General features: G+C 70.3%; 113 protein-coding genes, 3 tRNA genes and 1 other RNA gene (2 of these 117 running past the window's edge). 46 read left to right on the forward strand and 71 right to left on the reverse strand.

Annotation, left to right across the window (positions count from 1 at the left end):
• Together AVW09_RS06585 and AVW09_RS06590 are read left to right on the forward strand one after the other, a co-directional pair.
• Nucleotides 1-1,357, forward strand: partial view of an ABC transporter permease gene (locus AVW09_RS06585; protein ID WP_063257300.1) — the 3' portion only. The gene continues 188 nt to the left of window position 1, outside the view; only the last 1,357 of its 1,545 coding nucleotides appear in the window; its start codon lies off the left edge, out of view; its stop codon occupies nucleotides 1,355-1,357.
• A 31-nt stretch (nucleotides 1,358-1,388) separates the two neighbouring features.
• Nucleotides 1,389-2,438: an ABC transporter permease gene (locus tag AVW09_RS06590; RefSeq protein ID WP_063257301.1), complete on the forward strand. Its 1,050-nt coding sequence runs from the start codon at nucleotides 1,389-1,391 to the stop codon at nucleotides 2,436-2,438.
• Nucleotides 2,439-2,458: 20 nt separating this feature from the next.
• Here AVW09_RS06590 and AVW09_RS06595 read toward each other — a convergent pair whose 3' ends face one another.
• The gene (locus tag AVW09_RS06595) at nucleotides 2,459-3,061 is read right to left on the reverse strand and encodes a PH domain-containing protein (protein ID WP_063257302.1); all 603 of its coding nucleotides are present in this window, start codon (nucleotides 3,059-3,061) and stop codon (nucleotides 2,459-2,461) included.
• Nucleotides 3,062-3,123: 62 nt separating this feature from the next.
• Between AVW09_RS06595 and AVW09_RS06600 the strand changes: the two genes are divergently transcribed.
• Together AVW09_RS06600 and typA are read left to right on the forward strand one after the other, a co-directional pair.
• A complete protein-coding gene (locus tag AVW09_RS06600) occupies nucleotides 3,124-4,878 on the forward strand; it encodes an ABC transporter ATP-binding protein (protein WP_063257303.1) in 1,755 nt (584 codons plus the stop codon).
• Between the two features lie 136 nt (nucleotides 4,879-5,014).
• On the forward strand, nucleotides 5,015-6,928 hold the full coding sequence (gene typA / locus AVW09_RS06605; protein ID WP_063257304.1) for a translational GTPase TypA: 1,914 nt from the start codon (nucleotides 5,015-5,017) through the stop codon (nucleotides 6,926-6,928).
• Between the two features lie 252 nt (nucleotides 6,929-7,180).
• On the opposite strand, the gene AVW09_RS06610 is transcribed toward typA, so the two are convergent.
• A complete protein-coding gene (locus tag AVW09_RS06610) occupies nucleotides 7,181-7,735 on the reverse strand; it encodes a helix-turn-helix domain-containing protein (RefSeq protein ID WP_063257305.1) in 555 nt (184 codons plus the stop codon).
• 64 nt (nucleotides 7,736-7,799) lie between these two features.
• Here AVW09_RS06610 and AVW09_RS06615 point away from each other — a divergent pair, with 64 nt between their 5' ends.
• From AVW09_RS06615 to ddaH, 7 genes are all read left to right on the forward strand, one after another.
• A complete protein-coding gene (locus AVW09_RS06615; RefSeq protein ID WP_063257306.1) occupies nucleotides 7,800-8,516 on the forward strand; it encodes an AzlC family ABC transporter permease in 717 nt (238 codons plus the stop codon).
• Complete coding sequence (locus AVW09_RS06620; RefSeq protein WP_063257307.1) at nucleotides 8,513-8,827, forward strand: AzlD domain-containing protein; 315 nt, start codon at nucleotides 8,513-8,515, stop codon at nucleotides 8,825-8,827. The genes AVW09_RS06615 and AVW09_RS06620 overlap by 4 nt, the downstream gene beginning before the upstream one ends.
• Before the next feature lie 21 nt (nucleotides 8,828-8,848).
• The gene (locus AVW09_RS06625; protein WP_063257308.1) at nucleotides 8,849-9,244 is read left to right on the forward strand and encodes a hypothetical protein; all 396 of its coding nucleotides are present in this window, start codon (nucleotides 8,849-8,851) and stop codon (nucleotides 9,242-9,244) included.
• A 51-nt stretch (nucleotides 9,245-9,295) separates the two neighbouring features.
• Entirely contained in the window at nucleotides 9,296-9,616 is a 321-nt protein-coding gene (fdxA, locus tag AVW09_RS06630) for a ferredoxin (protein ID WP_022878250.1), read from the forward strand.
• Nucleotides 9,617-9,619: 3 nt separating this feature from the next.
• Nucleotides 9,620-10,723 carry a succinyldiaminopimelate transaminase gene (gene dapC / locus AVW09_RS06635; RefSeq protein ID WP_063257309.1) on the forward strand — a complete coding sequence of 368 codons (1,104 nt, stop codon included), beginning with the start codon at nucleotides 9,620-9,622 and terminating at the stop codon, nucleotides 10,721-10,723.
• Between the two features lie 202 nt (nucleotides 10,724-10,925).
• Nucleotides 10,926-12,221: a citrate synthase gene (locus AVW09_RS06640; RefSeq protein ID WP_082822856.1), complete on the forward strand. Its 1,296-nt coding sequence runs from the start codon at nucleotides 10,926-10,928 to the stop codon at nucleotides 12,219-12,221.
• A 318-nt stretch (nucleotides 12,222-12,539) separates the two neighbouring features.
• Nucleotides 12,540-13,301, forward strand: a complete 762-nt coding sequence (ddaH, locus tag AVW09_RS06645) for a dimethylargininase (RefSeq protein WP_063257310.1) — start codon at nucleotides 12,540-12,542, stop codon at nucleotides 13,299-13,301.
• A 12-nt stretch (nucleotides 13,302-13,313) separates the two neighbouring features.
• On the opposite strand, the gene dapD is transcribed toward ddaH, so the two are convergent.
• Entirely contained in the window at nucleotides 13,314-14,228 is a 915-nt protein-coding gene (gene dapD, locus AVW09_RS06650) for a 2,3,4,5-tetrahydropyridine-2,6-dicarboxylate N-succinyltransferase (RefSeq protein ID WP_063257311.1), read from the reverse strand.
• 40 nt (nucleotides 14,229-14,268) lie between these two features.
• On the opposite strand from dapD, the gene dapE reads away from it, so the two are divergent.
• The 3 genes from dapE (at nucleotide 14,269) to AVW09_RS17190 (ending at nucleotide 16,834) form a co-directional block, all read left to right on the forward strand.
• Nucleotides 14,269-15,345, forward strand: coding sequence for a succinyl-diaminopimelate desuccinylase (gene dapE, locus AVW09_RS06655; protein WP_063257312.1), 1,077 nt, complete (start codon nucleotides 14,269-14,271; stop codon nucleotides 15,343-15,345).
• On the forward strand, nucleotides 15,342-16,565 hold the full coding sequence (locus AVW09_RS06660) for a hypothetical protein (RefSeq protein WP_156495984.1): 1,224 nt from the start codon (nucleotides 15,342-15,344) through the stop codon (nucleotides 16,563-16,565). The genes dapE and AVW09_RS06660 overlap by 4 nt, the downstream gene beginning before the upstream one ends.
• A gap of 95 nt (nucleotides 16,566-16,660) precedes the next feature.
• Nucleotides 16,661-16,834, forward strand: coding sequence for a DUF3117 domain-containing protein (locus AVW09_RS17190; protein WP_076490128.1), 174 nt, complete (start codon nucleotides 16,661-16,663; stop codon nucleotides 16,832-16,834).
• Nucleotides 16,835-16,909: 75 nt separating this feature from the next.
• On the opposite strand, the gene AVW09_RS06665 is transcribed toward AVW09_RS17190, so the two are convergent.
• Nucleotides 16,910-17,548, reverse strand: a complete 639-nt coding sequence (locus AVW09_RS06665; RefSeq protein WP_063257313.1) for an O-methyltransferase — start codon at nucleotides 17,546-17,548, stop codon at nucleotides 16,910-16,912.
• Between the two features lie 71 nt (nucleotides 17,549-17,619).
• On the opposite strand from AVW09_RS06665, the gene AVW09_RS06670 reads away from it, so the two are divergent.
• Nucleotides 17,620-17,991, forward strand: a complete 372-nt coding sequence (locus AVW09_RS06670; RefSeq protein ID WP_063257314.1) for a twin-arginine translocase TatA/TatE family subunit — start codon at nucleotides 17,620-17,622, stop codon at nucleotides 17,989-17,991.
• 2 nt (nucleotides 17,992-17,993) lie between these two features.
• Here the strand turns inward: AVW09_RS06670 and AVW09_RS06675 are convergent, their stop codons facing one another.
• The 3 genes from AVW09_RS06675 to AVW09_RS06685 are packed head-to-tail and all read right to left on the reverse strand — an operon-like array spanning nucleotide 17,994 to nucleotide 20,994.
• Entirely contained in the window at nucleotides 17,994-19,145 is a 1,152-nt protein-coding gene (locus AVW09_RS06675; protein WP_063257315.1) for an Mrp/NBP35 family ATP-binding protein, read from the reverse strand.
• Complete coding sequence (locus AVW09_RS06680) at nucleotides 19,142-19,675, reverse strand: DUF1003 domain-containing protein (protein WP_063257316.1); 534 nt, start codon at nucleotides 19,673-19,675, stop codon at nucleotides 19,142-19,144. Before AVW09_RS06680 ends, AVW09_RS06675 begins: the two co-directional genes overlap by 4 nt.
• Nucleotides 19,675-20,994, reverse strand: a complete 1,320-nt coding sequence (locus tag AVW09_RS06685; RefSeq protein WP_063257317.1) for a magnesium transporter MgtE N-terminal domain-containing protein — start codon at nucleotides 20,992-20,994, stop codon at nucleotides 19,675-19,677. The genes AVW09_RS06680 and AVW09_RS06685 overlap by 1 nt, the downstream gene beginning before the upstream one ends.
• A gap of 71 nt (nucleotides 20,995-21,065) precedes the next feature.
• Here AVW09_RS06685 and AVW09_RS06690 point away from each other — a divergent pair, with 71 nt between their 5' ends.
• Both AVW09_RS06690 and AVW09_RS06695 read left to right on the forward strand, forming a co-directional pair.
• A complete protein-coding gene (locus tag AVW09_RS06690) occupies nucleotides 21,066-21,854 on the forward strand; it encodes a general stress protein (RefSeq protein WP_063257318.1) in 789 nt (262 codons plus the stop codon).
• 17 nt (nucleotides 21,855-21,871) lie between these two features.
• Entirely contained in the window at nucleotides 21,872-22,528 is a 657-nt protein-coding gene (locus tag AVW09_RS06695; protein WP_063257724.1) for an alpha/beta hydrolase family protein, read from the forward strand.
• Here the strand turns inward: AVW09_RS06695 and AVW09_RS17605 are convergent.
• From AVW09_RS17605 to AVW09_RS06720, 6 genes are read right to left on the reverse strand one after another with little or no spacing between them, the layout of a single operon-like run.
• Nucleotides 22,426-23,004: a hypothetical protein gene (locus AVW09_RS17605; RefSeq protein ID WP_156495985.1), complete on the reverse strand. Its 579-nt coding sequence runs from the start codon at nucleotides 23,002-23,004 to the stop codon at nucleotides 22,426-22,428. The genes AVW09_RS06695 and AVW09_RS17605 overlap by 103 nt on opposite strands.
• 8 nt (nucleotides 23,005-23,012) lie before the next feature.
• Nucleotides 23,013-24,737 (reverse strand): hypothetical protein, encoded by a 1,725-nt coding sequence (locus tag AVW09_RS06700; protein WP_063257319.1) that lies wholly within the window; start codon nucleotides 24,735-24,737, stop codon nucleotides 23,013-23,015.
• A complete protein-coding gene (locus tag AVW09_RS06705) occupies nucleotides 24,734-25,093 on the reverse strand; it encodes a DUF6507 family protein (protein WP_063257320.1) in 360 nt (119 codons plus the stop codon). The genes AVW09_RS06700 and AVW09_RS06705 overlap by 4 nt, the downstream gene beginning before the upstream one ends.
• 55 nt (nucleotides 25,094-25,148) lie before the next feature.
• Nucleotides 25,149-26,930, reverse strand: coding sequence for a gamma-glutamyltransferase family protein (locus tag AVW09_RS06710; protein WP_063257321.1), 1,782 nt, complete (start codon nucleotides 26,928-26,930; stop codon nucleotides 25,149-25,151).
• A complete protein-coding gene (locus AVW09_RS06715; RefSeq protein WP_063257322.1) occupies nucleotides 26,927-28,345 on the reverse strand; it encodes an aminopeptidase P family protein in 1,419 nt (472 codons plus the stop codon). Before AVW09_RS06715 ends, AVW09_RS06710 begins: the two co-directional genes overlap by 4 nt.
• Nucleotides 28,346-28,382: 37 nt before the next feature.
• Entirely contained in the window at nucleotides 28,383-29,405 is a 1,023-nt protein-coding gene (locus AVW09_RS06720; RefSeq protein WP_063257323.1) for an endonuclease/exonuclease/phosphatase family protein, read from the reverse strand.
• A gap of 103 nt (nucleotides 29,406-29,508) precedes the next feature.
• Between AVW09_RS06720 and AVW09_RS06725 the strand changes: the two genes are divergently transcribed.
• A complete protein-coding gene (locus AVW09_RS06725) occupies nucleotides 29,509-30,369 on the forward strand; it encodes a PHP domain-containing protein (RefSeq protein ID WP_063257324.1) in 861 nt (286 codons plus the stop codon).
• 157 nt (nucleotides 30,370-30,526) lie between these two features.
• On the opposite strand, the gene AVW09_RS06730 is transcribed toward AVW09_RS06725, so the two are convergent.
• Nucleotides 30,527-31,984: a DEAD/DEAH box helicase gene (locus AVW09_RS06730; protein ID WP_063257325.1), complete on the reverse strand. Its 1,458-nt coding sequence runs from the start codon at nucleotides 31,982-31,984 to the stop codon at nucleotides 30,527-30,529.
• Nucleotides 31,985-32,134: 150 nt separating this feature from the next.
• On the opposite strand from AVW09_RS06730, the gene AVW09_RS06735 reads away from it, so the two are divergent.
• On the forward strand, nucleotides 32,135-32,848 hold the full coding sequence (locus AVW09_RS06735) for a ferritin-like fold-containing protein (RefSeq protein ID WP_063257326.1): 714 nt from the start codon (nucleotides 32,135-32,137) through the stop codon (nucleotides 32,846-32,848).
• Nucleotides 32,849-32,915: 67 nt separating this feature from the next.
• Here the strand turns inward: AVW09_RS06735 and AVW09_RS06740 are convergent, their stop codons facing one another.
• Both AVW09_RS06740 and AVW09_RS06745 read right to left on the reverse strand, forming a co-directional pair.
• Nucleotides 32,916-33,203 (reverse strand): hypothetical protein, encoded by a 288-nt coding sequence (locus AVW09_RS06740; RefSeq protein ID WP_063257327.1) that lies wholly within the window; start codon nucleotides 33,201-33,203, stop codon nucleotides 32,916-32,918.
• A gap of 10 nt (nucleotides 33,204-33,213) precedes the next feature.
• Nucleotides 33,214-33,438, reverse strand: a complete 225-nt coding sequence (locus tag AVW09_RS06745) for a DUF3107 domain-containing protein (RefSeq protein WP_063257328.1) — start codon at nucleotides 33,436-33,438, stop codon at nucleotides 33,214-33,216.
• A 161-nt stretch (nucleotides 33,439-33,599) separates the two neighbouring features.
• On the opposite strand from AVW09_RS06745, the gene AVW09_RS06750 reads away from it, so the two are divergent.
• Together AVW09_RS06750 and AVW09_RS06755 are read left to right on the forward strand one after the other, a co-directional pair.
• Entirely contained in the window at nucleotides 33,600-36,791 is a 3,192-nt protein-coding gene (locus AVW09_RS06750; protein WP_082822857.1) for an ATP-dependent helicase, read from the forward strand.
• Nucleotides 36,788-40,075, forward strand: a complete 3,288-nt coding sequence (locus tag AVW09_RS06755) for an ATP-dependent DNA helicase (RefSeq protein ID WP_063257725.1) — start codon at nucleotides 36,788-36,790, stop codon at nucleotides 40,073-40,075. The genes AVW09_RS06750 and AVW09_RS06755 overlap by 4 nt, the downstream gene beginning before the upstream one ends.
• A 76-nt stretch (nucleotides 40,076-40,151) precedes the next feature.
• Here AVW09_RS06755 and AVW09_RS06760 read toward each other — a convergent pair whose 3' ends face one another.
• Nucleotides 40,152-41,534 carry a phosphotransferase gene (locus AVW09_RS06760; RefSeq protein WP_063257329.1) on the reverse strand — a complete coding sequence of 461 codons (1,383 nt, stop codon included), beginning with the start codon at nucleotides 41,532-41,534 and terminating at the stop codon, nucleotides 40,152-40,154.
• A gap of 64 nt (nucleotides 41,535-41,598) precedes the next feature.
• On the opposite strand from AVW09_RS06760, the gene nudC reads away from it, so the two are divergent.
• Both nudC and AVW09_RS06770 read left to right on the forward strand, forming a co-directional pair.
• Complete coding sequence (gene nudC / locus AVW09_RS06765) at nucleotides 41,599-42,510, forward strand: NAD(+) diphosphatase (RefSeq protein ID WP_063257330.1); 912 nt, start codon at nucleotides 41,599-41,601, stop codon at nucleotides 42,508-42,510.
• Entirely contained in the window at nucleotides 42,507-44,261 is a 1,755-nt protein-coding gene (locus AVW09_RS06770) for an ATP-dependent helicase (RefSeq protein WP_063257331.1), read from the forward strand. The genes nudC and AVW09_RS06770 overlap by 4 nt, the downstream gene beginning before the upstream one ends.
• Before the next feature lie 740 nt (nucleotides 44,262-45,001).
• Here the strand turns inward: AVW09_RS06770 and AVW09_RS06775 are convergent.
• Nucleotides 45,002-46,453 (reverse strand): zinc-dependent metalloprotease, encoded by a 1,452-nt coding sequence (locus AVW09_RS06775; protein WP_063257332.1) that lies wholly within the window; start codon nucleotides 46,451-46,453, stop codon nucleotides 45,002-45,004.
• A 125-nt stretch (nucleotides 46,454-46,578) separates the two neighbouring features.
• On the opposite strand from AVW09_RS06775, the gene AVW09_RS06780 reads away from it, so the two are divergent.
• Together AVW09_RS06780 and AVW09_RS06785 are read left to right on the forward strand one after the other, a co-directional pair.
• Nucleotides 46,579-47,718 carry a YlbL family protein gene (locus AVW09_RS06780; RefSeq protein WP_063257333.1) on the forward strand — a complete coding sequence of 380 codons (1,140 nt, stop codon included), beginning with the start codon at nucleotides 46,579-46,581 and terminating at the stop codon, nucleotides 47,716-47,718.
• Nucleotides 47,719-47,773: 55 nt separating this feature from the next.
• Entirely contained in the window at nucleotides 47,774-50,716 is a 2,943-nt protein-coding gene (locus AVW09_RS06785) for a UPF0182 family membrane protein (RefSeq protein WP_063257334.1), read from the forward strand.
• 426 nt (nucleotides 50,717-51,142) lie between these two features.
• On the opposite strand, the gene AVW09_RS06790 is transcribed toward AVW09_RS06785, so the two are convergent.
• Genes AVW09_RS06790 through idi form a run of 7 tightly spaced genes read right to left on the reverse strand, consistent with a single transcriptional unit; the run spans nucleotide 51,143 to nucleotide 56,718 of the window.
• On the reverse strand, nucleotides 51,143-52,033 hold the full coding sequence (locus AVW09_RS06790; RefSeq protein WP_022878903.1) for a prenyltransferase: 891 nt from the start codon (nucleotides 52,031-52,033) through the stop codon (nucleotides 51,143-51,145).
• Entirely contained in the window at nucleotides 52,030-52,338 is a 309-nt protein-coding gene (locus tag AVW09_RS06795; RefSeq protein WP_063257335.1) for a lycopene cyclase domain-containing protein, read from the reverse strand. The genes AVW09_RS06790 and AVW09_RS06795 overlap by 4 nt, the downstream gene beginning before the upstream one ends.
• Complete coding sequence (locus AVW09_RS06800; RefSeq protein ID WP_063257336.1) at nucleotides 52,335-52,694, reverse strand: lycopene cyclase domain-containing protein; 360 nt, start codon at nucleotides 52,692-52,694, stop codon at nucleotides 52,335-52,337. Before AVW09_RS06800 ends, AVW09_RS06795 begins: the two co-directional genes overlap by 4 nt.
• Before the next feature lies 1 nt (nucleotide 52,695).
• Entirely contained in the window at nucleotides 52,696-54,252 is a 1,557-nt protein-coding gene (gene crtI / locus AVW09_RS06805; protein WP_063257337.1) for a phytoene desaturase family protein, read from the reverse strand.
• Entirely contained in the window at nucleotides 54,249-55,106 is an 858-nt protein-coding gene (locus tag AVW09_RS06810) for a phytoene/squalene synthase family protein (protein ID WP_063257338.1), read from the reverse strand. The genes crtI and AVW09_RS06810 overlap by 4 nt, the downstream gene beginning before the upstream one ends.
• Entirely contained in the window at nucleotides 55,103-56,170 is a 1,068-nt protein-coding gene (locus AVW09_RS06815) for a polyprenyl synthetase family protein (RefSeq protein ID WP_063257339.1), read from the reverse strand. Before AVW09_RS06815 ends, AVW09_RS06810 begins: the two co-directional genes overlap by 4 nt.
• Nucleotides 56,167-56,718 (reverse strand): isopentenyl-diphosphate Delta-isomerase, encoded by a 552-nt coding sequence (gene idi, locus AVW09_RS06820; protein ID WP_063257340.1) that lies wholly within the window; start codon nucleotides 56,716-56,718, stop codon nucleotides 56,167-56,169. Before idi ends, AVW09_RS06815 begins: the two co-directional genes overlap by 4 nt.
• A 72-nt stretch (nucleotides 56,719-56,790) precedes the next feature.
• On the opposite strand from idi, the gene AVW09_RS06825 reads away from it, so the two are divergent.
• Nucleotides 56,791-57,261 carry a MarR family winged helix-turn-helix transcriptional regulator gene (locus tag AVW09_RS06825; RefSeq protein WP_063257727.1) on the forward strand — a complete coding sequence of 157 codons (471 nt, stop codon included), beginning with the start codon at nucleotides 56,791-56,793 and terminating at the stop codon, nucleotides 57,259-57,261.
• On the opposite strand, the gene AVW09_RS06830 is transcribed toward AVW09_RS06825, so the two are convergent.
• From AVW09_RS06830 to AVW09_RS06855, 6 genes are all read right to left on the reverse strand, one after another.
• Nucleotides 57,245-57,901 carry a formylglycine-generating enzyme family protein gene (locus AVW09_RS06830; RefSeq protein WP_063257341.1) on the reverse strand — a complete coding sequence of 219 codons (657 nt, stop codon included), beginning with the start codon at nucleotides 57,899-57,901 and terminating at the stop codon, nucleotides 57,245-57,247. The genes AVW09_RS06825 and AVW09_RS06830 overlap by 17 nt on opposite strands.
• 231 nt (nucleotides 57,902-58,132) lie before the next feature.
• On the reverse strand, nucleotides 58,133-58,648 hold the full coding sequence (locus AVW09_RS06835) for a hypothetical protein (RefSeq protein WP_156495986.1): 516 nt from the start codon (nucleotides 58,646-58,648) through the stop codon (nucleotides 58,133-58,135).
• Between the two features lie 49 nt (nucleotides 58,649-58,697).
• Nucleotides 58,698-59,207 carry a hypothetical protein gene (locus AVW09_RS06840; protein ID WP_063257343.1) on the reverse strand — a complete coding sequence of 170 codons (510 nt, stop codon included), beginning with the start codon at nucleotides 59,205-59,207 and terminating at the stop codon, nucleotides 58,698-58,700.
• On the reverse strand, nucleotides 59,204-61,000 hold the full coding sequence (locus tag AVW09_RS06845) for a hypothetical protein (protein WP_063257344.1): 1,797 nt from the start codon (nucleotides 60,998-61,000) through the stop codon (nucleotides 59,204-59,206). Before AVW09_RS06845 ends, AVW09_RS06840 begins: the two co-directional genes overlap by 4 nt.
• A complete protein-coding gene (locus AVW09_RS06850; RefSeq protein ID WP_063257345.1) occupies nucleotides 60,997-61,359 on the reverse strand; it encodes a DUF6507 family protein in 363 nt (120 codons plus the stop codon). Before AVW09_RS06850 ends, AVW09_RS06845 begins: the two co-directional genes overlap by 4 nt.
• Nucleotides 61,360-61,507: 148 nt before the next feature.
• Nucleotides 61,508-61,581, reverse strand: a tRNA-Met gene (locus AVW09_RS06855).
• 84 nt (nucleotides 61,582-61,665) lie between these two features.
• Between AVW09_RS06855 and AVW09_RS06860 the strand changes: the two genes are divergently transcribed.
• Nucleotides 61,666-62,193, forward strand: a complete 528-nt coding sequence (locus AVW09_RS06860) for a DUF6328 family protein (protein WP_063257346.1) — start codon at nucleotides 61,666-61,668, stop codon at nucleotides 62,191-62,193.
• Nucleotides 62,190-62,996, forward strand: a complete 807-nt coding sequence (locus AVW09_RS06865; RefSeq protein ID WP_063257347.1) for a carbon-nitrogen hydrolase family protein — start codon at nucleotides 62,190-62,192, stop codon at nucleotides 62,994-62,996. The genes AVW09_RS06860 and AVW09_RS06865 overlap by 4 nt, the downstream gene beginning before the upstream one ends.
• Nucleotides 62,997-63,005: 9 nt before the next feature.
• Here AVW09_RS06865 and AVW09_RS06870 read toward each other — a convergent pair whose 3' ends face one another.
• Nucleotides 63,006-64,211 carry an aminotransferase class I/II-fold pyridoxal phosphate-dependent enzyme gene (locus AVW09_RS06870; protein ID WP_063257348.1) on the reverse strand — a complete coding sequence of 402 codons (1,206 nt, stop codon included), beginning with the start codon at nucleotides 64,209-64,211 and terminating at the stop codon, nucleotides 63,006-63,008.
• 197 nt (nucleotides 64,212-64,408) lie between these two features.
• Here AVW09_RS06870 and AVW09_RS06875 point away from each other — a divergent pair, with 197 nt between their 5' ends.
• Nucleotides 64,409-66,088: a S1C family serine protease gene (locus AVW09_RS06875; protein ID WP_063257349.1), complete on the forward strand. Its 1,680-nt coding sequence runs from the start codon at nucleotides 64,409-64,411 to the stop codon at nucleotides 66,086-66,088.
• A 64-nt stretch (nucleotides 66,089-66,152) separates the two neighbouring features.
• Here AVW09_RS06875 and AVW09_RS06880 read toward each other — a convergent pair whose 3' ends face one another.
• Both AVW09_RS06880 and AVW09_RS06885 read right to left on the reverse strand, forming a co-directional pair.
• On the reverse strand, nucleotides 66,153-67,487 hold the full coding sequence (locus tag AVW09_RS06880) for a phosphotransferase (RefSeq protein WP_063257350.1): 1,335 nt from the start codon (nucleotides 67,485-67,487) through the stop codon (nucleotides 66,153-66,155).
• Nucleotides 67,488-67,557: 70 nt separating this feature from the next.
• A complete protein-coding gene (locus tag AVW09_RS06885; protein WP_063257351.1) occupies nucleotides 67,558-68,487 on the reverse strand; it encodes a hypothetical protein in 930 nt (309 codons plus the stop codon).
• Nucleotides 68,488-68,601: 114 nt separating this feature from the next.
• On the opposite strand from AVW09_RS06885, the gene AVW09_RS17195 reads away from it, so the two are divergent.
• The 3 genes from AVW09_RS17195 (at nucleotide 68,602) to AVW09_RS06900 (ending at nucleotide 72,357) form a co-directional block, all read left to right on the forward strand.
• Nucleotides 68,602-70,488 carry an ABC transporter ATP-binding protein gene (locus AVW09_RS17195; protein ID WP_197462579.1) on the forward strand — a complete coding sequence of 629 codons (1,887 nt, stop codon included), beginning with the start codon at nucleotides 68,602-68,604 and terminating at the stop codon, nucleotides 70,486-70,488.
• An 8-nt stretch (nucleotides 70,489-70,496) separates the two neighbouring features.
• Entirely contained in the window at nucleotides 70,497-72,026 is a 1,530-nt protein-coding gene (locus AVW09_RS06895) for a hypothetical protein (RefSeq protein ID WP_331709255.1), read from the forward strand.
• A 64-nt stretch (nucleotides 72,027-72,090) separates the two neighbouring features.
• The gene (locus tag AVW09_RS06900; protein WP_026095843.1) at nucleotides 72,091-72,357 is read left to right on the forward strand and encodes a DUF3039 domain-containing protein; all 267 of its coding nucleotides are present in this window, start codon (nucleotides 72,091-72,093) and stop codon (nucleotides 72,355-72,357) included.
• Nucleotides 72,358-72,361: 4 nt separating this feature from the next.
• Here AVW09_RS06900 and AVW09_RS06905 read toward each other — a convergent pair whose 3' ends face one another.
• A complete protein-coding gene (locus AVW09_RS06905; RefSeq protein ID WP_063257353.1) occupies nucleotides 72,362-72,865 on the reverse strand; it encodes a hypothetical protein in 504 nt (167 codons plus the stop codon).
• A gap of 152 nt (nucleotides 72,866-73,017) precedes the next feature.
• Nucleotides 73,018-74,340 (reverse strand): nicotinate phosphoribosyltransferase, encoded by a 1,323-nt coding sequence (locus tag AVW09_RS06910; protein WP_063257354.1) that lies wholly within the window; start codon nucleotides 74,338-74,340, stop codon nucleotides 73,018-73,020.
• Between the two features lie 74 nt (nucleotides 74,341-74,414).
• On the opposite strand from AVW09_RS06910, the gene murI reads away from it, so the two are divergent.
• The 4 genes from murI (at nucleotide 74,415) to AVW09_RS06930 (ending at nucleotide 77,598) form a co-directional block, all read left to right on the forward strand.
• Nucleotides 74,415-75,233, forward strand: coding sequence for a glutamate racemase (gene murI / locus AVW09_RS06915; RefSeq protein ID WP_063257355.1), 819 nt, complete (start codon nucleotides 74,415-74,417; stop codon nucleotides 75,231-75,233).
• Nucleotides 75,234-75,268: 35 nt separating this feature from the next.
• Entirely contained in the window at nucleotides 75,269-75,994 is a 726-nt protein-coding gene (gene rph / locus AVW09_RS06920) for a ribonuclease PH (RefSeq protein ID WP_063257356.1), read from the forward strand.
• A gap of 1 nt (nucleotide 75,995) precedes the next feature.
• The gene (rdgB, locus tag AVW09_RS06925; RefSeq protein ID WP_063257357.1) at nucleotides 75,996-76,592 is read left to right on the forward strand and encodes an RdgB/HAM1 family non-canonical purine NTP pyrophosphatase; all 597 of its coding nucleotides are present in this window, start codon (nucleotides 75,996-75,998) and stop codon (nucleotides 76,590-76,592) included.
• 88 nt (nucleotides 76,593-76,680) lie between these two features.
• On the forward strand, nucleotides 76,681-77,598 hold the full coding sequence (locus tag AVW09_RS06930) for a cation diffusion facilitator family transporter (RefSeq protein ID WP_063257358.1): 918 nt from the start codon (nucleotides 76,681-76,683) through the stop codon (nucleotides 77,596-77,598).
• Nucleotides 77,599-77,601: 3 nt separating this feature from the next.
• Here AVW09_RS06930 and AVW09_RS06935 read toward each other — a convergent pair whose 3' ends face one another.
• On the reverse strand, nucleotides 77,602-80,004 hold the full coding sequence (locus tag AVW09_RS06935; protein WP_063257359.1) for an ATP-dependent DNA ligase: 2,403 nt from the start codon (nucleotides 80,002-80,004) through the stop codon (nucleotides 77,602-77,604).
• Between the two features lie 176 nt (nucleotides 80,005-80,180).
• Here AVW09_RS06935 and ku point away from each other — a divergent pair, with 176 nt between their 5' ends.
• Complete coding sequence (gene ku / locus AVW09_RS06940; RefSeq protein WP_063257360.1) at nucleotides 80,181-81,044, forward strand: non-homologous end joining protein Ku; 864 nt, start codon at nucleotides 80,181-80,183, stop codon at nucleotides 81,042-81,044.
• A gap of 6 nt (nucleotides 81,045-81,050) precedes the next feature.
• Here ku and AVW09_RS06945 read toward each other — a convergent pair whose 3' ends face one another.
• Complete coding sequence (locus AVW09_RS06945) at nucleotides 81,051-81,797, reverse strand: DedA family protein (protein WP_082822887.1); 747 nt, start codon at nucleotides 81,795-81,797, stop codon at nucleotides 81,051-81,053.
• 59 nt (nucleotides 81,798-81,856) lie between these two features.
• A tRNA-Leu gene (locus tag AVW09_RS06950) sits at nucleotides 81,857-81,938 on the reverse strand.
• 126 nt (nucleotides 81,939-82,064) lie between these two features.
• On the opposite strand from AVW09_RS06950, the gene AVW09_RS06955 reads away from it, so the two are divergent.
• A complete protein-coding gene (locus tag AVW09_RS06955) occupies nucleotides 82,065-83,084 on the forward strand; it encodes an NADPH:quinone reductase (protein WP_063257362.1) in 1,020 nt (339 codons plus the stop codon).
• 4 nt (nucleotides 83,085-83,088) lie between these two features.
• Here AVW09_RS06955 and AVW09_RS06960 read toward each other — a convergent pair whose 3' ends face one another.
• Both AVW09_RS06960 and AVW09_RS06965 read right to left on the reverse strand, forming a co-directional pair.
• A complete protein-coding gene (locus AVW09_RS06960; RefSeq protein ID WP_063257729.1) occupies nucleotides 83,089-83,733 on the reverse strand; it encodes a YoaK family protein in 645 nt (214 codons plus the stop codon).
• 63 nt (nucleotides 83,734-83,796) lie between these two features.
• Nucleotides 83,797-85,110: an MFS transporter gene (locus AVW09_RS06965; protein WP_231901789.1), complete on the reverse strand. Its 1,314-nt coding sequence runs from the start codon at nucleotides 85,108-85,110 to the stop codon at nucleotides 83,797-83,799.
• Here AVW09_RS06965 and prfB point away from each other — a divergent pair.
• The 4 genes from prfB (at nucleotide 85,109) to smpB (ending at nucleotide 88,758) form a co-directional block, all read left to right on the forward strand.
• Nucleotides 85,109-86,221 (forward strand): peptide chain release factor 2, encoded by a 1,113-nt coding sequence (prfB, locus tag AVW09_RS06970; RefSeq protein WP_022878413.1) that lies wholly within the window; start codon nucleotides 85,109-85,111, stop codon nucleotides 86,219-86,221. The genes AVW09_RS06965 and prfB overlap by 2 nt on opposite strands.
• 102 nt (nucleotides 86,222-86,323) lie before the next feature.
• Nucleotides 86,324-87,316, forward strand: coding sequence for a cell division ATP-binding protein FtsE (ftsE, locus tag AVW09_RS06975; RefSeq protein WP_063257364.1), 993 nt, complete (start codon nucleotides 86,324-86,326; stop codon nucleotides 87,314-87,316).
• A complete protein-coding gene (gene ftsX / locus AVW09_RS06980) occupies nucleotides 87,313-88,230 on the forward strand; it encodes a permease-like cell division protein FtsX (RefSeq protein WP_063257365.1) in 918 nt (305 codons plus the stop codon). The genes ftsE and ftsX overlap by 4 nt, the downstream gene beginning before the upstream one ends.
• Before the next feature lie 51 nt (nucleotides 88,231-88,281).
• The gene (smpB, locus tag AVW09_RS06985) at nucleotides 88,282-88,758 is read left to right on the forward strand and encodes an SsrA-binding protein SmpB (RefSeq protein ID WP_063257366.1); all 477 of its coding nucleotides are present in this window, start codon (nucleotides 88,282-88,284) and stop codon (nucleotides 88,756-88,758) included.
• 3 nt (nucleotides 88,759-88,761) lie between these two features.
• Here the strand turns inward: smpB and AVW09_RS06990 are convergent, their stop codons facing one another.
• Nucleotides 88,762-89,409 carry an SIMPL domain-containing protein gene (locus tag AVW09_RS06990; protein WP_063257367.1) on the reverse strand — a complete coding sequence of 216 codons (648 nt, stop codon included), beginning with the start codon at nucleotides 89,407-89,409 and terminating at the stop codon, nucleotides 88,762-88,764.
• A gap of 133 nt (nucleotides 89,410-89,542) precedes the next feature.
• Here AVW09_RS06990 and ssrA point away from each other — a divergent pair.
• Nucleotides 89,543-89,912, forward strand: a transfer-messenger RNA (tmRNA) gene (gene ssrA / locus AVW09_RS06995).
• 422 nt (nucleotides 89,913-90,334) lie between these two features.
• On the opposite strand, the gene AVW09_RS07000 is transcribed toward ssrA, so the two are convergent.
• Both AVW09_RS07000 and AVW09_RS07005 read right to left on the reverse strand, forming a co-directional pair.
• Nucleotides 90,335-90,787 carry an SMI1/KNR4 family protein gene (locus tag AVW09_RS07000; RefSeq protein WP_063257368.1) on the reverse strand — a complete coding sequence of 151 codons (453 nt, stop codon included), beginning with the start codon at nucleotides 90,785-90,787 and terminating at the stop codon, nucleotides 90,335-90,337.
• A gap of 92 nt (nucleotides 90,788-90,879) precedes the next feature.
• Nucleotides 90,880-91,419 (reverse strand): YaeQ family protein, encoded by a 540-nt coding sequence (locus tag AVW09_RS07005; RefSeq protein WP_063257369.1) that lies wholly within the window; start codon nucleotides 91,417-91,419, stop codon nucleotides 90,880-90,882.
• A 60-nt stretch (nucleotides 91,420-91,479) separates the two neighbouring features.
• Between AVW09_RS07005 and AVW09_RS07010 the strand changes: the two genes are divergently transcribed.
• A complete protein-coding gene (locus tag AVW09_RS07010) occupies nucleotides 91,480-91,734 on the forward strand; it encodes a hypothetical protein (protein ID WP_063257370.1) in 255 nt (84 codons plus the stop codon).
• On the opposite strand, the gene AVW09_RS07015 is transcribed toward AVW09_RS07010, so the two are convergent.
• Together AVW09_RS07015 and AVW09_RS07020 are read right to left on the reverse strand one after the other, a co-directional pair.
• Complete coding sequence (locus AVW09_RS07015; protein ID WP_442922738.1) at nucleotides 91,725-92,303, reverse strand: hypothetical protein; 579 nt, start codon at nucleotides 92,301-92,303, stop codon at nucleotides 91,725-91,727. The two genes, AVW09_RS07010 and AVW09_RS07015, sit on opposite strands and share 10 nt — an antisense overlap.
• Nucleotides 92,300-93,124 carry an inositol monophosphatase family protein gene (locus tag AVW09_RS07020; protein WP_063257730.1) on the reverse strand — a complete coding sequence of 275 codons (825 nt, stop codon included), beginning with the start codon at nucleotides 93,122-93,124 and terminating at the stop codon, nucleotides 92,300-92,302. The genes AVW09_RS07015 and AVW09_RS07020 overlap by 4 nt, the downstream gene beginning before the upstream one ends.
• Before the next feature lie 112 nt (nucleotides 93,125-93,236).
• Between AVW09_RS07020 and AVW09_RS07025 the strand changes: the two genes are divergently transcribed.
• Nucleotides 93,237-93,309: transfer RNA gene (locus AVW09_RS07025), tRNA-Lys, on the forward strand.
• Nucleotides 93,310-93,471: 162 nt separating this feature from the next.
• On the opposite strand, the gene AVW09_RS07030 is transcribed toward AVW09_RS07025, so the two are convergent.
• From AVW09_RS07030 to AVW09_RS07105, 17 genes are all read right to left on the reverse strand, one after another.
• Nucleotides 93,472-93,753 carry a hypothetical protein gene (locus AVW09_RS07030; RefSeq protein WP_063257372.1) on the reverse strand — a complete coding sequence of 94 codons (282 nt, stop codon included), beginning with the start codon at nucleotides 93,751-93,753 and terminating at the stop codon, nucleotides 93,472-93,474.
• A gap of 53 nt (nucleotides 93,754-93,806) precedes the next feature.
• On the reverse strand, nucleotides 93,807-95,417 hold the full coding sequence (locus tag AVW09_RS07035) for a putative Ig domain-containing protein (RefSeq protein WP_156495988.1): 1,611 nt from the start codon (nucleotides 95,415-95,417) through the stop codon (nucleotides 93,807-93,809).
• Nucleotides 95,399-95,983 (reverse strand): hypothetical protein, encoded by a 585-nt coding sequence (locus AVW09_RS07040; RefSeq protein ID WP_063257374.1) that lies wholly within the window; start codon nucleotides 95,981-95,983, stop codon nucleotides 95,399-95,401. Before AVW09_RS07040 ends, AVW09_RS07035 begins: the two co-directional genes overlap by 19 nt.
• Before the next feature lie 7 nt (nucleotides 95,984-95,990).
• Nucleotides 95,991-97,457: a hypothetical protein gene (locus tag AVW09_RS07045; protein WP_063257375.1), complete on the reverse strand. Its 1,467-nt coding sequence runs from the start codon at nucleotides 97,455-97,457 to the stop codon at nucleotides 95,991-95,993.
• A complete protein-coding gene (locus AVW09_RS07050) occupies nucleotides 97,454-97,663 on the reverse strand; it encodes a hypothetical protein (protein ID WP_063257376.1) in 210 nt (69 codons plus the stop codon). Before AVW09_RS07050 ends, AVW09_RS07045 begins: the two co-directional genes overlap by 4 nt.
• Nucleotides 97,664-97,858: 195 nt before the next feature.
• On the reverse strand, nucleotides 97,859-98,044 hold the full coding sequence (locus AVW09_RS07055; protein WP_063257377.1) for a hypothetical protein: 186 nt from the start codon (nucleotides 98,042-98,044) through the stop codon (nucleotides 97,859-97,861).
• Nucleotides 98,041-98,271, reverse strand: coding sequence for a hypothetical protein (locus AVW09_RS07060; RefSeq protein ID WP_063257378.1), 231 nt, complete (start codon nucleotides 98,269-98,271; stop codon nucleotides 98,041-98,043). The genes AVW09_RS07055 and AVW09_RS07060 overlap by 4 nt, the downstream gene beginning before the upstream one ends.
• Nucleotides 98,268-98,663, reverse strand: a complete 396-nt coding sequence (locus tag AVW09_RS07065) for a hypothetical protein (RefSeq protein ID WP_063257379.1) — start codon at nucleotides 98,661-98,663, stop codon at nucleotides 98,268-98,270. The genes AVW09_RS07060 and AVW09_RS07065 overlap by 4 nt, the downstream gene beginning before the upstream one ends.
• A gap of 93 nt (nucleotides 98,664-98,756) precedes the next feature.
• Nucleotides 98,757-98,984, reverse strand: coding sequence for a head fiber protein (locus AVW09_RS07070; RefSeq protein WP_063257380.1), 228 nt, complete (start codon nucleotides 98,982-98,984; stop codon nucleotides 98,757-98,759).
• On the reverse strand, nucleotides 98,981-100,129 hold the full coding sequence (locus AVW09_RS07075; RefSeq protein WP_063257381.1) for a phage major capsid protein: 1,149 nt from the start codon (nucleotides 100,127-100,129) through the stop codon (nucleotides 98,981-98,983). Before AVW09_RS07075 ends, AVW09_RS07070 begins: the two co-directional genes overlap by 4 nt.
• A gap of 2 nt (nucleotides 100,130-100,131) precedes the next feature.
• Nucleotides 100,132-100,599, reverse strand: a complete 468-nt coding sequence (locus AVW09_RS07080) for a hypothetical protein (protein WP_063257382.1) — start codon at nucleotides 100,597-100,599, stop codon at nucleotides 100,132-100,134.
• Nucleotides 100,600-100,601: 2 nt separating this feature from the next.
• Nucleotides 100,602-101,810 carry a hypothetical protein gene (locus AVW09_RS07085; RefSeq protein WP_063257383.1) on the reverse strand — a complete coding sequence of 403 codons (1,209 nt, stop codon included), beginning with the start codon at nucleotides 101,808-101,810 and terminating at the stop codon, nucleotides 100,602-100,604.
• A gap of 56 nt (nucleotides 101,811-101,866) precedes the next feature.
• The gene (locus AVW09_RS07090; RefSeq protein WP_063257384.1) at nucleotides 101,867-103,393 is read right to left on the reverse strand and encodes a hypothetical protein; all 1,527 of its coding nucleotides are present in this window, start codon (nucleotides 103,391-103,393) and stop codon (nucleotides 101,867-101,869) included.
• Nucleotides 103,394-103,432: 39 nt separating this feature from the next.
• Nucleotides 103,433-105,157, reverse strand: coding sequence for a hypothetical protein (locus AVW09_RS07095; protein ID WP_156495989.1), 1,725 nt, complete (start codon nucleotides 105,155-105,157; stop codon nucleotides 103,433-103,435).
• A complete protein-coding gene (locus tag AVW09_RS07100) occupies nucleotides 105,154-105,660 on the reverse strand; it encodes a hypothetical protein (RefSeq protein WP_156495990.1) in 507 nt (168 codons plus the stop codon). The genes AVW09_RS07095 and AVW09_RS07100 overlap by 4 nt, the downstream gene beginning before the upstream one ends.
• Nucleotides 105,661-105,682: 22 nt before the next feature.
• Complete coding sequence (locus AVW09_RS18440; RefSeq protein WP_082822859.1) at nucleotides 105,683-105,976, reverse strand: HNH endonuclease; 294 nt, start codon at nucleotides 105,974-105,976, stop codon at nucleotides 105,683-105,685.
• Nucleotides 105,977-106,462: 486 nt separating this feature from the next.
• Complete coding sequence (locus tag AVW09_RS07105; protein WP_063257387.1) at nucleotides 106,463-107,875, reverse strand: DNA sulfur modification protein DndB; 1,413 nt, start codon at nucleotides 107,873-107,875, stop codon at nucleotides 106,463-106,465.
• A 160-nt stretch (nucleotides 107,876-108,035) separates the two neighbouring features.
• On the opposite strand from AVW09_RS07105, the gene AVW09_RS07110 reads away from it, so the two are divergent.
• On the forward strand, nucleotides 108,036-108,290 hold the full coding sequence (locus tag AVW09_RS07110; protein ID WP_063257388.1) for a hypothetical protein: 255 nt from the start codon (nucleotides 108,036-108,038) through the stop codon (nucleotides 108,288-108,290).
• 93 nt (nucleotides 108,291-108,383) lie between these two features.
• Here AVW09_RS07110 and AVW09_RS07115 read toward each other — a convergent pair whose 3' ends face one another.
• The 8 genes in view from AVW09_RS07115 to AVW09_RS07150 are tightly spaced (at most 24 nt apart) and all read right to left on the reverse strand, a layout consistent with a single transcriptional unit that may run on beyond the window.
• Nucleotides 108,384-108,683, reverse strand: a complete 300-nt coding sequence (locus AVW09_RS07115; protein WP_063257389.1) for a hypothetical protein — start codon at nucleotides 108,681-108,683, stop codon at nucleotides 108,384-108,386.
• Nucleotides 108,680-108,895 (reverse strand): hypothetical protein, encoded by a 216-nt coding sequence (locus AVW09_RS07120; RefSeq protein WP_063257390.1) that lies wholly within the window; start codon nucleotides 108,893-108,895, stop codon nucleotides 108,680-108,682. The genes AVW09_RS07115 and AVW09_RS07120 overlap by 4 nt, the downstream gene beginning before the upstream one ends.
• Nucleotides 108,892-109,224: a hypothetical protein gene (locus AVW09_RS07125; RefSeq protein ID WP_063257391.1), complete on the reverse strand. Its 333-nt coding sequence runs from the start codon at nucleotides 109,222-109,224 to the stop codon at nucleotides 108,892-108,894. Before AVW09_RS07125 ends, AVW09_RS07120 begins: the two co-directional genes overlap by 4 nt.
• A gap of 24 nt (nucleotides 109,225-109,248) precedes the next feature.
• Nucleotides 109,249-109,506 (reverse strand): hypothetical protein, encoded by a 258-nt coding sequence (locus AVW09_RS07130; RefSeq protein WP_156495992.1) that lies wholly within the window; start codon nucleotides 109,504-109,506, stop codon nucleotides 109,249-109,251.
• A complete protein-coding gene (locus AVW09_RS07135) occupies nucleotides 109,503-110,240 on the reverse strand; it encodes a hypothetical protein (RefSeq protein ID WP_063257393.1) in 738 nt (245 codons plus the stop codon). Before AVW09_RS07135 ends, AVW09_RS07130 begins: the two co-directional genes overlap by 4 nt.
• 3 nt (nucleotides 110,241-110,243) lie before the next feature.
• On the reverse strand, nucleotides 110,244-110,468 hold the full coding sequence (locus tag AVW09_RS07140; RefSeq protein WP_063257394.1) for a hypothetical protein: 225 nt from the start codon (nucleotides 110,466-110,468) through the stop codon (nucleotides 110,244-110,246).
• Nucleotides 110,465-110,725: a hypothetical protein gene (locus tag AVW09_RS07145; protein WP_063257395.1), complete on the reverse strand. Its 261-nt coding sequence runs from the start codon at nucleotides 110,723-110,725 to the stop codon at nucleotides 110,465-110,467. Before AVW09_RS07145 ends, AVW09_RS07140 begins: the two co-directional genes overlap by 4 nt.
• 2 nt (nucleotides 110,726-110,727) lie before the next feature.
• Nucleotides 110,728-110,828, reverse strand: partial view of a hypothetical protein gene (locus AVW09_RS07150; protein ID WP_063257396.1) — the end only. 427 nt of this gene lie beyond the right edge of the window; only the last 101 of its 528 coding nucleotides appear in the window; the start codon falls outside the window, past its right edge — the gene reads right to left on this strand; its stop codon occupies nucleotides 110,728-110,730.

A 110,828-nucleotide genomic window follows, 5' to 3' on the forward strand; every position in this document is an offset into this window, starting at 1 on the left:
GTTGCGGTACTTCCTCTGGCTCGGCGGTGCCGCCGGCTGCCTCATCCCGTTCGCGGGGACCTGCAACCTCGGCCTGACGATCTCCAACGCCGCGGTCACCGACATCCTGCCGACCGCCATCGGTTCGACCCTCCAGCTCGTGACAGCGTCGTTCGTGCTGGCGATCGTCCTCGGCATCGTCGTCGGCGTCGTCTCGGCCCTCCGCCAGTACAGCGGCTTCGACTTCGGCATCACGCTGCTGAGCTTCTTCCTCTTCTCGCTCCCGTCGTTCCTGGTCGCCGTCCTCCTGAAGGAGTTCCTGGCCCTGGGCTTCAACGACTTCCTGGCGTCGGCGACCTCCATCCCGATCTGGCTGATCATCCTGCTGGGTGTCGTCATGGCGGTCATCTGGCAGGCCATGATCGGCGGCGACGTCCGCCGTCGGCTCATCGTCGCCGTGGTCGCGGGCCTGGCCACCATCGCGCTGCTGGTGTACTTCGACCTCACCGACTGGTTCCGCCACCCCGGTTTCGGGCCGGTCGGTCTGCTCCTGCTGATCGGTGGAGTCGTCGTGATCACGACGGCGCTCATCTCCGGATTGAGCAACCGCCGCGCGCTGATCGTCGCGGCGCTCAACGGTGCGATCGCGTACGTGTGCCACTTCGCCCTCCAGGGCCTGTTCGACATCTCGACGTTCGCGACGATCATCATCCTCGGCGTCGTCGCGGTGGCCGTGGGTCTCATCACCGGATATGTGCTGGGCGCTCCCGACCGGGGCATGGTCGCCCGTATCGGCGGCATCGTCGCGTTCTTCTCCGGCGCGCTCGTCGTGCTCGACCGTTACATGCAGTCGTGGCCGCAGTACATGGCCAACCCGCGGATCAACAACCGTCCCATCGCGACGGTGGGTGCGGGTACTCCCGGGTTCACCGCGGACATGTGGGTCAGCGGGATCGACACGTTCACCCACCTGCTGCTGCCGACGATCTCGCTGCTCCTCATCTCGTTCGCCGGTTACACGCGATACGCGCGTGCCGGAATGCTCGAGGTGATGAACCAGGACTACATCCGCACGGCGCGCGCGAAGGGCCTCCCGGAGCGCACGGTCATCCTGCGGCACGGTCTTCGGAACATGCTGATCCCGATCGTGACGCTCGTCGCCACCGACGTCGGTGCGCTCCTCGGTGGTGCGGTCATCACGGAGCGGGTCTTCGCGATCTCCGGCATGGGCGCGTTGTTCGTCACCTCGATCCAACGCGTGGACGTGAACCCCGTGATGGGGTACTTCATCGTCATCGCCATCACCGCGATCCTGTTCAACTTCCTGGCCGATCTCGCCTACGCCGTGCTCGATCCCCGCGTGCGAGTGGTCGCATGATCGCCGCCGTCCGATTCCCGGAGGTCTCCCGATGACCCAGATGCTCCCCGAGCCCGCGAACGTCGATGCTCCGCCGCCGTCCGACGAGCGGAAGACCGTCGGCGTCAGCCAGGGCCGCCTCATCCTGCGGCGCTTCCTGTCGAACAAGATCGCCGTCGTGTCCGGCATCCTGTTCATCCTGCTCGCGCTGTTCTCCATCTCCGCGATCGGTATCGGTCCGATCCCCGGCTGGTGGAAGTACGACTACACCTCGCTGAACCCGCAGAACGACGGCGGGGCGCCGACGCTTTCGCTGTGGCCGCTCTCGTTCGGTGACCACCCGTTCGGTCAGGACCGCATCGGCATCGACTACTTCGCCATGACGATGCGCGGCATCCAGAACTCGATCCTCGTGATGGTCATCATCAGCCTCGTGGGGACGGCCGTCGGCACGATCATCGGTGCGCTGGCCGGCTACTACCGCGGCTGGCTCGACGCCGTCCTGATGAGAATCACGGATGTGTTCATCGTCATCCCGGTCATCGTCATCGGCGCCGTCGTCGGTCGCGCGACCGGTGGCCTGGGTGTCGTGCCGCTGGCGTTCTTCCTCGCCATGGTGTCGTGGACGACGATCGCCCGTCTCGTGCGCGCCGAGTTCCTCTCGCTGCGTGAGCGCGAGTTCGTCGAGGCCGCCCGCGTGGCCGGGGCGAGCGACGCGCGCATCATCTTCAAGCACATCCTCCCCAACGCGATCGGCGTGGTGATCGTCGCGGCGACCCTGTTGGCCGCGTCGGCGATCCTCCTCGAGACGGCGCTGAGCTACCTCCAGCTCGGAGTGCGTCCGCCGGACGTTTCGCTGGGCCTGATCATCTCCGACAACCAGTCGGCCTTCCAGACGCGCCCGTGGCTGTTCTGGTGGCCCGCGGTGTTCATCGTCGCCCTCGCGGTGCTGGTGAACTTCGTCGGCGACGGTCTGCGCGACGCGTTCGACCCGCGTCAGAAGCGCTTCTCGCTGCGTCGCACGAAGGAGCAGGCCGCTCCGTCGACCACGGCGCCGGCCAGCGTCGAGGGACGCGTGCACCCGGAGACGCCGTCGTCATGACGCGAGGCGTCGCCGCGATGTCAGCCCAGCACGATCGCCAGCACGATGCCGACCGCACCCGCGGCCAGCACCAGCAGGTTGTCGAGCCGGGCGCGGACACGGACGGGAACCGTCTCGGCGATGCCGGCCTCGACACGGCCGGCATCGCGCAGGGCGTGCCAGCGATCACGGACGAGGGCCGCGGCGCGTCCCGAGTCGGTGTTCGGCAGCTCGCCGGGGCGCGTGTTCGGCGCGACCTGCCCCTCGCTGCGACGGTAGGCGCGCGCCGCGCGCAGCGATCCGGTCGCGCCGGGCGCCGGAGCGGCGGTCACGGCGATGCGCCGTCCGGGCGTGTGCAGCTGCAGCGCGTAGCGCGTGTCGACATGGATGAGCGCGGCCCACGGCACGCGATAGCGCAGCGCGATGTTGTCGACCTCCACTCCGTCGTCGTCGACGGAGACCGAGGGCGACCACAGGATGCCGTAGACCAGCGCCGCGGCGCCGAGCGCACCGGCGATCACCGCGGCGGGGGCGAGCGTCACGGCGGGAGCGGTCAGCAGACCGATCGCCACCGCGGCGATGACCGCCCACACGATGCCGCACAGGATGCGGGTGAACGTCGAACGGAACGTCTGGCGTGGCATCCCCTGATTCTTTCATTCCCCGATCACTCACTCCCGCTCCGCGGGACGGAGAGGACAGCCTCATGAGCACGACCGAGAAGGCGGGAATCCCCGCGCTCGAGATGACCGACGTCAGCGTCGACTTCGCGGTGGACGACGTCTGGGTCCCGGCGGCGAAGAACCTGACGTACTCCATCGCCCGCGGCCAGGTCGTCGCGGTGGTGGGGGAGTCGGGTTCCGGCAAGAGCGTGAGCTCGATGGCGGTGCTCGACCTCCTCCCGCGCAACAGCCGTGTCCGCGGCAGCATCAAGGTCAACGGGCGCGAGGTCACCACGCTCTCGACCTCGCAGATGCGTCAGCTGCGCGGACCCGAGGTCGCGGCGATCTTCCAGGAGCCGATGACCGCGCTGAACCCGGTGCTGACCGTGGGGTCGCAGATCATCGAGGCGCTGCGCGCGCACACGACGATGGCGCCGTCCGAGGCGAAGGCGCGGGCGCTGGAGCTGCTGGACATGGTCGGGCTCCCCGACCCGCAGAAGGCGTTCGCGTCGTACCCGCACCAGCTGTCGGGCGGTCAGCGTCAGCGCGCGATGATCGCGCAGTCGATCAGCCTCGAGCCCGCGCTCCTCATCGCCGACGAGCCGACGACCGCGCTCGACGTCACCGTCCAGGCCGAGATCCTCGACCTCATCCGCGACCTCCGCGACCGCCTGGACTCGGCCGTCCTCCTCATCACGCACGACATGGGCGTGGTCGCCGACCTCGCCGACTGGATCGTCGTGATGAAGAACGGCGACATCGTCGAGCAGGGGAGCGCGGCGCAGGTGCTCGGCGACCCCCAGGACCCGTACACGCAGGAGCTGTTGGCATCCGTCCCGCGTCTGGGCGAGACGCTCGAGGGCGAGGCGACGGTCGACGTCGTCGAGTCGCTCGCGGCGGCCGTGGCCGAGGGACCCGCACGGACCGAGACGCTGCGCCTCGCGGCCGCGGCTCCCGAGCTGTCCAACCCGGTGCTCGAGCTGCAGAACGTGTCGATCGAGTACGGCAAGAAGGGTCGCGTCGCCGCGTTCCGCGCGGTGGACGACGTCACGCTCGGGATCGCCGAGGGCGAGATCGTCGGCCTCGTCGGCGAGTCGGGGTCGGGCAAGTCGACGATCGGACGGGCCGCGATCGGCTTGCAGCCCATCGCCGAGGGGCGTCTCGTGGTCGACGGCGTCGACATCTCGAGCGGATCGCGCAAGCTCATCAAGTCGCTGCGTCGCCGCGTGGGCATCGTGTTCCAGGATCCGTCGTCGTCGCTGAACCCGCGCCTCCCCATCGGCGAGTCCATCGGTGAGCCGCTCTTCCTCGCGGGGGAGGCGAAGGGCGCCGCCCTGGACGCCCGCGTCGAGAAGCTCCTGGACGAGGTGCGCCTCCCGCGCAGCTACCGCAACCGCTACCCGCACGAGCTGTCGGGCGGCCAGAAGCAGCGCGTCGGCATCGCCCGCGCGCTGTCGCTGCAGCCGCGTCTGCTCGTGGCGGACGAGCCCACCAGCGCGCTCGACGTCTCGGTGCAGGCGCGCGTGCTGGAACTCCTCAGCGAGCTGCAGCAGGAGCACCGCTTCGCGTGCCTCTTCATCAGTCACGACCTGGCCGTCGTGGATGCCATGGCCGACCGCATCGTCGTGCTCAACCGCGGCAAGATCGCGGAGCAGGGCACGCGCGACCAGATCCTGCGCTCCCCGAAGGAGCCGTACACGCAGCGTCTCATCGCGGCGATCCCGGTGCCCGACGTCGAGGTGCAGGCCGCCCGTCGCGAGCTGCGTCACGAGCTGCTGAAGAACACTCCGGCATCCTGATCCGGACGCCGAAAGGGGCGGCATTCCTGAGGGGATGCCGCCCCTTTCGCGTGCGTCGCCGGGAGCGGGGCGGGCGCCCGGTAGACTGAGGTGGCCCGATTCCGGGCGCAACCCCGAATTTTCCTGGAGACCCTCCATGGCGCACGCCCTTCGTCCTGGCCTCCGTAACGTCGCGATCGTCGCGCACGTCGACCACGGCAAGACGACCCTCGTCGACGCCATGCTTCGCCAGACGAACTCGTTCGGCGACCACGCGCACGTCGAAGAGCGCGCGATGGACTCGAACGACCTCGAGCGTGAGAAGGGCATCACGATCCTCGCCAAGAACACGGCGATCACGTACAACGGCGCCCACACCGACGTCCCGGTGACGATCAACGTCATCGACACCCCCGGTCACGCCGACTTCGGCGGCGAGGTCGAGCGGGGTCTGTCGATGGTCGACGGTGTCGTGCTCCTGGTCGACGCGTCGGAGGGCCCGCTGCCCCAGACCCGCTTCGTGCTGCGCAAGGCGCTCGAGGCGAAGCTCCCCGTCATCCTGCTGGTCAACAAGACCGACCGTCCCGATGCGCGCATCGCCGAGGTTGAAGAAGAGGCGCATGACCTGCTCCTGGGGCTCGCGTCCGACCTCGTCGACGACGTCCCCGACCTCGACGTCGACGCGCTGCTCGACGTGCCCGTCGTGTACGCGTCGGGCCGCGCGGGCGCCGCGTCGCTGAACCGCCCCGCCAACGGGTCGCTCCCCGACAACGACGACCTCGAGCCGCTCTTCGGCGCGATCCTCGAGCACGTCCCGGCCCCGTCCTACGACGACGAGGCGCCCCTGCAGGCGTGGGTGACGAACCTCGACTCGAGCCCGTTCCTCGGCCGCCTCGCGCTGCTGCGCATCTTCAACGGCACGCTGAAGAAGGGCCAGACGGTCGCGTGGGTCCGCCACGACGGCTCGCACTCGAACGCGCGCGTCACCGAGCTGCTGCTGACCAAGGCGCTGGAGCGTTTCCCCGCCGAGTCCGCCGGCCCCGGCGACATCGTCGCGATCGCCGGTTTCCCCGACATCACGATCGGTGAGACGATCGCCGACCCCGAGGACGTCCGGCCGCTGCCGGCCATCACGGTCGACGACCCCGCCATCTCGATGACGATCGGCACGAACACCTCGCCCCTCATGGGCAAGGTCAAGGGCCACAAGCTCACCGCCCGCATGGTCAAGGACCGCCTCGACCGCGAGCTCATCGGCAACGTCTCGCTGAAGGTCGTCGACATCGGACGACCGGATGCCTGGGAGGTCCAGGGTCGCGGCGAGCTCGCGCTCGCGATCCTCGTCGAGAACATGCGTCGCGAGGGCTTCGAGCTCACCGTCGGCAAGCCGCAGGTGGTCACCAAGCGCGGCGAGGACGGCAAGCTCAAGGAGCCGTACGAGCACCTCACGATCGACGCTCCCGAGGAGCACCTCGGCGCGATCACGCAGCTGATGGCCGCACGCAAGGGCCGCATGGACAACATGACGAACCACGGCACGGGTTGGGTGCGCATGGAGTTCGTCGTCCCGTCCCGCGGCCTCATCGGCTTCCGCAGCGAGTTCCTGACGATCACGCGCGGTACCGGTATCGCCAACGCGATCTCGCACGGCTACGACGACTGGGCCGGCACCATCACGACCCGTCAGAACGGCTCGATCGTCGCCGACCGCATGGGCGTCGTCACCCCGTTCGCGATGATCGCCCTGCAGGAGCGCATGAGCTTCTTCGTGCAGCCGACCGAAGAGGTCTACGAGGGCATGGTCATCGGCGAGAACTCGCGCGCCGACGACATGGACGTCAACATCACCAAGGAGAAGAAGCTGACGAACATGCGTTCGTCGACCTCGGACTCCTTCGAGTCGATGACCCCGCCGCGCGTCCTGACGCTCGAGGAGTCGCTCGAGTTCGCCCGCGACGACGAATGCGTCGAGGTCACGCCCGAGAAGGTGCGCATCCGCAAGGTCGTGCTCGACGCGACCGAGCGCGGCCGCGCCGCCTCGCGCGCCAAGCGCCAGGATGCCAACGCCTGAGTCTTCGCTCATCCGTTTCGCGGTCGGGCTCCGGGAAGGGGCCTGCAGGCATCGCCCCCGGGGTTTCGGTGTCCAGAACACGCGGACCGATTCGCGCGCCGTCCGCGTGTCTTGGACACGGAACTGGCCTGCCGCCGCTCGGTGAGCGGTGTCATCCCCGTTCAGTGTCCAAGACACGCCGCTGGGCCCGTGTCGCGAGCGGCGTGTCGTGGACAGTGGATGCCGCCCGCGCGCCGCCGCGACCCGTGTGGGTCAGCGCGACTCCGACACCAGCACCGCGCTGGTCCCGGGGGCCAGTGCCTCGAACACGTGCGGCGCGTCGCCGGCGTAGGAGAGGTAGTCGCCCGGGTGCAGGTCGTACGGCGCATCCACCGGGCCGACGCGGCCGCGGCCTGCGAGCAGCACGACGTGCTCGACCGTGCCGCGCTGGTGCGGATCGGACAGACGCGGCTTCCCGGGCTCGGCGCGCAGCAGGTAGATGTCGCGGCGCGCGTGCGGTGGGCTCGCGGACAGCAGCACGGCGAGGTAGTCGGCGGCGGACGCCGGCACCGCGGCGGACGGGGCGTCGCCCGCGCGGATGAGCGTGGGGGAGTGCACGCCCTCGTCGACGAGCACCGCGAACGGCACCTCCAGCGCGGTCGCCAGGGCCCACAGGGTTTCGACGCTCGGATTGCCGCCGCCGTTCTCGAGTTGCGAGACCGTCGCTTTCGCCACCCCGGCGCGCCGCGCCAGTTCGGACACGCTGAGATCGCGCCGCTCGCGTTCGCGGCGGAGGGTCGTGGCGATGCGGTCACCGAGGTCGCTCATGCGTTCATTATGCTCGTCGCTCGTTCGACTTGACGAACGGCGCGGCGCGTTCGAGACTCTGATCATGCGTTCATCAGAGCGAACACCGTCGCGGGCCGCGGCGCGGCAGGGTCTCGCCGTCGCCCTCGCCACCAGCGCGTACGGCATCTCGTTCGGCGCGCTGTCCGTGGCATCCGGTCTCGATGTCTGGCAGACCTGCGTGCTGAGCCTCCTCATGTTCACCGGTGGGTCGCAGTTCGCGTTCGTCGGCGTGCTGGCGGCGGGCGGCGCGGGGGCGGCACCGGCCGCGATCGCGTCCGCGGGACTGCTCGGCGTGCGCAACGCCGCGTACGCCATGCGGATGTCGCCGGTGGTCGGCCCGGGACGCGTCCGGCGCGCCGCCGCGACCCCGTTCACGATCGACGAGTCGGTCGCGGTGTCGCTCGCGCAGTCCGACCCCGTCGCGCGTCGCGTCGGCTTCTGGGTGACCGGCGTCGGCATCTGGATCGGCTGGAACGTCACGACCCTCGCCGGTGCGCTCCTCGGCGACGTCCTCGGCGACCCCCGGACGTGGGGCCTGGATGCCGCTGCCGCCGCGGCCTTCCTCGCGTTGCTGTGGCCACGGGTGCGGGGGCGTCAGCCCCTCGCGGTCGCGATCGGTGCGGCGGCCGTCGCCGCGGTGCTGACGCCGTGGGTCCTGCCCGGCATCCCGGTCATCGCCGCGGCCGGAGTCGCGCTCGCCCTCGGCTGGTTCGACTCCCGTCCGTCGCGCGCAGCGGACGATGAGGGGCGGATGCCATGACCCTGTGGACCGCCGTGATCGCGGCATCCGTCCTCTGTCTGGGGCTCAAGGCGGTCGGGTACGTGCTGCCGCAGAGCTGGCTCGACGCTCCCCGTCCCGCGCGGATCGCCGATCTGTTGACGGTCGCGCTGCTCTCCGCGCTCGTCGTCGTGCAGGCGCTGGCCTCGGGTCCGGCGATAGTTGTAGATGCGCGGCTCCCCGCGGTCGGGGTCGCGGCGCTCCTGCTGTGGGCGCGGGCGCCGTTCCTCGTCGTCGTCGCGGCCGGCGCCGTGACCGCCGCGCTCCTGCGGGCGTTCGGCTGGGCCACATGAACCCGCACCTAGACTGACCGCGTGGGTTCCGGAATCGTGCGCGTCATCGGTTGGGTCGTCGCTTTCCTCGTGGGTGCCGTCTACGGCACGGCGGCGACCGTGGGGCACGCCTTCCGTCTCGGCGTCGTGCCGGTCGGATTGATCCTCGCGACGATCGGGTGCGCGGGGCTCCTCATCGCGCTCCGCACGTTGACGCAGGACCGGGTCAACGCCATCGCCGGGGGCCTCGGCATCATCGCGGCCACCTTCCTGTTCTCGCAGGTCGGTCCCGGCGGCTCGGCGATCGTCGCCGCCGCGACGCCCGACACCGAGTGGATCGCGATCGCCTGGACGTTCGTGGGCCCCATCCTTCTGGCGCTCGTAGCCTTCTTCCCCGACGTATCGAAGCTGCGCGCCGAGCCCGCCGACGGATCATAGGACACGGCCGTGCGGCCCGGCGCCCGTCGCTGTCCCGCGTAGACTGAGCGGGTGACTTACGTGATCGCCCTCCCGTGTGTCGATGTCAAAGACCGCGCCTGCATCGACGAATGCCCGGTCGACTGCATTTATGAGGGTGAACGCTCGCTCTACATCCACCCCGACGAGTGCGTCGACTGCGGTGCGTGCGAGCCCGTGTGCCCCGTTGAGGCCATCTACTACGAGGACGACCTTCCCGAAGAGTGGTCGGACTACTACAAGGCGAACGTCGAGTTCTTCGACGACATCGGATCTCCCGGCGGTGCCGCCAAGGTCGGCGTGATCGCCAAGGATCACCCCGTCATCTCGGCGCTTCCTCCGCAGAGCCACTGACCCGTGGGCGTCGCCGACCTCGCCGACTACCCGTGGGACGCGGTCGCGCCGTACGCCGAGCGCGCCCGCCGTCACCCCGCGGGCATCGTCGACCTGTCGATCGGGTCGCCCGTCGACCCGACCCCCGCCGTCGTCGCCGAGGCCCTCGCCGCGGCGACCGACGCGCACGCGTACCCCCAGACCATGGGCACCCCCGCGCTGCGCGAGGCGATCGTCGACTGGTACGCCCGCCGCCGAGGAGTCCCCGGGCTCACCCCCGCGCACGTGCTTCCCACCGTCGGCTCGAAAGAGCTCGTCGCCCTGCTGCCCCTGCTCCTGGGCCTCGGTCCCGGGGATGCCGTCGTGCACCCGCGCGCCGCGTACCCGACGTACGAGGTCGGCGCCCGTCTCGTCGGCGCGGAGGCCGTGGCATCCGACGATCCGGCCGAATGGCCCGAGAACACCCGGCTCGTCTGGATCAATTCGCCCGGGAACCCCGACGGTCGCGTCCTCTCGACCGACGAACTCGTGGATGCCGTGACCCGGGCCCGCGCGCTCGGCGCGGTTCTCGCGTCCGACGAGTGCTACGCCGAACTGGGCTGGGACGCGCCGTGGGACACCGCGGGCGTGCCGAGCGTGCTCGACCCGGCGGTCGTCGGCGACGACTTCGCCGGCGTGCTGTCGGTGTACTCGCTCAGCAAGCAGTCGAACCTCGCCGGTTACCGTGCCGCGTTCCTCGCGGGCGACCCCGAGATCGTGGCGCGCCTGCTGACGGGCCGCAAGCACCTCGGCCTGATGCCTCCCGGCCCCGTGCAGCGAGCGATGACCGTCGCGCTCGGCGACGACGCGCACGTCGCCGAGCAGCGAGCGCGCTACGCCCGCCGTCGCGCCGTCCTCAAACCCGCGGTCGAGGCTGCCGGCTTCCGCGTCGACCGCAGCGAGGGTGGCCTGTACCTCTGGGCGACGGAGGGCCGAGACGCCTGGGAGAGCGTGGGGCGCCTCGCGGACCTCGGCATCCTGGTCGGTCCCGGGCACTTCTACGGCACACATTTCCCGCAGCACGTGCGCTTCTCGCTGACCGCGACCGATGAGCGGATCGCGGCGGCGGCGGAGCGTCTGACCCCCTGAGCCCCGGAACAGTGGGATCCCTCCATCGGAAGGGGGCATCCTTTGGCGGTGTCATCTGTACGTCGTCGGCCCCGATAGGCTGTAGGGGCACTCCGAGCGGGTCACCCTCCGCCGAGCGCCGTGTCGGGAACCGCGCAGATGGATCCCGGCCGAGGACCACGGTCCTGACCACATGGGCGACCAGAAATCGCAAGGAGGCGCGGTGAGCGACGCGGGTACGGAGCACGACAAGGCCACCCTCACGGTGGGGGGCACCACCGCCGAATTCCCGGTTCTGCGGGGCACCGACGGGGTTCCGAGCATCGACATCGCGTCGCTGACGAAGCAGACCGGTCACACCACGCTCGACTACGGCTTCGTGAACACGGCGTCGACCAAGTCGAACATCACGTTCATCGACGGCGACCAGGGCATCCTGCGCTACCGCGGCTACCCGATCGAGCAGCTCGCGCAGAACAGCACGTATCTCGAGGTGGCCTGGCTCCTCATCTACGGCGAACTGCCCTCGGCATCCGAGCTGGCGTCCTTCGACGAGCGGATCCGCCGCCACACCCTGCTGCACGAAGACCTCAAGCGTTTCTTCTCCTCGCTTCCCCCGACCGCGCACCCCATGTCGGTGCTGTCGGCGGCCACGGCAGCTCTCTCGACCTACTACGAGGCGGAGTCCGACCCGCACAACCCCGAGCACGTCGAGCTCAACACGATCCGGATGCTCGCGAAGCTCCCGGTGATCGCGGCCTACGCGCACAAGAAGAGCATCGGCCAGGCATTCCTGTACCCCGACAACTCGCTGAGCTTCGTCGACAACTTCCTCAAGCTGAACTTCGGCGTGCTGAGCGAGATCTACCAGGTCAACCCGGTCATGACGAAGGCGCTCGACCTGCTCCTGATGCTCCACGCCGACCACGAGCAGAACGCCTCGACTTCGACGGTGCGTCTCGTGGGTTCGACCGGTGCGAACCAGTTCGCGTCGATCTCCGCCGGCATCCAGGCCCTCTCCGGTCCGCTGCACGGTGGCGCGAACGAGGCCGTGCTGCAGATGCTCGGCCGCATCCGTGACTCCGGCGAGAGCGTCGAGCGGTTCGTCGAGCGCGTGAAGAACAAGGAAGACGGCGTGAAGCTCATGGGCTTCGGGCACCGCGTCTACAAGAACTACGACCCGCGCGCAAAGCTCGTGAAGGGCGCCGCCGACGAAGTCCTCGAGGCGCTCGGCGTGAGCGACCCGCTGCTCGACCTCGCCAAGGAGCTCGAGCAGATCGCACTGGAGGACGACTACTTCAAGGAGCGTCGCCTCTACCCGAACGTCGACTTCTACACCGGCGTCATCTACAAGGCGATGGGCTTCCCGACGCGCATGTTCACCGTGCTCTTCGCGATCGGCCGCCTGCCCGGCTGGCTCGCGCAGTGGCGCGAGGCCATCACCGACCCGCAGACGAAGATCGGCCGCCCGCAGCAGCTCTACACGGGGGCCGCGCAGCGCGATTACCCCGGCGTCTGATCCGCCGTCGACGCCCCGTCCCTCTCGCGAGGGGCGGGGCGTTTCGCTGTGCGCCGGGTGTCGCCGGCGCAAGATCAGGGATTCGAGCAAGGTCAGTGCGGTCTGGGCGGATGTGGCTGAGTCTGCGCGGATCACTGACTTTGTGGAGCCGGGCCGCAGGGGGATGCCGGGCCCTTGGCGCCCGCGCTCGCTCAGTGATTCGCGCGATGTCGGTCCGATCCAGGCCGATGTGGCTGAGCCTGCGCGGATCGCTGACTTTGGCGAGCCGGGCCGGAGGGTGGATGCCGCCCCCCGGTGCCCGCACGCTAGGTTCGGTGCATGTCGCGTCTGTTCGTCCGCCGTCCGTCGCCCCTCCTCGCCGAGGGTGAGCTCACGCACCTCGACCGCGTGCCGGTCGACGCCGAGCTGGCGCTCGCGCAGTGGCGCGGCTACGTCGACGTCTTCCGCAGCCGTGGCTGGGACGTGATCGAGATCGAGCCGGCGGACGCGCAGCCCGACGGCGTGTTCGTCGAGGATGCCGTCGTCGTGTTCGGTGACCTCGCCGTGCTCTGCCGCGCGGGAGCCGAATCCCGCCGCGGCGAAGCGCCCACGGTGGCGGCGGCGGTCGTGGCATCCGGACTCGAGGTCGCCGAGATCGCAGAGCCGGGCACGCTCGACGGCGGCGATGTCCTCAAGGTGGGCCGGACGGTCTACGTCGGTGCCTCCTCGCGGACCAACGCCGAGGGGATCGCCCAGCTCCGCGCGCTGCTCGCGCCGCGCGGCCGGAACGTGGTCGACGTCCCCGTCACCAAGGTGCTGCACCTGAAGTCGGGGGTGACCGCGCTGCCCGACGGCACGGTCGTCGGCTACGCGCCGCTCGTCGATGACCCGGCGGCCTTCCCGGTCTTCGCGCCCGTCCCCGAGGAGCACGGCACCGCGGTCGTCGTGCTCGACGAGTCCACGGTGCTGATGTCGTCGGACGCCCCCGAGACCGCCGCCGCCCACCGGGCGCGCGGACTCGAGGTCGTCACCGTCGACGTGAGCGAGTTCGAGAAGCTCGAGGGGTGCGTCACGTGCCTCTCGGTGCGCGTGCGCGACTGACGTCGCGCCGCGTCAGGCGTGCAGCGCCGCGTTCAGGGTGACGCCGACGCCCGCTCGTGTGGAGGCCTCGACGGCACCCGTGAGCGAGTTGCGACGGAACAGGATGCCATCCCGCCCCGACAGCTCGCCCGCCTTGACGGTGTCGTGGCCGACGCGCACCTTCGTGCCCGCGGTCACGTACAGGCCTGCTTCCACGACGCAGTCGTCGCCGAGCGAGATGCCGATGCCGGCGTTGGCGCCGAGAAGCGTGCGCGCGCCGATCGAGACGCGGTGGGTTCCGCCGCCGGACAGCGTCCCCATGATCGAGGCACCGCCGCCGATGTCGGAGCCGTCGCCGATCACGACGCCCTGCGAGACGCGCCCCTCGATCATCGACGTGCCGAGCGTGCCGGCGTTGAAGTTCACGAAGCCCTCGTGCATGACGGTCGTGCCGGGGGAGAGGTACGCGCCCAGGCGCACGCGCGACGCGTCGGCGATGCGCACCCCGGGCGGGGTCACGTAGTCGAGCAGGCGCGGGAACTTGTCGAGTCCCTGGATCTGGATGCCACGGCGCTGGAGCGTCGCGCGGAGCCGCGTGGCGTCATCGGGGTGGATCGGTCCCGCGTTCGTCCACGCGACGTTCGGCAGGTGCGCGAAGATCCCGTCGAGCGAGAGCTCGTTGGGCCGGACCAACCGGTGCGACAGCGCGTGCAGGCGCAGGTACGCGTCCGCGGTCGAGGCCGGAGCGGCATCCGCGTCGATCGTGAGACGCACCACCTCGATCCGCACCGCGCGTCGCTCGTCCGTGCCCGCGAGCGCGTCGAGGCCGTGGTCGGCGCCGGTGTCGGAGGTGCCGAGGGCGGGCGCGGGGAACCAGGCGTCGAGCACCGTGCCGTCGGAGGCGATCGTCGAGAGGCCGGTACCGGTGATCTGTCGTTCGTTGGTCACTCAGACAGGCTAGCGGGGCGCCCTGGGTAGGATCGGACGCATGCCGACGCTCGATCTGACCGCCACTTCCGTCGAGATCACGCGAGCGATCTGCGACATCCCCAGCGTCTCGGACGACGAGACCCCCTTGGCGGATGCCATCGAGGCGGCCGTGTCGGGATACCCCCACCTCGAGGTGATCCGTGACGGCGACACCATCGTCGCGCGCACGTCCCTCGGACGTTCCCGGCGCGTGGTCATCGCGGGGCACATCGACACCGTGCCGATCAACGACAACCTGCCCACGCGCGACGTCGAGACCGACGGCGAGCCGTTCCTGTGGGGACGCGGGACCGTCGACATGAAGGCCGGCGTCGCCGTGCAGCTCAAGCTGGCCGTCGAGCTCACCGAGCCCCCGGTCGACATCACGTGGATGTGGTACGACCACGAAGAGGTCGACTCCTCCCTCAACGGCCTCGGTCGTCTGGCACGGAACCGCCCCGACCTGTTCGTCGGCGACTTCGCCATCCTCGGCGAGCCGAGCAACGGCGAGGTCGAAGGCGGCTGCAACGGCACCCTGCGCGCGATCGTCCGCACGACCGGCGTGCGCGCGCACAGCGCCCGCTCATGGATCGGCGAGAACGCGATCCACAAGGCCGCCCCGGTCCTCGCCCGCCTCGCGGAGTACCGGGCCCGCGAGATCGAGGTCGAGGGTCTCGTGTACCGCGAGGGTCTGAACGCGGTGCGCATCAGCGGCGGCGTGGCCGGCAACGTCATCCCCGACGCCTGCGAGGTCGAGGTGAACTATCGCTTCGCCCCGAGCCGCGACGCCGCGACCGCCGAGCGGGTCGTGCGCGACGTCTTCACCGGTTTCGACGTCGAGATCGTGGACGTCGCCGAGGGCGCTCGGCCCGGATTGGATGCCGATCTCGCCCGGGACTTCGTCGCCGCCGTCGGCGCGACGCCCCAGCCCAAGTACGGGTGGACCGATGTCGCGCGGTTCTCGGCCCTCGGCATCCCGGCCGTCAACTACGGACCCGGCGACCCCCACCTCGCACACCACGACGAGGAGCGCGTGCCGCTCGCCCAGATCGAGACCGTCGAGCGCGGCCTCCGCTCCTGGCTGACCGGATCGTGAGCACCGCGACCGCGACGTCTCCGCGGGCACGGTCCTGGCAGGGCTGGCCCGTCGCGGCGCGCATCGCGGTCATCTACGTCGCCGCGCGGCTCGTGACCACGGGGTTCTTCCTCATTGCGGCCGCGCTGTCCGGGCCGGGTTCGCGCTACGGCGTGGATCCGTCGCTCGGACAGCTCGCGCTGGGCTGGGACGCGCAGTGGTACTGGTTCGCGGCGGTGTCTGGCTACCCGAGCGTCCTGCCGCTCACCCCGCACGGCGACGTCGCAGAGAACGCCTGGGCGTTCCTGCCCGTCTACAGCTTCCTCTCGGCCGGGCTCGGCAGTGTGCTGGGCTCGTGGGGTGCGGGCGCGGTCGTGATCTCCCTGCTGTCGGGCTTCGGCGCGAGCGTCGTCCTGCACGGGTTGCTGCGCGACCGTATCGGTGACTCCGCCGCCCTCTGGGCGGTGACGTTCTTCGCCTGCGGGCCGCTCGCCGCCCTCTTCCAGGTGGGCTACGCCGAGTCCATGTTCCTGTTCCTTCTGTTCCTGGCGCTCCGCTGCGTGCAGCTGCGGCGGTGGGGCTGGCTCTACGTCCTCGTGCCGGTGATCGGCTTCACACGTCCCGGCATCCTGGCGTTCGCGCTGTTCCTCGGGCTGTACGGGGTGTATCGCTTCGCGCGACGGCGCGTCGACGCGTTCCCCCTGCGCGAGATGGCGCACCTGGTGGGTCTCGGAGCCGTCGCCGTCGTCGCGGGCTTCGCATGGCAGGTCATCGCGGGCGTCGTGACCGGCGATCCCCGCGCCTACCTGGCGACCGAGCTGGCGTGGAGGCGGAACTGGATCGCCGGGGCGGGCGACCAGTTCGTGCCGGTGGAGGGGTGGATCCAGGGTGCGGGTTTCTGGTTCACGCAGTGGGGTCTCGGTCCGGTGGCCGGCGTCGTGGCGCTCGTGCTGCTCGTGCTGGCTGTGACGGCGGTGCTGCTGTTCTCCCCGCAGGTGAAGCGCCTCGGAATCGAGCTGCGCCTGTGGTCCGCGAGCTATCTCGTCTACCTGCTGCTCGTGTTCTTCCCGCAGTCCAGCATCTTCCGTCTCCTCGTGCCGCTCTCACCGTTGTGGGGAGCCCTCGCCGTGCCGCCGTCGCGGGCGTGGCGGATCGGCGTCCTGGTCGCGGCTCTGCTCGGCCAATGGTGGTGGATCTACAACATGTACGGCCTCGGGAACACCTTCTGGCAGATCCCGTGACGGCGCGTGACCGGCGCCACATCGGTCGCTGCCGTCGGGCCACTCCGAGGACCGACTAAACTAGTCCCTAGACCAACGACGAAAAGGGGGCCGCGATGGCAGCCATGAAGCCGCGTACCGGTGACGGACCTATGGAGGCCGTGAAGGAGGGCCGGCTGATCATCGTGCGTGTGCCGCTCGAAGGCGGCGGACGCCTGGTGGTGTCGGTCAATGACGCCGAGGCCAAAGAGCTCTACGACGTGCTCGGCGGAGTCGTCGGCGCAGCCTGACGAATCCTGCACGAAGGCCGGCTCCCCGCGGGGGCCGGCCTTCGTCGTACGCGGCGGGTGATCCGACCGCGATGGTCAGGTGAGAGGGGTGACCGTCGTGAGCTGCAGCAGACCCTCGCCGGTGGTGGACAGTGCACCGAACACGGCGGGTGAGCTCTGCACCTCTTGGATCAACGATCGGTACGCCGTCGTGACGGCGTCGCGTCGTACCGGGTCGGCGACGGCGCCCCCTGCGAGGACGCGCGGGACGAGGACCGTTCCGCCCGCGCGCACAAGCCGCAGGCCGTGCTCGACGTACTCGATGACGCCCTCGGCGTCGGCGTCGATGAGGACGATGTCGTAGGACGCCTCGTTCATCCGGGGCAGCACATCGGCGGCACGTCCGGTGATGAACCGGGCACGAGCAGCGGGAATCCGCGCGTCCGCGAACGCCTGGCGCGCGGCGCCCAGGTGTTCGGGCTCGCTGTCGATGGTCGTCAGGGTCGCGCGCGGCGAGCCGTGCAGGAGCCAGAGTCCGGAGACCCCGCCACCCGTGCCGACCTCGACGACGTTGAGGGCTCGCGAGGCGGCCGCGAGCACCGCGATCTGCGCGCCGACGGCGGGACTGATCGGCGCCGCACCCAGCTCCAGCGCGTGCGCGCGAGCGCGGGCGATGTGCTCGGGTTCGACCGTCGACTCCTGCACGAACCGCTCGTTCGCCTCGTAACCGCTCACGTGGACCTCCTCGCCCAGGCTAGACGGGTGGTCCGTCTCGACGGCCGAGGCGCGGCGGGTAATCTGAATCCATGTTCTTCGGGCTGACCATCGAGAAGCTTCTGCTGATCGGAGTGATCGCCGCCCTCATCATCGGACCCGAACGTCTCCCGAAGTACGCCGAGAGCCTTGCGCGGCTGACCAAGCGCGCGCGAGAGACGATGCAGGGCGCGAAGACGCGCATGCGCGACGAGATGGGGCCGGAGTTCGACGAGGTCGACTGGCGCAAGCTCGACCCGCGTCAGTACGACCCGCGCCGCATCATCCGCGAGGCCCTGCTCGATGACACGCCCACGGCCACGATGCGTGCGGCCGGTGCCGCCGCTCTCGCGACGCAGGCGGCGACCGACAAGCCGGCCTTCGTCGCCGGAGAGACGCCGCCGTTCGACGACGAAGCGACCTGACCTCAGTTCACGCGCAGCGGCAGCGACCGACCGGGCAGTCCCCTCGGGCGTACCGCCAGGGCCGCCGCAGCGGTGTCGATCGCGATCGCCGCGGGGTCGTCGGGCCGGGCGATCACGACGGGACGCCCGTCGTCGCCCCCGGTCCGCAGGGCCGGACTGAGCGGAACGGATGCCAGCAGCGGCACGTTCACCCCGTCGCTCGAGAGCGCACGGGCCACCGTCTCGCCGCCGCCCGAACCGAACAGGTCGAGCAGCGTGCCGTCGGAGAGGGCCATCGCCGCCATGTTCTCGATCACGCCGATAGGAGTCTGGCCGGTCTGTCGAGCCACGAGGCCGGACCGCACGGCGACGTCCGCGGCCGCGGCCTGCGGAGTCGTGACGACGAGCACGTCGGCGTGGGGGAGCAGCTGACCCACCGAGATCGCCACGTCGCCCGTGCCCGGCGGCATGTCGAGCAGCAGCACGTCGAGGTCGCCGAAGTACACGTCCGTGAGGAACTGCTGCACGGTGCGATGCAGCATCGGCCCGCGCCACGCGACGGCGCCGGCGGCCTCCTCGCCCGGGCGGCGCAGGAACATGCCGATCGAGATGACCTTCACCCCGTACGCGACGGGCGGGAGGATCAGGTCGTCCAGGCGGGTCGGAGCCGGCGGCAGCCCGTCCGCGTCGACCAGGCCCAGCAGACCCGGGATCGAGAAGCCGTGGACATCGGCATCCACGAGTCCGACGCGAAGGCCCCGGGCCGCGAGGGCGACGGCGAGGTTCGCGGTCAGCGTCGATTTGCCGACGCCGCCCTTGCCGCTCGTGACGGCGATGACGCGCGTGAGGGAGTCGGGGCCGAACGGCATCTCGCGTGCCGCGCGCCCGCCGCGGAGGCGCTCGGTGAGTGCGCGGCGCTCGTCCGGCGACATCACGCCGACGGCCACCTCGACTCCGGATACGCCGTCGACGGACGCCGCGGCAGCGCGGACGTCTCGCTCGATGCGGTCCGCGGCGGGGCAGCCGACGATCGTCAGGGCGATTCCGACCTCCGCGACGCCGTCGCGAACGGTGACGTCGCGCAGCATGTCGAGTTCGCCGAGGGGACGGCGCAGTTCGGGATCGGTGACGGCGGCGACCGCGGCGCGCACGCGGTCGGCGACCGCCTCGCTCACGGGGTGGCCGGTTTCGGTTCGGCGCTGTCGTGGTCGTCGAGGCGTTCCAGCGCGGCCTTCAGCTCGGCGCGCAGGCTCTCCTTCGTGATGACCTCGTCGGTGAGATCGCGCACGGCCATGCGCAGCGCCACGATCTCGCGGGCGAGGTACTCGGTGTCGGCGAGGTTGCGCTCGGCGCGCTGCCGGTCCTGCTCGATCTGGACGCGGTCACGGTCGTCCTGCCGGTTCTGCGCGAGCAGGATGAGCGGTGCCGCGTACGACGCCTGGAGCGACAGGACGAGGGTCAGCGCGGTGAAGCCGATGTCGGCGGAGTCGAAACGCCAGTCGTCGGGCGCGATCGAGTTCCACCCCATCCACACGACGCAGAACAGCGTGAGCGACAGGAGGAAGGTCGGGGTGCCCATGGCGCGGGCGACCCACTCGGTGAAGCGGCCGAACCGGTCGCGCGAAGGCTGCGGCGCGCGCGGAGCCAGCATTCCGGTGCGCCCGCGCGGGGCGTCGAGGGCGGTCTGTCGTTGTGCACGTGCCATCAGCGCCTCCTCGGGGTCTGCATGGGGATCTGGGGGATGCTCGCGGTCGCGAGCGGTCTGATCGTCGTCTTGGGTTTCGGATCGTCGCTGTCGTGCGTGCGCCAGTCGTCGGGCAGCAGGTAGTCGAGCACGTCGTCGATGCTGACGCAGCCGACGAGACGGTGTGCCTGATCGACGACCGGCAGGGAGACGAGGTTGTAGCTCGCGAGCAGGCGCGCGACTTCGGCCGCGGAGGCGTCGGCGGGCACCGGCTCGAGCGTGTCGTCGATGATCGCGCCGAGCCGCTCGTGCGGCGGGTAGCGCAGCATGCGCTGGAAGTGCACCGTGCCGAGCAGTCGGCCCGTGGGCGTCTCGTACGGCGGGAGGGTGATGAACACGGATGCCGCGAGCGCGGGGTGCAGCTCGTGGCGCCGGATCAGCGCGAGGGCCTCGGCCACGGTGGCATCCGCGGACAGCACGATCGGCTCGGGGGTCATGAGGCCACCGGCGGTGTCGGGACCGTACTGCAGCAGGGCGCGGACGTCGTCGGCCTCCTCGGGCTCCATGAGCTCGAGGAGCTGCTCGGAGCGGGACTCCGGCAACTGGCCGAGGAGGTCGGCCGCGTCGTCGGGCTCCATGGCATCCAGGATGTCGGCGGCGCGCTCGTCGCCCAGCTGCTCGAGGATGTGGACCTGCTCGTCCTCGGGCATCTCCTCGAGGGCGTCGGCGAGGCGGTCGTCGCTGAGTTCTTCGGCGACCTCGATGAGGCGCTCCTCGGGGAGGTCGAGGAGCGTGTTCGCGAGGTCGGCGGGCTTCAGGTCGGAGTACGTCGCGACGAGCTGCTCGGCCGACTGCGCCTGCCCGGGCGTCTGCTGCTCGCGGACGTCGTTCCAGCCCGCGAACGTCGTCGCCCCCTTCGCGAACGGCGATGCACTCGTGCGTGGGCGGCGGAGGAAGAGCTGACCCACGTCCCATTCGCCGAGGCGGTTGCGTTCGATCGCGACGTCTTCGATCACGGCGTCGCCGGAGCCGTCGACGAGGTGCACGCGGCGGCCGAGCATCTCCGCCATGACACGGACTTCGCCACCGCGCTGCTGGAAGCGGCGCACGTTGATGAGGCCGGTCGTGATGACCTGGCCGGACTGGATGGATGTCACGCGGCCGATGGACACGAACACATGTCGGCGTCCGGGGATCTCGACGACGAGGCCCACGACGCGCGGTGCGGCGGAGGCGCGGTAGATGACCACGACGTCCCGCACCTTTCCCAGGCGGTCTCCCGCGGGATCGAACACCGTGCAGCCCGCCAAGCGGGCGACGAAAACCCTCTGCGTGCTCACCGTCCCAGCGTAGTCCGCGTTCCGTCGGGGGCATCCATCGCGCCCACAGGACCGCGTGACAAGATGAGAAAATGAGCATGTTCGGGGGACCCGCCGGCACGGCAACAGACGATCTCGGGCAGGCGGTCGCGTCGTTTCCGAAGTACGAGAACGCGCAGAAGGCCGTCTCCGCCCTCATCGCGGGCGAGGTTCCCGCGCGGGACATCACGATCGTCGGCACGGGACTGCGGTCGATGGAGCGCATCACCGGTCGCCTCGGCTACGCCACGGCGGCACGCTCCGGGGCGCTGAACGGTCTGATGCTCGGCCTGCTGTTCGCGTTCATCTTCGTGCTCGGTACGCCGAACGCGCAGATCTCGGCCTTCGTCGGTGTGCTGCTGGTCGGGATGGCACTGGGCATGCTGCTGAGCCTCGGCACGTATTCGCTTCTGCGGCGCCGCCGTGATTTCGCCTCGGTCACGCAGGTGGCCGCCGACCACTACGACGTGTTCGTCGCGGCGTCGAGTCTGGCGAAGGCTCGCGGGATCCTCGGGACGTCGGGCGCGATCCGCACCGAGGTCGTACGACCTCCTGCCCCCGACGCCGCCCCGCCGCAGTACGGCGAGCGCGTGACGACTCCCGGCGCGGCGGCGCCCGCGGTGCCTCCGCGTCCGCCGGTGCCGCCGCGCCCCGCGGACGACGAGCCGCCGCGTTACGGGGAGCGCATCGCCCCGCCGGCTACGGCGCCCGGCGCTGAGGCGCCGTCCGCGCCGCGGGAGCCCGCGCCGCAGCACTCTTCAGACGTCGAGCCGGAGCCTCCGGCGTCGGCGGAGTCGGGGGAGCCGAACGCGGAGCCTGGCACACCGCGCGAAGTCCGGTGACGCCCCGCTCCGTTCGCATTCCCGTGGCGCTGCCGACGGGCGATGCCGAGGTGTCGGGTCTGTGGGCGGACGTCCCGGGAGCGACCGCGACGATCGCCCTCGCGCACGGAGCGGGGGCGGGCATGACCCACCCGTTCCTCGAGGGTCTCGCCTCGGCCCTGTCCGACTCAGGCATCGCGGTGCTCCGTTTCGTCTTCCCGTACGTGGAGGCCGGACGACGGATGCCAGGCCCCGCCGCCCATGCGGTCGCCACGTGGGCGGGCGTCCAGGGGTGGCTCGAGGCCGAGGGCGTCGGTGCCTTCGTCGCCGTCGGCAAGTCGTACGGCGGGCGGATGGCCTCGGTCGCCACGGCCGATGGAGCCGCGACGCCTCAGGCCCTCGTGTATCTCGGGTACCCGCTGCATGCGCCGGGCCGTCCGGACAAGCCCCGCGCCGAGCACCTGCCGCGGATCACCGTGCCGCAGCTCTTCGTCGAGGGGGAGAACGACCCGTTCATCGCCCCACGTGAGCAGTTCGAGGGCGTCGTCGCGACGTGCCACGACGCGCGCGTCCACTGGATCGAAGGCGCCGATCATTCGTTCGCCGTGAAGGGGAAGCGGCGACCGGCGGAGGAGATCGGCGCCGGGCTCGCCGGTGTCGTGGGGGAGTTCGTCAGAGGCCAATCAATTCCCTGACCGTGGGATTTCAGGTCATCCGAGTCTTCGATTCCGCATCGGGAAATGGCGAGCAGCTCGATCGCTTTTCCGCCATCAAGTGTTGATTCTTCTACGGAAAGGGTCATTCGTGGCGTCTTTCGAACGAGGTAGATGTACGGTTCCTTCGTCGGCACGCCGAGGTCTTCCTCGGCCCACTCCGGAAGCCTTGTGGGTATCTGATCTAGAAATTCAACGACATCTAGATCAGGCGGAACCGCGACCGTCCACTGGCCCGTGAAGAAGGCCCCGTCTCCGGTACCCATCACAAGGGGATCATCGCAGCTGTAGGGCTTGAACTCAGGAGTCCGCTCGATACGGCCGTGATCGGGAATCAGGGCGACGACTTCATCCATTGCGTCGAGCGTTTCCTGCCTTACTTCGGCAAAGGTGGGTTGGCCGAAGACCGTGCACCCGGTGAGCAACAAGGCGCCCACAACGATGCCGGTGAATGTCACCGCACGGATCATCCTTCGGCTCCCCGGCGCCGCAGCGTCTGTGCCACCTGATTGAGAACCTTTCCGTTGATGGATTCGTCCCCGCTCATCAGCGCCGTGTGATGCTGCACGCTGTCGCGCACGATGCCGACGAGCACACCCGGATCACGGGTCATGCCCAGGTCAACGAGCTGGGGGATGTTCGGCCAGGGGAGCCCCGAATCGACGATTTGCACGCCCGGGATCGTCTCCGGCGCGACCGTGAAGCCGAGGGGGCCGAGCCCGACGCCCGCGTAGTAGCGGTTGATGTCGTCGATCGCCTGCGTCGCGAAGTACTGCGTTCCGGGATGGGGTTCGTAGGGTCCGATGGCACCGACGCTCGCCGCGAGGAATCGAGCGTCGACCGTTCCGCCGTGCTTCTCGGCTTCGCTGCCGACCCCGCCGCCGTAGGAGTGCTCGTAGCTCATCGTCCAGAGCTCGGGGTGGGTGGCATCCACTCCCTGAAGGAAGCGTGCGTATTCTTCGCCGCGCTGTTCGGCGAACCGATTCCATTCCGGGCCGGCCGTCACGAAGTCGTCGAGTTGCGGCATGGGCCCGGTGAGAACGGTGAAAGCCACCACCGACCCGCCGCCGGACCCCACTTGCCACTCCGCGAAATCGGTGACGGGGCGGTCGGACATGAACGCGTCCGGATTTGCGTTCGTGCCGGGGAGGACGAAGAGCGCCGCCCTGGCCGTGGACGGGTCGCCGGCCATCTCGATCAAGGAACCGTGCTCCGGGTCCCAGGCGTACAGCTGCTTCCTCCCGCTCACCACGTCCTCGAAGTACGCGATCTCGCGGTCGAGGCGCGCCCTTTCCGCGCGGCGGTCGAGGACTTCGAGCGCGTTCGCGCGCGAGCGCGGGGCGCGCAAGGCCTCGAGAGCCTGTCGCTCGGCGCGCAGCTCGCGCAGATGGTCGCGCGCGCGGCCGCGGTTGACGTCCACACGTTCGGCGATCGGCACGCCGTCGAGGTTTCCGATGAGGGTGGGGAGGGCCGTGACGATGGCCGCCGCGACCCGGGGGTCGAGGCCCGCCCACCACCGCGCGATCTCTTCGGGCGCCGTGCGACCGAGGATGACGGACCATTCGGGATGCCGCGACAGCAGGCCGGCGGCATCCGGTGCCGCGGCGAGCCGGTCGAGGATCGCGCGACCGACCGTGTCGGTCGGAGACGCCGGCGCATCGGTCACCTCGGGGCTGGCCCAGGCGACGAGCGATGTCCAGGACACGTCCGGGATGGCGCGCAGGGCGCGCGCACAGCGCTCCGTCGCTTCGTCGTAGCGCTCAGCGAGCGCGGCAGCGTCGCGGCGGAGGGCGTCCTGCCACCTTTCGCGGGCGAGACCGTTCATCTCCGCGCCCCGGTCGGCGGCGTCGTCCTCCCAGACGGGGGCCGGCGCTCCGGAGGCCTGTGCGTTGAGGATCAGCGCGCGCTCGTATGCGAGATCGTCGAGATCGTCCGCGTAGTGTTCGAGCGCGCGGCACGCGGCCTCGAGCCCGGCGGCGATCTCGCGACCGACCGGTCGCGTGCTCGTCAGGGACTGGTGCAGGACGTCGGCCTCGGGTGCGTGGTACAGCTGCGGCACCAGATTCCACGTGAGGAGCGCTTCCTGCAGGGTCAGCTCGTAGTGGTCGGCCCGGTGCCGCAGCGCTTCCGTCGCCTGACGCACCTGCTCGGAGTTGGCCGGTGGCTCGGGCACCAGCGTCTGACCCGTCACAGCCGTCTCTTTCCGAAGACCGTGGGATCGAAGGGATTGCCATGGCCCTCGACGGCCGCGCTGTGCATCCCCGTCGCCGCTGCCATCTCGGCGTCCGCCGTCACATAGGCGAGGACCGCCGACTGCAGGGCCGCGATGGCGGAGCGACCGCGGCCGACGATCCGGTGCGCCAGGTCGACGCGCGCGTCGGCGACCTCGACGAACCCGACGTGCGCGGACGTCGCCCCGACCAGGGCCTGAGCCACGGCATCCATCGCCCTCCGGAGGGAGGCCGCCACCTCGTCGAGGTCGTCGAAGCAGCCGCGCAGACGTTCGGCCACGCTGAGCACCTGCGGGGGATCCACCGAATACGACATGCGCGGGATCGTAGGGAACCCGCGGGGGCCGTGATTTCACCCTGTGGACAACGGCTCAGCGTCCGGCGGCGTACCCCTGCATTCCGCGGGGATTCGCCGCGGCCCACAGCAGACCGTCGGCGTCGCGCCCGACGGCGCTCACCCGGCCGAGGGCCCAGTCGCCCGCGCGGCGCACGCGGTGGCCGCGACGTTCGAGTTCCTCGACGACGGTGTCGCCGATCCGGTCCTCGACGACGACGCCCGACGGTGTCCATGTCCGCGGCCAGAACGAATCGAGGACCGCGGTCGTGTGCAGCGACGGGGCGTCGATGGCCTGCTGCGGCTCGTATGCCCCGACGAGCATGCGCAGCAGCACCGGCAACTGCCACGCGTCCTGCTGGTCGCCGCCCGGCGATCCCAGGGCGATGACCTCGTCGCCGCGGGTCAGCGTCGTCGGAGTGAGCGTGGTGCGGGGCCTCCGACCGGGGATGAGGGATGCCGGGTGCCCGGGGATCAGCCAGGTCGCCTGCAGACGCGTCCCGAGGCAGAAGCCCAGGTCGGGGACCGCGGGGGAGGACTGCAGCCATCCACCGGAAGGTGTCGCGGACACGACATTGCCCCAGCGGTCGATGACGTCGAGGTGGCAGGTGTCGCCGCGCGTCTGCCCGCGTCGGTCGACCGTCGGCTCGCCGGTGCCCGCGCTCGTGACCCCGGCATCCGTGCGCAGGGGCGGCAGGACGGGCGTGCGGCCGTCCGGAGAGCCGGGGCGCAGCTCGGCGCTCGCGGTGTCGTCGACGAGCGACGCCCGCCCCGCGAGATAGTCGTCCGCGAGGAGTGCGTCGATGCCGACCGCGGCATCCGCGTCACCGAACCAGGCGTCGCGGTCGGCGTAGGCCAGCTTCTGCACCTCGAGGAGGGTGTGGGCTCCGGCCGCCGTCGACGGGTCGAGGAGCTCGTCGTCGAGGGGGTCGAGCATCCGCAGCGTCTGCAGCAGCGCGGGCCCCTGCGTCCACACGCCGGCCTTGAACACCCGCCAGCCGCGGAACCTCGCCGACACGGCCGGTTCGAAGGAGGCGCTCCAACCCGCGAGATCGGCGTCGTCGAGCACGCCGGGATGGTCGGCGCCGTCCGAGTGGCGGTGGGGCGTGCGCACGAACGCCGCCGCACGCGGCAGCACTTGCGTCATCCACTCGCGACGGGCCGCGTCGATCCGGGACTCCCGGCCGTCGACGCGCCCGCTCACAGCGAGGAGCCCCTCCAGCACGGCGGCATACGCCGGGTTGCGGACCACGGTGTTCGGAGCCGGCGCCGCGCCGGTCGGCATCCACAGGTCCGCCGACGTGGTCCAGTGGTCGCGGAAGAGCTCGGCCACCCGGCCGATCGTCACGGCGGCGCCGGCGACGAGCGGGTGTCCGTCCCGCGCGTAGCCGATCGCGTAGTCCAGGACGTCGGCGAGATCCCACGTGCCGTGGTCGCGGAGGAGGAGCAGCCACGCGTCGACCGCGCCCGGCACCGCGGCGGCGAGTCCGCCCGCGCCGGGCACGAGGTCGAGTCCGCGCGCGTGGAACGCCGCGATCGACGCGCCCGCCGGCGCGGGGCCCTGCCCCATCAGCACCCGTGGCTCGTCGGTCCCCGCGGGGCGCACGATCGCGACGAGGTCGCCACCCGGACCGTTCAGGTGCGGCTCGACGACGTGCAGCACGAACGCCGCGGCGACGGCGGCATCGAAGGCGTTGCCGCCCCGCTCCAGGACGGATTGTGCGGTCGCGGTGGCCGTCCAGTGCGTGGATGCCGACACGCCGAACGATCCGCGCAGCGTCGGACGCGTCGCGAACGACGCGGGTGGGGTGAAGCTCACCGGGCGAGCCGCGCGATCCAGTCCTCGACCTCGTCGGCCGTGCGGGGGATGCCGGCGGACAGGTTCACCGGCCCGTCGGAGGTCATCACGATGTCGTCCTCGATACGCACGCCGATGCCGCGGTACTCCTCGGGCACGGTGAGGTCGTCGATCTGGAAGTAGAGGCCCGGCTCGATCGTGAAGACCATGCCCGGTTCCAGCAGCCCGTCGTAGTACATGTCGCGCCGCGCCTGCGCGCAGTCGTGCACGTCGATGCCGAGGTGGTGGCTCGTGCCGTGGACCATGTAGCGCCGGTGCTGGCCGCCGCGATCGGCATCCAGAGCCTCCTCCGCCGTCACCGGGAGCAGACCCCACTCCGCGACGCGGGCGGCGATGACCTCCATGGCGGCCTCGTGGATACGGCGGAACGGCACGCCGGGGCGCGCCGCGGCGAAGGCGGCGTCGGCAGCCTCGCGCACTGCCTCGTAGACCCTCCGCTGAACCTCGCTGAAGCGCCCCGACACGGGGAGAGTGCGGGTGATGTCGGCGGTGTAGAGGCTGTCGACCTCGACGCCGGCGTCGATGAGGATGAGGTCGCCCGGGACGACGGCACCGTCGTTGCGCGTCCAGTGCAGGTAGCAGGCATGCGGACCCGAGGCGGCGATGGTGTCGTACCCGACGGCGTTGCCGTCCGCGCGTGCACGGCGGTGGAAGACGCCCTCGACGACGCGCTCGCCCCGCGGGTGCTCGATCACGTGGGGGAGTTCGGCGATGATGTCGTCGAATCCGGATGCCGTGACCTCGACGGCGAGGGCCATCTGGGCGAGCTCGTACTCGTCCTTCGCCAGGCGCAGCTCGGAGACGAACCGCGTGAGCTCGTCGTCCACTCCCACGACGCGGTCGTCGTCCGTGGCGACGAATCCGTCGACGTGGGCGGTGGCGAGGCCCAGGTCGGAGGCGACACCGGCCAGCGCGGGGCGCGGACCGATCCAGAACTCGCCGATCGAGGCATCCGCGTAGAACTCGGGTGTGGTGCGGTCGGCACGCTCGCGGAAGTACAGGACCGCCTCGTGGCCGTCGTCCCGCGGCTCGAAGACCAGGACCGAGTCGGGCTCGGAATCCGACGCCCACCCGGTGAGGTGCGCGAATGCGGAGTGGGCGCGGAACGGGTAGTCGGTGTCGTTGCTGCGCTGCTTCAGCGAGCCCGCGGGGATCACGAGCCGGTCGCCCGGGAACGCCTCGGACACGCGGGCGCGGCGGCGCGCCGCCCACGCGGCCTGCTCGCGCGCCGGGGGCAGCGACTCGGGGCGCTCGGCCCACCCGGTCGAGATCGTGTCGAGGAAGCCGCGCGGGAACGGCGCCTTACGGTTGGTCGTCGTCTCGACGGGCTTCGGCTCTGCGGGGGCGATCGTGTCGCGGTCGGCGGGGGAGTCCATGCGTCCAGTCTCGCACTGCACACCGCAGCGCGCACCGTCAGCTGGCGGTGCGCTCCAACTGCACGACCATCGGACGGTGGTCGCTTCCGGAGCCGTCGAGGGTGCGGAGCACGACGGAACCGGTCACGGCCCAGTCCGGAGTCGCCATGACGTGGTCGATCGGCGCGCCGAGCAAAGCCGGCACGTCCGTGGGCCACGTGCCGACCCCGCCGCTGCCGCTCTCGGACGCCGCGTCGCGGCAGCGGCCGAGCGTGCCGCCGTCCTCGCCCAGGCCGGTCATGTGGTCGAGCGTGGCGTTGAAGTCTCCGGCGAGGATGACGTTGTCCGTCGCGCACTGATCCGCGAGCCACTTGAGGTCGGAGTTCCACTGCGCCATGTAGTCCTGCCGCGGGGCGACGGCGTGGGCCGCGACGATGATCGGACCGTTCCCCGACACGGGCATGGCGACCGCGCTCGGCACTGTCGAGGTGTTGCTCGACCCGTCGAGTGAGGACTGGATGACGCTGTAGTCGCCGAGCTCCGGCCGGATCAGGACGGTCGTGGACGTGGCATCCCATCCGGTCGTGCCGTACTCGGCGTGATGCGCCCACATCGGCTGGCCGAGATCGCGCATGAGTTCGGCGACCCGCGCGCCGGTGTCGATCGTCGTCTCGGGGAGCGTGACGACGTCCGCCTTCATGGCGACCGCGAGTTCCGCGATCGCCTCCGCGGACGTCGCCTCGCCCGCGGTGTTCCAGGTCATCACGCGCAGGCTCGTCGCGGTCTTCTCGGGCAACGCGTCGGACTGGGTTCCGCGCTGCAGCACGGACGCGCCGTTCACCCCTGCCGCCGCGACGAAGACGAGGGCCACCGTCAGCGCGACGACGCGCAGCGGGCGGAACAGCGCGAACAGGAGCGCGAGCGCCGCAGCGGCGGCGAAACCGCCCGCAAGCGGGAGGCGGAACGAAATCACCTGGGCCAGCGGAAAGGTCCGCTCGATCCCGAAGAGGGTCGGCCAGGTCACCGCCACGGCCAGCGCGGTGCACGCGAGCGCGAAGAGGATCCCGAACAGCCGACGCACGCACCCGACCCTAGGCGAGGCGCCTGGGAGATCCACGGATGCCACCTCTCCGACGCCTCCACGCGAGCGACGCCGCGCCACGGGCGGACGGTACGCTCGACGGGTGGAGCGCGATCGACGATTCGAGGGACCGAGTGACCTTCACCTCCACTCGACACACTCCGACGGCACCGAATCACCCGCCCTCGTCATGGCGGCCGCCCACCGCCACGGTCTGCGGACCGCGGCGCTCACCGACCACGACACGACCTCGGGGTGGGCCGAAGCGGCTGAGGCCGCGTCGTCGCTCGGTATGACGTTCCTGCCCGGGATGGAGCTGTCGGCGCAGCACGAGTGGCGCAGCGTCCACCTGCTGGCCTACCTCGTCGATCCGGACGACGACGCGCTGCGGGCGATGACCGATCGCATCCGCTCCTCCCGTCTCGACCGGGCGCAGATCATGGCGGAACGCATCTCGCGCGATTTCGACATCGACTGGGACGACATCGTCGCGCAGACGACCGACGGCGCGACGGTCGGGCGTCCCCACATCGCGGACGCGCTCGTCGCCCGGGGGATCGTCGCCGACCGCACCGAGGCGTTCGCCGGCATCCTGCACCCGCGCAACGAGTACTACGTATCGCTCTTCGCGCCCGATCCGGTGACCGCGGTCGAGCTCGTCGTCGGGGCCGGTGGCGTGCCGATCATCGCCCACCCGGCCGGTCGGGCGCTGCTGCCGCGGCCGGTCCTCGAGCGCATGCTCGCCGCGGGCCTCGCCGGCTTCGAGCTGCGTCACCGTGAGAACCTCCCGGATGCCACGGCCACCCTCGCGCGACTGGCGGTCGAACGCGACCTGATCGTCACCGGGTCGAGCGACTACCACGGCCTCGGAAAGCCCAACCTCCCCGGCGAGAACACGACCGACGACGACATGGTCGCGCGGATCATCTCGGCCGGAACGGGCTCCGCTCCCGTTTACGCCTGACGGCCGCGGCCCGTTCGAGGCGCACAACTCCTGCGCTTCGGCGCGGCGGCGGCGTTCGTGCATGCTGCCGCGAGCGGTATTCAGGAGTTGTGCGGCCGGCTGCGAACGACGACGGCGCCGCCCCTCGAAAGGGACGGCGCCGACAGGACCTACCGACTCAGGCCACGGGCGCGGCGTTCGTGCCCGGCCCGCCGCTGCGACGGCGGCGGCGACGACGCGGAGCCGCGTTGCCGTCGTGGTGCTCGCTGCCTCCGCCGTCGTGCGTACCGGCGCCCCCGGCGCGCGGCGTCGACGAAGCCCCCTGCTCGCCCGACGTACCGGACCCGCCGCGGCGACGACGGCGACGACGCGGGGCGCCCTCGGCCGTGGCATCCGTCCCCTCCGTTGCCTCGGGCTTCTCGGCCTTGGGAGCCGGTGCCGCCTTCGGCGCGGTGACGAGGCGGCCCTTCGTGCCCTCGGGGATGTCGAGGTCGGTGTAGAGGTGCGGGCTCGACGAGTAGGTCTCGATCGGCTCGGGCTGACCGAACTCCAGGGCGCGGTTGATGAGCGCCCACTTGTGCAGGTCGTCCCAGTCGACGAACGTCACCGCGATGCCGGTCTTTCCGGCGCGGCCGGTGCGGCCGGCGCGGTGCAGGTACGTCTTCTCGTCATCGGGGATCGTGTGGTTGATGACGTGCGTGACGTCGTTGACGTCGATGCCGCGCGCGGCGACGTCGGTCGCGATGAGGACGTCGCGCTTGCCGGCCTTGAACGCCGCCATGGAGCGCTCGCGCGCCTCCTGGCTCATGTCGCCGTGCACGGCCGCAGCGTTGAAGCCGCGGTCGCCCAGCTCGTCGACGAGCTTCTGGGCCGCGCGCTTGGTGCGCGTGAAGATGACGGTCTTGCCGCGACCCTCGGCCTGCAGGATGCGGGCGATGACCTCGTCCTTGTCGAGCGAGTGGGCGCGGTACACGAGGTGCTTGATGTTGGCCTGCGTGAGGCCCTCGTCGGGGTCGTTCGCCCGCATGTGGATGGGGTTCGACATGAAGCGACGCGCGAGCGCGACGATCGGCCCGGGCATGGTCGCCGAGAACAGCTGCGTGTGGCGGACCGCGGGGACCTTCTGGAAGATCTTCTCGATGTCGGCGAGGAAGCCCAGGTCGAGCATCTTGTCGGCTTCGTCGAGGACGACCTCGACGGCGCCCGACAGGTCGAGCAGACGCTGGTTGCTGAGGTCGATGAGACGACCCGGCGTGCCGACGACGATCTGCGCACCGGCCTTGAGCTGGTCGATCTGCCCCTCGTACGCCTTGCCGCCGTAGATCGCGACGACGCTCGTCGCGCGGTTCTGGGTCAGCATGTCCATGTCCTCGTAGACCTGGACGGCGAGCTCGCGCGTGGGGACCACGATGAGCGCCTTCACGCCGGGCTCGGGGTTCGGCCCGAGGCGCTGGACCACGGGGATGCCGAAGCCGAACGTCTTTCCCGTTCCGGTCTTGGCCTGGCCGATGATGTCCTGACCCGGAAGGCCGAGGGGGATGGTCTGTTCCTGGATCGGGAAGGCATCCACGATGCCCTTGGATGCCAGGGCATCGACGATGTCCTGATCGACGCCGAGCTCGGCGAAAGTCGTCATGAGCGTGCCTGATCCGGCGGTGAGAGACCGCCTGGGGAGTCGGATCCACGCCCTCCACTCGTCCACAGGCGCGGGGCCCCGATCCATCGCCGGGGTGTGTCCACTCTACCCGGCGCGTGTTTCGGGGGTCCGACGCCTAGGCTGTAGAGCGTGTTCGAGTGGTTCCGTCGTCGCCGACCGGTCGGTCGGACGCTGCAGTTGCGCTCCCGCGGAGACCTCGGCGATGCGATGCGCGTCGACTTCGCCGAACTGGCTCCCGACCTGGACACCTTCCTCGGTCAGGCCGCCTATCTGCAGCTCGGATTCTTCGAGACGCTGAGCGAGCTCATCGCGTCCACGCCCGAACTCGCCGAGAAGGAATCGCTGTCCCGCGCCGCGGGCGCGGCGCTCATCAAGCACCAGGAGATCGTCGCGCTCATTCGCGAGCGCGGCGCCGATCCGACGCAGCTCATGCTGCCGTTCCGCGAGGCCCTCGACGCGTTCCGCCGTAACACTCACGGCGTCCGTCCGCAGGAGACGATGCTGTCCGTCCACATCACGGCGGGCATGCTCGACGACTTCTACCTCGCGCTGTCGTCGAGCTACGGCGAGACGGGGCGCCGGGTCGCCCGCATCCTGCAGGCCGACGACGATCGTCAGGCCATCGTCGACATCCTCGGGGCGACGATCGCGAGCGACGAGGAGTGGCGCTGGCTGCTCGCCCTGTGGGGGCGCCGGCTGGTGGGCGACACGCTCCTCGTGGCGCGCGCTGCGCTCACGCACTCCCGCCTCGACAGCGCCGAAGAGGCGAAGGTCGAGCCGGTGTTCACGGAGCTCATGGGCGCCCACGCCCGACGAATGGATGCCATGGGCCTGGCGGCCTGAAGCGGTCGGGCGCCTCGACGCTGGGCGTTCGGGTGGCGCGAGGTCGGTGGGACCGCCGCTCGGTGGTTCAGGCGGCGCGGCGTCCGCGGAGGGCGGCGTCGCTGCGCTGGCGTGCGCGGGTCAGCGCGGGAACCAGGATCAGCGTCGTCACGGCGGGCGCGACGATCGCCACGATCCACGGGACCGGGGTCCCGGCTCCGAAACCGGCCCACGTGAGCACGGTCCAGGACACGCCGGATGCCGCTGCCCCCGCGAGTGGGGCGAGGAGCGCGCCGCGCTGGTCGCGGTGCGGCAGGGCGTAGTGGACGGCGAGACCGACGACCGCGCCGAAGATCAGCCCGAGCAGGATCTCCACGGCCGTGGGGTCAGGCGACGAAGCCGACGCGACGGGCTTCTTCGGTGCCGAGCTCGATGAAGGCCAGGTTCGCGGTCGGGACGATGTAGGAATTGCCCTTGACGTCGGTGAAGGTGACGTGGGTGGCGGACTGGTCGAGCGCGGCGGCGATCGACGACTTCACGGCATCCGACGAGTCGGCGGTCTCGAAGTTCAGTTCGCGGCCGGTGTTGGTGATGCCGATTCGGATCTCCACGATGCGTCCTTTCCGCCCGGGTTTCTCGGTTCCACCCGGCGCGATGATTTGACTCTACGACACCCGCGGAGGGGGGTTCCGCGCGCGGGGGCGCGCTTCGCGGACGGCGAACGGGGCGGGTCGCGGGGCCTGTGTCGGAGGCCCCGGCTAGCGTGGAACGCATGCAGGATCCGGATGCCGCCACCCTCCCTCGCGAGGAGGCGAAGGCGCCTGTCGTCGGCGGCGACCGGTGGTCGGCGCGGGCGCTGGATCCCGGCGACCTCGACCCCGAGCAGCGGCTCGTCGTCGCGTGGGATCCGGAGGCGAGCGGTGCCGTCGTGGGGGCGCCCGGGTCGGGGAAGACATCGACGCTGCTGTCCCGGGTGCGGTCTCTCGTCGATCGGGGAGTCGACCCCGACCACGTTCTGGTCCTGACGCCCACCCGACCCGCGGCGACCGCCCTGCGCGACCCGCTGGCTCTCGCGGTGGGCCGCGCGACGGCCGGGGCGCTCGCGCGGTCGGTGGCGTCGTTCGCATTCCAGCTCGTGCGCGGAGCGGAGGTCCGCCGCGGCGCCGAGCCCCCGCAGCTGCTCACCGGTGGCGACGAAGACCAGATCATCCGCGAACTGCTCGAGGGCGACGCGCTCGACGAGGCGGAGGGGCGTTCCCGATGGCCCGAATGGCTGGGGCCGGCGATCCGCGCCACGCGCGGCTTCCGTGGCGATCTGCGGGCGTTCCTCGCCGAGTGCACCGACCTCGGCATCGCGCCCGAAGACCTTCCCGCGCTGGCCGAGCGCCATGGCATCCCGGTGTGGGCGGCGGTCGGTTCCTTCGCTGCCGAGTACCGCGCAGTCCGGTCCGAGATGCGTGGTGCCCACCGTGACGCCGCCGACCTCGCCCGCGAGGCCGTCGCGGTGTTCGACGAGGCCGCGGCCGACCGCGAACTGCTGGGGCGATTCGCCTCGATCCGCTGCATCCTCGTCGACGACGCGCAAGAGCTCACGTCCGGCGGGATCGACCTGCTGCGGGCGTGCCGTGCGCGCGGGATCGGCGTCGTCGCGTTCGGCGATCCCGACGTGGGGTCGGGGGCTTTCCGCGGCGCGACGCCCGAGAACTTCGCACGGCTCGCGGCCGAACTGGGCGGTCTCGTCGCTCTCGGCGACCCCCATCGCGGCACGGCCGAGCAGATCGACCTCGTCCGCGGGGTCGCCGCGCGGATCGGCGCGGCCGGCGTCGTCGCCCACCGCCGTGCGCCGGTCGGAGCGGCGCCCGAGGGATCGGTGCGCACCTTCCTTCTGCGGTCCCCGGCCGAAGAGGCCGACGCGATCGCCCGCCTGCTGCGCGAGCGCCACGTCCTCGACGGCGTGCCGTGGAGCTCGTGCGCCGTGATCTCTCACGACTCCCGCCAGGTCGCCGCTCTCGAGGCCGAATTGGCCGCGCGCGAAGTGCCCGCGCGAGCCAGTGGACCCGGCGTGGCACTCGGCGCGCAGCGCGCGGTGCGCGACCTCGTCGCCCTCGTCGAGCTGGGCATGCGCGACCCCGACACCTGGACCGCGGATGCCGTCCTCGATGCGCTCCTCGGCACCTACGGCGGGCTCGACCCCATCGAACTGCGGCGCCTGCGTTCCGCCCTGCGGCAGGAGGAACTCTCCGCCGGGGGCACGCGCTCCGGTGCGGAGCTGCTGGCGTCGGGGCTGCGGCATCCGCTCGACCTCGCGACCATCGACACGCGCGAGGCACGCCGGGCGACGCGGCTCGGGGAGACGCTCGCCGCTCTCCGGTCTCAGGCCGACGCGCACGCCACGGCGCACGAACTGCTCTGGACCGCGTGGGAGCGGAGCGGGATGTCCCGTCCGTGGCGCGAAGCCTCGCGCGGACACGGTCCGCTCGCCGAGCAGGCCGACCGCGACCTCGACGCGATCGTCGCGCTGTTCCAAGCCGCCAAGCGCTTCACCGAGCGCGAGCCCGACGGGGAGGCCGCGGTGTTCCTGCGGTCGGTGATCGACAGCGACGTCGCGGAGGACCGGATCGAGCAGCCCGCCGTCGTCGACACCGTCCGCGTTCTCACCCCCGCTGCGGCGGCCGGAACCGCCTTCGACACGGTCGTCGTCGCCGGAGTCCAGGAAGGCGTGTGGCCCAACACCCGGCTGCGCGGCGGACTTCTCGAGACGTGGCGCCTCGCCGATGCCGTGCAGTTCCCCGACCTGCCGGCCGCGGGGATGCTCGACCGTCGCCGCGCCGCGATGCACGACGAACTGCGGCTGTTCGTGCGCGCTCTGTCGCGCGCGCACTCGCGGCTCATCGTGACCGCGGTCGACGACGACGACACCGGTCCCAGCGTGCTCTTCGAGATGCTGCCGACGCCCGAGCCGGCATCCGCGGTTCCGGAGCATCCGCTCTCGCTGCGCGGCCTCGTGGCGCGGCACCGCCGCACCCTCACCTCACCCCGCTCCCCGGCGCGCGAGCGCCGCCACGCGGCGGGTCAGCTCGCCCTGCTCGCGGGCGCCGAGGTCGCGGGCGCGGCACCCGAGCAGTGGTACGGCGTCGCGCCGCCGAGTTCGACCGCACCGCTCCGCGACCTCGAGCGAGAGGACGTCCGGGTCTCGCCCTCGCGGCTGCACGCCCTGGAACAGTGCGAGCTCGACTGGGTCATCGGCGACCTCGGCGGGGATCGCAGCGGAACGACCGCGGGCATCGGAACGATCATCCATGCCGCGTTGGAAACCGCGGCGGCGGGCACCGAGGACGAGCTGTGGAGCGTCGTCGAGGAGCGCTGGGGCGAGCTCGTCTTCGACGCGGCCTGGCGCGAGCGCGCCGAGCGCGTGCGCGCCCGCGAGCTCGTGCGGCGCCTGGCGACCTACCTGCGGCGTTTCGACGACGCCGGGGGGCGCCTCGTCGGGGCCGAGCGGCACTTCGAGGTGGCCATCCCCGTGGAGGACGCGGGGGAGCACGGCGCGATCCTGAGCGGCGACATCGACCGGGTCGAGGTCACGCCGTCGGGTGAGGTCGTCATCGTCGACCTCAAGACGGGCAAGAACGAGCCGCAGACCGACGCGAAGGTGGCCGACAACCCGCAGCTCGCGGCCTACCAGCTCGCGTTCTCGTCGGGGGCGATCGAGCAGGTCGCCGGGATGCCGCCGGGCGGCGCGAAGCTCCTCGTGCTGCGTCCGACCGCCGCGACCAAGGACTACGCCGAGCCGCACCAGCCACCGTTCGACGAGGCAGCGCGCGAGCAGTTCGTCGAGCGCGTGCAGCGCGCGGTCGGGGTGATGCGCGGGCACAGCTTCGCCGCGCCGTACGAGGTGCACTGCCGCGACGAGTTCTCGTTCGGCCTGTGCCGCATCCACACCGTGTCCGCGGTGAGCGCGTCGTGACGGCGGTGCTGTCCGCCGCGACGATCGCGGCCGCACTCGGGCAGTTCCCGCCCACCGCGGAGCAGACGGCGGTCATCGAAGCGCCGCTGACGCCTGCGCTCGTCGTGGCGGGCGCCGGCAGCGGGAAGACCGAGACCATGGCGGGGCGCGTCGTCTGGCTGGTCGCGAATGGGCTCGTCCGCCGCGACGAGGTGCTCGGTCTCACCTTCACCCGCAAGGCCGCGGGGGAGCTGGCGGAGAGGATCCACCGGCGGCTGCACCGGCTGTCGGAGTTCGAGGCGCGAGGTCTTCTGCCGGAGCTGCCCGCCCTGCACGCCGCCGGGCGCCTGGCGGTGTTCGCCGACCTCGCCGCGCTGGACGGGGCGCGCGCCGACGCGGAGCGGCGACGAGTACTCGACGAGCTCGCACTCGAACGCGGCGTCGCGCGTGAGGCGGCGGGGGACGACGACCAGCTCCTGCACCGCCCGACCGTGTCGACCTATAACAGCTTCGCCGACGCGATCGTGCGCGAACACGGCCTCCGCATCGGCCGCGACTCCGAATCGGCGGTGCTGTCGGAATCCGCGGCGTGGCTCCTCATGCGCAAGGTCGTGTTCACGTCGGACGACCCTCGCTTGGAGGAGCGCCAGGAGTCCCCGCGCACCCTCATCGACGCGGCACTGAGGATCGCCCGCGACAGCGTCGACAACCTCGTCGACCTCGACCGCCTGGCATCCTTCCCGGACGAATTCGGACGGATCGTCGAGCGTCCCTCGACCTCCGCGCGCGTGAGCGTCTACAAGGACGTCGCGGAAGCGGCATCCCGAGTGTCCGCGCTGGGCATGCTGGCCGATCTCGCGGCCGCCTACGACCGCGAGAAGGCGCGGTTGGGCGTCATGGACTTCGCGGACCAGGTGGCGGGCGCGCTGCGGATCGTGCGGGAGCACCCCGCCGTCGTCGACGAGCTGCGGTCGCGCTACCGGGTCGTGCTGCTGGACGAGTATCAGGACACGTCGGTCGTGCAGACCGACCTGCTCTCGACGCTCTTCGCATCGACCGGCGTCATGGCGGTCGGCGACCCGCACCAGGCGATCTACGCGTGGCGCGGCGCGAGCGCGGGCAACCTCGGCGGGTTCCCCGCCGCGTTCGCGCCGGACGGCGGATGCCAGACCTTTTCGCTGCTGACGAGTTGGCGCAACAGCGCGCGTGTCCTCACCGCAGCCAACGCCGTGCTGGCGCCGCTGGCGAGCAGGTCGCCCGTCGCGGTGGAGGAACTCCGCTCGCGGCCCGGGGCACCCGAGGGGGTCGTCGAGGCGATCTTCGAGCGTGACCTCGACACCGAGGCGGATCGCGTCGCGGAGTGGTTCGCGGGTGTGCGCGCGGCCCGTGCCGCCGACGGGCGTGCGACGACCGGAGCCGTGCTCTTCCGCAGCAAGAAGCACATGGTGCGGTTCGGGGATGCGCTCGGGCGGCGTGGCATCCCGCACCGGATCCTCGGGCTCGGCGGACTGCTGACGACGCCCGAGGTCGTCGATGTCGTCTCGGCGCTGCGCGTGATCAGCGACCCCGAGGCCGGGTCGGCGCTCATCCGGCTTCTCTCGGGGCCGCGCTGGTCGATCGGCCTCGCGGACCTGCGGGCGCTCGCGCAGCTCGCGCGCCGTCTGGCAACGCACGACGTGGCGCTGCAGCCGCTCGCTCCCGAGGTGGTCGACCGGCTGCGCTCGACCCCGGGCGCCGACCGGGCGTCGCTCGTCGACGCGCTGGATTTCGTCGCTCGGCAGACCGACGGGCACGGGTGGCTCGCCGACATCACCGCAGAGGGGCGTGCGCGGCTGCGCGAAGCGGGCGCGGTGTTCGCGGGCTTGCGCCGCAACATCGGCGCCCCGATCCCCGAACTCATCCGCCTGATCGAGACCGAGCTGCGGCTCGACATCGAGCTGGCCGCGAACGAATCGCGCGGTCCGGCGCGCATCGCCTCGGCGCAGCTGCGCGCGTTCGTCGACGAGATCCGCGGGTTCCTGGCCGCGGACGAGTCGGGGTCGGTCACGAGCCTGCTCGCGTGGCTCGATCACGCCGAGCAGGCCGACGAGTTCGCCCCGCGCACCGAGCCGCCCGAAGACGACGTGGTGCAGCTGCTCACCATCCACGGGTCCAAGGGACTCGAGTGGGATGCCGTCGCAGTCGTGCGCCTCGTGACCGACGAGCTTCCCTCGCTCGCGCGTGACACCAAGGGGTGGCTCGGGTTCGGCATCCTCCCGTCCGAGTTCCGCGGGGACTCCGCGTGGCTGCCGGTCCTCGGCTGGCGGGGGGCCGAGACGCAGCAGGAGCTGAAGGCTGCCATCGACGCGTTCGTCGAGGCCAACCGGGCGCGGCAGCTCGACGAGGATCGGCGGCTCGCGTACGTCGCGTTCACGCGGGCCCGCGACCATCTCCTGCTGTCGGGGTCGAGCTGGTCGGGCACCAAGCGTCCGCGCACCCCGAGCGTCTTCCTCGACGAGGCGACCGCGGCGCTCGGATTCGAACTCGGCGTCGGCGACCCGGGCGAGGATCCGTATGACGGTGAACGGCGCCTGCTGCACTGGCCGCTCGACCCGCTCGGGTCCCGGCGCGTCGCAGTGTCCGCGGCCGTCGAGGAGGTCGCGGCGGCGCGAGCGCGCCCCGCGGAGGAGCCGGATGCCGACCTCGAACTGCTCCTCGCCGAGCGAGCCGACCGTCTGCGCCCGTCGCACACGCCGGCACCGACCCGGATCCCGGCGTCGAAGTTCAAGGACTTCGTCGCCGATTACGGCGGAGCTGTGGAGGAGCTGCGCCGCCCGCTCCCGGAACGGCCGTACCGGCAGACCCGGCTCGGGACGCTGTTCCACGCGTGGGTCGAGAAGAGGTCGGGGATCGTCGGATCGGGCACGGGCCTCGACGACGCCGGCCTGTGGGACGACGAGGACGACGGTGCCTCGACCGCCGACGCCGCTGAGCTCCAGCGCCTGCGGGAGATCTTCGAACGGTCCGAGTGGGCGGGTCTCCAGCCGCTCGAGGTCGAGACCGAGATCGACTTCGTGACGACCCGGCTCGACGGTCGGCCGCACGTCGTGATCTGCAAATTGGATGCCGTCTACCGCCACGGCGATCGCTACGAGATCGTGGACTGGAAGACGGGTCGGCCGCCGACCACCGACGCGGAACGCCGTTCACGGATGCTGCAGCTCGAGCTCTACCGCGAGGCATACCACGCGAAGCACGGGGTGCCGTTCGACCTCATCGACGTGACGCTGTTCTACGTCGGGGATGAGGTCGTCCTGAGGGGGTGACGGCGCCGGGCGCCGGTGGGTCGCCCCGTCTCCGGTGTCTACCGCGAGGCGCCGACGGACGGCGGGGTCGAAGCGCTCAGGCGTCGTCGCGCGCCACGCCCCACCGGCGGAGGGCGGCACGGCTGGCGCGCGCGGCATCCTCCTCGTCGTCGATGGCTTCGTGCAGCTGTGCGGCGTCGATGACCTCGCCGGTGTGTTGGGGCTCCGCGGCGGAGTCGGCGTCGTCCCGCGACGTCGCGCTGTCGGTCTCAGCCGGACCACCGACCGGAGCAGGAGTCCAGCCCTCGAGGTCGATCGGCGCGGTCGGGCCGGGCTCTTCGTCCTCGGCGTCGCTCGCCCCGAAGTCGGTGCCGTTGGAGGTGCCCGCCGGGGAGGCCACGTCGCGCTCGCGTTCGGCTTCGAGGTAGAGCGCGAGGGCCTCCGGGTCGTAGGCGTCGGTCTGCATCGAGGTGTCGACCGCGGACGCCGCCGCGGGCGGGACACGCTCGACCAGAGCCAGGGCGTCGTCGATGTCCGATCGGGTCGACGCGACGATGTGGTCGCCCCGCACGCCGTCCGCGAGGGCTTCCAGCAGAGCGACCGCATCGGCCACGACGTCGGCCTCACCGGCGTCGTGCCCGTGGACGAGCCATTTGGCGAACTCGAGTTCGGCGTACAGGCGGGCGCGCTCGCGCAGCAGCGGGTCGGGGGAGCGCACCCCGGATGCCGCGTAGCCGTCGTAGACGTCGTCGGTCGCGGTGGGGGCGGACGCGAGCCACCGCAGGTCGACCGCGGGGTCGCCGACGCTGAGGCCCGACCAGTCCAGGATGCCGCTCACGTGCGGAACCCCGTCGGCGTCGTCGACGAGGAGGATCGACGCGCTCGTGGCTCCGCCCAGGATGACGGCCGACTCGAAACGCCAGAGGTCGGGCTCGCGCAGCGCGCGGCGCCAGCGCATCATCAATCCGTCGGGGACGCGCCCCGTGGCATCCGCCCGATCCAGGAGGCGTGCGACGTCGTCGCGGACCTGCTCGGGAGCGCGCACCGGGAGTCCGTCCGTGCGCACGATGGAGACCGGGAGAGCGTGCACGGCGGCCAGGGCGGCGCCGATCGCGGGAGCGTAGCCGGGACCCTTGGGCAGTTCGGCGGGGTCGATGCGGTAGCCGTCGATGACGTCGACGACGAGAACCCGGTTCACGCCCGACCCGTTCTCGCCCACGATCTCGGGCGCCCGGAAGGGCAGGAGAGCCCGCACGCCGGAAGTCAGGGCGTGCAACGCCCTCGCTTCGGCGGCGAGGACCGCGGCCGCGTCCTCGTCCGTCGGCATCCGCACGACGACCGTGCGACCGTCCTCGAGCGCGAGCAGCGCGGAGTCGAATCGGCCGGCTGCCTTCTCCGTCAGCGGGGACGTGCTCGTCACACCGATTCCGGGAAGGGCCGTCGTCGCGGACGCGGCTAGAGTGAAGGGCGAGCGGGCCATGCCCCCAGGGTAGGTCGGTCGCTCACCCGATCCCCCCTCGCCACGCCCTTGAGAGAGGTGTTCGATGCCGCTGCCTGTTCCCGCGGTCCCCGGTCACTGGCCCGGAGGGGCCCTCGACCGCGCGGGAGCCGAACGCGACGTCGACGGCCTGCTCCTCGACGCGCGCGAGGCGTCGGACACGCGCGTGCTGGCGGTGCATCGCGATGCCGCGCCGGTGATCGAGGCGCGTCTGTCGCTGGTGCCGGTCTCGGCGATCACGAACGCGATCGAGTGGGCCTTCCTCGGACGCTCCTCCGATGGCGCGGCCCTTCTCCTCGCGGTCGTGGAGGAGCAGTCGGATGCCGTGGTCCCCGCGGAGGCGCGCTGGGAGCCCCTGCGCTCTGTCGGGGGCGACCTGCCCGCGGACGAGGCCGAGATCCTGGGCACCGCAGTCGCTCTCGCCGGCTGGCTGCGAGATGCCGCGTTCTGCCCGGCGTGCGGAACGCACACCGTTCTGCGGCAGGCGGGGTGGTCGCGACACTGCCCGAACTGCGGCCGCGAGCATTTTCCGCGGACGGACCCGGCGGTGATCGTGCTCGTGTCATCGGCCGACGATCCGAACCGTGTGCTCCTCGGAGCCAACGCGGCCTGGGGTGGGAGCCGGTACTCGTGCTTCGCGGGTTTCGCGGAGGCGGGGGAGTCGCTCGAGGACACGGTCGCGCGGGAGGTGTTCGAAGAGGCGGGCGTGCGTCTCGCCGACATCGAGTACCGCGGTTCACAGGTGTGGCCGTACCCGCGCTCGCTCATGCTCGGGTACCGCGCTCGGGCCATCCGAGACGACGAAGCGCGCGCCGACGGCGCCGAGATCGCCGACGTGCGGTGGTTCGACCGGTCCGAGGTCGGTGCGGCCCTGCGGGGCGAAGCCGAGGTGCAGCTTCCGGGCGCGGCATCCATCGCCCATCGTCTGATCGATGACTGGTACCGGGAACTCCCGTGAGCGTGGACCCCCTCAGCGGACTCGACGAGCACCAGCTCGAGGCGGCGCGCGCTCTGCGCGGGCCGGTGTGCGTCCTCGCCGGCGCCGGCACGGGGAAGACGCGCGTGATCACGCGACGGATCGCGCACGGCGTCGATACCGGCGCGTATTCGCCCCAACGGGTGATGGCCGTGACGTTCACGGCGAAAGCCGCGGGCGAGATGCGCGGCCGTCTGCGCGAGCTCGGGGTGACCGGGGTGTCGGCTCGCACGTTCCACGCGGCGGCCCTCGCCCAGGTCAACTTCTTCTGGCCGACCCTGGCGGGCGATCAAGCGCCGACGATCATCGACAACAAGGTCCGCCTGCTCGCCCACGCCGCCGACGGCGTCGGGCTGGCACCCGACACCGCGACGCTGCGCGATGTGGCCGGCGAGATCGAGTGGCGCAAGGTCACGATGCGCTCGATCGACCAGTACGCGGCCGAACGCCCCGGCGGGGTCGGTCGGCTCGACGTCGATCAGGTCGTGGCCCTCCAGCGCTCGTACGAGAAGCTCAAGGACGAGCGACGCCAGATGGACTTCGAGGACGTCCTGCTGACCTGCGCGGGGATGATCGAGGCCGAGCCCCGCGTGGCTGCCGCGGTCCGCGAGCAGTACCGGCACTTCACGGTCGACGAGTACCAGGACGTCTCGCCGTTGCAGAATCGGCTGCTCGAACTCTGGTTGGGCGACCGCCGAGACCTGTGCGTGGTCGGCGACGCGAGCCAGACGATCTACTCGTTCACGGGCGCCGACTCGCGCTACCTGCTCGATTTCGCCCGCGTCCACGAAGACGCCCGCGTCGTGCGTCTGGAACGCAACTACCGTTCGACGGCCGCCGTGCTCGCCGTCGCGAACGACCTCATGCGCGGTCGCGCCGGCGCCCTCGAGCTCGTCGCGGCGGGCACCGAGGACGCGCCCGTTCCCACCGTTCGCGCGTTCGACGACGAAGAGGCCGAGGCCGCGGGGGTCGCCGCGGCGATCGCCACCGCCGTCCGTGGCGGGGCGGACCCCCGCAGCATCGCCGTGCTCTACCGGTCGCACGCGCAGTCGGCGGTCCTCCTGAACGCGCTGGCGAAGCAGTCGATCGCGGCCACGGTGCTCGGCGGCCGGAAGTTCTTCGACCTCCCCGAGGTGCGCCAGGCGCTCATGGCGCTGCGGGCCGCGTCGGTCGCGCCGCTGGAGACGGGCTTCCTCGCCACCGTTCGCGACGTCCTGCGCAGCATCGGCCTCACCGACGAACCGCCCGCGGCCGGCGGCGCGCTCCGCGACGCGTGGGAGGCCCGGGCCGCCCTCCTGCGGTTGGCGGAAGAAGCGCCCGAGGGTACCGATCTGCGTGCGTTCACCGACGATCTCCAGGCCCGCGCGAAGGACCAGCACGAACCCGCGACGCGCACGGTGACGCTTGCGACGCTGCACGCGGCCAAGGGTCTGGAATGGGATCATGTCTACCTCATCGGGGTCAGTGAGGGCCTGCTGCCGATCTCGTACGCCCAGACGTTCGAGGCCGTCGACGAGGAACGACGTCTGGCGTACGTCGGCGTCACGCGGGCCGCGCGAACGCTGTCGGTGAGCTGGTCTCGCGGTCGAGGGCGATCGGAACGGACGCCGTCGCGGTTCCTTCGAGAGATCGGCAGCGGCAGTCTTCGCTCGGCCGATGGGTTCGCCAGACCCGCTGGAGCGAGTCGGCGCGCAGCTCCAGCGAGCGCGTCACGGGGTCGATCCGACCGCTGACCAGGTGCCGCGCGGCCCTTGCCGCTTCCGCCGCGAGAGTTACGTCGGTGTCCGGCCGGGCCCGCGCGAGGAGTTGCGCGGCGATCAGCGGCCACGAGGCGTCCTCGCGGCGGCGCACGGCATCCAGGCAGCTCAGACACGCGGTGAGCCCGGGCGCGATCACGGGTCCGACGGTCGCCGTCGTCGCGCTCAACACGAGCGGGAGGTGCACGACGTCGCGCCGCGAGAGCTCGACCGTGCGGCGCGGGTCCACGCGATGCGCGGCCAGCACCACGACCCGCGCGCCATCCGGTACCGGGTGGGTCGCCGGTCCCGCCCAATCGATGCGAGGCGTCCGAGCGGGGAACGCCGCGAGGACCGCCCGGACGGTGCGGGCCGGAAGATCGTCGGCGACCTGAACGGCGAGCGGGGCCGTTCGTCGGCGCCGGGCGAGCGCGGGGGAGACGGCGGCCAGCAGGTCCTCGGCGTCGAGATCGTCGCCGCCGTGCAGGCGCACCACGGCGCGAAGGGCGACGCGCGAGGTCCCGGCCTCGAGCGCCGTCAACGCGGCGTCCGTCCACGGGAATCGGTGGAGCAGGTGGCCGCGGGCCGGGGCGCCGAATTGCACGGTGCCGTCGTGGCGCCAGAGCGGGGGAGCGGAGGGATCGAGTCGGAGCATGCCCCGATGATGGCGGCCCTCAAGGGCCTCTCCGCGGTTGTCCCCAGGGCGCTTCGTGAGAAAGCGCCCTGGGGAGGAGGGCTCAGACCGGCCGCTGGTCGCCCGGCGTGGGGTCGTCGTCTTGGTCGCGACCGGTATCGCCGGCCGCGTCGCGACCGTAACCCCCGGCCGCGTCGTCGCCGTCGCGGTCGAAACCATCGACGAGTCCCGCGGTCTCCTCGGCGATCAGCTGAGCGAGCGCATCGTCCATGGCATCCGCGGGAGTCGCCTCGCCGCGCGAGGCGGCCGTGAGCCGGGCGATCAGCCCGGCGGGGTCGTCGATGTCGTCCGCCGACGGCATGAGATCGGGGTAGTCCCACATCGCGTCGCGTCCGGCGACACCCACGGCATCCGTGACCGCGCGCCACATCGCCGCCGCTTCGCGCATGCGCCGGGGGCGCAGTTCGAGGCCCACGAGCGAGCCCAGCGCCTGCTCCGCGGGTCCGCCGACGGCGCGGCGACGGCGCACGGCCTCCGCGATGCGCGCGGCCGAGGGGAGCCGCGAGGTCGCGTCCTCGGTGACCACGTCGACCCAGCCCTCGATCGTGGCGAGGAGGTTCTCGAGGCGGGTCAGCGCCGCCGTCTGCTCCTCCGACCGCTGCGGCAGCAGGGCGCCGCTCTCCAGCGCGCCGCGGAGTTCGTCGGGCTGCGACGGGTCGAAGCGCGACGCGAGTTCCTCCAGCGCATCGGTGTCGACGCGGATGCCGTGCGCGAACTCCCGCACCTGCGAGATCACGTGCAGCCGCAGCCACTTGGCGTGGCGGAAGAGGCGGGCGTGGGCGAGTTCGCGGGTGGCCAGGTACAGCGCCAACTGGTCTTCGGGAATCTCCAGGTCGCGACCGAAGTCCGCGAAGTTCTGCGGCAGGATCGCGGCGTCGCCGTCCGGCATGACCGGGATGCCGACATCCCCGCCGCCCACGACCTCGGTCGACAGGCGTCCCACGACATGCCCGAGCTGCGTGGCGAACAGGGAACCGCCGACGGTCCGCATCAGGCGGCCGGCGCCGGCGATGAGGTCCTGCATGTCCTCCGGCGCCTGCTGCCCGAGCGCTTCGGTGAGGGCGTCCGCGATGCTCGTGGCGACGGGTTCGGCGAGCTCCTGCCACACGGGGAGCGTCGCGCTGACCCACGCGCCGCGCGTGACGGCCTTGGGCGGGCGGGGCAGGTCGGAGATCGTGGTCGACTCGCCCAGCCACAGCGCGGCCAGCGCGAAGGCCTGGTCGAGGTCGGTGCGCTGACCCGTGGACACGCCGAGGCCGTCCTGGTTCGCGATGTGCAGCGCCTGCCGCTCGGCGAGGCTCCAGTCGATGCCGTCCTGCGCACCGGAGAAGGCGCCCTGCAGCTGGCTCATCACGGCCTGCATCATGGCCGGGTCGATCTGCATGCCCGACAGACGCGACAACTGTTCGGGATCGAGGCCGGACGTGTCGCCGGACATCAGGCGCCGCATGAGCTCCTGGAACTCCTCCTCGGGGCTCCGGTCGTCGTCTGCCACTTCAGCCGCCTTTCAGCCGGGTCTGGGGGAACGGGATCTACGCTAGTCGCACGTTTCCTCGCTCTCCTCGGCTCGGCCCTTCGCCGCTTACGCCGCGCGCGAACGACCCGGCAAAGGTAGGACCCGTGACCCTGTTCGACGAGAACGCCTCCGTCGTGCCCGCACCCCGCCGCCGCTGGAGCCGCTCCACGGTTCTCGGTGCGTGGTCGCTGGTCGTGGCCGCGCTCATCCTCTTCGTCTTCACGTTCCTCCCGTCGTCGTACGTCATCCAGCAGCCCGGTCCGGTCCTCAACACCCTGGGCACGTCTCCGGATGCCGACGGCAACGAGGTTCCGCTGATCACCGTGCCGGACGAGCAGGACTCGACATCGCAGGGTCAGCTGGATCTGCTGACCGTACAGATCAACGGGAATCGCGAGCGCACACCCAGCTGGATCGAGTTGGCGCAGGCGTGGTTCGACCCGTCGCGGGCCGTGGTGCCGCTGGATCGCATCTTCCCCGCCGGCCAGTCCACCGAGCAGCGCAACAACGAGAACGCGGCGATGATGACCGACTCGCAGCTCGAGGCGTCCGCGGCCGCGCTGCGCCAACTCGGGTACACGGTGCCGCAGGACGTCGTGGTCGGCACGGTCGCCGACGACGGCGCCTCCTCCGGCGTGCTGCAGGTCGGCGACGTGATCACGTCCGTCGACGGCGCCGGCGTCGCGAGCGTCGATGACGTGCGTGCCGCCGTCCAGACGGCAGCGGGGTCCCCGCTGACCCTGGGCATCGAGCGCGACGGCTCGGCCAGCTCGGTGTCGGTGACACCGCGTCTCACCGACGTGAACGGACAGCAGCAGTGGCTCCTGGGGGTCGGTCTGACCCTCAGCTTCGACCTGCCCGTCGACGTGAAGATCCAGATCAACAACGTCGGCGGCCCGAGCGCCGGCATGATGTTCGCGCTCGGCATCATCGACAAGATGTCTCCCGGCGACCTGACCGGCGGCCAGCACATCGCCGGCACCGGCACCATCGACGCCGACGGCAACGTCGGCGGGATCGGTGGCATCCGTCAGAAGCTCTACGGGGCGCGCGACGCCGGCGCGACCTGGTTCCTCGCCCCGCAGTCGAACTGCAACGAGGTGGTCGGGCACGTGCCCAGTGGCATCCGGGTGTTCGCCGTGTCCAAGCTCCAGGATTCGCTGACCGTTCTGCAGACGATCCGCGACGGTGGTGACCTCGACGCCCTCCCGTCGTGCGACGGGACCCCCGCCGCCACATCCTGAGGGGATCGTCAGTATGCACGGCTTACCCTCAGAGGCCGACACCTAGGATGGACGCGTGACCACGACCTCAGCGCCGAACCAGGCCACGCCCCCGAACCGTTCACGACGGATCATCTCGATCACGCTGGCGGTCATCGCCGCCCTGGTCGTCGCGTTCTTCGTCTTCGCGAACCTCTACGCCGACTGGATGTGGTTCTCGCAGCTGGGATTCACCGAGGTGTTGACCACCCAGTGGATCGCGCGCACGGTGATGTTCGTCGTGGGCTTCCTCGCCATGGCGGTGCCGGTGTGGGGCGTCATCCAGCTCGCCTACCGCCTGCGTCCCGTCTACGCGCGGTTGAGTTCGCAGCTCGACCGCTACCAGGAGGTGGTCGAGCCCCTGCGGCGTCTGGCGATGTGGGGCATCCCGATCTTCTTCGGCTTCTTCGCCGGCTTCGCCGCCTCCGCGCAGTGGGAGACGACGTGGCTGTGGTTCAACGGCGTGTCGACCTCGACGACCGACCCGCAGTTCGGCCTCGACACCGGGTTCTACCTGTTCGGGCTGCCGTTCTACACGAGCGTCCTCGGGTTCGCCTCCGCCGTCGTGCTCGTCTGCCTGCTGCTCACCGCCGTCGTGTCCTACCTCTACGGGTCGGTGCGCGTGGGGCAGCGCGAGCTGCGCATCTCCAAGGCCGCGCGCATCCAGCTCGCCATCCTCGCCGGTCTGTACTTGCTCCTGCAGGGCGGGAGCCTGTGGCTCGACCGCTTCACGACGCTCATCAACCAGGAGGACCGGATCACCGGTCCCGGGTATGTCGGGGTCAACGCAGTCATCCCGGGCCAGACGATCCTCGCGATCGCGGCGGTCATCGTCGCCCTCGCCTTCTTCGTCACCGCCTTCATCGGCCGCTGGCGCTACCCGCTGATCGCGACGGCGCTGCTCGTCGTCTCGGCGATCGTCGTGGGCGCGGCCATCCCGTGGGCGGTCAACACCTTCCAGGTGCGTCCGAACCAGCTCGCGCTCGAGAGCCAGTTCTATCAGCGCAACATCGACAGCACGAAGGCCGCGTACGGCATCGACAACGTCGAGAAGGAGAACTTCGAGGCCACGACGACGGCGGAGGCCGGCCAGCTGCGGAACGACGCGGCATCCACCGCGCAGCTGCGCATCATGGACCCGGCGATCATCAGCCCGACCGTCCGGCAGCTCGAGCAGTACCGCGCGTACTACCAGTTCGGTAACCCGCTCGACGTCGACCGGTACGAGATCAACGGCCAGAGCCAGGACACGGTCGTCGCCCTGCGCGAGCTCAACGTGGGCCAGCTGGGGGATGCCGCGACCTGGCAGAACTCCACGCTCGTGTACACGCACGGGTACGGCATGGTGGCCGCGGCCGGCAACGAGCGCACCGACGACGGTGACCCGGTGTTCCTCGAGCAGGCCATCCCCGGAACCGGGTTCCTCACCGATCTCAACTACGAGCCGCGCATCTACTTCGGGGAGCAGTCGCCGCAGTACTCGATCGTCGGTGGCCCCGAGGGCGGGGAGGACATCGAGCTCGACTACCCGATCGGTGCGGACGGCGGCAGCGAAACGCGCACGACCTTCCGCGGCAACGGCGGCCCGAGCGTCGGCAACGTGTTCAACCGCCTCATCTACGCGCTGAAGTTCCAGTCCGAGCAGATCCTCTTCTCCGACTACGTCAACCAGGACTCGCAGATCCTGTACGACCGCAACCCCAAGGAGCGCGTCCAGAAGGTCGCGCCGTACCTGACGCTCGACGGCGACCCGTACCCGACCGTGGTCGACGGACGCATCAAGTGGGTCATCGACGGCTACACCACCAGCGCGAACTACCCGTACTCGTCGAGCGTGTCGTTGTCGCGCGCGATCAACGACTCGAACACGCCGTCGCCGAACTACTCGATCGACAACATCAACTACATCCGCAACTCGGTGAAGGCGACCGTGGATGCCTACGACGGCAGCGTCACCCTCTACGCCTGGGACGACCAGGACCCGATCCTGCAGGCCTGGCAGAAGATCTACCCGTCGAGCCTCCACCCGTGGAGCGACATGTCGGCCGACCTCATGAGCCACGTGCGGTACCCGACCGACCTCATGAAGGTGCAGCGTTCGATGCTCGGCGTCTACCACGTCGACGACGCGCGCTCGTTCTTCCAGCAGGACAACCGGTGGACGACGCCGAACGACCCGCAGAACCCCGCGGAGCTTCAGCCGCCGTACTACCTGACGATGAAGATGCCCGGGCAGGATGCCCCGACGTACTCGATGTTCACGAGCTTCATCCCGGCATCCCAGGGCGGGCAAGCACGCAACGTGCTCACCGGCTATCTGGCCGTCGATTCGAACGCCGGCAATCAGAAGGGGACCAAGAGTCCCGACTACGGACGATTGCGCATGCTCGTGATCGACGCGGCGACGACCGTGCCCGGACCGGGTCAGGTGCAGAACACCTTCGACTCCGACACGAACGTCTCGTCGCAGATCAACCTCCTGCGGCAGGGCCAGTCGCAGGTGCTGAACGGCAACCTGCTGACCCTCCCCGTCGGTGGCGGTCTGCTGTACGTGCAGCCGGTGTTCGTGCAGTCCGCCGGTGGAACGCAGCTGCCGCAGCTGCGACGCGTGCTCGTCGCGTTCGGTAACAAGATCGCGTTCGAGAACACCCTGAGCGAGGCGCTCGACAGCCTCTTCGGCGGTGACTCGGGAGCTGCCACGGGCGACGAGACGGTGACGCCCACCGACCAGACCGGTCAGGGCGGCGGCACATCGACGACGCCCACCGCGCCCTCGGGCGACTACGCGGCGGCCCTGGCCGAGGCGCAGTCGGCCCTGGCCGCGAAGCAGGCCGCCCTCACGGCGGGCAACCTCGCGGAGTTCGCGACCCAGGACGCCCGCCTCAACGCCGCGGTGCAGCGCCTCCTCGATCTGGAGGCGCAGGGGGCCGGCGGCGGGTCGACCGCGACCCCCGCGCCGACCCCGAGTCCGTCGGGCTGATCCTCAGCAAAGAGACGCCGGTACCCCTCGGGGTGCCGGCGTCTCTTTTTCTCCAGGGTTGTGGCCGCAGGCGTCCCCGACCCGCGTTTCGGTGTCCAGAACACGCGGACGGCGCGCGCCGGCATCCGCGTGTCTTGGACACTCAGGATGCCGCGCGGCCTGGGCTGCGCGGCGGCACAGGTTTCAGTGTCCAGAACACGCGGACGGTGCCGGCTGGCATCCGCGTGTCTTGGACACTCAGGATGCCGCGCGGCCTGGGCTGCGCGGCCGCACAGGTTTCAGTGTCCAGAACACCCGGACGGTGCCGGCTGGCATCCGCGTGTTCTGGACACTCAACGGAGCAGCCGACGCCGGGGATCCGCCGCGGCCGGACCCGCGCACACACCGTGGCCCCACCCGCCGAGCCCACCCGCCCGGCCCCACGGGTCACGCGCTCAGGAACCACCACCAGATCAGCAGCAGCGTCGTGCCGAAGCCGGCGATCTGGTTCAGCCACAGGAAGCGGTTCCAACCGGCGGTGGCGGTGTCGGAGGTGGCATCCGTCACGTTCCGGTACGGCCAGCAGACCACCAGGTACGGGATCACGAGCAGCGCCGCCAGGGGCCCCGGCCACGCGGTGAAGAGCATGACGACGCCGGCGAGGGCGTACGCGACGAGCGCGAACCGCACGGTCCACCGGGCTCCACGGGCGGTGGCGATCGACGAGATGTCGGCGGCGCGGTCGGCTTCGACGTCCTGCACGGCGCCGAAGGCGTGAGACGCGATGCCCCACAGCGCGAAGGCGACGAGCACGGCGACGAGCTGCCACGTCCACGTCGCCCCGGCCAGCACGAGTCCGTAGACCGCGGGGGAGAAGAAGTGGATGCTGCTCGTGACCGAGTCGGCGAACGGCCGCTCCTTCAGCCGTAGCGGGGGAGCGGAGTAGAACACGACGAAGAACAGGCTGAGGGCCAATACGAGCCACGACAGCGGCGATCCGACGATCACGAGGAACACGACGAACGGCAGGCACGACAGCGCCGACGCCCACAGCGTGATCGGGTGCATGCGCTTCGCGAGTACCGCGCCGTGCGTGCCGCCCTTGCGAGGGTTCCGGAGGTCCGACTCGTAGTCGAACACGTCGTTCACGCCGTACATCGTGAGGTTGTACGGGACGAGGAAGAACAGGATGCCGACGATCCACACGACATCGATCTGACGCGTGGTCAGGAGGTAAGCGGCCGCGAACGGGAACGCCGTGTTGATCCAGCTCACGGGCCGCGACGAGACGAACAGCTCGCGCAGCACGCGGCCCGGGGTCAGGGCGGGGGTGGTCATGCGGGTTCCCTCCGGGCGGAGACGAGCGTGAAGAGCGCGGGCACGAGGAAGGCCGCGCAGACCGGGTAGGCGAAGTCCTCGAGGGGAGCGAGGCCGATGCGGATGCCACTGAGGTGCTGCGGCGGGTACGAGAAGAGGCCGACCGCGATCATGATGTTGTCGAACACCGCGGTGAGGACGACCAGGACGAGCGCCGCGAGCGCGGAGGCGCGCATCCGACGGCCGAACGCCGGGCGGCGGACGCTGAGGAACGTCACGACGGCGGTGATCAGCACGAACGGCAGCACGATCATCGGGTACGTCACGAGGCGGACTCCTCGACCTGCGCGGGCGCCCGGGTCGCGGCATCCCGCTTCGTCCGGATCCGCTCGAAGATCGTCCAGAACACGATCGCGAGGTAGCTGAGGAAGAGGAGGAAGAAGACCTCTTCGAGCGGGAGATGGGGTGCGACGTCGATCCCGACGAACAGCGGACTGTCGCCCTTCACGAAGATCCCGGACAGGATGCCGACGGCATCCCACGCGAGGAAGAACAGCGTGCCGAGCACCACCGCGAGCGCCGTCCGCCCGGGCGCGGTCCGTAAGGCGAGTCCGACCTTGAGGTCGATCGCGATCATGCCGGCGAGGGAGAACAGGATCGCACCCAGGTAGATCCCGGGCACGTCAGACCGCCGCGCGAGCCGGCTCGTTCAGGGGCCCGGCCGTGCGATCACCCGCCATGCGCTTGACGACGAGCTCGGCCGAGATCAGGCACATCGGCAGACCGATGCCGGGGAGCACCGACGTACCGGCGTAGTAGAGGTTCGAGACCTTCCGCGACCGGTTCTTCGGACGGAAGATCGCGCTCTGCCCGAGCGTGTGCGCGAGGCCGAGGGAGTTGCCGTGCCACGCGTGCAGGTCGGTGGCGAAGTCCTCGGGGGCGATGGTCTTGCGCACGACGATGCGCTCGGCGAAGTCCGGGATGCCGGCCCACTCGCCGATCTGCGCGATCACGCGGTCGGCCGCGGCCTCGATGCGCGGGTCGCCGGCACCGTCGACGCCGCCGCGCCCGCTGACCGGGTCGGCGGGGACGGGGACGAGGACGAAGAGGTTCTCGTATCCCTCGGGGGCGACCGAGTCGTCCGACGCGCTCGGGCGGCAGACGTAGATCGACGCGGGGTCGGGGATGCGCTTGTTCTCGCCGAAGATCGCGTCGAAGTTGGTGTGCCAATCGTCGGTGAACAGCAGCGTGTGGTGGGTGAGCTGCGGCAGCTCTCCCTTGACGCCGAGGAGGAGCAGCAGCGCTCCGGGGCTCGGCACGCGGTCCTTCCACCACTTCTCGGGATACTGCCGGTCACCGTCCTCCAGGAGCTGCGTCTCCGTGTGGTGCAGGTCGGCGCCCGAGACCACGGCATCCGCCGGCACGACCCGACCGTCGGCCAGCCGCACGCCGCGCGCGATCCCGTCGTCGGTGATGATGGCCTCGACGGGAGCACCCGTCTCGATCCGGACGCCGCGCTCGCGGGCCAGCCGCTCGATGGCCGCGATGATCTCGGTGAATCCGCCGCGAGGGTACAGCACGCCGTCGCCGAGGTCGAGGTGACTCATGAGGTGGTACAGGCTCGGCACCTCGAACGGGGAGCCGCCCAGGAACACCGACGGATACGCGAGGATCTGCTGCAGCCGCGGGTTCGAGAAGTCGCGCGTGACCCGCTTCCACAGCGTCTGCGTGAGGAGCGGGATGAGCGTGGGGAGACGCTTCACGAGCGCGGGGTCGCGCAGGCCCTGCGTCGAGGAGTAGGTGTCGTACAGGAACTTCGACGTGGACAGCTCGTAGGCGTCCTTCGCGGAGTCGAGGTACGCCTCGACCTTGTCGCCCGAGCCCGGCTCGTGCTGCTCGAACAGCGCCCGCACGGCCTCGCGCCCCGAGACGACGTCGATGGGCGCGCCCTTTCCGGGAGGACCGTAGACGCGATACGCCGGGTCGAGGCGCACGAGATCGAGCTGCTCGGCGGCGCTGGTGCCGAGCAGACGGAAGAAGTGGTCGAACACCTCGGGCATGAGGTACCAGCTCGGGCCGGTGTCGAACCGGAACCCGTCGCTCTCCCACGATCCCGCGCGACCGCCGAGCTGGTCACGCCCCTCGAACAGCTGCACGTCGTGTCCCTGGTCGGCCAGGAGCGCGGCCGTGCCGAGCCCGGCGATGCCTCCTCCGACGACGACGATGCGGTGGGAGGTCATGCGTGGGCCCCTTTCGGTGGGCGTCCGAGGAAAGCGCGAGCGGCGAGGGTGGCTTTGACGCCGTCCGGGACACGGACGCGTGGCGCGCCCGCGGGAGAGCGGCGGAGGCGGCGTGACAGCTCGGCGAAGAGGTCGTGCGCCGCGGTGACCGCGCGGCGGCAGTCGGGCGGCAGGAACGGCACCGTCGCGGCGGCGGCGGCGAGGTCGGCGTCGATGCGATCGAGGACAGCGGTGCGCCGCTCGTCGTCGGCGGCGCCGTCGAGATAGTCGCGACCGAGGCGCTCGGCGTCGTCGTCGAGGTCGCGCAGGAAATTCACGTCCTGGAACGCGGCGCCGAGGCGCCGCGCTCCGTCGACGAGGTCGGGGGCGGGGCGGGCCGGGGCCGACATCCCCGCGTTCAGGAAGACCTGGAGGCACATGAGCCCCACGACCTCGGCCGAGCCGTAGACGTAGGCGTCGTGCGACGCGTCGTCGTGCGCGGTCGTGTCGAGGTCGGTCCGCATGGAAGCGAAGAACGGGGCGATGAGGTCGTCGCCGATACCGCACTCCCGCGCGGTGCGCGCGAAGGCGTGGACGACGAGGTTGGCACTGAAGCCCGAGGCGATGGCATCCCGAACCTCGTTCTCGAGCGCGTCGAGCGTCGCACGTTCTTCAGCGGGGGAGAGTCCGGCGTCGTGCGCGGGTCCGTCGACGATCTCGTCGGCCACCCGCACGAGCGCGTAGATGTTGCGCACGTGCGGCCTCGGCCGAGGACCGAGCAGACGCGCGGCGAGTCCGAACGAGGTCGAGTACCGGTGGATCACCGCGGCGGCGGCGTCGTCGGCCGTGCGCGAATAGAGCTCCAGACCGGTCACGGCACCCGTCCTTGTACGGCGTCGACGAGGTCGTACAGCATCGCCTTGCAGTCGCCGGGGAGAGTGGATGCCGAAACGATCGCGCGCGCTTCGTCGAGGGTGTCGCGCACGAGGTCTTCCAGGCGCGCCCGGGCTCCGGACTCGCTCAGCGCGCGCTGCGCCGCCCGGATCGCCACCGGACCGGTGTGGGCGAGCGCCAGCGCTTCGCTGACCTCGGGCCACGACTCGGTCTCGCGAGCGAGCACGATCAGGTGGGTCTTCTTCGCCTCGCGGAGGTCGCAGCCCTCGTCCTTGCCCGACTGCTCGGCGGAGCCGAACGCGCCGATGAGGTCGTCGACGAGCTGGTAGGCGAGGCCGAGGCGCTGTCCGAAGCGCTCGAGCGCGGCGCGCACGGGGCCGTCCGCGCCCGCGAGGACCGCCCCGGCCTCGAGCGGTGCGGAGAAGGAGTAGACCGCGGTCTTGTCGTGCGTCGTGCGGAGAATCGTCTCCGCATCGACCTCTTCAGCGGACACGGCGTTCTCCACGTCGGCGAGTTCCCCCGCGGCCGAGATCAGCACGGCGTCTTCGACCAGGCGCAGCAGGTCGCTCCGCACGCCCGTCGGGAGGTCGGCGAGGGCGACCAGCCGACTCGCCTCGTGCAGCAGCAGGTCACCCGCGAGGATGCCGGCCGCGTCTCCGAGGAGGGCTGCGCCCGTGGCATCCGCGCCCCGTTCGAGACCGCGGGTGCGGAATTCCCCGGCGACGTTGGCGACACCGCGACGTTCGAGGTCGTGATCGATGACGTCGTCGTGCACGACGAAGGCGGTGTGCAGCAACTCGAAGGCCGCCGCCACCTGGTAGAGCGCCGGCCGCTGAGCGTCATCGCCCCGCAGCGTGTCGAACGCAGCGACCACGAGCAGCGGGCGGAACCGCTTCCCGCCCTCCGCGGATCGGGCGATGGCGGATGCCAGGGCCCGAGCGCCGTCGCCGTGGGCGCGCAGGCGCCGGCCGAGGCGGGCCAGGACGGCGTCGATCTCGGCGTCGATTTCGGCGCGGGCGGTCGGTGTGGTGGAGAGAGCGATCATGAGGCCGCCCGGATGGCCGCGGGTGGGGAGAACAGATGAAGCTGCTGCGCCTGGAGCACGAGCCACGGGCTGAACGCCCACGGCGTCGCCTCGAGGGAGGCGGCGAGCTCCGCGGGGTCGACCCAGCGCGCTTCGGCGACCTCGGCCGGGTTCAGGCGCGGTTCCTCATCGGTGCGCGCCACGTAGACGGGGCAGATCTCGTGCTCGACGATGCCGCTGGCATCCACCGCCCGATACCGGAAGAGCGGGAGGGCGAGTTCGACGTTGCGGATGGTGAGGCCGACCTCGAACGCCGCCCGGCGGTGGACCGCCTGCAGGACCGGTTCGGCGGGACCGGGGTGGCCGCAAAACGAATTCGTCCAGACCCCGGGCCACGTCTTCTTGTCCAGTGCGCGGCGCGTCACGAGCACCTGCCCGTCCGCGTTCACCACGTGGCAGGAGAATGCCAGGTGGAGCGCCGTATCGGTGCCGTGGACACTCGCCTTCGGGGCGGTGCCGATCTCGTTGCCCCAGTCGTCCAGGAGCACGACGTACTCGGTCTCGCTCATCGTGCCTCCAGTTTGCTAGTTTAGCTAGCGATGTGAGCCGACTATACCCAGAGCGCAACGGAGGTGTCCACCGTGTCCATCGTCGACGAGTTTCGTGCTAATCGGCCCGGCGTGGTGCGGGCGCTGGAGTCGGTCCGCGCGCTCAGCGACGCCCTCGACCGCATGAACAGCGAGATGAAGGGCGACATGGACATGAACGCGAGCGACCTCGCGACGCTGCGCATGCTGATCATCCGTGAGCAGCGCGGGATCATGGTCAGCCCCCACGATGTCGCCTCTCACCTGCGGATTTCCACCGCGTCGACGACCAAGCTGCTCGACCGTCTGGAGACCTCCGGGCACCTGGTGCGTCGACCGCACCCTTCGGACGGACGGGCGCGTGTGGTCGTGCTGACCCCGAAATCTCGCGCCGAGTTCTTCCGCCATTTCGGGGAGCACCTGACCGCCATGGTTGCGGTCGCCGAGAAATTCAGCGATCAGCAATTGCGCACGATCGCCGCGTTCGTCGATGGCGTGAGCGACGCCATCAGCGCGACCGATTGAGTGCACCGCGCGCGACACGGAGCCCCACGTCGTCGAAGGCCGAGCGCGGATTCGCGCCGCGACGGGCCGAGGCGCGCACGATCGCCCGCGCGTCGCTCCAGCTCCCGCCCCGAAATGCGCGGGCGTCGCTCGTGTCGGGGGCGAAGAGGTCCCAGCACCACTCCGAAACGTTGCCGAGCATGTCGAACAGCCCGTGCAGGTTGGGCAGCCTCCCGCCGACCTCCGCGGGTCCGCGAAGCCCGTCCTCGGCCGTCCACGCGATCTCCGCGATCGGCCCGTACGTCGAGCCGGTCGCTCCGGCCCGGCAGGCGTACTCCCACTCGTCCTCGGTCGGAAGCCGGAAGCCGTCGGCCTCGCTGTCCCAGTCGACGACCTCGCCGTCGTAGGAGTACACGGGGTCGCGCCCCTCCCACTCGCTGAGCGCATTGCAGAACCGCACGGCCCGCAGCCAGCTCACCTGCACCGCCGGGCGCCGTGGGTTCTGCGCGGTGATCCCGAGGATCTCGGCCATCTGCTCCTCGGTGACGGGGTAGACGCCGAGGTCGAACGCCTCCACCGTGATCTCGCGGCGGTCCGCGCCGCGCTGGTCACCGCGCAGAACGGTTCCGGCCGGGATCCGCGTCATCTCCACGTCGCTCATCGCGGCTCCGGCGACGTGGCATTCGCCTGTGCGGACCCGGGAGAGAGGGTCGTGCGCGGCCGGCCGTCGTTCAGCGGCGGTGGTGCGACCTCGACGGGCGAGGGTTCGCGCGGGTGCACGCGTCCGTCGGCCAGGGGGAGTGGGGGCATGGGTCCAGTGAATCGTTCGCAGTGGATCGCTGCAGCCGGGTTGACGGGAATTCGTCCGAACGACAGGAGGCTTTCGTGTCCGTCAGTAGTGGTCGCCCGGCCACATTCCTTCGGGAAGCACGAAGCAGGGGGAGAACGACAGAATTTCGACGCCTGTCCTGTCGACATTCTCGTTCACGAGATAGCCCGCACCGTACTCACCGATAACGTGCACGCCGGGCTGCCCGTCCGGGAACGGTTCCGACCTGGCGGTGAAGCCTGGACGGTCGGCATACGTCGAGACGATCTCATCGACGAGGGCGTCGGGATCGATCGCCGCCGGCGTACGGTAGGCGATCTTCGTCTGACCAGTCCACTGGTAGGCGCGCTCCCCACTGCACGACATGAGGACGCCGGTCTGGCGTTGATCGATGGATGCCACGACCTCGGCAGGCACAAACTTGGCCAGGTCCGTTTCCATTCGCATGGCGGTCGCCTTCGCGTCCTGAAGGGTGAGTGACGTATCAACGGCGCTCGCCCTCTTCATCGCGCCACATCCGCTGAGGGCGGTAACGAGCGAACAGAGGACGGCGAGAGTGAGGACGGTCGATCGCTTCACCGAGTTCCCCCTGATCCGTTGCGTCCAGATCGATTCCCTCGACTCGCGCTCAATACGGCTTACTCGGCGATACGTCGTCGGGGAGCACGAAGCACGGCGAGAATGACAGGATCTGTACGAATGTCTTGTCGACAGACAGGGCCACCAGGTAACCCTCACCGTTCTCGCCGATCACATGCGCTCTCGGCTGCCCGTCCGTTGTCATGTCCGTTTCTGTCCTGTAAGACTTGCTGCCGTCATAAGCAGCGGCGATCTTGCTGGTAACGGCATCGCCGTCGTAGGTCGTACCGGGTTCGAGGATCACCTTCGTCTGCCCCGACCACAGGTAGTCGCCCTCCTTGCTGCAGGACATGAGCGCACCGGTGGGATTCTGGGCGATCGATGCCACCTGGTCAGGAGGAACGAAGCCAGCCAGGGTGGTCTCCATCTCCTGAGCAATGGTCTTGGCCTGGTCGATGGTGACATTCTCTTCCACGGTGGCGTCTCCTTGCATCGTGCTGCAGCCGGTCATGAGTAGCAGCAGCCCGGTGATAGCGATCGTTCCTGCGCGCAATCTCATCTTTGGATCTCTCGAAGAATGTCGAAAAGGGTGGTCTGGTTGTCTGGATTGTCGCTCGCGATGAGGTTGTGATTATCGATCGGCGTCGTCGTGAGAGGGAGCTTCGGTGGCGGTTCCGGCGAGATCACGATGGCGCCGGCTGTAGTCCCATTTGGGAGATAGATCGAGAAGTCGCCTTCGCGACCGTAGAGGTGCGAATCGAACGCGGGGTCTCGCGTCGGGATGTGTCCGTCCCACACCGTGCCGGTTCCTTGCACGATGGAGAGCGCGTCCGTGTATGCCCAGTGGAAGTACTCGGTGTCGGGACTCGACGTCCACCCGGATGGCATCCCTGCGCCGGAAAGAGAGTGCACCTGACGGTACTGAGCGCCGGCAACTTCCGACGACGTGATGCCGGCGAGGCCCCACGAATGACCCATACCGTCCTGTTGCGCAGCCTTCGCCTCAGGCGACGACAGGAGGAGTTCGTGCTGGAAGTCGGCGATGAGTCGGCCCTTTTCGACGGCGACGTTCTCGTCGTTGGCTTCGAAGATCCGGGACAGGTCCGTTCCTCCGTTTGCGACGTCCTCGCCCGGAAACAGGCCTTCCTTCCAGACGAACGTGACGACGCGCGAATCTTGGATGTTGAGCCATCGACCGACCTGCTGTACCTGATCACCGTAGAAGCTGTGCACGCTCGTGAACGTGCCGGGCACGTAGGTGATCACGTCCGACGTGTTCTCGTCGAGGGTTCCGATCATCTCTATGATGCTCTGGGATTCCGGCTCGTACAGGTAGAGCTGGACATCACCGTCGGCCGCACGCTGCAGGTAGTCCAGCTGGCGCTCCAGTCGACCGATGACGTCCTTCCACGCGAGGAGATCCGGTCCGCCGTGTGCGCGGGACATCTCCTGCATTCGCCGGATCTCGGCCTCGACGCTCGGTAGCCGGTTCTTCGCGTTGACGGCGTTGGCGGCGACGCGGCTCGCCGGCGGAACGCCGCCGAGCGAACCCACGATGACGGACGCGCCGAGCACCAACGCGTCGAGAGCCCCGGGATTCGAGGCGGCGAGTTGCGTCCACCAGGCGTTGACCGCCGTGGCATCCGGGGGAGTCGTCTCGAACAGTCGGCGCCAGTCGTCGTGCGCGGCGAGAAGAGCGCGGGCGTCCTCCGGGCTCCCCGCGCTGAGCTTCGCGAGGATCGCCAACCCCACGCCGTTCGCCGCGGCGTCGTACTCGGCGACCCACCCGGTGAGCGCAGGTGCGCTGCCGCCCGCGTCTTCGGCGGAGGGGACGACGATGTCAGCCCGACCGATGGATGCCAGATCGCTGCGCGCCTCGTCGATGGCGGTGTCGCGAAGGGTGCGCAACGAGAGGCACTCGCTGATCAATTCCTGATTGCGCAGGAACTGTCCCGGGCCCCACGTGTCGTCGGAGCTTCCGAGTCCCATGTCGTCGGAGGACGCGCGGAAACCGCGCACGGCCTCACGGAAACTCTCGACCTCGGCGCGGAGCGAGGTCTCCTGAGCGTGGGCCAGGGCGAGCTGATCGGCGAGCTGGGCCATGATCGAGGAGATGCGCCGCGTGGCCTCGGCGAAGTCTTCGGCGGCCTGCGGCACGACGGTCATGCGGGAGAGGAGTTCCGCGGCTTCGGGCGCGTCGTAGCTGCCGGTCAGGGAGTTCCAGGTCGTCGCGATCCGCTCGGAGGAATCGGCGACGGCATCCGCGTGGTTCCGGAGAGACTCCGCGGCCGAAGACAGCGCCGACGGATCGATCTCCACCGTCGGGATGTCGGAGAGGGAGACGAGCGTCATTGCACCAGCGCCCCTCGCCGACCGGTGCCGGGTGTGAGGGGGAGCGTCACCGACGCGTCGGCGCCTGATGTCGTGGATGCCATCTCGTCGTCGGCCTGCACATACGCGAGAGCCACACGACCGGCCGCCGTCACAACGGCCCCGCCGTGCTGCACCGCACCGGGTCCGGTTCGCCGCCGCTCTTCCGTCGCGCCGTTGAGTGCGGACGCGAGATCGCCCTCGCTCGCGACCAGGCCCGTGATCCCGTCGAGGTCGGTGAGAGCACCGCTCACCGCCTGCCCCATCGACTCGAGCGCCGTCGCAACGGTATCGGTGGTCGAGAGAAAACCCGCCACATCGATCGAATACTGCCCACCCATGCGTTCCATCGTAAGCAGACGCCGGATTCCGTCGCCGGGGCTTGCGTGGCCTGTGGATGGTTCGTCGGGGTAGCGGCATTCCGTCTATCAGGCTGCGCCAGGGAAAGGCGAAGGCCCCGGATTCTTGCGAATCCGGGGCCTTCATTTGTTGCGGGGACAGGATTTGAACCTGCGACCTCTGGGTTATGAGCCCAGCGAGCTACCGAGCTGCTCCACCCCGCGGCACAAGAGATAAACCTAGCACGGGTTTCGGTGCGTGTCGAATCGGCGTTGCTTCCGACCCTCGCGACGCGACAGGATGCGGGGATGCTGACCCCCACCGACGACCCCCGAGACGACCTCCGGGACGGGCGCCCCGAGAGCGCCGCGCAGCGGGCGGACCGCAACTGGGCCGATGTGCTGCAGGAACTGCGGGTGCTGCAGACCGGCACGCAGATCCTCACCGGATTCCTGCTCGCACTGGCGTTCCAGCCGGCGTTCGCCGACCTCACCGGCCCCCAGCGCACCGGCTACCTCGTCCTGGTCGGTCTGTCGGCGCTCACCGCGATCCTCGCGCTCGCCCCGGTCGCCCTGCACCGGGCGGTGTTCCACCGCGGCGTGAAGCCCGTCGTCGTCCGCTTCGGTCACCGCGCGCTGATCGCGGCACTCACGGCGGTCGCGGTGCTGCTGACCGGCGTCGTGGCGTTCGTGTTCGACGTCGTGATCGGTCTCGAAGCCGCCGTCATCGCCGTGGTCGTTCTCGCGGTCGTCATCCTCGTACTGTGGGTGGTGGGCCCGGCCGTTCTCCGTCGGGTCAGCGGCGACGGCCGGACCGGAGAGAAGAGGCGCGGATGACACACGACAGCGTGGGTGTGGGCGTGGCGCAGTTCGCCCCGTCCGCCGCGAAGCAGGCCAACCTGGATGCCATCACCGACCTCGCTCGGACGGCTGCGGCCCGTGGGGCTCGGGTCATCGTGTTCCCGGAGTACTCCAGCTACTTCGTCGACCCGTTCGACACGTCGCTCGCCGAGAACGCCGAAGACCTCGACGGTCCCTTCACGATCGCGCTCCAGGGGCTGGCCGCCGAACTCGACGTCGTCGTGGTCGCGGGCCTGCTCGAGCGGGCCGACGATGGGCGGCGCGTCCGCAACACGGTCGTGGCCGTCGGGGGAGCCGGCATCCGGGCCGTGTATCGCAAGCTGCACCTGTACGACGCGTTCGGGCAGCGCGAGTCGGACTGGGTGGCGCCCGGCGAGATCGCCCCGCCCGAGACGTTCGAGGTCGACGGCCTGCGGTTCGGTCTCATGACCTGCTACGACCTGCGCTTCCCCGAGGTCTCGCGCACCCTTGCGGACGCGGCTGTCGACGTCGCCCTGGTGCCCGCGGAATGGGTGCGCGGACCGCTCAAGGAGCACCACTGGACGACCCTGTTGACGGCGCGCGCGATCGAGAACACGTTCTTCGTCGCGGGCGCCGATCACCCGCCGCCCCTCGGCGTCGGGCACTCGATGGTCGTCGACCCCCAGGGCGTCGCGCTCGCAACGATCGGCACGGCGACGGACGTCGCGGTGGCGCACATCGACACGGGCGCGATCGCACGGGTGCGGCGGGTGAACCCCGCGCTCGAGCTGCGACGCTTCCGCGTCACGCCGCGCTGAACCCGCGGCTCAGGCCTCGGCGAGGCGGGAGAGTCGCTCCACGGCGTCGGTCAGCACCTCGACCCGCTTGCACGCCGCGAAGCGCACGAGCGTGGCGTAGTCGCCGCGGTGCGCGGGGGAGGCGAAGGCGGTGAGCGGGATGCCGACGACCCCGGCGCGCAGCGGCAGCTCACGACAGAACGCGTCGGCGTCGGTGGCGCCGAGCGGGGCGGCATCCACGACCGTGAAATACGACCCGCCCGGGCTGCTGACGTCGAACCCCGCGGAACGGAGCCCGGTGCCGAGCAGTTCGGCCTTGGCCTTCATCTCGGCGGCGACCGAGGCGAAGAACGGGTCGGGGAGCCGGAGGCCCGTGGCGATCGCCGGCTGGAACGGCGAGCCGCCGACGTAGGTGAGGAACTGCTTCACGGCGAGGACCGCCGAGACCAGTTCGGCCGGGCCGGTCACCCAGCCCGTCTTCCACCCCGTGAGCGAGAACGTCTTGCCCGCCGACGAGATCGACACCGTGCGCCCGGCGGCGCCCGGGAGGGTCGCGATCGGCACGTGCGGGCCGTCGAACACGAGGTGCTCGTACACCTCGTCGGTGACGATGATCGCGTCGTGCCGGTGCGCGAGCCGCACGACCTCGTCGAGCACCTCCCGCGTGAACACCGAACCGGTCGGGTTGTGCGGGTCGTTGACGAGGATTACGCGCGTCCGGTCGGAGACGGCGGATGCCAAGACCTCGAGGTCGGGTTGGAAGTCGGGCCAGCGCAGGGGCACCGGGACCAGCCGCGCCCCCGCGAGCGCGACGCAGGCGGCGTAGGAGTCGTAGTACGGCTCGAACACCACGACCTCGTCATCGGGGCCGTCGATGAGGGCGAGGAGCGTCGCGGCCAGCGCCTCCGTCGCGCCGACGGTCACCAGCACCTCGCGTGCGGGATCGAGCTCGATCCCGTAGAACCGCCGCTGGTGCTCGGCGATCGCCTGGAGGAGATCGGGGAAACCACGACCAGGGGCGTACTGGTTCACGCCGTCGGCGATGGCGCGTCGGGCGGCGTCCAGGACGGCCTCGGGACCGTCCTCGTCCGGGAAGCCCTGCCCGAGGTTGAGCGCGCCCGTGGAGGCGGCGAGCGCGGTCATCTCGGCGAAGATCGTGGGGACCGACGTGCCGTCGGGGGCGATGAGTCCCGCGCCGAGGGCGGTGCGGCGCCACGCGCCGGGGAGGTCGTGCATGAGGGATGCCTTCGGGAGGACGGGGCGCGACGCGCCGGGCCGAAACCCTCCCACCGTAGCGGAGCCGGGCCGCGGAGAGTCCGACGATGACCTCGCGGGACGTTCCTCCGACACTGATAGAGGTGGCTCATCCGCGTCATAGGAAGCCCACAGCATCCGGGGTCATGGTTGATCTCGCCAGGAAAGAGGAGCATCCCATGAGCGACACCACGGACGACCGTCCCGAGGGTACCGAGCCCCGCCCCACCTCCGACGCGGCCGCGCAGGGCGCGGTCCCCACGTCGCCCGAGACCACCACGCCCGCCGCCGCACCGGCCGCGGACTCCACGCCGGCGGTGCCGCCGGTGCCGACCCGCTCGCCCGCCGACGCCGCCGCGGCGTGGCCGCCGCCCGCCGCCCCGCGGTCGCAGGGTGCCGCAGAGGCCAGTGCCCCGCAGGCCCCCGCCGCCGCGCAGGGCACCACGCCCGCGCCCCCGCAGCCCGCCGCGCCGCACTACGGCACGCCGCAGCACCCGGCCCCGCCCGCCCAGGGATACGCCTCGGCTCCGAGCGGCGCCTCCGCCCCGACGGGGCAGGCGTTCGGCCCGGCGGCCGGCGGCACGTACGGCACCCACCCGACGCTGACCCTCCCCGAGTCCGAGGCCACGAAGCCGCGGAAGAAGGGCTCGGGAACCAAGATCGCCGCCCTGCTCGTCGCGGCCGCGCTCGTCGGTGGCGGCGCGGGCCTCGGCGGAACCTACGCGGGTCTCGCCCTGTGGGGCGGTTCGACCGGTGCGACCGCCTCGGGCCCGACGGCGATCACGGTCAACGACCCGGGCAACGTCAATGCCACGGCAGCCGTCGCGGCGAAGGTCGTCCCCAGCGTCGTCACCATCAGCGCGAGCGCCGGGTCCTCCGGTGGCACGGGCTCCGGCGTGATCCTGAGCGCCGACGGCTACGTCCTCACGAACACGCACGTGGTCACCCTCGACGGGCAGACCGGCGACGCGTCGCTGTCCGTCACGACCTCCGACGGCCGCGTGTACAAGGCGAAGGTCGTCGGAACCGACCCGACCTACGACCTCGCGGTCATCAAGCTCGAGAACGCCTCGGGCCTCACGCCCATCGAGTGGGCGGACTCGTCGAAGCTCAACGTCGGTGACCCCACCGTCGCGATCGGCGCGCCTCTCGGCCTCCCGAACACCGTGACCACGGGCATCGTCAGCGCGCTCAACCGCTCGATCGAGGTCGCCTCGTCGGCCGCGCCGAGCGACGGCTCCGACTCGAGCCAGGGCGGAGGCAGCCAGGGCCGCCAGCAGGGCGGCCAGAGCCCGTTCTTCTTCGACTTCGGTCAGGGCCAGCAGGGCTCAGGCCAGGCGACCCAGACGATCAAGATCGCCGTCATCCAGACGGACGCCGCCATCAACCCGGGCAACTCCGGTGGCGCACTGGTCGACGACGAGGGCAAGGTCATCGGCATCAACGTCGCCATCGCCAGCGCCGGTGGCTCGTCGTCGGGCGGCCAGTCGGGCAACATCGGCGTCGGCTTCTCGATCCCCTCCGACATCGCCCAGCGGGTGTCGAAGGAGATCATCGACAACGGAAGCGCCTCGCACGGACTGCTGGGCGCCAGCGTCCAGGATGCCGCCTCCGTCCAGGGCTCGACCACGACCGGCGCCTACGTCGCCGACGTGATCTCCGGGGGAGCGGCGCAGGCCGGCGGACTGCAGAAGGGTGACGTCATCACCGAGTTCAACGGCATCCCCGTCACGAACTCCGTGGACCTGACCGCTCAGGTGCGCGCGCTCGCCGCGGGCTCGCAGGCGAAGGTGACCTACCTGCGCGGCGGCAAGCAGAACACCGCCGAGGTGACGCTGGGGTCGATGGCCCAGAGCTGACCTCCCCACGAAACGATGCCGCCCCGCGAAATGTTCGCGGGGCGGCATCGTTTCGGTCGTGCGCTCAGTCCTTCAGCGGGGCCAGTCGGCCGATCGCGGCGAGCGGGATGCCGATCCAGTCCGGCCGGTTGCGCGTCTCGTAGATCGCCTCGTAGACGGCCTTGTCGAGCTCGCAGGCCGCCAGGAGCGCGTCGGGAGCCGTCTGCTCGGGGCCGACGGTCTCGGCGTAGCCACGGACGAACGCCTGCTGCGCGGCGATGACCCACGCGCGGACGGCCGCACCGTCATCGTCGGCCACGGCGCCGGAGACGTAGTCGAACGACCGCAGCATGCCCGCGACGTCGCGCACGGCGAGATCGGGGCTGCGGCGCTCGGAGATCGGGCGCAGCGGTTCGCCCTCGAAGTCCAGCAGCACCCAGCCGTTCGAGGGCGTGTAGAGCACCTGACCGAGGTGCAGATCGCCGTGCACGCGCTGCAGCGGCGGCCACGGGGCGGCGGCGGCCTCGGCATACACCTCTTGGATGCGCTGGACGAACGGCGCGAGCGCCGGGACCTCGGCGACGGCGATCCCCAGGCGCCGGCTCCACGCGGCGGCCACGGCCGAGCGCACCCCGGCATCGGGGACGACGGTCGGGAACGTCTGCGCGAGGGCGACGTGCATGCGGGCGACGCTCTCGCCGAGGGCCCGTGCGGGTTCGGAGAAGTCGTGGGCGGCGGTGGCGGCCTGCAGTGCGACGCGCCACGCATCCTCGACGCCTTCGAAGAACTCCTGCGCGAACGCCAACGAGCCGGTCACCGTCTCGCCCGACGCAGCGCTCCAGGTGCCGCGCACCTCGCCGATCGCCGCGGGTACGAACGTCGCGCCCTCGGCCGCCAGGGCGGACTGCAGCTCGACATCGGGGTTCACCCCGGCGTTGACCTGACGGAAGAGCTTGCAGATCACCGGCTCCGCACCCTCGGGGCGGAAGATGATCGAGGTGTTCGACTGCTCGCCGCTGAGCACCCGCGCCGGGATCTCCGACGCGGCCGCCGCAGGCGCGGAGGACAGCGCGAGGCCTGCGAAGCCGCCCACCGTCTCGGAACCCGGGCCGCCGACCGACACCAGACGGAACAGGAGGTCGGTGAAGTCCGGGTCGGTGACGGCATCCGACCACACCAGACCGTCGCCCGCGGGGCCGATGAGACTGCCGGGGAGCACCGCGTCGGGTTCCCGTTGCGAGACCGGCACCTGGTACAGCGCGGCCGGGGTGACCGCGTCGTCGCGCACGAGCAGGACTCGGGTCCGGGGCGCGAGCAGTTGCCAATCGGCGACGAGGGTCAGACGCGGATCGCGGCCCTTCGTGCCATACCAGCGCTGTCGCGGCATCCACACGGTCAGGAGATCGAGGAGGTCACCCATGGGGCGAGGCTAACGCGATCACCCGCGGAGTGCGCGGGTCTTGCGCGGCCGCTTCTTCGATGAGAAGGCGTCAGGATGCCTCGGACTCGGGGTCCGCGTCGTCGCGGTCCTTTCGGCGGGGGAGCGCTTTGCGGGCGACGGACCCCGTGCGGCGGCCCGCCGCGCCGACGACGCCCGCGATGGCACCGCCGATGCGCTGGACGCCCCCGGCCGCGCGATGCTCGAGGCGCGAGGCTCCTTCGCGCGGCTCGACGTCCTTCGGCAGGATGAGCGGCGGCGGCCCGAACGCCCGTCGCGAGGTCACGAGCACCCGGCGACCGAGGATGTTGTTCCCGGCTCCGCCGACGACCGCTCCGACGCCGAACGGCAGCGCCTTCCCGACCCAGGAAGCCCCACCGCGCGTGGCGAACTGGCGGACGAATGTCGTCTTGAGGCGATCGACGAGGGGACCGACCGCGGCGCGGGGGAGCGTCTTGGTGACGAGTTCGCCCCAGTAGCTCGACCGGCTGGCGCCGCGACCCGACGCCTGTGCCGCGAGCTGCGACACCAGGTCGATGCCCTCCTTGCCGAGCATGAGCGTCAGCACCAGCGCTCGTGCGCGGTCGGGGTCGTCGACCGAGACCCCGTGGACCTCGGCGACCGACTGCGCGTACAGCGCCGTCGCCTCCAGGAACCCGACCGTCTCGACCCCGCTCAGGGCGAGGGTGACGCCGGTGCCGATTCCCGGCACGACGGCGGTCGCGCCGACGGCGGCACCGCCGGTGGTGACGGCCGCGAGGTAGCGGCGCTCGAGGATCCGCAGGATCTCCTGCGGAGTGGCATCCGGATGCCGGAGACGGATGCTGCGCAAGTGGGCGAGCACCGCGGGCCGCTGCACGGACAGGACCCGGTCGAGCATGCGGATCGTCCGCGGATGCTCCTCGGACCCCGCCGGCGGCAGACCGCCCGTCCAGGGCGCGTCGTCGGGCAGGGAGTGGATGCGGTGCACCTTCTCGGCCATGTTCCCCATCCTGCCAAGCGTCTTCGCCGACCGCGGGGCCTTGACGCGCCGCAACGGGGTGACTCCCCGTGTCGACCCCCGGTCGGTGTCGGAGGGGCTTGATAGCGTGGAGTGATGACAGCGTCGCTGCCGCAGCCCCCCGATTCTCCCTCCTCCGGCTCGGAGGACGATGCGACGAGCGTCGACGCCTCCCCCTCGACTCCGCCCCGCCCGAAGGCGCCCCGGCGGCCCACCTCCCGCGCCCCGAAGGCGGACGCCGCCGCGCCCGGCGACACGCCCGACGTCGAGAAGCCGACCCCGCGCGCGTCGTCGGCGCGGAACGCGGCCACGACCCCCGCTCCGCGCACCCCGCGCACCCCGGCGGCCGAGAAGCCCGCGACTCCGCGGACTGCCGCTGCGAAGAAGCCCGCGACCCCCCGGACGTCCGCGGCCACCCCGCGCACGCCGGCGGCGAAGAAGCCCGCGACCCCGCGCACGCCGGCGGCGAAGAAGCCGGCAACGCCGCGGACCACCGCCGCGAAGAAGCCCGCGACTCCGCGGACGCCCGCGGCGAAGAAGCCCGCGACTCCACGCGCGTCCGCGGCGGAGAGCCGCGTCGATACGACGGACGTCCCCGTGGTCGGCGCGCCCATCGGCGAGCCGGGTCCGCCCCCGCCGCTGCCCGCCGACCTGATCGTGCCGCCGCGTCCCCCGCTTCCGTCTACGGTCGAGACGGAGGCTCCGGCCGGTGACCCGACCCCGGCGGATGTTGCGGTCGAGGAGCCGCCGGTCGCAGAAGACGCAGGACCGGACGAGCGGCCCGCATCCGCTGCTCCCCAGGAACGGCCGAGTGCGGAGCCCGCGGATGCGGTGCCTCCCGCCGACACGGTGACGCCGGAGCCGGAGCCGAAACCTGGCGCTGAACCGGAGCCCGAGGCTGGCGCTGGACCGGAGCCCGACGCCGGCGCTGAACCGGAGCCCGAGCCGGAGCCCGAAGCCGGCGCGGAGCCCGGGACGCGTGGTGCGGACGAGCCCAGTGTCGAGGAGATCACGGAGCCCGCCGGCGAAGGGACTGAGGCCCCGGCCCCGGCGGGAGAATCGGCCGACGACGCGACGACCCACGGGCCGCTCGCCGATTTGCTCGGGGCGGACGAGGCGTCGACCGATGAAACGGATGCCGAGCACCCGGCGATCGCCGAAGACCCGACGCCCGCGGACGTCGTGGTTGAGGAGCCCGACGCGGTCGAGGCGGACGCGTCCGCCGTGCCCGCGCTCAAGGTGCGCAACGTCACGAAGACCTTCGGCGACGTGCGCGCCGTCGACGGCGTCGACCTGACGGTCCCGGCAGGCTCGTTCTACGGTCTCGTCGGACCCAATGGCGCGGGCAAGACCACCACCCTCTCGATCATCGCGGGGCTGCTCCGCTCCGACGGGGGCACGGTCGAGATCAACGGTGTCGACGCGAAACGGCAGGCGCGCGCGGCGAAGAAGCTGATCGGTGTGCTGCCCGACCGTCTGCGGACGTTCGACCGGCTCACCGGTCGACAGCTCCTGCACTACTACGGCGCGCTGCGCGGACTGCCGTCGCCGGTGGTCGAAAGCCGTGCCGCGGACCTCGCGCGGGCGTTCGACCTCGTCGAGGCGCTCGGCCGCCCGGTCTCCGACTACTCCGCGGGTATGACGAAGAAGGTGATGCTGGCGGGGGCCATGATCCACTCGCCCCGTCTCCTCGTGCTCGACGAGCCGTTCGAGGCGGTCGATCCGGTCTCCAGCGGCGTGATCCTCGACATCCTCCGCGCGTACGTCGACCACGGCGGGACCGTGATCCTGTCGAGTCACGGCATGGAGCTCGTGGAGCGGGTGTGTTCGCGGGTCGCCGTGATCGTGTCCGGCCAGGTCCTGGCCGAGGGCACCGTCGACGAGGTGCGCGGGGAATCGACGCTGGAGGAGCGGTTCCTCGAGCTGTCCGGTGGCCTGGGCGACGTGGAGGGACTCGAGTGGTTGCACACGTTCTCCGCCTGAGGCTCGCGATGATGCTCGGCGCCCTGCGGGGCGACCGGGATCACGTGCTTCGCCGGGCCGTCGGGCTGTTCGTCCTCGTCGCGGGCACCGTCTTCGCCGCGATCAACGTCGTGGCCCTCGCCGACTCCGACCGTCTGACGACCTCGGTGGTCACGGTGCTCGCCGGGTCCGCGGTGACGCTGGGCTTCGCCATCGCGCCGCCCCTCACGGCATCCGTCGATCCTCTCGACCCGCGTCGCTTCGCGGTCGTCGGCCCCGAACCGCGGCCGCTCGCGGCGATGCTGCTGCTGGCGGGTCTGGTCAGCGTGCCGGTGCTCGTGGTCATCGTGCTCGCGATCAGCCTCGCCACGGCGTGGTCGGTGCACGGCGCTGCGCCGGCCGCGAGTGTCCTGTCGATCGTTCTCGCGGTCGTCACGTGCGTGCTCCTGGCGAGGGTGAGCATGGCCCTCGGCGCGCTCGTGCGGCGTCCCCGGCAATCGCGCGAACTCTTCGGCGTGTACATCGTCGCGGTGCTCGTCGTCGTGGTGCCGGTCGGCATCTTCCTGGGTTCCCTGGAGTGGCGCGGAGCGGTGCCGTCGCAGCTCGAGGTCGCCGCGGAGGTGCTCGCCTGGACGCCCATCGGCGCGGCCTGGGGCATCGCCCTCGCGCCGTCTGCGGGCGCAGCGGTCGGAAGCGTCATCGTCGCGCTGGCGACGGTCGCGCTCCTCACGGCCGCGTGGTTCGTCCTCGTCCGGGTGCTGCTGACCACGACGCCGCGACCCGCGACCGTCCGCGAACGCGCGGGTCTCGGATGGTTCGCGCTGCTCCCCGGTACGCCGGGCGGTGCCGTCGCCGCGCGCAGCCTGTCGTACTGGCTGCGCGACCGCCGCTACATCGTCAATGTCGTGGTGGTGCCGATCGCGGCGGTGCTCTCCACGCTGCCGCTCGTGGTCGCCGGCGTCCCGATCGAACTGGCCGTCCTCCTGCCGGCGCCGATCATCGCCCTCTTCCTCGGATGGATGCCGCACAACGACCTGGCCTATGACTCGACGGCGCTGTGGATGCACATCGCGAGCGGCGTGCGCGGCCTGCCCGACCGCCTGGGCCGACTCGTCCCCGTCGTGTTGATCGCGCTGCCGCTGCTCGCGATCGCCATCCCGCTCGCGATCGCCGTGCACGGCCGATGGGCTTTCGCTCCCGCGCTCGTCGGAGTCTGCGCCGCGCTGTTCCTCTCGGGTTTGGGGCTGTCGAGCATCGCCTCGGTCGCCGCGCCGTACGCCGTTTCCCGTCCCGGAGACAGCCCGTTCCAACAGCCGCAGCGCACGGGGTCGGGCGGTGTCATGGCTCAGGGCCTGGTCATGCTCGGCGCCCTTCTCGCCGCGGCGCCCGCGATCTGGCTCGCCCTGCAGGCCGTGGCATCCGACACCGTCGACGCGCTCCCGGCGCTGTGGGTCGGGATCGGGGTGGGCGTCGCGGTCTTCGCGTTCGGGATCGCGATCGGGTCCGCGGTGTTCGAGCGTCGCAGCACACGTCTGATGGAGTTCGCCGAAGCGACCTGACCGGGGCCACTGCGTTCTCGCGGAACCGTCCCCGCCGTGCGGTCCCCGGCTACACTGGCAGACCATGAGCACGCCTCTCGACCGACCGGACAGCGGGGGTCTCGCGACCCTCGATCGCGAGCTCGAGGAGCTCATCCGCGAGGAGAACATCGAGCCGGGCGACCACGAGCGGTTCTCGCACTACGTGAAGAAGGACAAGATCCTCGAGTCCGCGCTGACGGGTAAGCCGGTCCGCGCGCTGTGCGGCAAGAAATGGACGCCGGGTCGCGACCCCGAGAAGTTCCCCGTGTGCCCGCAGTGCAAAGAGATCTACGAATCGCTGAACAGCTGAACGCTCATGTCACGGTGACCGATGTCGTCTTCGACGTCGATCCGTCGCTGCCGTACAGCGTCATCGTGATGGTGTAGGTGCCGACGGGGATCGGGAACCCGGTCTCGCTCGGGTACCAGCGGACATCCTGCGCGTAGCCGCCGATCGCGATGCTCAGCGTACCCGACAGTGCGCTCGGGCCCAGCGGACCCGACACCGAGACGACGTAGGGGAGCACCGCAACGCTGGGGTCGGGCGTCGGCCACCAGACGACGTTCTGGTCATAGAGGGCGGTGACGTAGACGACGAGCGGGCCGCGATTCGTCTGAGTGGAGGGGTCGTACTGTCGCCTGTTCTCGACGGCGAAGTCGGGACCGATGCGGAGCTTCGAGATCGGGACGCTCCCGCCGGATTGCGCCGCGGCAGGGACGAAGGTCGAGGCGATGACCGGGGCGACCCAGGCCGCCGTCGAGATGAGCGCGCGGCGGGTGGGATCGGCGGGTCGGCCGTGCCGGGCAGCGGCGGTCATGGTGCTCTCCGTTCGGTGCTCGCCCGCGGGCGGATCGGGGAGACGCGATCCGGCCGCGAGACTTTCACGCTAAGCAACGCCGACATGCGCACGGTCCGCCTGGCGCCCGACCTCGCCCGAACCGAGCGCGGCTTCACCCGGGCGCGAAGGATTCAGGCCTCGACGTATTCCGTCGGCAGCGCCGGCTCCGACCGGCTCAGCGCGAGTGCGCGCACCGGCAACTCCTCGCGCACGCGCGCGTGGTGGGCTCGCGCGGCGGCGACGCCCTGCGGGCCGAGGGCCGCGGCATCCGGTTCCCCGTCCACGACCAGCGGAACCTGGAGCGGGCGGGCGTCGGGGTGCTCCGCGGCCGTGGCCAGCTCCTCGAACCCGTCGCTCACGACGATGAGCTCGGAGGTCGCCGTGCCGCCGTCGAGCGTGCGGAACGCCGCCTTGCGGCCGCCGTGCGAGGCCTTCTGCGCGGACGCCTTGGCGACGGCGACCCAGGAACCGTCCGCGGCGGCGCGGGCCACGAGCTTGAACACCAGACCGGCGGTGGGCGTACCCGACCCGGTGACGACCGAGGTGCCGACGCCGTAGCTGTCGACGGGCGAGGCGGCGAGGGCGGCGATCGCGTACTCGTCGAGGTCGCTCGTCACGGTGATCCGCGTGCCGGTGGCGCCGAGTTCGTCGAGGAGCGCGCGCACCTCGCCGGCGACGATCGGGAGGTCGCCCGAGTCGATGCGCACGCCGCCCAGCTCGGTGCCCGCGACGCGCACCGCGGTGCGCACGCCCTCGGGGATGTCGTACGTGTCGATCAGGAGCGTCGTGTCGGTGCCGACGGCGGCGATCTGCGAGCGGAACGCGTCTTCCTCGCTGTCGTGCAGCAGGGTCCAGGCGTGCGCGGCGGTGCCCATGGTCGGCACGCCCCACCGGCGGCCCGCCTCGAGGTTGCTCGTCGCGGAGAACCCGGCGATGTAGGCGGCACGGGCGGCCGCGACGGCGGATTCCTCGCCGGCGCGGCGCGAGCCCATCTCGGCGAGCGGCCGGTCGCCGGCGGCGACGCTCATGCGCGCGGCCGCGGTCGCCACCGCGGAGTCGAAGTTCAGAACGCTCAGGGCGAGCGTCTCGAGGATGACGGCCTCGGCGAAGGTCCCCTCGATGGTCAGCAGCGGAGAGCCGGGGAAGTAGATCTCGCCCTCGCGGTAGCCGGTGATCGAGCCCGTGAAGCGGTACCCCTCGAGGAAGTCGAGGGTCGTGGCATCCACGATCCGGTTGTCGCGGAGATAGCGCAGTTCGTCGTCGCCGAAGCGGAAGTCGCGGATCGCGTCGAGCAGTCGTCCCGTGCCCGCGACGACGCCGAATCGCCGCCCGCCCGACAGGCGTCGACCGAACACCTCGAAGACGCAGCGGCGCTCTGCCGTCCCGTCGCGGAGCCCCGCGTCGAGCATCGTGAGTTCGTAGCGGTCGGTGTGCAGGGCCGTACTGCGGGTCATCCCGCCAGCCTATTCCGCGAGGCAGGGCAGCCCCTCGCGCTCTTGACAGGGCGCCGTGGGTAGGCTGGATGCCTATGAACGACGCGCCGATCGGCATCTTCGACTCGGGAGTCGGTGGTCTCACCGTCGCCCGCGCGGTCTCGGCGCAGCTGCCGCGGGAGTCGATCCTCTACATCGGCGACACCGCGCGCTCGCCCTACGGACCGAAGCCCATCGCCGATGTCCGGCGGTACGCGCTCGAGGTGCTCGACACGCTGGTCGAGCAGGGCGTGAAGATGCTCGTGATCGCGTGCAACACGGCATCCGCCGCCATGCTTCGCGACGCGCGCGAGCGCTACGACGTCCCGGTCGTCGAGGTGATCGGACCCGCCGTCCGCACCGCGATGTCGACGACCCGCAACGGCCGCATCGGCGTGATCGGCACGGTCGGCACGATCGGTTCGCGCGCCTACCAGGACATGCTCGAGGTCAACGAACGCCTCACGGTCTTCGCCGAGGCGGCACCCCGGTTCGTCGAGTTCGTGGAGGCGGGGGTCACCGACTCGCCCGAGGTGCTCGCGGTCGCGGAGGAGTACCTCGCGCCGCTCCGTCGCGCCGACGTCGACACGCTGGTCCTGGGTTGCACCCACTACCCGTTCCTCGAGGGCGCCATCAGCTACGTGATGGGGCCCGAGGTCAGCCTCGTCTCGAGCGACAGCGAGACCGCGAAGGACGTGTACCGGCAGCTCGTGTCAAGCGACCTTCTCGCGGGACCGGATGCCATCCCCACCCACCGCTACGAGGCCACGGGTGCGTCCGCCGACGAATTCGTGCGCCTCGCGCATCGCCTGATGGGTCGCGAGATCCGCGACGTGCAGCTGGTGCAGACCGGCGCCATCGACCTGCCGCGCTGAGGCGTGGCATCCATCCCGTTCCCTGGAGGACCCCCATGACCCGCAAAGACGGCCGGACCGACGACGAACTGCGCCCCGTGACGATCGAGCGCGGGTGGTCGGCGCACGCCGAGGGCTCGGCGCTCATCACGTTCGGCGGCACCAAGGTGCTGTGCACCGCGTCGTTCACGAACGGTGTGCCGCGCTGGCTCACCGGCAAGGGAAAGGGGTGGGTCACGGCCGAGTACGCGATGCTCCCGCGCGCGACGAACAGCCGCAACGACCGCGAGAGCATCAAGGGCAAGGTCGGCGGTCGCACGCACGAGATCTCGCGTCTGATCGGCCGCGCGCTGCGCGCCGTGGTCGACACGAAGGCGCTCGGCGAGAACACGATCGTCATCGACTGCGACGTGCTGCAGGCCGACGGCGGCACCCGTACCGCGGCGATCACCGGTGCGTACGTCGCTCTCGCGGATGCCATCGCCTGGGGTCGCGAGAAGAAGTTCATCGCGCAGCGCTCCGAGGTGCTCGTCGATTCGGTCTCGGCCGTGTCGGTCGGCATCATCGACGGCACCCCGATGCTCGACCTCGCCTACGTCGAGGACGTGCGCGCCGAGACCGACATGAACGTCGTGGTCACCGGCCGGGGCCTGTTCGTCGAGGTGCAGGGCACGGCCGAGGGGGCACCGTTCGACAAGCGCGAACTCGACCAGCTGCTCGAGCTGGGCGTGAACGGGTGCGCGCAGCTGCGCGACCTGCAGACCGCGGCCCTGAGCGCCTGACATGGCCCGCGTCGTTTTGGCCACGCACAACCCGCACAAGGTCGAGGAGTTCCAGGCGATCGTCGCCGCGACCCGCCCCGACCTCGAGGTCGTCGGGTACGACGGTCCCGAGCCGGTCGAGGACGGCGTCACGTTCGCCGCCAACGCGCTCATCAAGGCTCGCGCGGCGGCCGCCCACACGGGGCTCCCCGCATTGGCCGACGACTCGGGTGTCGCGGTGGACGTCCTGGGCGGATCGCCCGGTGTGTTCTCGGCCTACTGGGCAGGGCACAGGAAGGATGCCACGGCCAACCTCGAGCTGCTCCTCGACCAGCTCTCCGATGTCGCCGATCCGCACCGCACGGCGCAGTTCGTGTCGGTCATCGCGCTCGTGCGCCCGGACGGCACCGAGGACACGGTCGAGGGCCGCTGGCCCGGCCGCCTCGCGACGGCGCCGGCCGGTCCGGGCGGCTTCGGCTACGACCCGATCTTCATCCCGGACGGGCAGGATGCCGCATCCGAGCGCACGGTCGGGGAGTGGTCTGCGGAGGAGAAGAACGCCGCGTCTCATCGCGCGCGCGCGTTCCGCGGCCTGGTGCCGCTGCTGCAGACGCTCTGAGGTTCGCGGCCCGAGAGCGAGAACCGCTCTCATTCCCGACTACGCGCAAACGCCTCCCCACCCGACGGCCCGGCTCTAGCCTGGATCCATGCACGATCACGCACCCGCCGGCGGCATCCGCGATGCCGGGAACCGACGCCTGCTCGCGATCGCGCTGAGCCTCACCGCCACCGTGATGGTGGTCCAGGTCGTGGGTGCGGTCCTCACCGGCTCGCTCGCGCTGCTCGCCGATGCGGCGCACATGTTCACCGACGCCGCCGCGCTCGTCGTTGCGCTCATCGCGACGGCGATCGCCGCGCGTCCGGCCGATGACCGCCGCACGTTCGGATACCAGCGCGCCGAGGTGCTCGGGGCGCTCATCAACGGCATCGTGCTCATCGTGCTGAGCCTGTGGGTCGCGTTCGAGGCCGTGCAGCGGCTGCTCACGCCGGCCGAGGCCCAGGTGCAGGGTGGCCTGATGCTCGTCGTCGCCGTCGTGGGTTTGCTCGCGAACGCCGTGTCGATGTGGCTGCTCGGGCGCGCCCAGAAGCGCAGCATCAACGTGCGCGGCGCGTACCTCGAGGTGCTGGGCGACCTCATCGGCTCCGCAGCGGTGATCGTCGCGGCGATCGTGATCGTCACGACCGGATTCGTGCAGGCGGATGCCATCGCCTCCCTGTTCATCGCGGTCCTGATCGTCCCGCGGGCCGTCGGTCTGCTGCGGGAGGTCATGGCGGTGCTCACCGAGTCGGCGCCGACCGGGGTGCACGTGTCGGAGATCCGTGAGCACCTGCGCGGGGCAGATGGCGTCGTCGACGTCCACGACGTCCACGTGTGGCAGCTCACGCGCGGAGCGCCGGTGTTCAGCGCGCACGTCGTCGTGGAGGAGGCGGCCCTGACCGACGGCCGGGCCGCGCGGATCCTGGCCTCCCTCCAGACGTGCCTCGCCGACCACTTCGACGTCGAGCACTCCACGTTCCAGCTCGAACCCGCCGGACACGTCGAGCACGACGCGCAGCACGCGTGACGCTCAGTCCTCGCGGACGACGTCCGCCGGGTCCTTGTCGGGCCGCAGGCCGCGCCAGCGCGCCTGGCGCAGGATGCCACCGGGCGTGAACTCGGCGAACTCCACCTCGCCCACGAGGTCGGGACGCACCCAGAGGGCATCGCGGGCGTCGGCCGCGGGGACACCGACGAACGGGTCGGCATCCGTTCGGAGGGGCTCCAGCAGCGCGGACAGGCGCGCGAGCGTCTGCTCGCCGAACCCCGAACCGACGCGCCCGGCGTACTGCAGGCCGTCGGCCGTGGGCACGCCGACCAGCAGCGACCCGATCGTTCCCGCGCGGTTCCCTTTGCCAGGACGGATGCCGCCGATGACGACCTCCTGCGTGCGGGAGTGCTTGACCTTGAGCCAGCGGTCCGAGCGCTCACCGCGCCGGTAGGGGGCGCCGGGATCCTTCACGACGATGCCCTCGAGCCCGAAACGTCCGCTCGCCGCGAGCGCCGCCTCGACGTCGTCGAACACCGGCGGCACGACGACGACGGCCGCCGCGTCCGCCGCGAGGCGCTCGAGGATCTCGCGGCGTTCCACTAGCGTCAACCCCGTGACGACGCGGCCCTCGGCCTCGAGGACGTCGAACAGGTAAAGATGCACAGGGGTGCGGGCGGCCTCGTGCGCGATCTCGCGCGCCTGGGCGAGGTTCATGCGCCTCTGCAGCAGCGGGAAGCTCGGCCGCCCCTGTGCGTCGAGGGCGACGATCTCCCCGTCGATCACCGCGGGAGCCGCGCCCAGACCGAGGTCGACGGACGTGAGCTCGGGGTAGGTGGCGGTCATCTCGTTGCCGTTGCGGGACCGCAGCCGGAGGCGCTGTCCGTCCCACATCCCGATCCCGCGGATGCCATCCCACTTCATCTCCACCCACTCCCGGCCCCAGCGCTCCGCGGCGGCGCGCGCCAAACCGGGCGTGGACGAGGTGGCGAGCATGGGGCGGAGGTCGGCGGCGGCCGTCGGCGCCGGGGGAGCGGGATCCGCGCGGGGCACGACGGCCGGCCCCTCGCCCTGCGGTCGACCCTCGGCATCCGTCTTCATCCGGTGGAGCAGCCACTGCGACTTCTCGCCCGAGCCCTCGGTGCGGATGAGCGCGAGCCGAACCCGGCCGAGCGGCCCGTCGGGGCGACCGGTGAGGGTCGCGATGACCTCGTCGTCGCGCCACTTCTCGAGCTCGTAGGTGCCGGTGTCCCAGACGGTCATGGTGCCCGCGCCGTACTGTCCGCGCGGGATCTCGCCCGCGAAGTCGAGGTACTGCATCGGGTGATCCTCGGTCATCACCGCGAGGCTGTTCTTGCCGGTCGTCGGTGGAACCCCTTTCGGCACCGCCCAGCTGACCAGCACGCCGTCGCGTTCGAGTCGCAGATCCCAGTGCAGGCGCGACGCGTGATGCTCCTGGATGACGAAGCGGGGGAGTCCGTCACCCGCCGCTTCGGCGTGCGGGGCGTCGGGCACCGGTTCGGGCGTGCGCCCGGCGGTGCGCTTCGCGATGTAGGCGCGGAGGGGTCCGTCGACCGGGTCGATGGCGGCCAGCGGGTCGCCCGTGCGCTCGAGGACCTCGTGGAACAGCAGATGCCGCAGCCCCGGATCGTCGAGCTCCTCCCACGTGCGAGGCGCGGCGACCGTCGGCTCGGCGCGGCCGCGCAGCGAGTACGGCGCGATCGTCGTCTTCGAGCCGTTGTTCTGGCTCCAGTCGATGAACACCTTGCCGGGGCGCGCGGCCTTGGACATCTGACTCACGACGAGGTCGGAGTGGTCGGCCTCGATCGCGCGGGCCAGTTCCTTCGCGACGGCGCTGACCGCGTCGCTCGTCTGCCGTCCGTCGAGGTGCGCGTAGAGATGGATGCCCTTGCTGCCACTGGTGACCGGCGACGGGGCCAGGCCGATGTCGACCAGGATCGCCCGCGCCCACCGGGCGACCTCGGCGCACTCCGCGAGCCCGACGCCCGGGCCCGGGTCGAGGTCCAGGACGATCCGGTCGGGGTTCAGCCGGGTCCCCGCGGCGTCGAACCGCCACTGCGGCACGTGCAGCTCGAGGCTCGCGACCTGCGCGAGATACACGAGCGCCGGCACGTTCTCGACGAGCGGGTAGTCCTTGGCGCCGGACGAATGGTCGATCGGATGCCGTGGCATCCATGCCGGCGCTCCGGGTTCGAGCGCCTTCGCGAAGAAGGGTTCACCCGGCTCGGTGGCGGTTCCCACCCCGTCGGGCCAGCGCTTCCGCGTCACCGGACGCCCGCGGACGTGGGGGAGCAGCCGCGGCGCGATGCGGCTGTAGTAGTCGATGACCTCGCCCTTGGTGGTCCCCGTCTCGGGGTACAGCACCTTGTCGAGGTTGGACAGGCGCAGCCGACGGCCGTCGATGCGCACCGTCTGCTCCGCCATCGCCCCAGCGTAGAGCGGTGGAGCCGAGGGATGCCGCGGGCTTGCGCCCCACAACTCCTGCACAGCCCCGCCCCGGCGTCGGTTTCTCCGCGGCGCACCCGTCTTCGCAGGAGTTGTGCGCCTCCGCGGGCGCAAGGGTCTCGGCATCCGGGGTGCCGGGGGTGTTCACTGGACGCATGCGATCGATCTGGAAAGGCGCGCTGACCTTCGGCCTGGTCAACGTGCCCGTCAAGGTGTACTCGGCCACCGAGGACCACGACGTCCCGCTGCACCAGGTGCACAACAAGGACGGCGGGCGCATCCGCTACCAGCGCATCTGCGAGGTCGACGGTGAGGTCGTGCCGTATCAGGACATCGACCGTGCGTACGACGACGGCGAGCAGACGGTCGTCCTGACCAAGGACGATCTCGCGTCGCTCCCGAGCGAGCGCAGCCGCGAGATCGAGGTGGTCGAGTTCGTCCCGAGCGACCAGGTCGACCTGCTCACGCTCGACAAGGCGTACTACCTCGAACCCGACTCGTCGTCGCCCAAGGCGTACGTGCTGCTGCGGAAGACGCTCGAGCAGACCGACCGCACCGCGATCGTCCGGTTCTCGCTGCGACAGAAGACCCGGCTCGCGGCGCTGCGCACCCGCGGCGACGTCCTCGTGCTGCAGACGCTGCTGTGGGCCGACGAGGTGCGCGCGGCGGAATTCCCCTCGCTCGACGAGGACGTCCGCATCTCGGCGAAGGAACTGGAGATGTCGGCTTCCCTCGTCGAGAGTTTCTCGAAGGACTTCGATCCCGAAGAGTTCGGCGACGAGTACCAAAAGGAACTGCGCATGCTGATCGACGCGAAGCTCGAGCAGGGCGAAGCCATCGACACGGCCGCCACCTTCGGAGAACAGGATGCCGATGACGACGGAGGCGAGGTCATCGATCTGATGGAGGCGCTCCGCGCGAGCGTCGAGCGCAGCCGTGCCGCGCGCTCGGGGAAGGCCGAGGAGACCGCGCCGAAGAAGAAGGCGGAGCCGAAGAAGAAGGCGTCGAAGGCGTCCTGAGCGGGCTCAGTGCGCGCGGTGGTCGCCGTCCTCGAGCGTCTTCGGGTCGAGGACGAGCGACGCGGAGTCGGTGGAAACACCCGCCGCGGCCTCGCGCTTCGCCGCCGCGCGCTCGCGGAAGTAGTGCACCGCGATGAAGATCGCGGTGCCGGCGACGGCGGCGAGCAGGATGACGTCGATGTATTCGGTGACGATGTCGCGCACGAACGGGATGTAGCCCACGGCGTAGCCCAGCATCGTCAGGCCGATGCCCCAGATGATGGCCCCGATGAGGTTGTAGAGCGAGTACTTGCGCCACGGCATGTGGCCGACGCCGGCCGCGATGGGCGCGAAGGTGCGCACGACCGGAACGAACCGGGCGAGGATGACCGTGATGCCGCCGAAGCGCTCGAAGAACGCGTTCGTGCGTTCGACGTTCTTCCGGCTGAAGATGCCGGAATCCTTGCGCTCGAAGATCGACGGCCCCGCCTTATGGCCGATGAAATACCCGACCTCGCCACCGATGAACGCCGCGACGCCGATCGCCAGGGCGACCCACCACGCGTTGATCCCGAACACGCCGTTCGGCGCCGCGGGGGTGGAGTGCGACAGCAGCCCCGCCATGATCAGCAGCGTGTCGCCCGGCAGCAGGAAGCCGATCAGAAGACCCGTCTCGGCGAAGATGATGAAGCACACCACGAGGAGGGCCCACGGCTGCGAGTTGGTGATGATGGCGGCCGGGTCCAGCCAGGGGAGCAGGCCTGCGGAGTGGATCACATCGGTCCCGTCGGGTCGGTCGGGTAAGAGAATTGGTGTCGCGGAAGGGACGTCCGTGCGGAAGGGGGGACTTGAACCCCCACGCCCGAAGGCACAGGAACCTAAATCCTGCGTGTCTGCCGGTTTCACCACTCCCGCGAGTGACCTCATTGTAGGGCCGAGCGGAGCGCGCTCCATGTGAAGAGGCCGTCAACCCGTGGCCGCGATCGCGGGTGACGGGCGTGTCGCGGGAATGCCCGCGCAACCTCGCGTCTTGGCATCGGTATGAAGGCCATCGTCTACGCGACTCCCGGTGATTCCTCCGTCCTCTCGCTCGTCGAGCGCGAGCTGCCCGACCCCGGTCCGGGTGAGGTGCGCGTGCGGATCGCCGTCTCGGGCGTCAACCCCACCGACTGGAAGGCGCGCGCGTCGGTCGGGCGCGAGCTCGTGGCCGACGAGGTGACGCCGAACCAGGACGGAGCCGGAACGGTGGATGCCGTGGGCCCGGGGGTCGACGACCTCGCCGTCGGCGACCGGGTCTGGATCTATCTCGCGGCGCACCAGCGGCCGAGCGGCACGGCCGCCGAGTACTCCGTGGTGCCCGCGGCCCGCGCCGTGCCGCTCGCGGACGACGCCTCCTTCGTCCTCGGCGCGAGCCTCGGCGTCCCGGCGATGACGGCGCACCGCGCGCTCACCGTGCACGAGTTCGGCCCGTCGCGTCTGTCGCCCGGGGCCCTGGCCGGGCGGACCGTGCTCGTCCAGGGCGGCGCCGGCGCCGTCGGGCACGCCGCGATCCAGCTCGCCGTCTGGGCCGGCGCGACCGTCATCGCCACGGTGAGCAGCGCCGAGAAAGAGACGCTCGCGCGGGCGGCGGGCGCCCACCACGTGCTGCGGTACCCGGACGCGGGCCTGGCCGATGGCATCCGCGAGCTCGCTCCCGACGGCGTTGACCACATCGTCGAGGTCGCGATCGCCGAGAACGCCGGGCTCGACGTCGAGGTCATCGCCAACCACGGCTCGATCGGCTACTACGCCGACAACGGCGGTGACGAATTCACGGCCGCGGTTCGCGCGAGCTTCGCGAAGAACGTGCGCTGGCAGGGTCTCCTGCTCTACACGGTCGGCGACGCGGCGCTCGAGGCTGCGGCGCAGGACGTCTCGGCCGCGGTGGCGGACGGCGCCCTGCCGGTCGGCGACGAGGCCGGGCTCGGGCTCACGTGGTTCCCGCTTGAGGAGACCGCGGCGGCGCACGACGCGGTCGAGGCGGGTGCGACCGGCAAGGTGCTGATCCGCGTCGGCGACTGAGTCGCTACGCCGCCGGACGGGGTCGCCGACCGAGCACCGTCGCGCAGATCGCGAGCACGGCGGTCGCGAGGGTCAGCGCGAGCGGCGACCCCGCCCGGTGCGCGAGCGCACCGACGACGGCGCCCCCGACCAGCGACGCCCAGAGCAGCAGGGGCCGTTGCCACGCGGTGCGTGAGCCGCCGGTGACCAGCGTGGCCAGTGCGAGGCCGAGACTCACGAGCGTTCCGGTCGAGTACGTGATGGCGACGCGTGCGCGTCCGTCCGCGAGGAACAGGGTGTTCAGCGCGCCCATCGCGGCCGCGAGGAGTGCGGCTCTCCACAGGGTCGCGTCGCCCGCGAGGGCCAGGACCGCGGCGATGCCGACGAGGGCGGCGGCTCCGCCCACGATCCACGGGCGGTGTCCCGCCAGCCGCGCGTTCACGACCCCGCCGACGGCCACGCCCAGCACGAAGGCGGCGATGATGCCCGCGGATGCCGCGGCAACGAGCGTCCCGGGACCGAACAGGTCCACCGCGGCCTGAGTCGAGTTCCCGCTCATGAAGGAGACGAACAGCCCGCCGGTGTCGAGGAAACCGATCGCGTCCACGAACCCGGCGACGGAGGCGAGTACCGCCGAGACGGCGAGTGAGCCGCGGTCGACGTCTTTCATCGGCATCCCTCTTCCGCTCGTCCGCCGATCTCATCGTGGTGCGCCGCGGCGAGTCCGGGCAAATCACCGGGTGCGCGGCACGTAACGCGGCACCCACCGGACGAAGCCCACGGCCCCGGCGACCGCCACCACCCCCATCGCCGCGACGGCGACGGGGAGTGATATCGCCGCCGTCAGCGCCGAGACGAGGACCGGGGCGATCGCCCCGCCGCCGTCGGTGAGCGTGCGCCACGAGCCGAGGAAGGCGGCCGGCTCTTCCGCGGGTGCGAGGTCGGCGCCGAGGGTGAGCAGGATGCCACTGGAGAGACCGTTCCCGACGCCGAGGACCGCCGCGAACATCCCGTACCAGAGCGCCGCGCTGCCCGACTCGTGCGTCACGGACAGTGCGAAGAAGCCCGCGCCCATCAGGACCATGGCGGGGAGCGCGGCCCAGAGCCGCCCGAACCGGTCCATCACCTGACCGCTCGCGTAGAACAACGCGAAGTCGATCGCGCCCGAGACTCCGACGACCACCGCGATCGTCGAGGCATCCAGTCCCAGCGACACGCCCCACAGGGGGAGCACCACCTGGCGGGCGGACCGGACGGCCGAGAGCGACGCCGCCGCGAGCCCGAGCCGCGACAGCACGCCGCGGTACCGCCACATCGTGCGGAAGACCCCGGCCCGCTCCGCGATGGGGATCGCGCCGGTCACCGGCTCGCCGGTGTCCTCCTCGTCGAGGCTCGGGGCGGCGGCGGGGGCCACGGCGCTCGAGGTGGCGGTCGCGGGCACCAGGCGCTCGGGATCGGGGCCCAGGAACACGAGCAGGATCGTCGCGACCTGGCAGACCGCGAAGAACGCGATCGACGCGGACTCGTCGCCGAAGATCCCGAGGAGCGCGGCCGAGATGAACGGTCCGACGAACATGCCGAGCCGGAACGTCCCGCCGAGCAGCGACAGCGCCCGCGCCCGGAAGTGCAGCGGCACGCGCGTGGTCATGAACGAATGCCGGGCGAGGGCGAAGGATGCCGCGCAGAACCCGATCAGGAATACCGCCGCCGCGAAGACGGCGAGCGAATTCGCGAACACGACTCCCGCGAGCCCGCCCAGGATGACGATGCCCGCGACGCCCATCGTGAGGCGTTCCCCGAAACGGGCGACCGCCCATCCCGCCGGGATGTTGCCGCACAACGTCCCCACGACCAGCGCCGAGGCGATGAGGGCGGCCAGCGCGACGTCGGCGCCGAGCCGGTTCGCGATCACCGGGATGAGCGGAATGACGGCGCCCTCGCCGAGCGCGAACAGCAGAGTCGGCCCGTAGATCATGGGCGCGAAGCGGAAGAGCACATCGCGGGGGGAGTCGCTCGTCATCGTCTCCACGATAGGCTGGAGTGTCATGCTCGAACTGGACCTTGCCGCCGACATCCAGGCGCTGCGCTCGACCTTCGCCGATATTCAGGCCGTGGTCGACGTCGACGCACTCACCGCCGACATCGAACGCCTGAACGAAGAGGCGGGAGCGCCCGACCTCTGGGACGACGTCGACAACGCCCAGAAGGTCACCAGCCGCCTCAGCCACCGTCAGGCCGAACTCAAGCGCATCACCGAGATCGGCCAACGCCTCGACGACCTCGAGGTGCTCGTCGAACTGGCGAACGAGATGGAGGACGAGGACTCCGCCGACGAGGCGCGCAAAGAGCTCGCGTCGCTGCGCGAGGTCATCAACCAGCTCGAGGTGCAGACGCTCCTCGACGGGGAGTACGACGCGCGCTCGGCCGTCGTGACGATCCGCTCGGGCGCCGGCGGCGACGACGCCACCGACTTCGCCGAGATGCTCCTGCGCATGTACCTGCGCTGGGCCGAGCGCCACAAGTACCCCGTCAAGGTCATGGACACGTCCTACGCCGAGGGTGCGGGCATCAAGTCCGCGACCTTCGAGGTCGACGTCCCCTACGCCTACGGCACGCTGTCCGTCGAGGCCGGCACCCACCGCCTCGCGCGCATCAGCCCCTTCGGCGGCGCCGACAAGCGCCAGACGAGCTTCGCCGCGGTCGAGGTCATCCCCGTGATGGAAGAGGCCGTCGAGGTCGAGGTTCCGGAGGGCGACATCCGCGTCGACGTGTTCCGCTCCTCGGGCCCCGGTGGACAGTCGGTCAACACGACCGACTCCGCCGTGCGCATCACGCACATCCCCACGGGCCTCGTCGTCTCGATGCAGAACGAGAAGTCGCAGATCCAGAACCGTGCGGCCGCCATGCGCGTGCTGCAGACGCGCCTCCTGCTGCTCAAGCGCGAAGAGGAAGCGGCCAAGAAGAAGGAGCTCGCGGGCACGATCACCGCGAGCTGGGGCGACCAGATGCGGTCGTACTTCCTCTACGGCCAGCAGCTCGTGAAGGACCTCCGCACCGGATACGAGGTCGGAAACCCCGCGGTCGTCTTCGACGGCGACCTCGACGGGCTCATCGCGGCCGGCATCCGCTGGCGTAAGCGCAAGGACGACGACGACTGATCGATGGATGCCACGGGTGTGGCATCCATAGGACTCTCCCGGTTTCGTGAACCGGCGCGTCCTGTCGGGCTGGGGGAGCCGCGCGCTTAGGCTCGTCGAGCCATGATCCGGTTCGAGAACGTCACCAAGCGGTATCGCGGCACCACGAGACCGGCGTTGAACGCCGTCGACTTCGAGGTGCAGCGCGGAGAGTTCGTCTTCCTCGTCGGGGCTTCTGGCTCCGGAAAGTCGTCGTGCCTGCAGCTCATCCTGCGGGCGGAGACGCCGAGCGAGGGGAGGGTCGTCGTCCTCGGACGCGACCTGCGCACGCTGTCGAACCGGAAGGTGCCGTACTTCCGGCGCCACATCGGGTCGGTCTTCCAGGACTTCCGGCTGCTCCCGAACAAGACCGTGCACCAGAACGTCGCGTTCACTCTGCAGGTCACGGGCGCCTCGCGCGGGTTCATCCAGCAGGCTGTGCCGGAGGTTCTGGCGCTCGTCGGTCTCGACGGCAAGGAGAAGCGCCTGCCGCACGAGCTGTCCGGCGGCGAACAGCAGCGCGTCGCGATCGCGCGCGCTCTCGTGAACCGACCCCAGGTGCTCCTCGCGGACGAGCCGACGGGAAACCTCGACCCCGGCACCTCGATCGACATCATGCAGCTGCTCGCCCGCATCAACGCCGGCGGCACGACGGTGGTCATGGCCACGCACGAGGCCGGGTTCGTCGACCAGATGCAGCGGCGCGTGATCGAGCTCCGCAACGGTGAGATGGTCCGCGACGAGCGGCGCGGCGGCTACGGCGACACGTCCGGCCTGCCGCGTCTCGCCCCCGAGGTCGAGAAGGGTGCGGCCGCGGTCGCGGCCCTCACCGCGGTGCTCGAGGTGCAGCGCGAGGTTGCGCACATCACCGGGTCCGTAGAGCCCCTGAACCTCGAGGACGCGAAGCGCGCGGAGGCCGAGCGGGCCGCCGCGGCCGCGGCGCCCGTCGAGGAGCCGAGCACGCACACGCGCTCCGTGCCCGTGACGACGCCCGACGTCGATGCGCTCGGTCTCGCCGACCGTCTCGGCCTCGCCGACAAGAACGACCGCGACGACGAAGTGGGACCCACGTCATGAGGTTCGGGCTCATCCTCTCGGAGGCCTTCACGGGTCTCCGCCGCAATGCCTCGATGGTCATCTCGGTGATCCTCGTGACGTTCGTCTCGTTGACGTTCGTCGGTGCCGCGATGCTCATGCAGATGCAGATCGGCAAGATGCAGTCGTACTGGGCCGACCGCGCGCAGGTCGCCGTCTTCATGTGCTCGACGGTGTCCGACAAGGATCCGTGCGTCGCCGGTCAGGCCGCGTCGCAGGACGAGATCGACAAGGTCACGGCCACTCTCGACGGCCCGGCGCTGGCTCCGCTGATCCGCAACTACACGTACTCGACGAGCGAGCAGGTCTTCGAGGATGCCAAGTCGCAGCTGCCCGAAGACATCATCGGGGTCGTCTCGGCCGACCAGTTCAACGCTACCTTCAACATCAACCTCGTCGACCAGAGCCAGTCGGACGTGATCGCCGAGGCCTTCACCGGTCAGGCCGGTGTCGAGGGTGTCACCGACCAGATGCAGTACCTGGAGCCGCTGTTCCAGACACTCACCGTCGCGACCTACGTCGCCGTCGGCATCGCTGCCCTCATGCTCATCGCGGCGGTGCTGCTGATCGCCACGACCATCCGTCTGTCCGCGTTCGCGCGACGACGGGAGCTCGGCATCATGCGACTCGTCGGCGCCTCGAACCGTTTCATCCAGACGCCGTTCGTGCTGGAGGGCGTCCTCGCCGCGCTGATCGGCTCGGCCCTCGCGAGCGTCGCCGTCTGGGCGATCGTCGGGGTCGGGGTGAACCAATATCTCCGCGACCGGATCAACTTCATCACGTCGTGGGTCGGCGTCAGCGACCTCGCCATCGTGGTGCCGGTGATCATCGTGATCGGCGTGCTGTTGGCCGCCCTCAGCGCCAGCTTCGCGATCCGCCGCTGGTTGCGCGCCTGATCGCGTAGACTCAGGGGCTCTGTGTGCCCGGAATCATGAGGAGGTGGCACCATGCCTCGTGAGCAGGGTGAAAAGCTCATCGCGTCGAACAAGAAGGCGCGTCACGACTACGCGATCGAGAAGACGTACGAAGCCGGTTTGGTGCTGACGGGCACCGAGGTGAAGTCGCTCCGCCAGGGGCGTGCGAACCTCACGGACGGCTACGCCTACATCGACGGCGGTCAGGCGTACCTGGATGCCGTTCACATCCCCGAGTACTCGCAGGGGCACTGGACCAACCATTCCGCCAAGCGCACCCGCAAGCTGCTGCTGCACAAGGACGAGATCGTGAAGCTGTCGCACGCGGTCGCCGCCGGCGGGTACACACTCGTCCCGTTGCGTCTGTACTTCCTCGACGGCCGCGCCAAGGTCGAGATCGCGGTGGCGAAGGGCAAGCGCGAGTTCGAGAAGCGTCAGACGATCCGCGAGCGCGAGGACAAGCGCGAAGCCGAGCGCGCCATGCGCACGCGCAACCGCCTGGGGGAGTGACCCTCACTCCGCGACGAAGCGCCCCTCGACGGTGGCGCTCACGACGAGCTCGGGCGGCTGCAGGCTGAACGACGGCCCGGTATCGGCCTTCGCGAACATCATGCGGGGGGCCGCGGCGTCCGGTCGCGACTCAAGCAGTCCGGCATCCGCGATCTCGACCGCGGTGACGGATGCCAGCCCCAGCGCCTCGGCGTAGGCGGCGGCGCGCTCCACGGCGACCTGCACGGCCGCGGCGGCGACCTTCCGCTCGACGCCCACGCGGGTGTCGCGCGCGAGGCGCCAGTCCACGGCCGTCACCTGCACGTCATCGGACTCGGCGACGTCGCCCAGCCACCACGACAGCGCTCCGGCGTCGGTGAAGGTGGCCGACAGCTCGACGCTGGCGTGGTGGACGAGCGGCAGCTGCGCGCCTTCGCTGTTCCACGGCCGATCCGACCAGACGGACACCCGCGCGCTCGACCACTCCGATACCTCGCCCGAGCGCAGGTGCGCCACCAGACCGTCTTGGACGGATGCCGCCCGCTCCTGCGCCCGTTCGACCACTGGCCCTCGAGAGGGACCGTCGGTGGACACTGTGACCCGCACCGCGGCCTCCTCCGCGCGCACGCGCGTCTCGCTCTCGCCCCGGACCGTGATGGTGACCTGACTCATGTCGTGAGCCTAGGCGAGACGCCGGGAATGGCCCAGGGTTCGCATCCGTTGTAGACTGAGATGCTCGGGTGTTTCGGCATCCGAGGTTGACAACTCCACAGCGTGACGATGGTCGCTCCTGCACGGAGTTCCCGGGGCTGATCGGTTTCGACAGCGCCTGCGAATCCGCGAGAAGCGGGCCGAGGATGTGGGGTTATCTCGTAAACGCTCCCTGCAAAACAATAAGTGCCAATGCTAAGCGCACTGACTTCGCCCTCGCTGCCTAAGCGAGCCCGATAGTCCGTCAGACCGTGTGTGACCCCGCCACGGATCCTGGCGTCATTTAGGGGTCTTGCTGTGTGACGGCGTCCGGACGTCACGCGGGACTCTTCCCGGACTGGGCCTGTCGACTTAGGTGTCTGTGACAAAGGTCGGGGCCGAGCAGAACGTCTGCACAGACTGCGCCCGGAGAAAACGCGGAGACCCAGCGTTGGACGGGGGTTCGATTCCCCCCAGCTCCACGAATCATCGTCACACCGACCGAGTACAGAAGACCGCCTTTCGGGGCGGTCTTTTGCTTTATGTCGGCGTGCTCGGCGTAAGCGGGTGGCGCAGTGCGCTCCCTTCGCCTAAAGACGGATCCGACATGCAGCACGTGCAGCAAATCGGTGAAGGTGAGGTGCTGCCACTCGCGCCCGACGAGGATCTTCATGACTAATTCCGCTCCCTTGCCGACGAGGACCGGGAGCGTCTATACGCACACCTCCGGGGCGTCCTCGCGGATCTCGCCGACGACTGATCGGGGACCAGTTGCGGCCGGATAGATCGCCGCGTCGAGCCGGCGGGCAGGTGCAGCCGGGCTAGCGACCGGGTTCCTACGGCAGCGAATCACGCCGCGTTTCCCTCTTCAGAGGGCGGTGTGCGACGAGGGCGAAGGAGATCGGGATCACGAATTCGATTCGTCGAGGACCCAGTCGATGATCTCGCGCACGAATTCGGTGAAGGTCTGCCCCGTCGCTTCGAGTTCTCGAGTCTCGTGCAGAAACCAGTACACCGTTCCGCCGTCGTCGGTATCGGGTCGACCGCGAAAGCACGCAAGATCTCCGGCACCGTTGTTCAAGAACGTGATCATGTCCGAGGGGAGCCCGCCATCGGCGCGTTCGTGAAGCGTCGCGTTCGTGATGAGCATGGACGGGTGTTGGACGTCGGGTCCGAGTCCGAAGAACTCTTCGCTTCCGATCGACATCCACCCGAATGTCCGGAGGTAGACGCGGAAGTCCGGCGGGAAACTTCCCAGGAGCGCCTCTGCCTCGCCGATTTCCTGCTCGGAGACTCCGGATCCCACCTTGGCCTCGCCGCTCCGGGCGAGGGACTGAATTGCGACGATCAGATCGTCCATGGAGATCCTTCCGGGTGAGCAGCGCAGGGCGCCGACATGGATGGATGCTGGTCGGCCCTGGCGACCAGGCTATCCATCCAGACCCTTGAGCTCTACACCGCCGCCCGCGTGTGCACGTCGCTCTCGCCCGACGCGTCGTTGAGTTCGAGATACACGCGACGCTCGGTGCGGGTCAGGGTCGCGGTGTTGCGGCGCTCGATCGCGCCGGCCATCCGCTCGACGAAGCCCGCGTCGAACGAGTGCAGCAGCACGTCCTCCGCCCGATGGATGCGCTTGCCGGCCCACGGTGCGGCGACCTTCTCGGGGTCTCGGTGGGTGTAGACGGCGACCCGCTCGGCCTTCATGCTGCCCGTGTGGAGGCGGGCGGCATCCGGGGCTCCCACTTCGATCCAGGCCACCAGGGCTCCGGTGAGGTCGCGCACCATGACGGCGGGTTCGTCGGTCGCGGAGACGCCCTCGCTGAACGCGATGCCCTCCTCGTACTCGAGGCAGTAGGCGAGCACGCGCGTGAGCATGTACGGGTCGGTCTCGGACGGATGCCGAGCGACCCGGAGCTGCAGTTCGTCGTACACGCCGCGGTCGACGTCCGAGAGCTGCACCGTGAACGTGTGAATGGTCGCGCCGATAGCCACGACGATCGAGCCTACGCGACCGGCTTGCCGGGCACTGCGCTCGCGACCTAGCGTCGGAGCATGCCCGATCCCCGCACGCAGCGCATCGACGTCGGCCCCTTCCAGCTGGATCCGGATGCCGACCTCCAGACGTGGCGCGCCGTCGCGTCGGACGGTGCATCGGTGCCCGCGGGAGCGTGGCGCGACTGGGTGGCGCTGGCGCAGCGCGTGCTCCAGCTCGACGTGATCTGGCGCGAGCGCGAAGCGCGGGGCGACGCGTGGGACCAGGGGCACGCGGCATCCGGATCCGTGGATGCCGTCAATCCCTATCGCTGACTCGGCGGCCAATCGATCAGGACGAGGCTCTGCTTCGTGTCGGCGACCTTCACGAAGCCGTCGCCGAACAGGTAGGTGATGCCGTAGCCGTCCACACCGCGACCGGCGAGCCATTCGGGGTTCTCGGTCACGTAGACGTCTCCGTTGGCGGCATCCTCACGCTTCCAGCCGGAGGCCACGAGGTCGCGCTCCGCCTTGTCGGCGGCGGTGGCGTCGATCGGCGCCCACCCGAACATCTGCACCCCGGCGGCGGTCGCCGAGCCGTCGCTCCACTTGCACAGGATGCCGTCGGGCACCTCGGTGGCACCGACACGGAACGGCTCGCTCTGCGCCTTCCACCCGATGCTGCGGAAATCGGCGGCGGTCGAAGAGAGGATGATGGTCTCGCACGTCGGGTCGGCGGCTTCGTCATCCGGGGGATCCGTGGGCGTTGCGGCGGGAGTTTCGGCCGAGTCGCCCGTCGGCACCGGTGAGGGAGTCGTCGGGGCTGCGGCGGTCGGGGTGCACGCGGTCAACACCAGCGCCGTCAGGAGCGCCGCCGATGCCGCCGCGAGTGTGCGCCGCATCACGGGGTGTCCTCCGCGTGGAGGAACGCGAGGAACGCGTCGTGCAGCACGCCGTTCGTCGCGAGGGACGACCCCGCGTCCAGTCGGTCCGATCCGTCGAACGCCGAGAAGCGGCCGCCGGCCTCCCGCACGATCGGTGCGATCGCCGCGATGTCGTACTCCTTCACGCCGAACTCCGCGACGAGCTCGAGGCGCCCTTCGGCGAGCCACATATAGGGGAGTGCGTCGCCGTATCCGCGGTCGCGCCACACGGCGCGCGTGAGGCGCTCGAGCGTCGGGACGAGGTCGACGTCGTCCCACTGCTCGATGCTCTGGAAGCTGATGCTCGCGTGCGCGATCTCCTCGACACCGGACACATGGATGCCACGTGCCTCGCCGTCGCGGCCATTGGTCCACGCGCCGTGCCCCGTGGCGGCCCACCAGCGCCGGCCGAGCGCCGGCTGACTCACGACGCCGACCTGCGGCACACCGTCGACGGTGAGCGCGATGAGCGTCGCCCAGACCGGGATGCCGCGCATGTAGTTGTGTGTGCCGTCGATCGGGTCGATGACCCACCGGCGTGCCGTGTCTCCCGTGGTGCCGTACTCCTCACCCAGGATCGCGTCGTGAGGGCGCTCGGCATCCAGGATCTCCCGAATGGCACGCTCGGTCGCCAGATCGGCCTCGGTGACGTGGGTGCGGTCGGGCTTGGTGTCGATGCGCAGGTCGGCGGCGTCGAAGCGGGCCATCGCGACCGCATCGGCCGCGTCGGCCAAGCGCAGGGCCAGCGCGAGGTCGTCGCTCAGGGACGGTCCGTGGAGCGCGGACGAGAGAGTCTCATCGATGGGGGACACGCGTCCAGGATAGACGGCGATGCGCGGCCGATTTGGCGCGGCCACGTCACGCCTGGTAACGTAATCCCTCGGTTCGGAACGCGTTTTCCGGGCCGAACGGAACGCACCTCTAGCTCAATCGGCAGAGCAACTGACTCTTAATCAGTGGGTTCTGGGTTCGAGTCCCAGGGGGTGCACAAAAAATAACCCGGTCAGACGGGTAAATCGCGGCCCGGCCCTCAGGTGAGGTGCCGGGCCGTGGTACTTATGTGGTACTCGGGGTCCTGACTGCGTCCTGACTGGCGTGGTACACCCCGCGGGGGAGAGCCTGAGAGCATCCCCAGAGTCGCCGGAATGCGTTAGGCCCGCCGGACGGCGCAGGCATTCCTCCACACGACCGGCTCCCAGTGGTCTCCGTTCGCGTCGAACGCCAGCATCACGACTCGGTCGTTCGCGCCCCGCGCGACACCGGCGACCCGCTCGGCGGGGCGATCGCGCCACTGCACCCACGCCCAGACGGGACGGGGCTCCTTGAACCACTCGATCGGGTTCGGGCCGAACGCCTGCTGCGGGAGCGTGATCGGCGCCTCGCGCGCCAACGTCTGCTTGAGCTTCTCGCCCGTGACCTTCGTCGAACCCATAGACCGGTCCCCTTCCCCGGCCGGTTCCAGGGTACGTCACCGCGGGGCGGTCGTCAGGCGGCGGCGACCTGGCCGCTGAACGTCGCGGACGCCGACTGCCCCGTGGACCCGGTCGCGGTGAGCGTGAAGCTGTACGCCCCGGCGGTGGTCGGCGTCCCCGTCAAGGTGACGTTGTAGTCGTTCGGCTGGTAGGCGTCGTTGTCGGCGCCACTGAGCGTCAGTCCCGCGGGGAGGGAGCCGGCGGTGAGCTGGATGCTTCCCGGCTTCTCGCAGTAGAAGGTGATGACGGAGTTGACGGCCGCTCCGACGGTGAGGGAGGGGAGGGAGCTGGTGCGGAATCCCGTCGGCGTTGCCACCCGCACGTAGATCTCCCGATCGGTGTAGCCGCCGGATGCCGACGCCCGCACGACCACCTTCTGCGCGCTCGTCTGGCCTCCGTTGGACGTGCCGGTTATCACGCCCGAGCTGCTGAGGGAGAGGTTCGCCAGGGGCGGGTAGTCGGCGAACCGCTTGCCGACCGTCGGCAGGGACCAGGAGACCGGGGAGGCGCCGGTGGCGGCGAGCTGGAAATTCACGGCCACGCCGGCGTCGATGATCACGGAGGTCGTCGTGATGGTCGGGATGGGCAAGCTGGGGTCGAATACGGTCGTCGTGAACGCCCGGTCGGTCTGCCCGGCGCTGTTGGCCGCGCGGAGCGTGAACGAATAGGTTCCACCCGTAGTCGGCGTGCCAGCGATAGCGCCGGTCGAGCCGTCGAGCGTGAGACCCGGCGGTAGCGCGCCACTAGCGATCGTCCAGGTCACGGATTCGGCCACCTCGCTGATGAACCGGCGAAAGAACGGTGTACCGAGGGACAGCGTCGGGATGTCTCGCCCCGTCACGCACGGGACGAAGGGGCCGACTTCTGCGCCGTTGACGACGTACGGCGGAATCCGGTCGGTGGCCCACGAGTAGCGAGGGAGGTCGGGGAACATCTCGAGGAACAGGGCGCGGATGTGGCCCGCGATTTCGTTGCTCCGACCAGAGAGCACCCACAGGCCACGAGTGAAGCCCGCGGTCCAGGAGACGTTCGTCTGGAGGGCAAACATCTCGGCGAACCACTCACTGTGATTGGTCTTGCCGTACGCGTTCGCGTCGATGCCCGGCCAGGCGCGCTCGATAGCCTGGATGAGCTCGCCATTGGTCCCCGTGATGTCGTACTGCGATCCAGACACGACCGGCGTGGAGTCACCGGGCGCCCTCCACATCTGGTCGACGTGATGCCCGTATTCGTGATTGAGGATGCCTGGACTCTTCTTCACCAGGGCCGTGACTGCAGCGCTGTAGAGGCCGGACCACGTGGTGTTCGGCAGCGACACGGCCGAGAGCGAGCAGACCAGCCGTTTCGCCGCGGGCGTTGCCTCTGCGCTTACGGGTTCGCCGACGAAAATCTGTAGAGCACGGGGCCGGCCGTCCACGGGGGTCCACGACTCGCCGACGCGGGCTGACGGGGGTATCAGAGCGAGGTCGGCCGAGATGATCGACTGGAAGCCGACGACGCTCAACTGGTCGCTCTTGATGTCCGGTCCGAGGCTGTGGATTCCGCCGATGCCGCGGGGCAGGGTGATCGGTCGCGCGATCGTCGCCGCATCGTTCTCCTCGAGGATCACGAGACGGACCTCCACCAGAGCACGGCACTGAGGTTCTGCGGCATGGTCCCCCCGGAGGGTGCCTGCAGGATCTCGCAGCGAATGACCGACTCGGTCGGGAGGCTGGGGGCGGATGCGAAGATGCGCTTGCCGGTGTCACTGGCCGCCTTCTGCCATCCGCGTGTCTGAGGTGCGGACCAGTCGAGCGAGATGGAGCCGAGCGGGGAGCCGTCGGCGGTGAATCGGACAATCGTGGTCCCACTGGACGACCCCGAACCGATCGCCTGCACGGTCAGCGTCGCGCCGACGAGCTCAATGGTCCCCGTGGGGGGAGTCACGAGTGCCGCGCCGCTCGTGCGCGGAGTGACGCTCGAGGGGAAGAACCAGACGGTCGCCTGCAGTCCCGAGCTCGTCCCGCCGCCGCCACCGCTCACGCTCGGCGTCGCCCAGCGGACGCCGGCCGGCTGCCCGGAGTCGGCGGTGAGAACCTGTCCGTCGCTTCCCAAGCCGACCCGGATGGGCGCGTCGTTGCCGGAGCCGACGATGAGGTCGCCCTTGGCGTCGACGATGCTAGGCGCGATGAAGTCGAGGGTGGTATCCATTGGGCTCCTAGTTCCCATCGAAGGACAGGAGAATGACGCGGGTAGTGACTGTTCCAGCCGAGTTCGTCACGATGCAGCGGAGGTATGTGGTCTGGGTTCCGTCGGCGTAGGTGGCCGACGTGGCGCCGGCGATGTTTGCCCAGCCGGAGCTCCCGTTGGCGCTGCTCTGCCACTGATAAGTGATCGTGCCGCCGGCGGCGCGCACGCGCACCGAGCCTCCGCCCCCGACGTAGGTGGTCAGGCTGTCCGGCTGCTCGATGATCGTCGGGCCGGCGGGGTTGGGGATGATGATGGTGCATCCGCCGGATGTCGAGATCGAACCGCCTGCGCCGACGGCTTCGGCGACGTAGGTGATGCCGGATTGCGCGGGGGTGAGGTTGCTCACCGTCAGAGAGGGAGTTGTCTGCGGGAGGTAGACCGTCTGTTGGCTTGTGCGCCACCGGTAGGTGATGGTGCCGGAGCCCGTTGCCGCGACGGTCAGGGTGCGCGTCGACCCGGGGGCCGCCACGATGTATCGGGTGAGGCCGGGGAGGATGCGGGGGTAGGTGTCGCTCCCGTTGATCACCTGGACGCGGACAGTGTCGGACCGCACGGAGCCCGAGGCATTGGTGACGCGAGCTCGGTAGAAGTAGGCGCCGTAGGTGGTCAGCGAAGAGGTGGTGATGGTCAGCGTCGCGTTCGTCTGGTTGTAGGAGTCCGTCCACTCCGAGTCGGGCGCGTCGGGTCCCGCGGTCGTCGTCTCCCAGGCGTAGCTCGTTGCGCCCGTGGCGGCCACCGTCAGGGTCACATCGGCACCGACGGCCACCGCGGCGGGGCTGACGGGCTGCGTCGTGATGACGGGTGCGCCCGTCGGTGAAACACGCAGGCGCGCGGCGGTCGAGGTGACGCTGCCGAGGCTGTTCGAGACGAAGCAGCGGTAGTAGGTCTCGTTCTGCCCGGTCGTGAGCGTGGGGGTCTGGTAGGACGCGCTAGTCGCACCGGTGATCGCGGTCCAATCAGCGAAGTTACTGCTGACGTACCACTGGTAGTTCAGCGGGGTTCCCGTCGCCGTCACCGTGAACGTCACGCGCGAACCGCCCGCGGCGTAGGTGCTGATCACCGGGTCGCCAGTGAGTGCCGGCGCGACAGGGTTCGTCGGAGTGCCGCCGTCTGTGGAGCTGCTGATGGTCAGGCGCACGATCCCGGGCGCGATCTCCTGCGTGCTCACGCCGAGGTTGCCGCCTCCACCGCCTCCGTCGCCGCCGCCGACGGGCGGGTTCTCCAGGAGGTACTGGTCGACGAGAGCTTCGATCTGGCCGACGGTGACGCCGACGGGAGGGAGCTGCAGCCAGCGCTTGACGCCGTCTCCGACGCGGAACTGGTTGTTGGTGACGTCGACGCCGATCTCGCCGTTCCCGAGGATCGGGTTCACCGACGTCCACTCGGCCGCCGTGGCGACGCGCTGAAAGGTGCGGGCTTTGATTTCGGTGGTCATGCGCCACCTCCGCGGAGGATGACGGCGTCGGCGTCGGTGGATGCTGCGAAGACGATGTCGACGCCTTCGGAGAGCACGGCGTCGCCGCCCTGGAGGACCGTGACGTCGTCCGGCAGCTTCTCGAGCTGGCGGAACACGCGGGCGTGATCGCGGTCGTACGAGCCGGTCTTGCCGGTCGTGAGGTCGAGGTATCGTCCGCTGTTCACGGGCGCGGAGTCTAGGTCTGCGTCGGCATCAATATGCGTTCGCCCTGAGATGGTGTCGCGGTCCAAATCTGGGCCCAAATGCGAAAGGTCGGCCCCCTATTCTGAACGCTAGGACCGTTGGTTTTTCCCTGAGCCCCGGGCCGAGTGGGGTCTTGGGGCCCCCACGCGCGGCGGGAGTTTCGGGCCCGCCGCGCGTCAGTTGGTGGGGCCGTCTTCGGGCAGCGTCGGGATGTACGGATTGTCCGGCCCGCGGTCCTCCGGCGGTCGCTCGTCCAGGGCGACGCCTTCGCAGATCGCGCACACGCCCGTCGGGAGGTATGGGTCGACGTCGACGAGCTCGTGGCCGCCGGCTGCGGTGTTGTGGACGTCGACGGGGCTCATGTGACGGAAACCGAGCCCATCGCGGTGCCGGGGAGCACTGTCGGCCACGCTTGCGCTGTCATCCAGCTCATCGCGGTGCGCAGGATCGTGTCCGGGATGTAGTTCTGGCCGGACACGAGGGAGGCGGGGGAGGTGCCGCTCCATCGCTCGATGGCGATGGTGCCTGCGGGCAGGGCTTCGAGCTGGCCGAAGCCGGGAACGCGCCCGCGCAGGCGCACGAGCGTCACAGGCACACCCCCGCGCGACGCGTGGCTACCACGAAGAACGAGTCGGCGTCCGCGGCGTCGCGGGCACTGGCCTCCTGGAAGAGGGTACGAGCGATGGTGTTGAGGTCCGCGCCGCGGGCGCTGACCGTGAGGCCGAGGTCGTCGGCCTTCACGCTGAGCTGCCCCTGCTGTGCGTAGAAGAGGGCGAGCTGTGTGACGAGCTGGCCGCCAGCGCGGAGGACGCTACCGCCCGCGATCGCGAGGGCGGCGGTGAGCTCGGCGTCCGACCAGACGGCGAACAGCTTCGTGCCGGCGGGGGCGGCGGCGGATGTCGTGGCGTTGGTGTCGCCGAGCAGGTAGCGGAGTTGCCCGACGGGCGTGGTCGGGTCGACGGGGAAGGCTCCTGCGGTCATGGCGGCGGAGTCTACGACCGGGATTGCACGCTATTCGCTTCGAGAGACGACGAAGGCCCCCGCCGGGTGGGCGGGGGCCTGGTCGGGCCGGGGTTACGCGATGACGCCGGCGGTGCGGAGGGAGGCGAGAAGGGCGTTGAGGCTGGTCTGCGTGGAGGCGGCGTCGGTGGCGTTGGCCACGGCGACACCCTTCTTCACGCCGCCGGCGATCGTCGGCGTGGCCGCGGGGAGGTCACCCACCACGGCGAACGGCTGGGGCGTGTTCTCCCCCGGAGCCGGGGCTGTGCCCCGACTCAGGGAGATGGGCTTGGGCTTGCTCACGCCTGGCCCGTGCCGTTCGACGCGACGATCCAGCGGTCGTCCCAGAGGACGGAGCCGCGCACCAGGCGCGCCCGCATGGAGATCGTGTCGGCCTCGTAGGAGCCCTCGAAGGCGTCGACCGTGGCGCCGCTGAGCAGGAAGCCGGCGTCCGACTTCATGCGCAGCTCGATGTCCTCGTACCCGCGGAGCTTGAGCAGCTCCCAGACCGGGCGGCCCTTGGTCGTGCCCGGCTTCGGCACCAGCTTCCAGGAGCCGGCGGCGATCCGGTCAGACTCGACGATCGTCACGTTCGGGAGGAGCTGGCCGAGCGGTGCCGGGCGCAGGCGCAGCGAGCCCTCCTGCTCTTCGATGACGGCGTTGAACCGCTCGAGCATCCAGAGCCACTTCTTCTTGCCACCGGTGGGCAGGAAGAGGTTGTAGGCCGAGATCTCGCCGATCTTCCGGTTGTTGATCGTGACCTGCTCGTGGAACATGCCGGCGGCGATGATCGCCTCGACCGACAGCGGAGCGTTCGGCGGGACGATGGTGCCGTCGGGCAGCGTCACGGCCGACGCGGGGAGCACGGCCTCGTCGAGCGCGTCGAAGATCTCCTCGTAGGTGGTCGTGCGCTGGGTGTCGCGGAGCGCGTCCGGGATCTGCTCGAGCAGGCCGGTGAGGGAGTCGTTGATCTTCGACTCCCAGGTGAACTCGAAGCGCGCACCGTACTTGCCGAGCTTCTCGTACATCGAGTCCTGGGTGCCCTTGACCGTGACGATCGGGTAGCGCGTGCCCTCGGGGATCGACGCGAGTCGGCCGCGGGGGCTGATGCCGGGGCCCTCGAACTTGCCCAGGCCGATGAGGTCGAGCAGCGTGACGGGGTTGAAGTCGCGCACGGTGCGCGTGGTCACCAGGCCGTCGATGACCTGCTTCTCGTCCTCGGGGAGCTGGGGGATCACCTGCATGTTGATGAGGTGGGTCAGCGAGAACCCGATGGACGAGCTGGTGAACAGCTCGGCGAGGGTCGCGTCGGCGATGCGGTTGCCGGCGAGGGCGGCCTCGAACAGCTCCTTGGCGCGCGCCAGCTTGGCCTCGTTGACGAGGGGGTGGACTTCCAGCTTGCCATCGAGGGTGATGGGGTTCTGGTAGTTCTCGAGCAGGGTGCTCATGGTCAGCGTGCTCCGATCAGCTTGACGGGGAGGCGGCCGGCGGCCTTGGCGTAGGTGGCCGTGTAGTTCACGCGGCCGACGAGGGTGTTGGAGGTGGAGTCCAGGGTCAGTGCGCCGCCGGGGGTGACGTAGACCTTGGTGCCCTGGGCCGTGGTGGTCGGCGTGGGCGTGGTGCCGGAGCTGACGACACCGTCGAATTCCCACGTGCCGTTGAGGGTGACGCCTGCGGCGTACTTGCCCGCGCCGCCAGCGGTCGCGTCACGGTTCGACACGCCGGGGCGGACGATGCCGCTGACGGTGTGGGGGCCGTACGTGACGGAGGTGCCGGGGACGCCTTCGGTGTCGGTGAGGACGATGGCGGCCACGCCCGCCTGGACGGCGAGGGTGAGGGCCGGGGTGGGGGTGTCGAAGTACCAGACTTCGGTGGCCTCGTCGCTGTGCGCGAAGACCTCGATCGTTGCCTTGGCCATGGTCACTTACCTCCGAGTCCGCTGACGGTCCAGCTCTTGACGGGGGATCCGCCCGTGGCGGCCTCGGCGGCGACGTACGAGCCGGGGATCGTGGTGGCGGCGGCTGCGGGCGTCTGAGCGCCCTGCGCGGTCTTCGCCTCGGCCGCGACGGACGTCGCGAGGGTGATGCCCGCGCTGATGTCCTTGCCGGCCTTGAGGTCGGCGACGAGCGCCTCCTTGAGGGTGGGAACGAGCTCGATCCCGTCGATCTTGTTGATCGACTCGAGCGCGGTGATGGCCGACGCGACAGCGTTCGGAGCGTCGGCCGGCTTGGCCCCGGCGGCGGCCGCCTCGGCGGCCGTCTTCTGCTCCTGAACGAAGTCGGTCAGCGGCTGGAGGGCGGCGCTCACGTTGGCGCCGAGCGCCTCCGCGATGGCCTTGATGGCCTTCTCGTCCATGCTGATGTCCTTCTGGTGGGTGGATCCGGGCGCCGGGGTGGAGCCAGGCTGGGCACCCTCGGCGATGCCGAGGGAAGACTTCTCGCGCTTGCCGGCGAGACCGATTGCGAAGCCCGCGGCTTCGCGGAGGACCGTCTGGTCGACGATGCGCTTGGCGCTCTCCAGGGCCAGCGAGACGACCGCGCCGTCCGCGCCGGGCACCTCGACGAAGTCGACCGAGTTGTAGGGCGCTTCGCTCATCGAGAGGAAGCGCTCCACGATCGGCAGGCCGCGCGGCCCCTTGCGGGTGGTGACGATCGGATCACCGTTCTCGTCGCGCTTGGGCTGGCCCTTGTCGTCCAGCAGGTACTCCTTCTCGAGCTCGACGGAGGCGGTGATCGAGGTTCCGATGACGTCGGCGAACTGGCGGATGAAGTCGCTCGCGTCACCTTCGGCGGCGACGGCGTCGGCGTACATGCCGTCCGCTTCTTCGACGGGATCGGAGATCGTCTTGGCGAAGATCCGGCGGACGTCACCCCCGGCCTCGCACATGCTGTCGTGGTTCGCGCGCATCCGCGTCCCCGCGGGGTGCGACTGTGCGAGGTCTCGAACGATCACGGGGACGGGGTAGTCGGCGCTGGAGCCCTCGACGACCGTGGCGCCCGGCGCCCAGCCCATGAGTCGAACTCGGAACTTCTGGCCCTCGCTGTCGGGCGTGACGGCGCGCGTGCCCTGACGGTATGCGCCCTCACGGACGACGACGCCGTTCTCGGCGGCCGGGGCTTCGTTCTTCACGGGCGCGGAGTCTAAGGACGGTGTCGAGGGAACATCGCTTCGATCGAGAATCTGTTTCAGTCCCGTCGGATGTCGTTGCTGGCGTTCCCACCCTGCTGACCGCCCGTGCCGTTCGAGCGGCCCTGCGCGGGGGAGGCGACTGAGGTGTTGCCCGATGACGCCCCGGCGGCCGGCGCGGGCTTCGGTGCAGCCTTGGCCATCGCCTTCGCGAGCAGGACGGAGGGGCGCTGATCTTCACTCGGGACGTTCGCGTGGGGGCGTCCGTAGATGTCGGCGATGCGGTCGGCGAGCTGCTGGCGGGTGATGGTGTCCTGCTGGTAGTCGAGGATCGCGGCCTGGACGAGGCGGTAGACCTCCTCACCGGTGTCGAACGGGACGAAGGAGACCGTGGCGTTGGGGGCGCCGAGCGCTGCAAGGACGCGCTTCTCAAAGGCGATGTGTTCGTCGCGGCGGGCTTGCATGGCGAGGCGTGTGGGCAGGTCGAGGGAGGAGATCGAGGCATAGCTGTCGTCGCCGGTGTCGCTGGTGAGGACAGTGGTGGGGATGTCGAGCGCGGTTGCGATGACGGCGAGCAGTGGGCGGAGGCTGTTGAACTCGTAGCCCTTCTGTGCGCCCTGGAGCACCTGGATATCGTTGGCCCCGCCGACGACCGCCATGCCGCCGGCCGTGTGGGCGGTGGCGTACTGCATGGCGACGTTGTCCGCCGCGGGCTTGTTCTTCGCGGTGGCCTTGAGGGCGAAGCGGGTGAGAGCTTCGGTGACCGATCGGCCGTCCATGTAGGCGTCGCGGGCGATGCCGTTCCAGATCCATGCGGCGAGGGCGTCGGGCGTGCCGTAGGCGAGGCCCCCGACGGGGTTTGCGTGCTGGGCGAAGATGACGTGCGTCTGGGCGACGGGGATCTTCTCGGACTTGTCCGCAGAGGTGACCGTCAGGGAGCGATTGTCCTTCGCGAGGTCGGTGAAGTACCACATCTTCAACGGGAACGATTCGCCGGTTTCGAGGTTGACGTGCGTCCACTCGCGCAGGTAGGCCCAGACGACTCCGATGCCGTCTGGGTGCATCAGCTCGGACGTGATCTGGCGGAGCGGGATGGCCTCGATCTTCTTGGTACGTTCGTCCAGAATCCAGAACGCGATGCCCTGCGTATAGAGGTTGTGCTCGCGCTTGCGCCGAGCGGCAGGGCCGAAGTAGTTCTCCTGGTTCTGCGGGTCGTCGACGTACTTCTGGATGTCAGGGACTCCCTGGCTGCCGCCGGCGGGGATGCCTCCGTGCTGGATGCCGTCCTTGAGGATGAAGTTCGCGCGGACGCGGAAGCCGCGGCCGATCCAGGGTGCGCCGGGTACAGACTCTTCGAGCTTGCGGCCCCAGTCCTTGAGGTCTTGCAGGCGAAGGCCGAACTGGGAGTCGGCGCCGCGGTCGTAGAGCCGGACCCAGCCCTTGTCTTCGCGGGCGAGGATGCTCCGCATGCGGTCGTATGACTCCGTCAGCACGGCGACGGCGCGGGCGCCTTCCTCCGTCCCGAGGGCGGAAGCCTCGGCGATGGCCTCGGAGATCTCGACGAGGACGGCGTTCTGGGCTGACATGGCGGCGGAGTCTACGGCGCGCTTAGCACGCAAACGCGTTCAAAGGGGGTAGGTGTCGCTGTCTCGGCGGTAGCGTTCGGCGACGAAGTCTGTTGGGTCGAGGAGGATGGCCTGTCCGGGTTCGAGCTGGCTGGTGGGATCGTCCTCCGGCGGGTTGACGACCTCGAGCGTGGCGTACATGCACGCGTCCGCACGGTCGGGTGACCCTCCCAGGAGGGTCTTCATGTCGGCCTTCGGGTCGATTTTGATCGCTCCATCGAGGAGCTTGTAGGTGATGAGCATCAGCTCGTCACGGAGCTGCGTGTCGGCCGGATCGAGGTCGACCTTGCCGTCCTTCATGAGGGTGTTCAGGTGGTCGTGAACCTCGTCGCGCCACTTCTTCCATCGGGTCTTGTCGCTGGAGCGGCGGGCGCCCTTGACGCTGACGACGTTGTAGTGCTTGCGGTCCTCGGCGAACTCCGGGAGGCGCATGAGGTCGGTGGTGACGCCTTCACCAACCGCCGTACCGTCGACGCGCACTTCGCGGGCGTTGGTGTATCGAGCGATCGCGTTGATGCGGCGGGCCGCGGTGAGGGTGTCCTCCTTGGTCCAGACGCCCGTGGTCTCACGCTGCTCTTCGCCGTCCATGTAGGAGATCGTCTTGGCGAAGAGTCGGACGTGCCCGCCGTGGTTGACGTAGACGACCGACTCGTCCTCACCGGTGGTGGCGATGTCGCAGCCGAGGACTGGTCGGATGGAGTCGTCGAGTTCGATCTGGGTCTCGTGGGCGCGCTGGATCTCTTCCTCGGCGAAGAAGGTGTTGTCGGCGTCGCCGGGGAATTCGCCGAGGACTTTCGCTCGGAATCGACCATTGGGGGTGCCGCCTATGCGGCGGTTGTACTGGTCGTCGTCGGGGTGCAGGTCGTCCGGCACGATGTCGCCGCCGGTCATCCACGATCGCTCCTTGTGGGCGATCCAGTGGCGAGAGGTGAGCCCCTGGAGCATGCGCTGTTGCATCGCTGGGTCGTCCGGGTAGACGATTTCGCCGGTCATCGTCGGCAGGTCGTACGCCGAGATCGTGTGCAGGTTCCAGTCGGCGCCGAGGTCGGTGTTGAACAGGTTGAAGAACATCGTTCCGCGGCGGTCGGGGTTCCCGATGCCGACGATGCGCGACTCCTGACCGGTGACGACGGCCTCGGCCGCGGTCAGCAGGTCATCCGGTAGACCACCCATCTCGTCGAGGCCGACGAGCGTGCGCCGCTTTCGCGTGCCCTGGAAGGAGGAGACGATGTCCTGGTCGGCTGGGCGCTTGCCGATGACGACCGCTTCCTTACCGGACCCATCGGGCTTCTGGTAGTTCCACTCCAGCGTTTCGGAGATCCACCCGAGGGGGCGCGCACCCTGTTTGGCCTTGGCTCGGGAGGCCATGTAGCCCCAGGAGTCTTTGAGGTACTTGAAGATGACCGTCTGGATCTGCAGGCGTCCGTTCGCGGATGCCAGGGCGAGAGATTCCTCCGGTGGCCACGCGCACACCCACCACACGATGAGGTCGGCGACGGTGAGCGATTTGCCGCAACCGTTCGCGCTCTTGATCGCGTTACGAATGCGTCCGGTGGTCGGAGTGGCGCACTCGACCATGATCTCGGCCATCTTCTCGTAGTAGCGCCGGCCGAGGACGTCGCTGGCCCACGCGAGGTAGTCGCGCTGGTAGATGGCCTTGCGCGAGCGTTCCCGGATCTCGTCCATCGCGGCATCGAAGACGGCGCCGTCGAGGAGCATGGTCACGAGTCGACCTGCTTCGCGGCGATCGCCTGGCGCGCGCTGAGCATGGCGTCCTCGACGAGGAGGTCCCATCGTTGCGCGTCGATCTCGGCGGAAAGGGCGCCCTTCATGTATGCGAGGGCATGGATCACGACCTCGCCGAGTGTGCGACCCACGTTCGCGTTGTAGGTCTCGAGTTGCTGGCTGGTGACCGCCTGGCGCTTGTCGAGGCGGTCGAGGAGGACGTTGGCGTATTGGAGCTGGAGCTTGGCGTTGTCGGCGTTGAGCTCCTCGCCGCGCATCGCCATGAGGTTCATGTGGAGGATGCGGATGAGGGCCCGCTCCTTCTGGACGTCCGTGAGCCAGTCGCCGGCGGTGAGGAGATCGTTGACGCGCTGACGGACGCGGGCGGGGGTGACGGCGCCGCCGAGTCGGCGGGAGATCTCTTCGGCGCTGATCTCCATCGCCGCCAGCTCGATGAGCTGGTCGTCCACGGACTTGCCGCGGGCCATGGGGATCTCGTTCACGGCGGGGGAGTCTAGGGCACCGCTATGCCGCCGAAGCGTAGCTCCCGCAGTCAATGAGGGGCGCTGGTGGATCGTCCAAAATCTTCGTGCCCTTGCTCAGGTTGCAAGCGGCGCAAGCGGGCGTCAGATTGCTCACGCAATGCAGCCCGCCCGAGTTCAACGGGTGAACGTGGTCGATGTGCTGCGCGAAGTCGCCACAGTATGTACACCTCCCGTGCGCCCGGCGAAGTAGCTCATCCACCGCCGCGGTGTTCACGCAGCCGTGGTCGGCTCCGCGGCGTCGCGCGCGGCGCTTGGCGTTCCGAGCCGAGACCATCGCTTTCGCGCGCGCGGTCGCCGAGTAGCCTGCCCAGTACACGCGGGTATGCGCCGCGTGGGCGTCCTTGCATGGCCGGCACTTGCATCCCAATGTGTAGCGAGCCTCGCTACCGTGCTCGGGAGGGCGCCGCGGTCGATTCACGCGCAGGGGCGAGCGCCGTGCGGCAACCCGCTTACGCTCCCGGTAGACATCCAATCGGTCTGAGTTGGCGGCTATCCACACTGTCCGCAATTGGACTCGCCGCGCGCGCTGCGCTTCGGTTGCGCGCTCCCGACGAGCGCGGCCACGGTCGCTCTCCCACTGTTTGCACGATGCACATCGGCAACGTCGCTTCTGGTAGCCAGTGCGCGTGCCGTGACTGAATGGTTGTTCCCCCACGGTTTCACCGTAACCGCGTCACTGTGGCAAAACTGCTTCCACTGAAACGACAAACCCCCTCCCGGGCGAGTGCCGGATCAGGAGGGGGTTCGTTCGCGGTGCTAACTACTTCGCGTTGAGTCGGTCCTTCGACTCCTGCGCGACCTCGGCGTTCTCTCGCTCCAGCTCCAGCTCGAGCTGCTTGGTGGAGTGCGAGGGCGCGAAGTCGATCCCTTCGTCAGGGTCTTCCTCGGCCACGGGCGCGGGCTCGGGGGCGGAGTAGACGAACGGGGCGCGGGTGATCGCCCAGTCGGTGATGAGGTTCATCAGCTCGACCGAGTCGGCCCGGCGGCCGGAGGGGCCGACGCCGTTGAGGTTGAACAGGTGGTCGGGTGCGTGCCGCTTCCAGATGGAGTTGGCGTGCGCTCGCCCGGAGGCGTGGGGGCCGAGAGCTGCGAAGAACTCCTCGACCTGCTTCGTCGACCACTTCCGATCCTTGCGGAGTTCGTAGTAGACCCCCGCGAGGATGCGGATGAACGTCTGCCCGCCCAGGAGCATCGTGTCTCGCATCTGGCCGGCGGTGATCTGGCTGTGGAGCAGCGCGTTCACCGGCGGCATCGTCTTCACCAGGAGGTCGAAGAACTCGTTGGTTTCGCGGGCGATCGCGGCCTCCTCGCCCTTCCATGCCTCGTTGTCCTTGCGGGATACGCGCCCCTCGAAGCCCTTCCGCATCGTGCGGATGATCTCGACGACCTTCGAGGCGGGGATCCAGAACGGGCTGTTCTTCTGGACGCGGTCCTTGTCCAGATCCACCCGGTTGAGCAGGAGCGGGTGCTCGAGCACCATCGGGAGCGCACGGTTGACGATCTTGCGGCTGTCGAAGCGCGCGCGAGTCGACGCGGTGATGCCCAGGGCGTTCTCGGCGATGTCGAAGAACATCTGCTTGGCTTCGTCGATGTCGTCGGTGACCTGGATCTCAACGGCCACCCGCTGGTTGTAGAAGCGATCGCGAGCACGCTCGAGCCGGTCGATCTCCTTCTGCGCGTCCAACTCGGCCCGCTTGTCGTCGGGCATCGTGCGCCGCACGGTCGCCTTGTAGGAGCGGGCCTTCTCGATGTCGGCATCGAGCTTGTCCAGCGCCATGAAGAACCCGAGGATGCGGTGCTGCCCGTCGAGGATGTGGATGTCGCCCTGGCGTCGCTTCGGGTACGACATCACGCCGAAGGCTGCGGAGGGGATCTCCTGCATCGGCTCGAAGTGGAACATGTTGACCGCGCGCAAGATGATGCCGGGGATGACCCAGCTCTCGTTCTCGATGAAGTAGCGCGCAAACGCTTCGGCGTGCGACGCGTTGATGCGACGGTTTCCCTCGGTGGGAACAGCCGGATCGGGGCGCGGCACGAGGCCCACAAGCTCGCCAGGCGTGGAGGCGAGGCCGTAGACCGAGCGCGTTCCCTGCTGATACTTGGTGGCAAAGAACTGTTGATCTGTCTGATAGGCCGACGGCGTGAATGTCGACGGCTGGACCTGGATGTCCATCGTGTCCTTTCCATACAAAGCGCCCGCTCCCGCCGGTCCGGGAGACGTTTCGCTATGTCGGAAGCATAGTCTAAAGTCGCAAGCCGGGGGGAAGTGGGCGTCCCGAAACCGCCTGCCGCCTCCCGTTCACCCGAAAATGAACAGGAAGGGTCGCGCGGTAATGACCACGCGTGTACGTGACGTCGACGGAGCCAGGGAAATCCAGCTCGACGCCACTTCAAGGGACGGCAGTGTATTCATCTCGGGGAAGGGCTTCTGCCTGGAGTTCGATCGAGGCATCCTCGAGCAGGCTCTTCGGAAGGAGCTTGGGCTCGACGTCGTGATTTCGATCGGCGATCTTCTGGGGGACGGCGTTGTTACTCCGACCGACGTAGTCGATCTCGCTCCACCGGCACAAGGCAGCCTGCGCGTGTGAGGACGGAGGCGGCCGCCCCGCCGTGATCCTCCTGGACCACGACGGGAACGACCGACTCGACCATGACGCGCTCGCCCGTGGCGAACGCTGCGCTCATGCGGCCACGTCGCCCTTCTCGGCAGCCATCTCGGGGGAGAACAGGTAGTCGAGGCGCTCGCCCTTCCCGTCCCAGTTCTCGAGCTGGCCCTTGTTGGCCTGCGAGGCGAGATGTGCGACTTCGGGGTAGGTGCCTTCGCGTTCCGCGAACCCGGGCGGGATGTCGGGGAGGGCGGCGAATCGCTCGGGGTCTCGGATGAGTTCCCGCTTGCCCGTGAGGGGCGAGCGGCCCCACTTCGCGCCCCGCTTCTGCGCTACCAGGCGGAAGCGGGGCGGGGCGTCGATCGCGGCGCTCACGCGGCCGGCTCCAGCATGATCGCGCGGTCGTTGCGCCTCGACGCCTCGAGGGCGTTCTCGATCTCGTCCCGGTTGAACCAGGCCTGGATGAGGACGTCCTGCGATCCGCGCTGCGTGCGCGCGGTGACGTGGACCTGCTCGGGGTCGCCGCCGGGCTGCGCGCCGGCGAGAAGCAGAGTGACCTGGCCTCCGTCGGAGGAGATGGCGGTCACTCGCTGTCCTCGCCGGTCGCATCAGGGGTGAACGCGGCGACGCGGAGCGAGCGTCGCACGCGGCCGCGCGTCAGCATGCGCACGACACCGTCGGAGTGGATCGAGATCTCCGCGATGTCCTTGCGGTGGACGCTGCGCTCGTGCTCGACGGCGTCGAGGAGGATCTCGACGGCTTTCGCCACCGTGGGGCGGATGGACTCTTCGAGCTCGGCGTCCAGGGTGGCCAGCGCGTCGGCCGCCGGCTGCGTGTCGATGATCGTCTCGGTCTCGGGCGCCGCGGCGGGCTTCTGCTCGTCGGCGGGCTTCGGGGTGGTGGTGTTGTCGCTCATGGCGTCTCTCCTTGTTGTGGATGGTTATCGGTGGCTCAGGGGGATGAGTTCGAGGAACTCATCGGCGGGAAAGTCTTCGGGCCAGCGCGTCCAGATCCGCTCGTAGCGGCGGTCGGCGAGGCGTGGCGGGAGGAGGGAGGCGTGGACGGTGTTGCGTGCCAATCGCCAGTAGCCCTCGTGGTTGAGGTTGTCGACCGATACCTCGGCGGGGTCGATGCCCCACTTGTGCAGGAGCATCTGCGCTCTCGCGGCGGTGCGTTCCCGTGTTGCGGGGAGGGTCATGCTGCGTCCTCGCTTCTCTGTTGTCGTGGCCAGTGGGGGTTGACGATCGCTGCGGGCTCGCCGCCTTTGGTGCGGAGCCACTCCTGCAGGGAATGGGCCTGCTCGACCTTCCAGTCGATCGACGCGAGGTGGACCTGGCGGGGAGTTATGCCGCGCAGTCGCTTGCGTCGGAACTGGGCCTGCACGATGCGGGCTGCGGCCACGGCGTCGGCCTGTGCGCCGTGCGCGTCCTCCTCCGAGAGCTGCACGCGATAGTGGGCGGCGGTGAACTGCAGCTTGCGAGAACCTTTCCGGTACCGGTCGATCGCCTTGTCGATTACGTAGCCGTCCAGCACCGTGATCCCCGATGGGGTCGTTTGCGTGCAAAATGCGAGCGGGCGAACCCAGGGCGTCACGCGTCGGCGCTCCGCCTCGAGGAGGGTCAGGTCGTACTGCAGGTTGTAGCCGGCGAGCGGCCGCCCGGAGGCCAGGCACTCCGCCTCGATGATCGCGTGGAGCTGGGCGATCATTTCGGCCGGGGTGCCCGTGGCCTCCGAGCGGGCGCGCTCGGTGGTGAAGCCGTGGATCGACGCCGCCTCCGCAGGGATGGGGATCCCCGGGTCAACAACCCAGTCCATGCCGTACGCGAGATCCCCGTTTGCATGCAGGACGCCCAGGTAGGCGGTCACGATGCGCGCGGTCAGGGGGTCGGCACTGGTGGATTCCAGGTCGAATGCGAGGGGCTCGATCCTCATGGGCTACCCCTCGTGCTTCGGATGCCACGCCGCGGCAGCGGGCGCGACGGCGAGCGTGGTGTCGTCGAACAGCATGGATTCCATCTCACCACGCTGGTTCGGCGACCAACGCTTCCCGGTGCCCTCGTCCAGAAGGTTCTGGACCGCGGCGACTTCGCCGGGCGTGTGCGGCCGCGGCGGTGCGCCCAGCGCCTCGACGAGGCTGTGGTCGCTGGTCACCGGGCTCACTCGGGATCCTCCGCCGCACCGACCGGAGCCAGCGATTCCAGCAGCCCGGGAGAGAAGTGCTGGGCGACCAGGGTCAGGGCGATGCCGCCCACCTGGGTTGCCAGCAGCATCACCGCGTGATCCTCGTTCGCATTCATGGCCGGGAAGCCGGCCTCGATGGGGACGAACTCGCGGTAGGTCTCGCCGTCGACCGTGATGCTCACCTCCACGGAGCGCTGCGCGAGCGCGGCCTCGAGGACGTCGATGTCGTCGGTCACGGTCAGAGCTTCTTGCCGTGCAGACGCGCGCGGGTCGCGTTGTAGGCGAGCTTGAGCGAGAGGTGCTCCGCGATATCGACCCCTCCTTCGTCGGCGAGATCGA

This window comes from Microbacterium sp. T32, assembly GCF_001619615.1.
In the GTDB taxonomy this organism is placed as follows: Bacteria; Actinomycetota; Actinomycetes; order Actinomycetales; family Microbacteriaceae; genus Microbacterium.

Coding starts and splice junctions, on each gene's coding strand:
- AVW09_RS06590 (WP_063257301.1), top strand. CDS start 1,389: ATGACCCAGATGCTCCCCGAGCCCGCGAACGTCGATGCTCCGCCGCCG.
- AVW09_RS06595 (WP_063257302.1), bottom strand. CDS start 3,061: ATGCCACGCCAGACGTTCCGTTCGACGTTCACCCGCATCCTGTGCGGC.
- AVW09_RS06600 (WP_063257303.1), top strand. CDS start 3,124: ATGAGCACGACCGAGAAGGCGGGAATCCCCGCGCTCGAGATGACCGAC.
- typA (WP_063257304.1), top strand. CDS start 5,015: ATGGCGCACGCCCTTCGTCCTGGCCTCCGTAACGTCGCGATCGTCGCG.
- AVW09_RS06610 (WP_063257305.1), bottom strand. CDS start 7,735: ATGAGCGACCTCGGTGACCGCATCGCCACGACCCTCCGCCGCGAACGC.
- AVW09_RS06615 (WP_063257306.1), top strand. CDS start 7,800: ATGCGTTCATCAGAGCGAACACCGTCGCGGGCCGCGGCGCGGCAGGGT.
- AVW09_RS06620 (WP_063257307.1), top strand. CDS start 8,513: ATGACCCTGTGGACCGCCGTGATCGCGGCATCCGTCCTCTGTCTGGGG.
- ddaH (WP_063257310.1), top strand. CDS start 12,540: ATGTCGCGTCTGTTCGTCCGCCGTCCGTCGCCCCTCCTCGCCGAGGGT.
- dapE (WP_063257312.1), top strand. CDS start 14,269: ATGCCGACGCTCGATCTGACCGCCACTTCCGTCGAGATCACGCGAGCG.
- AVW09_RS17190 (WP_076490128.1), top strand. CDS start 16,661: ATGGCAGCCATGAAGCCGCGTACCGGTGACGGACCTATGGAGGCCGTG.
- AVW09_RS06670 (WP_063257314.1), top strand. CDS start 17,620: ATGTTCTTCGGGCTGACCATCGAGAAGCTTCTGCTGATCGGAGTGATC.
- AVW09_RS06680 (WP_063257316.1), bottom strand. CDS start 19,675: ATGGCACGTGCACAACGACAGACCGCCCTCGACGCCCCGCGCGGGCGC.
- AVW09_RS06690 (WP_063257318.1), top strand. CDS start 21,066: ATGAGCATGTTCGGGGGACCCGCCGGCACGGCAACAGACGATCTCGGG.
- AVW09_RS06705 (WP_063257320.1), bottom strand. CDS start 25,093: ATGTCGTATTCGGTGGATCCCCCGCAGGTGCTCAGCGTGGCCGAACGT.
- AVW09_RS06715 (WP_063257322.1), bottom strand. CDS start 28,345: ATGGACTCCCCCGCCGACCGCGACACGATCGCCCCCGCAGAGCCGAAG.
- AVW09_RS06730 (WP_063257325.1), bottom strand. CDS start 31,984: ATGACGACTTTCGCCGAGCTCGGCGTCGATCAGGACATCGTCGATGCC.
- AVW09_RS06750 (WP_082822857.1), top strand. CDS start 33,600: ATGCAGGATCCGGATGCCGCCACCCTCCCTCGCGAGGAGGCGAAGGCG.
- AVW09_RS06760 (WP_063257329.1), bottom strand. CDS start 41,534: ATGGCCCGCTCGCCCTTCACTCTAGCCGCGTCCGCGACGACGGCCCTT.
- nudC (WP_063257330.1), top strand. CDS start 41,599: ATGCCGCTGCCTGTTCCCGCGGTCCCCGGTCACTGGCCCGGAGGGGCC.
- AVW09_RS06790 (WP_022878903.1), bottom strand. CDS start 52,033: ATGACCACCCCCGCCCTGACCCCGGGCCGCGTGCTGCGCGAGCTGTTC.
- crtI (WP_063257337.1), bottom strand. CDS start 54,252: ATGACCTCCCACCGCATCGTCGTCGTCGGAGGAGGCATCGCCGGGCTC.
- AVW09_RS06815 (WP_063257339.1), bottom strand. CDS start 56,170: ATGATCGCTCTCTCCACCACACCGACCGCCCGCGCCGAAATCGACGCC.
- idi (WP_063257340.1), bottom strand. CDS start 56,718: ATGAGCGAGACCGAGTACGTCGTGCTCCTGGACGACTGGGGCAACGAG.
- AVW09_RS06830 (WP_063257341.1), bottom strand. CDS start 57,901: ATGAGCGACGTGGAGATGACGCGGATCCCGGCCGGAACCGTTCTGCGC.
- AVW09_RS06840 (WP_063257343.1), bottom strand. CDS start 59,207: ATGAGATTGCGCGCAGGAACGATCGCTATCACCGGGCTGCTGCTACTC.
- AVW09_RS06845 (WP_063257344.1), bottom strand. CDS start 61,000: ATGACGCTCGTCTCCCTCTCCGACATCCCGACGGTGGAGATCGATCCG.
- AVW09_RS06850 (WP_063257345.1), bottom strand. CDS start 61,359: ATGGGTGGGCAGTATTCGATCGATGTGGCGGGTTTTCTCTCGACCACC.
- AVW09_RS06860 (WP_063257346.1), top strand. CDS start 61,666: ATGCTGACCCCCACCGACGACCCCCGAGACGACCTCCGGGACGGGCGC.
- AVW09_RS06865 (WP_063257347.1), top strand. CDS start 62,190: ATGACACACGACAGCGTGGGTGTGGGCGTGGCGCAGTTCGCCCCGTCC.
- AVW09_RS06870 (WP_063257348.1), bottom strand. CDS start 64,211: ATGCACGACCTCCCCGGCGCGTGGCGCCGCACCGCCCTCGGCGCGGGA.
- AVW09_RS06875 (WP_063257349.1), top strand. CDS start 64,409: ATGAGCGACACCACGGACGACCGTCCCGAGGGTACCGAGCCCCGCCCC.
- AVW09_RS06880 (WP_063257350.1), bottom strand. CDS start 67,487: ATGGGTGACCTCCTCGATCTCCTGACCGTGTGGATGCCGCGACAGCGC.
- AVW09_RS06885 (WP_063257351.1), bottom strand. CDS start 68,487: ATGGCCGAGAAGGTGCACCGCATCCACTCCCTGCCCGACGACGCGCCC.
- AVW09_RS17195 (WP_197462579.1), top strand. CDS start 68,602: ATGACAGCGTCGCTGCCGCAGCCCCCCGATTCTCCCTCCTCCGGCTCG.
- AVW09_RS06895 (WP_331709255.1), top strand. CDS start 70,497: ATGATGCTCGGCGCCCTGCGGGGCGACCGGGATCACGTGCTTCGCCGG.
- AVW09_RS06900 (WP_026095843.1), top strand. CDS start 72,091: ATGAGCACGCCTCTCGACCGACCGGACAGCGGGGGTCTCGCGACCCTC.
- AVW09_RS06905 (WP_063257353.1), bottom strand. CDS start 72,865: ATGACCGCCGCTGCCCGGCACGGCCGACCCGCCGATCCCACCCGCCGC.
- AVW09_RS06910 (WP_063257354.1), bottom strand. CDS start 74,340: ATGACCCGCAGTACGGCCCTGCACACCGACCGCTACGAACTCACGATG.
- murI (WP_063257355.1), top strand. CDS start 74,415: ATGAACGACGCGCCGATCGGCATCTTCGACTCGGGAGTCGGTGGTCTC.
- rph (WP_063257356.1), top strand. CDS start 75,269: ATGACCCGCAAAGACGGCCGGACCGACGACGAACTGCGCCCCGTGACG.
- rdgB (WP_063257357.1), top strand. CDS start 75,996: ATGGCCCGCGTCGTTTTGGCCACGCACAACCCGCACAAGGTCGAGGAG.
- AVW09_RS06930 (WP_063257358.1), top strand. CDS start 76,681: ATGCACGATCACGCACCCGCCGGCGGCATCCGCGATGCCGGGAACCGA.
- AVW09_RS06935 (WP_063257359.1), bottom strand. CDS start 80,004: ATGGCGGAGCAGACGGTGCGCATCGACGGCCGTCGGCTGCGCCTGTCC.
- ku (WP_063257360.1), top strand. CDS start 80,181: ATGCGATCGATCTGGAAAGGCGCGCTGACCTTCGGCCTGGTCAACGTG.
- AVW09_RS06955 (WP_063257362.1), top strand. CDS start 82,065: ATGAAGGCCATCGTCTACGCGACTCCCGGTGATTCCTCCGTCCTCTCG.
- AVW09_RS06960 (WP_063257729.1), bottom strand. CDS start 83,733: ATGAAAGACGTCGACCGCGGCTCACTCGCCGTCTCGGCGGTACTCGCC.
- prfB (WP_022878413.1), top strand. CDS start 85,109: ATGCTCGAACTGGACCTTGCCGCCGACATCCAGGCGCTGCGCTCGACC.
- AVW09_RS06965 (WP_231901789.1), bottom strand. CDS start 85,110: ATGACACTCCAGCCTATCGTGGAGACGATGACGAGCGACTCCCCCCGC.
- ftsE (WP_063257364.1), top strand. CDS start 86,324: ATGATCCGGTTCGAGAACGTCACCAAGCGGTATCGCGGCACCACGAGA.
- ftsX (WP_063257365.1), top strand. CDS start 87,313: ATGAGGTTCGGGCTCATCCTCTCGGAGGCCTTCACGGGTCTCCGCCGC.
- smpB (WP_063257366.1), top strand. CDS start 88,282: ATGCCTCGTGAGCAGGGTGAAAAGCTCATCGCGTCGAACAAGAAGGCG.
- AVW09_RS06990 (WP_063257367.1), bottom strand. CDS start 89,409: ATGAGTCAGGTCACCATCACGGTCCGGGGCGAGAGCGAGACGCGCGTG.
- AVW09_RS07000 (WP_063257368.1), bottom strand. CDS start 90,787: ATGGACGATCTGATCGTCGCAATTCAGTCCCTCGCCCGGAGCGGCGAG.
- AVW09_RS07010 (WP_063257370.1), top strand. CDS start 91,480: ATGCCCGATCCCCGCACGCAGCGCATCGACGTCGGCCCCTTCCAGCTG.
- AVW09_RS07030 (WP_063257372.1), bottom strand. CDS start 93,753: ATGGGTTCGACGAAGGTCACGGGCGAGAAGCTCAAGCAGACGTTGGCG.
- AVW09_RS07040 (WP_063257374.1), bottom strand. CDS start 95,983: ATGGATACCACCCTCGACTTCATCGCGCCTAGCATCGTCGACGCCAAG.
- AVW09_RS07045 (WP_063257375.1), bottom strand. CDS start 97,457: ATGACCACCGAAATCAAAGCCCGCACCTTTCAGCGCGTCGCCACGGCG.
- AVW09_RS07055 (WP_063257377.1), bottom strand. CDS start 98,044: ATGAGCCCCGTCGACGTCCACAACACCGCAGCCGGCGGCCACGAGCTC.
- AVW09_RS07065 (WP_063257379.1), bottom strand. CDS start 98,663: ATGACCGCAGGAGCCTTCCCCGTCGACCCGACCACGCCCGTCGGGCAA.
- AVW09_RS07075 (WP_063257381.1), bottom strand. CDS start 100,129: ATGAGCACCCTGCTCGAGAACTACCAGAACCCCATCACCCTCGATGGC.
- AVW09_RS07080 (WP_063257382.1), bottom strand. CDS start 100,599: ATGGCCAAGGCAACGATCGAGGTCTTCGCGCACAGCGACGAGGCCACC.
- AVW09_RS07090 (WP_063257384.1), bottom strand. CDS start 103,393: ATGTCAGCCCAGAACGCCGTCCTCGTCGAGATCTCCGAGGCCATCGCC.
- AVW09_RS18440 (WP_082822859.1), bottom strand. CDS start 105,976: ATGGTCTCGGCTCGGAACGCCAAGCGCCGCGCGCGACGCCGCGGAGCC.
- AVW09_RS07105 (WP_063257387.1), bottom strand. CDS start 107,875: ATGGACATCCAGGTCCAGCCGTCGACATTCACGCCGTCGGCCTATCAG.
- AVW09_RS07110 (WP_063257388.1), top strand. CDS start 108,036: ATGACCACGCGTGTACGTGACGTCGACGGAGCCAGGGAAATCCAGCTC.
- AVW09_RS07125 (WP_063257391.1), bottom strand. CDS start 109,224: ATGAGCGACAACACCACCACCCCGAAGCCCGCCGACGAGCAGAAGCCC.
- AVW09_RS07130 (WP_156495992.1), bottom strand. CDS start 109,506: ATGACCCTCCCCGCAACACGGGAACGCACCGCCGCGAGAGCGCAGATG.
- AVW09_RS07135 (WP_063257393.1), bottom strand. CDS start 110,240: ATGAGGATCGAGCCCCTCGCATTCGACCTGGAATCCACCAGTGCCGAC.